The organism is Pseudoxanthomonas sp. CF385 (genome assembly GCF_900104255.1).
GTDB lineage: Bacteria > Pseudomonadota > Gammaproteobacteria > Xanthomonadales > Xanthomonadaceae > Pseudoxanthomonas_A.
On record NZ_FNKZ01000002.1, the window covers coordinates 950,964 to 1,064,028 of the forward strand.

The following is a 113,065-nucleotide window of genomic DNA, read 5'->3' on the forward strand; positions in this document are numbered from 1 at the left end:
GACGCCACCGCATGCGCGTCGCCGGCCTGCGCCGCACCCGGCAACGCCAGCAGGCACGCGATCAGGATCAGCCAGCGTTTCATCGTCGCGCACCTCCGGGATTCGCGATGGACTCTGCGCGCGCCGCCGCCCGTCCGAGCGTGCTGGAAGTCATCACCCGCGGTCCGTCCGGCACGCGAGGACCGGCCGCGGAAGTGGTAGCGTGGCCGCCGTAACGCTGCAGGCCGTCATCCGGGGGATGCGACGATGAAACCGTTCTTGCTGGGTGCGACGACGCTGCTGTTCTCCCTGCTGGCCAGCGTGCTGCTGCTGCGGTCGGATGCCGCACCGATCGCACCGGCGTCCGGTCCGCGCACGCAGGCCGCAGCCCCCGCGATCCGATGGAACGCGCCGCGCGTGGCGGGCCCGGCGGACGCGCGCACGAGGGATCGGACCGGTGGACCCGCCGCCGCGGCGCCGGCCGACCCGTTCGCGCCGATGTACATCGTGACGTCCCAGCAGACCTACCAGGGCATCCGCGGCATGGCCCGCAATCCGGTCGCGCGACGCGACAGCAGCGGCCTGCCGGTGCTGATCTCGGAAACGCGGGCCGACCGCCTCGGCGAGATCAGCCGCTACGTGCATGCCAACGAGCATCGCTGCGGTGGCTACTTCGCGTTCCCCAGCCGGGCGCAGGCCGAGGCCTTCGTCAGCGAGGGCCGGGCGAAGGAAGCAATGACGAAGGCGCTCGCCGGGCCCTACACGCTCGACAACCAGGCGACGGTGAGCGGGTGGCTGCCGCAGGTGCAGGAACAGCGCCTCTACGACACCATCAACCACCTTTCCAGCTACCGCAACCGCTACTACGCCAGCACGCACGGGCGAACATCGGCCGAGTGGATCCGGACCCATTGGCAGTCGCTGGCGGCCGGCCGCACGGACGTCACCACGGAGCTGTTCACCGGCTGCACCACCTGCTCCACGCAGCCGTCGGTGATCCTCACCATCCGCGGCTGGGACCTGCCCGACGAAGTCGTGGTGCTGGGCGCGCACCTGGATTCGATCAACGGCAACACCCCCAACGACCCCAACCAGCTGGCGCCGGGCGCCGACGACGACGCGTCCGGCATCGCCACGCTCACCGAGACGCTGCGCATTGCGTTGGCCGACGGCTGGCAGCCGCGGCGCACGGTGAAGTTCATGGGGTATGCGGCGGAGGAAGTCGGCCTGCGCGGCTCCAACGCCATCGCGCAGTCGTTCCGCCGCAGCGGGGTCAACGTGGTCAGCGTGCTGCAGGTGGACATGACCAACTACAAGTCCGGCGCGGTCACGGACATGAAGCTGATCTCCGATTTCTCCAACACCGATCTGAAGAATTTCTTCATCACCCTGTTCGACACCTACCTGGCGCCGATGGGCCTGACCCGCGGCAGCACGGCCTGCGGCTACGCGTGTTCCGACCATGCGTCGTGGACGAACGCCGGCTATCCGGCCGCGATGATGTTCGAGGCCGGCAGCCCGAACGGCAGCTTCCCCTACATCCACACGCCCTACGACACGCTGGCGACGATGGGGGAATCGGCGCAGCACAGCGTCAAGTTCACCCAGTTCGCGCTGGCGTACCTGGGCGAGACCGCGAAGACGCGCGGACAGGTGACGGGTGGACCCGGACAGGTGCTGACAAAACCTTGACCGTAGTCGTAGGGTGGGCCTCGGCCCACCGTTCGGGATGACGGATGCCGTGCGACGGTGGGCTTGAGCCCACCCTACGGCAACGAGCTTTGGAGACCGAGATGAGACACGCGTTCGCGAACATCGCTTTCACGCCCGCCGTCCGCGAGGTGCAGGCGCGCGACGGCAGCCGTGCGCAGTACGCGCGGGCCTTCGAGTCCGGGGACGGTGTGCGCAATGCGGAACTCGGGCCGGATGAAGCGGCCTTCATCCATGCGCAGCGCAGTTTCTACATGGCGACGGTGTCGGAAACCGGCTGGCCGTACGTGCAGCATCGCGGCGGCAGCCCGGGGTTCCTGCAAGTGGTCGACGCCACGACGCTGTCGTTCACCGACCTGCCCGGCAACCGGCAGTTCATCAGCGTGGGCAACCTGGCCCAGGACGATCGGGTGGCCTTGATCCTGGTCGACTACGCGCACCGGCACCGGCTGAAGCTGCTGGGCCGGCTGGCGGTGCAGGAATCGCCGGGCAGCGGACGTACCGAGCGCGAGATGCGGATCCATGTCGAAGCCTTCGACTGGAATTGCCCGAAATACATTCCGGTCCGCTTCGAGGCCGAAGACGTGCAGCGCGCGCTCGACGAGCGCGACCAGCGCATCGCGGCGCTGGAGGCGCAGTTGGCGGAGGCGCGCAGCGCGCGGTAGTGCGTCGCAGGGACGGTGGGCTGACGCCCACCCTGCGGGCTGCGCGGCTCAGGCGCCCAGCAGTTCGACGTCGAACTTCAGGGTGGCGTGGGGAGGAATGACGCCGCCGGCGCCGCGTGCGCCGTAGCCCAGGTTCGCCGGGATGATGAGGGTGCGCTGGCCGCCTTCCTTCATGCCCTGCACGCCTTCGTCCCAGCCCTGGATGACCATGCCCTCGCCGAGGGGAAAGATGAAGGGTTCGCCGCGATCCTTGCTGGAGTCGAACTTGGCGCCCTGTTGGCCGTTCTCGTAGAGCCAGCCGGTGTAGTGCACGGTGACGTTGCGGCCGGGCTTGGCTTCGGCGCCGCCGCCGACGACGGTGTCTTCGAACTGCAGGCCAGACGCGGTCGTGGTGAATGCCATGGGGTGTTCCTCGTGGAATCGGGTTGTCGTGGTGCGTAGTTTATCGCGCGGGCGGGTCCGGGGCGGGAAGCACGCGCCACCCACCGCCGGTCCAACGCGTCCGGGTCTCCCAGGGCGGGCCAGGGCCGCGCGCGCCTGACGCCACGTAGCAACACGTGCGGGTCGATTTCGCACCGCATGGACGCGGCTTCATCGGCGGCGGCCACGGTTCGTCCGCCGGACGCTGTCCGGATCCGTGCGCGCGTCGATACTCGAACGACGCCCGGACGCTCCCGCGCGCCGACCGAGGACATCCATGTCGCCCCCGCATCTCGCCAACCTCGCCGTGCATGTCGGCGCCGGCACGCTCGCCCTGCTGGTGGGCTTCGCGCTGCTGGCCCGCGCCAAGGGCACGCCGACGCATCGCCGGTGGGGCAAGGTGTTCTGCGCGCTCGCGCTGCTGGTGTCGCTGTCGGCCGCGGTCGGCACCCTGTTCTTCCGCTTCATCCCGGTGTTCGCCGTGCTGACGGTGCTGGTCCCCTATCAGCTCGTCAGCGGCTGGCGGTCGATCCACACGCGCGAGCGCGGGCCTTCCGGATTCGACGCGCTGTGGACGCTGGCGGCGCTCGCGTTCGCGGTGGCGCTCACGCCCGCGCTGGTGTCGTCTTCCGGGCGCGCCGACATCGTGGCGTACGCATCGCTCGGCGCGCTCTTCACGCTGCTGGCCTACGACACGGTGCGCTGGTGCTTCCCGCGCCGCTGGTTCGCCACGCTCTGGCGCTACGACCACGCGTACAAGCTCATCGCCTCGCTGTTCGGCATGCTCTCCGCGGCGGTGGGCAACCTCGTCCGCGTGGGCCAACCCTGGTCGCAGATCGCGCCGTCCGTGATCGGCCTGCTGACGATCGCGTTCTTCTTCGTCCAGCTGCGGCGGCGCGAGGTGAGGGCGCGCCTAGCGACGCACGGGCAGGCGGAATACGGGTAAGGTCGGCGTCCGCGCCGACACGCTACTTCGAGAGTTCCCGCAGAGCGGTAAGCAGGAAGCCGGCGCCGAACACGATCATCGACCCGATGATGAACATGGCCACGCCACCGGTGTACGCATGGTTCTTGATCTCGACGACCCACGTTCCCGTGCGCCAGCATCTCTCGGCGGCGTACAGTCCGTACAGAAGAAAGAACCCTCCGCCAAGCGCGATGAACGTTTGCGTGGAACGGTCGACCGTCTCAATGCCCGCATCCTGGGTCATTTCGTCGCATCCCGGATACAGTCGGCGGGAGACGCGATCGGTCGACCTACGCACGCATCCAGCTTCCTTTCTTCCGCGCGCCGCGACAGGGCCTGCTTCGCCTGTTCGCAAAGCGCGACCAGCTGCGTCGTCCGCTGCGGCGCGACGCAGGCGGCCGTCAGTCGGTCGAGCAGCACGGCTTCATCGCCCTCGGACGACGAGAACATCCGCATCTCGACTTTCTCGATCAGCGCCATCGCGGATGCCTCCCGTACGGTCGCATCCGCAGCGGTCGATGCCGTCTTGTCCAGGAGGGCGTTCACCACGTCTTTCCCAGCGACGAGAGTGAGCTCACGCGCCGCCTGCACGGCGATGGCCGGCCTGGTGTCATCCAGGCTGTCGATCAGGAACATCCTGAATTCGTTGGTCGGGCCTTGTCCCCGGCTGCTCAGCAGACCGGCAATGGCAATCCAGCGCGAGCGCGCCTTGTCCTGCGATCGGCGCGGCGCGCCGGTTCGCCACGCTTCCAGAAAGCGAGCCGTTGCGGCCGCGGGATCGGCTTCATACTCGCGGTAGACCTTCAGACCGGCTTCGTCCTCTTCGCTCATGCCGCCACGCTCGACGACGAGGCAGCCGGCAAGCAGCGGCAGGACGAGCATGAGCGTCATCGCTGCTGCGATGAGTCTGCGCGACGGATGTCCCATGCGTGCCCCTTACCTTCCTGATGGACGGCATTGTGCAGTACGCGCTGGCCCGACAGCGAAAACAACGAGCCCCGCCGAAGCGGGGCCCGTGTTCTCGCAGAACAGCGCCTGCGTCACTGCGCCGGCGCCGCCTCATCGGCGGTCCTGCGCCTGCGATCAAAGCGCGCCCCCAAGGCCTGCCGCAGGGTGTCCAGGCCGTCGGCCTGGCCGGCGACCTTGAGGTGGGCGTAGCCTTCCAGTGAGGCGACCATCAGGTCGCTGCCCAGCGCCATTTCGCTGTCGATCAGGCGGTCGTAGACGCGCTGCAGGCGGACGATGACGGGGCGCAGGGCGTCGAGGGCGGCCAGGTCGGCCTGGTAGTCGGCCACGTCGAAGTTGCGCGGCAGCACGCCCGGGTGTTTGCCGAGGGTGATGACGGCCTGGCGGCAGAAGGCTTCGGACTTGTCGCCCATCTTGGTCAGTTCGCGGCGTTCGTCGGGGGTCAGGCCGATCAGGCCGGTGAAGCGCTGTTCCAGGGTGTCGATGGCGCCTTCGATGGCGGTCAGGTCCTCTGCGCTGAAGCGCAGGGAGATGCGGTTCTGGGTCATGGTCACTCCGTTGATCACAGTGAAAGGACACGCCGGCGTTCATCGCCGACGCCAGCAGCCTAGCGTGCGTGCGCGGGCATTGCCTCTCACAAATGCAGCGCAGTGATGGAGCGAGATCGAGCTCGGAATGCCAACGATCGGGCTCGGAAAGCCATCGATGGGGCTCGGAATGTGATGTGCCGGGCTCTGAGCCTTGTGGATCACATTCCGGACGCCAAAGGTTGGCACTCGGAGCTCGATCGATGGAGCTCTGAACGCGATCGATGGCTCTCAATGTGAGAGAGATCGGGCTCAATGTGCCATCGATGGGTTTCGGAATGTGATCGATGGCTTTCCGAATGCCATCGATGGGGTGGAGGTGCCCGGTGTTTGGGATTCCGAGCCCCATCGATGGGGCTCGGCGCTCCATGGATGGGGCTCAATGTGAGAGCGATGGGGCTCGGAAAGCCATTCCGGGCCTACCGGAGCCGCCCCGCCCCCATTCCTGTGACACGACAACGCCGCTCAGGCTTACACTCAGCGCCGGGGACAGGGACAGGGACGCACGCATGCACTGGCATATCTATCTGGTCGTTGCCGTGGGGATGGTGTTTGTCGTGATCCTGAAGCTGGCGGCCGGGCTTTGGGCGGGGGCCGGCTTGTCGCTTCTGCTGCTTGCATTCATGGCGCTGGCCGCCTGGAACGGGCGCGAAGAAGAAAGGAAGGCGCGCGCCGCTGAGGCGGAGGCGGGCAAGCCGGACGTGCCGCAAGAGTGAATGCGGCGTCGGGTGGGCGTTGGCCCCCTGCACACGACGGTGGACGAAGGTACGTGCGCTTATCCGGGCTACGGGACTATCGCCCGGCAAGCCCCACGATCGTTCTCAGAAGCCGAAGGAAAATGACTGCCGTATCCGGGCGGGAACGTCGACGCCATTCTTCTTCGCCGGCCTGAAGCGCCATTCCTGAAGCGCAATCACGACGTGGTCCGAGAATTTCGTATCGGTCGATTCGATGATCTTGAACTCGCTCGCCTTCCCATCCACGCCCACCGTGAAGGACACGACGACCTTGCCCTTGGTTCCATTCATCAAGTGACTGACGGGGAACACAGGGGCCTTTCCACTGAGTCGCTTCGGCGGAATATCGAACTCGGGACGATCACTCTGCAATGCCGGCGCCTCCCCCAGCTCCGTGTTGTGGCGGGCGGTTTGTGCTGCCTGATCCTGGGGCGGATCGGCGAGCGCCGGCGACCCGACGAGTGCGAGCATGAGTATCCATTTCATAGGCTTCCTCCACAGACTTGAAGACGATGGGGGCAGCGCACGCTTTCGTAGCGTCTGCACCCGGGCAATGTACGTTGAACGCTATCTCTCGATGCTTGCTGCCGATACCGACCCCGACTTCATGGCCAGCGCTTCGGACAGCAGGGATTCGTAGAGCTGCAGGCGGATGCGTTTGAGGTTGGCGACCATCATGGTGAAGTAGAGCAGGATCAGCCCGAAGCCAATGAAGAGTTGCCAGTAGGGCATGCCCATCAGCTCGCGCCAGTTGCGGAAGAACAGATAAGCGGACACCAACACCGGCAACACGCCCAGTCGTTCCAGTCCGCCGGTGAACATGCCGATCTTTGCGGACATCTGCCCGAGCGATAGCCGCGCGACGCGCTGGTGCTCTTCCAAAGTCACTGCCGGGCGTTCGCACAACCACGCCAGGATCGTGCGGAAGTGTGGGGAGTCGTGGTCGAGTTGGCTGACCAGCTCTGCACGCCATGCCCACAGTGTCCACCCCAGCACACCATAGGAACGGATGATGTCTGGCAGCAGCGCGAGCAAGAACACGGAGAAGCTAATCTGCACCCATGTGATCATCCAGCCGCCGGGCGTCATGACATGGACCAATAGGAACGGAATCAACGTGAGCACGGCCGCAACAGCACCCACCATATTGGCAATGCGAAAGAGCCGCGGCGTATTGAGGACCCCTGATGGGCCAGCTGGCACGGCACGCAGGCGGCGGTCCAGTTCCGTGAAGCTCAGTGTGTCGTTCGGCGGCATGCCACGGTTCCTTGTGGGGAGGGTCAGCTCCGCGGAGGCGTCACCGGTTCGTCGAAGTTCGCGCCGCAGCCGGCGCAATAGTTCGTGCGGCGGAAGAAGCCGGAGGGGCGCAGGTTGAGCCAGGTGGTGTAGCCGCCCACAGGGGTCTTGCAGCGTGGGCACGCGATGCTGCGCGAGAGGACCACGCAGGCCAGGTAGCCGAACACGAAGGCAAAGCCGGCGAAGCTGTAGACGGCGTGCCCGGAGATGCCGTGAGCCAGGATCGACCCGGCGGCGAACACGAGGCAAGCGGTGCCGATGCCGAGGTAGCGCGCCTTTCGCTGGCGCAGGTAGTCGCGGATGGTCATGCCCTTCCCCAAGGCTGATGCGCAGAGACTATGCCATGTGCAACTTCGCCCGTCAGGCGGTCACGGCGCCCACGATGCGGTCGGCGGTGTCGGCCAGGTGGGTGAAGCAGTGGGCCAGGCCGGTGCGGGGGAGGACGAGGCTGTCGGGGTGTTGGTGTTCGGGGATGCTGAGCTGGGCCAGCAGGCGCCCGCCCACTAGGGGCATGAGTGCAACCCCGGTGCGCTGCGCTTACCCGGGCTACGGGTCTACGCTATCCACCACAAACACGTTCCTGCCGGTGGCGGCGTCCCGCTCCAGTACGCCTTCAAGCGTCACTCGCTGCATGCGGTCGCGATTCCAGCTTGCTAACGCGTGCGTCTTGAGTGCGTCCCACTCGGGGGCCTTGGCGTTACCCCGCCTGATGGCGACATAGACGGTGTCGTCCGTGCAACTGGTCAGCGCAAATGCGTGCCTGCTCGATGTGACGCAGGACGCCAACACGATGGGCTTGTCGAGGTAGCGCGCGTGATCGTGGGCCAGGGTGTCGATCGACAGCTCGGGCGGCGAGGTGCAGCCCGCGAGGCTTGCACCCACGAAGCATGCCGACGCAAGCATGCTTGGCCTCTTCCCGCGCGGGTCGTTGCGAATCGTCATGGCGCTCCCCAGGCCTGATCGGACCGGACTATGCCATGCGCAACCCGCGCCATCAGGCTGTCACGGTGCCGACGATGCGATTGGCGGTTTCGGCTGTGCGGCGGAATGGCGGGGCTCCTGTCGGCTTCTAGCGAGCACCGGACGCCATCGGGTCACCGGCGCGTTCGTACTTCGCGATGTACTCGTCGAGCGGCCGCACCGTACCGGTCTCGATCAGCCGACCGGTCTCTCTCTCCACGATGTATGGCGCGTTGCCCGCCAGCGCGAAGAGGCTATCGCCTGTCTCGTGGAATTGCTTCGAGGTATAGAAGAACACCCAGCCCCACGGCTTCTCCAACGTGTGCTCATGCAGGATGACGAGGGAATCGCCTGTCTCTTTGGCGTCGGGCCAGCGCGCCAGCGCTTCCTCGACACGTGCGCTGGCTTCTTCGTAGTCGATCATCCCGTTCTCGTCAGTTGCGTTGGCCCAGCGGACTGAACATCGCATCCCGCCACGCGGATCAGTGACCTGTCGGCCAAGGCGGAAGGCGCACTTCGCGGGCCTTCATTACGCCCTGCCTGACGATCTCGTAGGCCTCTTGCACGGGAATCCCCTTGAGGCAGCGTACTTGACCGTCGCTGATTCGGTAAGTGTCGGCACGCTCCTTCCACCAAGGCAGCATCCTCTTCCACGCGTCCGGCGGCACTGCGTCACGCCGGGCGATAGGCTCAGCAAACGTCAGCGGTTTCGCGCGATGGGATAGCGCCTCGTCGACGCCCCGGTAGTCCACTTCGCCGCAAGCCGCCCATTGGCCGTCCTCGGTGCGGTGCATGGGGACGCCCTGGTACTTGTGCAGCCAGTTGCCGTCATCGGTAACGGCGACGAACAGCAAGGCATGCGGGGTGTTGGCGAAGGCGGGGAAGCCGTAGTGGTCGGCCACCTGAAAGGTGACCTCGGTGTTCGCCGTCGTGCCCGCCACGGGTTGTACGACGCGATAACGGGCACGGTACAGCTCGTCCATGATGATGCAGCTCAACGTGCCGGTGCGCTTACTCTCTTCTTCGCAGGGATTGGCCATGGGCTCCATGGAGACCAGCTCTCCTACGAAGACCAGCGTTTCGACAGTGCGCTCATCAGCAGGCTCGGCAGCGGCGGGCAGCACCGTGCCGAACGCCGCGAGCAGGCCGATGAGCACACTTATATTGCATGGCTTGATCATCAGGGCCCGCCGTAGCGCTACAGAAATTCGATGGATCATGGCATTCCTTCGCATGGCGTCACCGCTAAGAGCGATGGGTATCGCTTCGCTCAACCATCCTACGTTCTCCATTCCATATGGCGAGTTTAGGCGTCCGCAGCCTCAGATGCTTCTTCGCCCATCTTCATGAGGTAGTACTGGTCTTGGCCGATCGCATGGAACATCGCACGGAACTTGCCCAGCAGATACGGCACGTCGTACTCCGTCCAGTCGATGGGTGGACCATTGATTGCATCTCGGTGAGACCCTCTGTCAACGAAGCGGTCCAGCGCGGCGTACTTGCTTGACGTGTCTTCGTTGGCCAGCCGTTGGACAGCTTCCGGGAATTCAGAAGAACCGGTCGTAAAGGTGAAGAACTGCTCCAGAATGTTGCGCATGGCGTTAGGCACCACCTGGGTGGGGACCTTCCCCGCCTGGGCGTCTTTGAGGATGTGCCACCATACGTCGTAATCGTTCAAGAGCTTGGTGGGGTCCAGGGTCTCGACCTCCGAATGTTCGTTCTTGACGACCCGCAACAAGCCACACCGGTTGTGCGCATTAGCTAAGTTCTTGATGTGCTGACGGATGAGCTCGTGGAAGAAGAACAGGTTGTGGGTCAACACGATCACCTGCTTGACGAGTTGAGGCCGGCTCTCGGGCTTTGCTAACTCGCGGTGAATCATCGTAGCGATGTCGTACACGTAGTTCTGCGACAGGCTAGATATCGGATCATCGATGACGGCGATGGTACGTCGGGGATCCACGGTTTCGTGTTCGCTGTGCGAGCCTTTCAGTGACTCCATGAAGTAGAGGAACGCGATGAGCGTCTTCTCGCCCTCGCTCAAAGACCTGGTCTCGCAGTCCGCCACGCCCGGCCGGCTCAGACAATACAAGCGATCCTCGCCAGTTTTTCGATCAACGCTGAACGCCGTGATCCCGATACTGCGCAGTCGATCGTTGATCGAGTCGATCGACGCATCAACACCCTTTTGCAGCCGGCGTAGTTCCCGCAAGTCGGTGTTGAGCGTGTCCCGTTCCTCCCGCTTTGCCTTCAGGTCGGCCTTCGCTAGCGCCTCAGCCTCCCGCAAGGGTCCAAGCAATGCGTCGTGGTGCGCATAGGCCTCTATGCGATCGGCATGCATGGCTTGGTAGAACATGGCCTTGATCCGTGCACGTTCACCTTTGCGGTCTCGTATACGGGTGTTGAAATCTGCGATTAAGGCGTTGAGTTTGGCCAGCGCGCCGTTCAGCGCTTCTACGTTAAAGGCCTTGACGACCACCAGCGCACTGGGATTCGCCTCTTTCTGACGCAACGTGGTCAACGTGTCATGGAGTGCGGCGCGCAATTCGGACCATGCCAATTCCAGCCCGGCTTCCTTGGCGTCCGGGTCGGCCAGGATGGCTTTGGCGCGCAATTCAAGCGCTTCAAGCTGGCCGGTGTAGGCTTGGACCAGTGAGGCAATCTTTTCAACTTTGGCCTTGCGCTCGCCTTCCAGAAGTCGCGCCAGCTCGTCGCGAAAGTCATGCGGCAAGCCTTGTTGACAGAACGGACACTGGTCCGTATGCAGGTATCCTTGGCCACGTGCGACCCAGTCCGCATTTCCCAGTTCGGCCACCAGTGGCGCCAAACGGCTGGTGGTGGATACCTCCACGACTTCCGCCCAGATTGGGTCGCGTTCAATGCGCTCCAACGAGCTGATATCTAACGAAACAGGTGCACGTTCGTTCTCGGCACCTGAAACATCGGCCCAGCGTTTCTCCAGTCGTTCGATGGTGTCCAGTTGCCCGTCGTCGGGCAGCACATGAGTGCGCAAGTCCTGGAAGAATTTCTCTTTGTTCTTACCGTAGCCCTCCAGCAGCGGGGCCAACGTGGTCCTCTTGCCCCATTCGTGTGCCTTCCAGATATCGTCTTTAGCGCGGACGAACTCCTTGGCGATGTTGCCTTCTACGGTGCTGACGCTTGCTACCGCAGTAGTGATCAGACCCTCCAATTCCCCCGTTCTTACCTCGACATCTTGGATCCGCTGTTGTCGGATGGTATCCACCTCACCTACGGTGAAAATGCCTTGGATGGGCTGGCCGATCAGACGCTCGACGTAGTGGTGGTTGTAGACCACGTACCGATACCGGGCATTGTCGGTGGTGTCGATCCGGCAGTGGGCGAACGCGGGGTCGTTGCGAGCCAAACCATCAATCACTTCTCCAATGGCAGACTTACCCGCGCCATTGAGACCATAGACATACGTTGCGGTCTTGTTCGGGATCTGGATCGAATGCGGCGTTGTCGGATGAAAGCTTTTATGTCGATGGATCGAGATTGTTCTGATCATGTTCGCCCCGAAGTAAAAAGGGGCCGGGGTACACTTTTGAATGTACTCCGACCCCCTTTTTTACATAAATGTAGATGGGAAAGCGTCCAACAAGCCACCCTGCACGCTAGCTCCTCTTCAAATCTAGCCGCTTAATAAGCTCAAGAATTAGGTCCTGAGCATTCAGAACACCGAGTTCACCCTGAGGACCCGCACTCATTGAGAAGATTCTTTGAGTCATCTCTGCTTTGAGTTTGTGCTGCATTTCGTCAGGCAAACTAGCAATGTAGGCCGGAAGAGCCTTCAGGCTTAGCGAGGTCTGAAGATACAGTTGCTGCTGCAGTCTATGCCGCGACGACTCGCGCGCCAGATAGCCCGCCGGCACAGACAGGAAAAGCGCCATCGCGATCCTTGAGAGCGCCAGCTTCCAATCAAATGAACCAAAGGCGCTTTCATAGAAAGTGTAAGAGACAAGCGCCACCGTTAGCGCCATGCAGAACACGGAGGAATACCGGAGCCAATCGGCATTGCGCTTCTCTACTGCCGCGTTCTTATCGAAGTCCCCTGCAAGTGTTCTTCCAGATACATGCCCCAGAATTTTATCTATCTGATCCTTCTTCTGATCTATATCTAGTTGCGCGGCCGCATACGCTTCACTAGTTGAGCGAATGGCTTCATCAACGCGAATACGGAGACCATCAGTAGCAGCCTCCAAGTCGCGATGAGAAGACGCTATTGCATCCATTCGGCGCGCAATACTTTCCAGATCTTCCCTGTGCTCAGCAGTCGCGGACGAAGGAGGTCTTTGCATAGCAACGGGCCTACCCACATCCCTGGGCGGCGTTAGCGCCTGATAAAACGCCTCGTCGCTATCTATTCTTTGAAGATACTCTTGCGCACTGTTTTTCAGTCTTGAAACAAGCTCGCGCAGCTCATCTTCGATGGCAACTCCCGCCAGAACATGAGCAACGTAGTGGGCGGAATTTGCCAAATTCTTAGTCGAAGCGAGCGCATTCTCACTCGGCCCACTATCGATACTTCTCGAGAAGTAATCCTCCGCCGAGTCAAGGTTCTTGAAAGCCTCAACGATGTTTGAAGGCATGGGCCGATCCTGCAATGCACGCCTCAGGGCATGAACTTGCGCAACTAATGCCCGGCCAAACTCGCTTAGTAAAGATTGCTGACGGTCCATGTCAAAAGCCCCGAAATCAGCTCACCCGCACTTGCTGTAACCACAGTTCAAACACGTCGCGCACCCGTCCATGATGACGAGGGCCTTGGTGCTGCACTTGTGGCAGAGCGTCGCAGAGGGCGGGAAGCTGGCGCCATCGCCGGTCACGGCGATGTCTTCCGAAGAACCGGGCGTGGCGGCAGAAGCGCCCTCATCCGCCCTTCGGGCAGCTTCTCCCGCCGGGGCAGGAGAAGGGACAACGCTTACGTCAGAGTTTTTTTTTGCGCGGTCTTCGTACTGCTTGCGCTTCTCGGCCAGGATGGCGCGCTGGTGCGCGCTCATTTCCGGGTCGTGGATCAGGCCGATGGACTTCATGTGCTCTTCCACAATGGCGCCCAACTCCGCGACCAGCGACGGCATGTACACGCCACCGGCCTTGAAGTAACCGCCGCGCGGATCGAACACGGCCTTCATCTCGTCCACCAGGAACGTCACGTCGCCGCCCTTGCGGAACACCGCCGACATGATGCGCGTCAGCGCGACGATCCACTGGAAGTGCTCCATGGACTTGCTGTTGACGAAGATCTCGAACGGACGGCGCAGCTCGTGCTCCGTGCCGGCGTTCAACACGATGTCGTTGATGGTCACGTACATGGCGTGCTCCACCAGGGGCGACTTGATCTTGTAGGTGCTGCCGATCAGGACTTCCGGGCGCTCGATGCGCTCGTGCATCTGGATGATGTTGTCCTGCGGGGTTTCCTTTTCCACCGTCTCGCGCGGCACCGACGCCGTCGGAATCAGCGCCGCGGCTTCGCGCGCCTTGTCTTCCGGGGTGAGCACGCTGTAGCCCTTGATTTTGGTGTCGATCTTGACGGCCATGACGGTGGAATCCTGTTCTTGTCTTGTAGGTGTTGGCGATGACGGGCGGGGCGATGGCCTTCCGGGCCGGCTCCCGCCCCAACCCTCCCCCGGAACCGGGGGAGGTGGGGTGAAGCATCAGGTCTTACTTACGGGCTGCTTTTTTCGCAGCTTTCTTCGGGGCCTTGCGGACGGCCTTCTTAGCCGCCTTCTTCGGGGCGGCTTTCGTCGCCGCCTTCTTTGCGGGCGCCTTGCGGGCGACCTTCTTCACTGCTTTCTTGGCGGCCTTCTTGGCCGGCGCCTTCTTGGCGGCGGCTTTCCTGGCGACCTTCTTCACGGCCTTCTTGGCGGTGGCCTTCTTCGCCGCTGTCTTCTTGGTGGCCTTCTTGGCTGCCTTCTTCGTCGACTTCTTGGCGGCCTTCTTCGCGGTCTTCTTGCCGGTCGCCTTCTTCGCCAGGCTGGAGGCCTCGGCCTTCGCGCTGGCGCTGGCGGCGGCCAGCTTCTTCTTCGCCTTGGCGACGGTCTTCTTGACCGCCTTGGCCGCCTTGTCGGTGCGCTTGGCCACGGCCTTGCGCGCGGTCTTGGCGGCCTTGCGGGCCTTCGCCACGGTATCGCTGGCGGTGGCCGCGACGGCCTCGCCGATTTCCACTGCCTTGTCTTTCACGCTTTCGGCCGCGCCGGAAAGCGTCGCCGTGACACCATTGCCGTTGCTCATGTTGCCCTCCTGTGGGCGAGGTTTGTAACGCAGCCGATGCTATACCCGATAACGCGGCGTGGAGCGGTGAAGCGGATGAATCGTTGGTTCAACTTCTAGCGTTCCCCTCCTCCCCGCGAGCGGGGAGAAGGTGGCCGGAGGCCGGATGAGGGGCCGCTTTTCGCTGAGAGCAAAGGCAACTCGCTGCGCTCGCTCCCCCTCACCTGCCCTTCGGGCATCCTCTCCCCGCAGGCGGGGAGAGGGGTAACGCCACTCCTGTTTCTTCTCCTTCTCCCCGCAGGCGGGGAGAGGGGTAACGCCATTCCTGTTTCTTCTCCTTCTCCCCGCGGGCGGGGAGAAGGTGGCCGGAGGCCGGATGAGGGGCCGCTTTTCGCTGGGAGCAAAGGCAACTCGCTGCGCTCGCTCCCCCTCACCTGCCCTTCGGGCATCCTCTCCCCGCAGGCGGGGAGAGGGGTAACGCCACTCCTGTTTCTTCTCCTTCTCCCCGCGGGCGGGGAGAGGGGTAACGCCGGGCAGTTCCTCAGAACTTGCCGTAATAGCCTTCCTTCAACGCATCGAACAGGTTGGCGGCGGTGTGCATCTCGCCGTCGTACTCGATCTGCTCGTTGCCCTTCACCTCGATGACGCTGCCGTCTTCCAGCTCGAAGCGGTAGGTGGTGTTCTCCAGGTCGGCTTCCTTCACCAGCACGCCCTGGAAGGCGGCCGGGTTGAAGCGGAACGTGGTGCAGCCCTTCAGGCCCTGCTGGTGGGCGTAGCGGTAGATGTCCTTGAACTGCTCGTACGGGTAGTCCGTGGGCACGTTGGCGGTTTTGGAGATGGAGCTGTCCACCCAGCGCTGCGCGGCGGCCTGCACGTCCACGTGCTCCTTCGGGCTGATGTCGTCGGCGGCGATGAAGTACTCCGGCAGCTTGGCCTCCGGGTCGTCCGAGAACGGCATGGCCTGGTTGTTGACCAGCTCGCGGTAGGCCAGCAGCTCGTAGGAGTAGACGTCCACCTTCTCCTTGGTCTTCTTGCCCTCGCGGATCACGTTGCGGCTGTAGTGGTGCGCGAACGAGGGCTCGATGCCGTTGGAGGCGTTGTTGGCCAGCGACAGGCTGATGGTGCCGGTGGGCGCGATGGAGCTGTGGTGGGTGAAGCGGCTGCCGACTTCCGCCAGCTCGTCCACCAGGTCCGGGGCCACTTCGGCCACGCGCTGCATGTAGCGGCTGTACTTGGCGTGCAGCACCTTGCCGGGGATCTCCTGGCCGGCCTTCCAGCCGTCCTTCGCCATTTCCGGGCGCTGGCGCAGCATGGCGGCGGTGACGGTGAACAGCTCGTCCATGATCGGGGCGGCGCCCTTTTCCTTCGCCAGGGCCAGGCCCATTTCCCAGCCGGCCACGGCCATCTCGCGGGCGATCGCTTCGGTGAACTCGCAGGAGGCCGGGCTGCCGTACTTGTGCTTGAGCATGGTCAGGGTGCTGCCCAGGCCCAGGAAGCCCATGCCGTGGCGGCGCTTGCGCAGGATCTCGGCGCGCTGCTGTTCCAGCGGCAGGCCGTTCACTTCGACCACGTTGTCGAGCATGCGGGTGAACACGCGCACGACTTCCTTGTATTCCTCCCAGTCGAACCGCGCCTGGTCGGTGAAGGGGTCGCGGACGAAGGTGGTCAGGTTGACCGAGCCCAGCAGGCAGGCGCCATAGGGCGGCAGCGGCTGCTCGCCGCACGGGTTGGTGGCGCGGATGGTCTCGCACCACCAGTTGTTGTTCATCTCGTTGACGCGGTCGATCAGGATGAAACCCGGCTCGGCGTAGTCGTACGTCGAGACCATGATCATGTCCCACAGGTGGCGGGCGCGGATGTGGCCGTAGATCTTGCAGGCCACCAGGCCGTCGTCGCGGACGATGTAGTTCTTGTGGGTGGGCCACTCGCGCCAGACGACCTGGGCGGCGTCCTCGACGTCGATGTCGCCCTTCTCCTTGATGTTCACCGGGAACACCAGCGGCCAGTCGGCGTCGGTGTCCACGGCTTCCATGAAGCCGTCGGTGATCAGCAGCGACAGGTTGAACTGGCGCAGGCGGCCGTCTTCGCGCTTGGCGCGGATGAAGTCCTTCACGTCCGGGTGCGAGATCTCGAACGTGCCCATCTGCGCGCCGCGGCGGCCACCGGCGCTGGAGACGGTGAAGCACATCTTGTCGTAGATATCCATGAAGGACATCGGGCCGGAGGTGTACGCACCGGCGCCGGCGACGAAGGCGCCGCGCGGACGCAGGGTGCTGAATTCATAGCCGATGCCGCAGCCGGCCTTCAGGGTCAGGCCCGCTTCGTGGACCTTCTCCAGGATGCCGTCCATCGAGTCCTCGATGGTGCCGGACACGGTGCAGTTGATCGTGCTGGTGGCCGGCTTGTGCTGCTGGGCGCCGGCGTTGGAGGTGATGCGGCCGGCCGGGATGGCGCCGCGGCGCAGCGCCCACACGAAACGCTCGTACCAGTAGGCGCGCTTCTCGGGGGTGCCTTCGGCGTCGGCCAGGGCGCGGGCCACGCGCTGGTAGGTGCCGTCGATGTCGGCGTCCAGGGCTTCGCCCTGCTTGGTCTTCAGCCGGTACTTCTTGTCCCAGATGTCCTGGGACGCCGGTTGCATGGGAATCAGGGTGGGCTGTTCCGTCTTGACCGCCTCGAGGCGCACCGTACTCATGGTTGTGTTGTTCTCCTAAAAACGACTGGAACCCGTAATGGCTTTGGCGGGTGGGCGACTGGCCCACCCCGGTATCTCAACGCGGACCCGGACGACGGGGACGGCGGCGCGGGCAGCCGCTCAGGATGCGCCGCCCGGGTTGCCGGAATGTGGAAGTGGGCCGTGCCATCGACCATGAAATCGCCGTGTCGCCCACTGCTTCCCTCGCCCTCATGCGCCAATCCCCAAAGGCGCCCGAATTCCCAAGCAAAAAGCCCGAAAAACACCAGTGCTTGGGTCCGCTCCGTGCTGGACCGCAACATATTGTGTCCACACGAGGCATGCAAACTACGCCCGGGGGTGCCCCCTGTCAACCGGATTGACATGACATTCCGGTGACGCCGGGGCACCGTCCGTCATCACGCGCCGACACCCGCCGGACGGCCACCGCGGCTGAACTTCATTGCCGGTTTAGGGGTCTCTCAGCAGACTCATTCAGGTTCGCGGGGGCCACCGGCCGCCCGCTCCCTCCGACGCAACGAGCTGCCGACCCCATGAAGAAAGCGCTGCGCCCGTTCCCCACCCTGATCGCCCTGTCCGCCGCCGCCGCGTTCGGCGGGTTCGCCGCCACCGGGCTCAATGAAGTCCTGCAGCAGCCTGCCCAGGCCGCCCCCAGCGCCGCCGCCGCGGTGCCGGCCGCCGCGGCCCTGCCCACCGCCGTCGACGGCCAGGTCCTGCCCTCGCTGGCGCCGATGCTCAAGCGGGTCACCCCGGCGGTGGTCAGCGTGTACAGCCGGCAGACCGTGCGCGTGGCCAGCCCGCTGGGACCGTTCGGCGACGACCCGGTGTTCCGCCGGATCTTCGGTATCCCGGACATGCCGCGCGAGCGCGTCGAGCGCGCGCTGGGCTCGGGCGTGATCGTCGATGCCGCGCGCGGTTACGTGCTGACCAACCACCACGTGGTGGAGAACGCCGACGGCGTCTCGGTCACCCTCAGCGACGGCCGCCAGGTGGAAGCCGAGTTCATCGGTTCGGACCCGGACACCGACATCGCCCTGATCCGCATCCCCACCCCGGGCCTGACCGCGGTGCCGATGGCCAACAGCGACCAGCTGCAGGTGGGCGACTTCGTGGTGGCGATGGGCAACCCCTACGGCCTGGGGCAGACGGTCACTTCGGGCATCGTCTCAGCGGTGGGCCGCAGCGGCATCCCGGTGGCCGGCTACCAGAACTTCATCCAGACCGATGCCTCGATCAACCCGGGCAACTCGGGCGGCGCGCTGGTCGACCTGCAGGGCCGGCTGGTCGGCATCAACACCGCCAGCTTCAATCCGCGCGGCAGCATGGCCGGCAACATCGGCCTGGGCTTCGCGATCCCGATCAACATGGCGCGCGGGATCATGGACCAGCTGATCGCCAACGGCGGCGTGGTCCGGCGCGGCACCTTCGGCGTGGAAGCGCAGGACGTGGACGAGCGCAGCGCGCGCGGGCTGGGCCTGGACGCGCCGCGCGGCGCGCTGGTGACGCGCGTGTACCCGGGCTCGGCCGCCGCCACCGCGGGCCTGCAGCCCGGCGACGTGGTCACCGCCGCCAACGGCCAGCGCATCGACAACCGCGCGGCCCTGCACAACTTCGAAGGCCTGCAGCCGGTCGGCACGCGCGTGGCGCTGGATGTGCGCCGCGACGGCAAGCCGGTGCAGCTCAACATCGCGCTGAAGGAAGGCGCGCGCTCGGCCGAGGGCGCGACGGTGGACGCGCGCCTGACCGGCACGACGCTGAAGGAACTGGACGAATCGGCGCGCCAGGTGCTGCGCAGCCAGGGCGCCAACGGCGGCGTGCAGGTCAGCAACGTGGTGCGCGACAGCCGCGCGTGGAAGAGCGGCCTGCGCCCGGGCGACATCATCGTGGCCGGCAGCAACGGCGAGTTCGGCGACCTGGCCGGCTTCCGTGCGACCTTCGAGCGCAAACCCGAGCAGCTGGTGCTGCAGATCCTGCGCGGGCGCGGCACCGGCCGCGTGCTGATGCAGTGAACCGCGCGCGGTGGACGGGATAACAGCCCGTTCACCGCCGTGCATTAGAGTGGGTCCATCCCCCGCCTGCAGGAGCCGAAGATGACGATGCCTACGAATACCGATGCGCTGAAGTCCAACCTGGGCGAAGCCGGTTCCCACCTCGCCTCGGCCGCCGCGGCCGCGGGTGAAGCGATCAAGGGCGCCGCCAGCGCCGCTGGCGACGAACTGCGCCTGGGCAAGGCCCACGTGAAGTCCGAACTGGCCGACAGCGCACTGTCCGGCATCGCCGCGGCCGAAGCCGGTGGCGGCGCCGCGCGCGAACAGGTGGACGCGCTGATGGACAAGGGCCGCGACCTGATCGACAGCGCGGCGGACCTGATCCGCGAACGCCCGCTGGCCTCGTTCGGCGTCGCTTTCGCCGCCGGCTGGATCATCGCCAAGCTGGCACGCAGCGGCGGCGACAAGTAAGCCTGCCGCGTGTCCGACGCGCCCCGCGACACCGACGCTCCCGCACCGCCCGACCTCGCCGACACCCTGAAGGTCGTCGGCGCGGCGGGCCGTGCTGCGTACGGGTCGGCGAAGGACACCGGCCGCGCGTTGCGTGGGTTGGTCTCGGCCGACTTCGCCCTGGCGCGCAGCGCCTTCGGCCGCGCACTGGCGTGGGCCGGCGTGGCGATCGTGTTCGGCGCGTCGGCCTGGCTGCTGGTGACCGGCGCGCTGATCGCGCTGATGCAGCGCTTCGGGTTCTCGTGGCTGCAGTCGCTGTCGCTGGCCGCCTTCATCAGCCTGGCCGTCACCGGGTTCGCGGTGTGGAAGGTCGGGCGCTACTTCGACTACACCGGCATGCATGCCACCCGCCGCCAGCTGTCGAAGCTGGGGCTGTTCGACGAGGACGAACCTCTCGACGATCCGCCCGCCGCCGGCACCGCGCACGACCCGCGCGCGTCCGACCACGGAGGCGCGTGATGCGCTTTGAAAAGCTCCTCCAGCACGTCCAGCGCGCGGAGCAGCGGGTGGAATTGCGCGCGCTGCACACCGAGACGCAGTGGACCACGTTGAAGCAGGCGTGGCGCGCAGGCTGGACGCCGGGGCGCATCGTGATCGCCGGCATCGTCAGCGGCTTCCTGGTCGGCCGCGCCGAACCCTTGCGCGCGCTGACCGGCGCGCGCTGGATGCAGATGTTCAGCGCGGTCTCCAGCCTGCTTGCCACCGCGCAGGCCGCCGCCGCCGCCGAGCAGGCCGAACAGGCGGCCGACACCGCGCAGGACGTGCAGGACCAGGCCGAGGGGATGGTCGACGGCGCGACGGACGAAGAACCACGGGTCGACCAGGCCTTCGAGGAGGACGACATCGTCGTCACCGCCCCCCGCCCGGCCGAAGCCGCCACCGAGCTGTCCGAGCGCTGACAGCAACCCCACCGTGCGGGAGCGACGTAAGTCGCGAGCTCTTTCCCTCCACCCCGCCGCGCCCCGGCTTGCGCGCGGATGAACGTGCCGCCGTTGCGACCCTCGGTACCCGTCGCGGCTCACGTCGCTCCCACAGGATTGCCCCCACAATCGCGCATTCCTTGAGGCGGCCTCCTGTCCATGAGTACACCTGCGCCACCCGTCGTAGCTCCCGCCCCGCCGCCGCCGACGCGCCCGCGCGCGTCCGTGCCGCTGCTGGTCCTGGCCACGCTGGCCGTGGGCTACACGCTGTGGGCCGCGCAGGAGGTGCTGCTGCCGGTGCTGCTGGCGATGTTCTTCGCCCTGGTCGGCAACCCCATCATCCGCCTGCTGCGGCGGATGTACGTGCCGCGCTTCGTCGGTGCGCTGCTGGTGTTGCTGGGCGGCATGACGGTGGCCGGCTTGCTCGCCCACAAGATGTTGCCGTCGGCGATGGACTGGGCGCAGCAGGCCCCGCGCGAGATGCGCCAGCTGGCGCCCAAGCTGCGCGAGCTGACCAAGCCGGTGCAGGACGCCAACAAGGCCGCCGAGAGCTTCGCCCGCGCCGCCGCCGGCACCCAGACCGGCAGGCAGCCGCAGATCGTGCAGGCCGCGCCGGACGACCCCTACCGCAAGCTGCTGGCCACGCCGCGCGTGCTGGCGTCGCTGCTGGCGGTGGTGCTGCTGACGTTCTTCTTCATGGTCTACGGCGAAAACCTGCAGCGCAACGCGATCGCGTTGCTGCCGGGACGGCAGCAGAAGAAATTCACCGTGGACATCCTGCACTCCATCGAACGCGAGGTGTCGCGCTACGTGCTGACGATCAGCGTGATCAACACGGTGGTGGGTTTCGTGTTCGCCGGCGTGCTGTACCTGCTGGGCCTGCCGCTGGCCGAGGCGCTGCTGTGGGGCACGATGGCGGCGCTGCTGAACTTCGCGCCGTACGTGGGTCCGCTGATCGGGATCGTGGCGATGCTGCTGGTGGGCTTCATCAGTTTCGAGGAGCCGTTCCAGTCGATGCTGCCGGCGGTCGCGTACCTGGTGCTGCACACGATCGAGGGTCAGATCGTCACGCCGATCATCCTGGGCAAGCGGATGGCGCTGTCGCCGTTGGTGTTGATCCTGGCGCTGATGTTGTTCGGGTGGTTGTGGGGGATCATCGGGCTGTTGTTGGCGGTGCCACTGCTGGTATGCGTGAAGCTGGTGCTGGCGCGGGTGGAAGGGATGGAGGGGTGGGCGCGGTTGTTGGAGTGATCTCTTTGCTTCATCGAGCCTGCGGCGCCGGGTTTGCGTCTATCCAGCATGGTGCCGCTCGCCGCGGGGGCCCTGCTTTTCTTTGCTTGTGCAAAGAAAAGTAGGCAAAAGAAACATCCCCCGGCGGTCCGCCCGCCGCTGCGCGGCGGGTGCGCAGTCCCGGTAGGAATTTTCGGACGGGGCATCCTGCCCCCGGCCGAAAACGGCGCACGTCCTGTGCGCCGCCCCTGCGGGGTTTTACCCCCCGGGGCTGCCGGACCTCAGGGGCCCCAAGAGCCGTGCCTGAAAGATCGAGGCGCGCCTTTGCTGTTGATGTTGTTTTCGGGCCCCCATGAGGCACGGCGAGTGGGCCGGGTAAAACCCGAAGGGCGCCGCCCCGGATGGGCGGCGTTTTCGTATGGCACATGGATGTGCCTTACGAAAATTCCCGGACCGCTCGCGAACCCGGAGCGAAGCGCAGGGCGTGCCGCCTGGGGTGTGTTTCTTTGCTTCTTTCTTTGCACAAGCAAAGAAAGAAGGCCCCCGCGGCGAGCGGCACCATGCCAAAACCACCGCGATGCCTCAGCAAACCCATGAACCCGATGCGCTCATCACCGGATGTGCGTATCGCGCTCACGCCGCCCCGCGCACCCCTGCCCCGCCCAGTGAAGGCGCCCCCGGCACCGCGTGTAAAATCGCCCCGATGAGCTTTCCCGTCCGCGCCATCACCCTCGACCTCGACGACACCCTGTGGCCGTTCGCCCCCATCGGCGCCCGGATCGAACGCGTGCTCGACGACTGGCTGCGCGAACACAGCCCCGCCACCGCCGAACGGTTCCCCGTCGAACGCATGCGCGCCGTCCGCGAAGCCGTGTTCGCCGCCCATCCCCAGCACAAGCACGACCTCAGCCTGCTGCGCCGGATGACCCTCGAACACGCCCTGCGCGAGAGCGGCGCCGACATGGCCCTGCTGGAACCCGCGTACGAGACCTTCTACGCCGCCCGCAACCAGGTGGAGTACTACCCCGACGCCCTGCCCGCGCTGGAGCGCATCGCCGCCCGCCTGCCGGTGGCCGCGGTGACCAACGGCAACGCCGACCTGCAGCGGATCGGGTTGGGCCATCTGTTCGCCTACCAGATCCACTCGCGCGAACACGGCGCCGCCAAGCCCGACGCCAGCATCTTCCATGCCGCCTGCCAGCTGTTGGACGTGCCGCCGGCCGAGGTCCTGCATGTGGGCGACCACATCGAGATGGACGTGCTCGGCGCCGCGCGTGCCGGGCTGCGCAGCTGCTGGATCAACCGGCCGGAAGACCACGACGGCCAGCCGCAGGCCTGGACCGACGACACCCTGCGCCCGGATCTGGAATTCCCCACCCTCACCGCACTGGCCGACTGGCTGGACGCGCATCCTTCTTTCGCCACGGAACACGCTGCCGCATGAGCGCTGCCCTCGCCTACATCGACGCCTCCACCACCGCCCGCGCGCTCCACGTGCTGCACCGCACGCAGCTGGCCGACTGGCGCGCCACGCAGTCGCCCGCGGTGAACGCGTGGATCGACGCGCAGGGGTTCGCCGCAGGCGCGGGTTCGCTGCTGCTGCTGCCGGGCGAGGACGGCCTCGCCGGCGCCGTCATCGGCATCGGCGATGCGCTGGACCCGTATGCGTATGCGCATGCGCCGTTCGGGCTGCCGGCCGGCGACTGGCAGCTCGTCACGGACCTGGCGGACGAGGCGCGCATCGCGCTGCAGCTCGGCTGGGGCCTGGGCAGCTACAGGTTCGACCGCTACAAGCAGCCCTCCCGCAAGCCGGCGCGCCTGGTGCTGCCGCAGGCCGACGCCGAGGCGCTCGACCTGCTGGCCGCCAGCCTGCAGGTGCGCGACCTGGTCAACACGCCCACCGAACACATGGGTCCGGACGACCTGGAAGCCGCGGTGCGCGCGCTCGCCGCCACGCACGGTGCGGAGGTGGACGTGATCGCCGGCGACGCGCTGCTCGCGCAGAACTTCCCCGCCATCCACGCGGTGGGCCGCGCCTCGCACCGTGCGCCGCGCCTGATCGCGCTGCGCTGGGGCGACGCCTCGGCACCGCACGTGGCGCTGGTCGGCAAGGGCGTGTGCTTCGACACCGGCGGCCTGGACATCAAGCCGGCCGACGGCATGCGCAACATGAAGAAGGACATGGGCGGCGCCGCGCACGCGATCGCGCTCGCCCGCCTGGTGATGGCGCGCCAGCTGCCGGTGCGCCTGACCCTGCTGGTGCCGGCGGTGGAGAACAGCATCGGCCCGAACGCGTTCCGCCCCGGCGACGTGATCGCCACCCGCAAGGGCGTCAGCGTCGAGATCGACAACACCGATGCCGAAGGCCGCGTGATCCTCTGCGATGCGCTGACCTATGCGGGCGAGCAATCGCCGGAACTGCTGCTGGACTTCGCCACGCTGACCGGCGCCGCGCGCATCGCGCTGGGCCCGGACCTGCCGGCGCTGTTCGCCAACAACGACCGCGTGGCCCACGACTGGATCGCCGCCGGCGAACGCATGCGCGACCCGGTGTGGCGCATGCCGCTGTGGCGCCCCTACCTGCGCTACCTGACCAGCGGCATCGCCGACCTGGCCAATGCCGGCTCGCGCATGGCCGGTGCGGTCACCGCCGCGCTGTACCTGGAGCGTTTCGTGCCGGACGGCCTGCCCTGGGCGCACCTGGACGTCTATGCGTGGAACGACAGCGACCGCGCCGGCCGTCCTGCCGGTGGCGAGGCGCTCGCGCTGCGCAGCGCCTACGCGATGCTGAAGGCGCGCTACGGCGCCACGGCCTGAACCACGGCGACGTCGGTCGCCGCGACCTCCACCCGATTGCGGCCGGCGTGCTTGGCGCGATAGAGCGCCACGTCAGCCTGCCGCAGCAGCGTTTCGCCCAGCCCGCCATGCTGCGGGAACATCGCGACGCCGATCGACACGGTCACGTGCGGCAGCTCCTGGCCCAGGTGCATCACCCGCATGCCTTCCACGCCGGCGCGGATCGCTTCGGCGCGCGCCTGCACGGTGATCGCGTCGGCTTCCGGCAGGATCAGGGTGAATTCCTCGCCGCCGTAGCGGCAGGCGATGTCCTCGTCGCGCGACAGCGCCTGCAACAGGCGGCCGAACTCCGCCAGCAGCGCATCGCCGCCGGCGTGGCCGTGCACGTCGTTGAAACGCTTGAAGTGGTCCAGGTCCAGCATCATCAGGCCCAGCGGCTGGTGCCGGCGCTCGCAGCGCGCCAGTTCGCGCGCCAGCGACTCTTCCAGGTAACGCCGGTTGAACAGGCCGGTCAGCGGCTCGCGGATCGACTGCACGCGCAGGCGCGACTGCAGCTCCAGACTGGAGAGCGCCATCGACAGCTGTTCGGCGGCGGTCTTCACCAGGTCCATGCGGCCCAGGAACGCGTCGTCGTGGCTGGACAGGTACAGCAGGCCCAGCTGGCTGCCCTGCGCGATCAGCGGCACGCAGACATAGGTGGGCGTCGCATCGAGCGACGGGGTGGTCGCGTGCGCGCACGGCAGCAGCTCGTGGTGGGCGCGATGCACGTGCGGCTGGCCGCGGCGCAGCGCCCAGCAGTCCTGCAGCGGGAACATCGCCGGGCCGCTGAGCGCGTGTTCGCCCCAGTGCGCCACTTCTTCGGCGTAGTCCTGCGAGGCGCGCACGCGGTACAGCGTGCCGCCGGCATCCGGCAGCAGGCGCGAGAAGTACTGCGTGGCCAGGCCGACGGCCTCTTCCACGCTGACGCAGCTCTGCAGCATGCCGCCGTAGCGGCTCAGTTCGTTGAGGTCGGCGCCCTGCCGCTCCAGCGCGTCGATGTTGTCGAGCAGTTGCGCACGCGCCTCGTCGCCCGCGTCCTCGGCACGCGCTCGCCGGCGGATCTCGCCGACCAGCAGGGTGTAGACCACGCCGATGATCGCCAGGCCGAGCGGGATGCCGAGCAGGGCCAGCGCGCGCAGCAGGGTCGCGCTGTTGCGGCTGGAATCCGCGCGCTGCACCAGCAGCTGCCGTTCGTTGGCGACCAGTTGGCGCGCCTGCGCGCGCAACGCGCCGGAGGTGCGCCGCACTTCCTGGCCGATCGAGCGCTGCGCCGACGGCAGCCCGCCGGTGGCGTAGTTGCCCAGCGTGGCGTCCATCTGCCCGAGCCGACGCTCGATCTCGAGCTTCCACGCCAGCACGAGGCGGGCCTGCCCGGGGTTGTCGCGGACCAGATGCTGCAACTGCGCGAGCATCTCGGGCAGCTCGCCGCGGCTGCGCCGGTAGTCGGCCAAGTAATCGACGTCGGCGGTGAGCAGATACCCGCGCTGGGCGGATTCGCCGTCGCGCAGATGGGCCTCGATGGCGCCGATCAGCGCGATCACTTCGTTGGTGTGCGAGACCCGATTGGCGTCGCCGATGAAGCGCTGCGCGCCCAGCACCACGCCCACGCCGATGACCACGAAGATCGCGGCGGCGACGAGCAGGCCGATACGGTTGGCGTGGGGGCGGCGCAGGGGCATGCCGGTCCGGAGCGCGGGGGTCAGCGGGAGCCTAGGGGCCCGTGTCCATCAGGACAACCCGGCGCACACCGGAACTGCCAACCACGGCACATCTTCGCCGCGCTACAGCCAGCCGCGCTGGCGCGCGAGGCGATAGGCCTCGATGCGGTTGGCCACGCCGAGCTTGCCGATGGCTTCGGACAGGTAGTTGCGCACGGTGCCCTGCGAGAGGTTCAGCTGCTTGGCGATGTCGCCGGCGGACTGCCCTTCGCCGGCCAGCCGCAGCACCTGGCGTTCGCGGTCGTTGAGCGGATCGGCGTCGGACCATGCTTCCACCGCGAGCTGCGGATCGATCGCGCGGCCGCCGCGGTGCACCTTGCGCAACGCTTCGGCGAGGTCTTCGGCCGGTGCGTCCTTCAGCAGGTAGCCGGACACGCCGGCCTCGAGCGCGCGGCGCAGGAAGCCGCTGCGCGCGAACGTGGTGACGATGACCACCTTGCACGCCAGTTCATGCCGCTGGATGCGCTGCGCGAGTTCCAGGCCGGTCAGGCCGGGCATTTCGATGTCGGTCACCAGCAGATCGGGCGTGAGCCGCTGCAGTTCGCGCCACGCGGTCTCGCCATCGGCCGCGCTGCCGACGACGTCGATGTCGCTCTCCATGCCCAGCAGCGCGGTCAGCGCGCCACGCACCATGGCCTGGTCTTCGGCAAGCAGCACGCGGATCATCTGGACGTCGTGGTGGAAGGGTTGAACGTCACGCTACCAAATCGTGCAGCGTCTTGGGAGCCATCGCTGCCGCCACCCTGCGACGGGGCGGGATTGCGATGTGGGCGCGACGTGAGTCGCGATCGCATGACGTCCGCGCCCGGGCACTTCGCCGAGTGTCGATGCACCTGACCCATTCCGTGTGTTGCCATCGCGACTTACGTCGCTCCCACACCCGTTTCCGCGCTGGTTGCCTGCGGCTCGAGAGATCCCGCATCCCCCGACGGCAGCGGCAGGACGATCTCCACGCAGGTGCCCTGCCGCAGCGTGGAATCCACGCGCAGGCGGCCGCCGCGCGACTCGACGCGCTCGCGCATGCCGCTGAGGCCGTTGCCGGGCACCGCGGCGCTGCCGACGCCGTTGTCGCGGATGCGCAGGGTGACGTGCTCGGGCGTGGACGCCAGCACCACCTCGGCGAGGCTGGCGCGCGCATGCCGCTGGATGTTGGTCACCGCCTCGCGCAGACTCAGCGCGAGCACCGTCTCCAGATCGGCCGGCAGCGCCACTTCCTGCGCTTCGTACCGCAGGGTGACACCGTCCGACTCCAGCAGCAGGCGCGCGGAGGCGAGTTCGGCCGCCAGCCCCGCTGCGCGGATGCCCGTCACCGCACGGCGCACCTGGGCCAGCGCGTCGCGGGCGACGCGGCTGACTTCGGTGATCTCGTTGCGGGCGGCCTGGGGATCGCGATCGATCAGGCGCCCGGCCAGGTCGGACTTCAATGCGACCAGCGACAGCGTGTGGCCGAGCAGGTCGTGCAGGTCGCGGCCGATGCGCTCGCGTTCGGCGAGCGCGGCCAAGCGGCGGACTTCCTCGTGCGAAAGTTTGAGTTCGGCGCGCTTGCGCACCGTTTCGGACTGGAAGTAGTTGCCGGTGAACACCGCCACCGACACGATCGCCGTCACCACCGGCACGAACACCGGGAAGCCCAGCCAGGCCGCCATCCCGCAGTAGGCGATGATCAGCACGGCGAAGACTTCCAGCCGGATCCACATCGACCCCGGCAGCAGTGCCACGAAGGCCGCGGCGTAGATGACGTAGGTGTTGGAGAACGCGTTGAACGGCATCAGCCCGTAGCCGAGTGCGGCGATGCCCAGCGCGCACAGCACGCGCGTCAGTGCGCTGCCGCGGTAGGCCAGGAAGTACATCGGCAGGAACACCGCGATCGATGCCAGCGTCGGCCACAGGTACCAGCGCACGCCTTCGCCCCAGTCGGCATTGGACGGCACCAGCACCGGCACGAACAGGAACACCAGGTAGCCCAGCAGGAAGATGGGCATCCAGCCGAGGCCGAGCGCTTCGGGCACCAGGCGGTCGCGCAGGCGCGTCAGCGAGGCGAGCAGGGACGAGGACGGATGCTTCATGGACGACTCCTTGCGCCGGCGTGCCGGCTCACTGCACCAGCCGGCGGCGGGCCAGCACGAAGAACAGCGCGGCGATGGCGGCCATCACGGCCACGTGCAGCCCCAGCGGACGCCCGGCCCCCACACCGACGGCCTGCTGCGCGACCTGGGCTAGATGATACGCCGGCCACATCGGCGCCAACGTCTGCAACAGCTGCGGCAGCATCGTCAGCGGCACCCACAGCCCGGACAGGAACGCCATCGGCAGGTAGACCAGGTTGATCAGGGCCGGCGCGCCGCGCCCGCTGACCAGCGTGCCCAGCCACAGGCCCAGCGCACTGAAGGGCAGCACGCCGACCAGGCACGTGGTCGCCCACGCGATCCACTGCGCGGCCGACAGCTGCACGTGGGCCACGCCCGCGGCGAGCATGGCCAACAGCGCCAGGATGATCGCGGCGAACAGCAGGGCCATCACCATCTTCGCGACCAGGTAGGCGCCCGGCGGCATCGGCTGCGCGCGCTTGAGCGTCAGCAGCCCCTGCTCGCGGTCCATCGCCACGGTCACGCCGAAGCCGAACAGCGACACGCCGATCACGCCGAACACGCCGTAGCCGGCCAGCATGTACTGCGCGGCCATCGGTCCGCCCTTGCCGCCGAGCAGCACGCCGAACAGCAGGTAGAACACCGGCGGGAACAGCAGGCACGGCAGCGAGAACGACGGCGTGCGCAGCAGGCGGAGGAATTCGTAGCGCGCTTCCAGCAGGTAGGCGCGCGTGGAGGAGAACGGCAGCGGGGCAAGGGCGTCCATCAGGCGGCTTCCTTCTGCAGGTCGGGGGTGGCGGTGTCGCGGGTCAGGGCGAGGAAGGCCTCGGCCAGGCCGGCGCGCTGCACTTCGAGTTCGCCGAGCGCGGGGTCTTCGGCCAGCAGGCGGCGGACCACCGGCTCGGCGATGTCGGCGACGATCTCCAACCGGTCGCCGTCGTGCTGCGCGCGCTGCACACCCGGCCAGCCCTGCACCAGCGCCGCCGGCAGCGAGGTGCTGCAGCGGATCCGGCGCTGGGCCACGTGCGCGCGCACCTGCGCCACCGTGCCTTCGGCGACCACGCGGCCGTGGTTGACCACCACGACGCGGTCGGCGAGCGCTTCGGCTTCTTCCAGGTAGTGCGTGGTCAGCAGCACCGCGCAGCCTTGCGCGCTCAGTTCGCGGATCGCCTTCCACAATGTCTGCCGGGCGTCGATGTCGAGGCCCGTCGTCGGTTCGTCGAGGAACAGCAGTTCGGGCCGGCCGCAGACCGCCAGTGCGAACTGCACGCGCCGCTGCTGCCCGCCGGACAGCTGGCCGTAGCGACGGTCCATCAGGCCATCCAGCCCGGCCAGCGCCACGCAATCGGCGATGCTGCGCGGACGCGGGTAGTAGCTGCGCGTCAGGTCGATCAGCTCGCGTACCTTCAAGGTGTCCGGCACGGCCGCGGTCTGCAGCATCACGCCGACGCAACGGCGCGCGGCCAGGTCCTGCGGCGGCAGGTCGAACAGCGCCGCCTCGCCCGCATGCGGACGCTGCAGGCCCAGCAGCAGGCTGATCGCCGTGCTTTTGCCGGCGCCATTGGGGCCCAGCAGGGCCAGCACCTGGCCGGCCGGCAGCGCCAGGTCCAGGCCATCGAGCGCCAGCGTGCGGCCGTACTGGTGGCGCACGCCACGCAGCCGGGCAAGCGCAGGGGAAGGAAGGGTCGCCATGTCCATGCCGGGGGCCTCGTCGGAAGATGGACACAGCGTGCCCGGCCCGCCCGCGTGTGATCAGTGGCGCTCCTCAGGCGAATCAGGTGACAGTTGTCACTGGGCTGCGCCACGGCCCACGCCCATGATGCGCACCGTCCCGGTCCGGCCGTTCCGCGGCAGACCGGTTCCCGCATGAAGTGACTTCCGGCAACTAGGCTTCCGTTACCCTAGCTGGTCACACTTTCCCGCATTCACCGTCTGGATACGCATGAATACGTCTGCCGACCTGCTGAAGGAACTCCGCATCGACCGCAAGGCGCCGCCGCCGGCCCCCTCGCGGCGCGGCCTATGGATTGCGCTGGCGGTGGTGGCCGTCCTGGCGGTGCTGGCCGCCGTGGGCTGGTTCGTGTTCGGCCGCGAGAAGCCGGTCGAGGTCGAAACGGCTTCCACCGTCGCCCTGGGCGGCGGCGGCGGTTCGACCTCGGTGCTGGATGCCTCCGGCTATGTGGTCGCGCGGCGCATGGCCACCGTGTCGGCCAAGGTCACCGGCAAGGTGCAGGAAGTGCTGATCGAGGAAGGCATGCGGGTCGAGGCCGGCCAGGTGCTGGCACGGCTCGAGCCGATCGACGCCGACGCGGATCGTGCACTGGCGCAGAGCCAGCTGCAGGCCGCGCGCAGCCAGAGCGCCGGCGTGCAGGCGCAACTGGTCGAAGCCGAGGCGAATGCGCGGCGCCTGTCCGCCCTGGTGGCGCAGCAGTTGGTGTCCAAGGCGCAGTACGACCAGGCCGTCGCCCAGCGCGACCTGCTGCGCGCGCAGCTGACGACCGCGCAGCGCAATGCCACCTCCGCGTCCGACCGCCTGCGCATCGCCGACATCGGCGTCGACAACACCGTCGTGCGCGCGCCGTTCGCCGGCGTCGTGATCGCCAAGGCCGCGCAGCCCGGCGAAATCGTGTCGCCGCTGTCGGCCGGCGGCGGCTTCACCCGCACCGGCATCGGCACCATCGTCGACATGGATTCGCTCGAGGTCGAAGTCGATGTCGGCGAGGCCTACATCGGCCGGGTCAAGGCCCAGATGCCGGTCGAGGCCACGCTCAATTCGTATCCGGACTGGAAGATCCCCGCCGAGGTCATCGCCATCATCCCCACCGCCGACCGCGGCAAGGCCACCGTCAAGGTGCGCGTCGCGTTGAAGCAGAAGGATCCGCGCATCGTCCCGGACATGGGTGTCACCGTCAGCTTCCTCGAGAAGGCCGCCGAAGGCAGCGCCGAACAGCCGCGCGGCGTACGCGTGCCGTCGACAGCGATCACCCAGCGCGACGGCGCCGACGCGGTCTTCGTGGTCGGTGCCGAGAACATCGTCGAGCTGCGCCAGGTCAAGCTGGGCGGCGTGCTCGGCGAGGACCGCGCCGTCGAGTCGGGCCTCGCCCCCGGCGAAACCGTGGTCATCGATCCGCCGGCCGAACTCGCCGACGGCAAGAAGGTCGCCGAAGCCCCGCAATGAGTCCGCGTGAGGATTCGCCGCTGGCGGCGAATCACCGTAACTGACGTTCCCTTCCCGACACATCCGTCTCCACTACCGACGAGGCACGCCATGGCAAACCTGGTATCGATCCGCAATCTGACCAAGACCTACCAGCGCGGCCCCGAAAAGGTCGAAGTGCTGCATGGCATCGACCTGGATATCGAGGAAGGCGACTTCGTCGCCCTGATGGGCCCCTCGGGCTCGGGCAAGACCACGCTGCTGAACCTGATCGGCGGCCTGGATTCGCCCACCACCGGCAGCATCGAAGTGGCCGGCCAGCGCATCGACCAGCTCAATGGCGGCCAGCTGTCGCACTGGCGCAGCCAGAACGTCGGCTACGTGTTCCAGTTCTACAACCTGATGCCGGCGCTGACCGCGCAGAAGAACGTCGAACTGCCGCTGCTGCTGACCAAGCTCGGGGGCGCGCAGCGCAAGCGCAACGCCGAAATCGCGCTGCAGCTGGTCGGCCTGGCCGACCGCACCTCGCACAAGCCGACCGAACTGTCGGGTGGCCAGCAGCAACGCGTGGCGATCGCCCGCGCCATCGTGTCCGATCCGACCCTGCTGATCTGCGACGAACCGACCGGCGACCTGGACCGCGCGTCCGCCGAGGCGATCCTCGGCCTGCTGCAGATGCTCAATCGCGAACACGGCAAGACCATCGTGATGGTGACCCACGATCCGAAGGCCGCCGAGTACGCCACCCACACCCTGCATCTGGACAAGGGCACCCTGGTCGAACAACCCGCGCACGCGGCCTGACCGAGGGAGGGCCTGCGATGAAATACTTCCATCTGATCTGGGCCGCGCTGTTCCGGCGCAAGACCCGCACCTTCCTGACGCTGGCGTCGATCCTGGCGGCGTTCCTGCTGTTCGGCCTGCTGGACGGCATCCGCACCTCGTTCGCCCAGCTGGGGCAGAACTCCAACGGCGCCCAGCGGCTGCAGACGGCCTCTCGCCTGTCGTTCATCGAGACGCTGCCGCTGTCGCTGGAGCCGCGGATCAAGCAGATCGACAACATCCAGGCGGTGACCTACGCCAACTGGTTCGGCGGTGCGTACCAGAATCCGCGCAACCAGCTCTTCACCTTCGCGGTGGCGCCCAATTACCTGGACCTGTATCCGGAGATCGAGGTCGCCGCGTCCGAACGCGAGGCCTGGGCGCGGACGCGCACCGGCGTGCTGGTCGGCGACGCGCTGATGAAGCGCTTCGGCTGGAAGGTCGGGCAGAAGATCCCGCTGCAGTCGACGATCTTCCCGAACAGCGACGGCACCCTGAACTGGTCGTTCGATATCGTCGGCACGCTGAAGGCCAAGGACCGGAAGAACGCCGGGTTCACCGAAGGCATGCTGCTGATGCACTACAAGTACTTCGAGGAATCCACGCCCTACGTCGACGGCGACGTGGGCTGGTACGTCAGCCGGGTATCGGACGTGCGGCGCAGCGACGCGGCCGCCAAGGCCATCGATGCGCTGTCGATGAATTCGCCGCACGAGACCAAGACGATGAGCGAGCAGGCCGCGATGGCCTCGCAGCTCAAGCAGATGGCCGACATCGGCCTGATCGTCGGCTCGATCATGGGCGCGGTGTTCTTCACCCTGCTGCTGCTGACCGGCAACACCATGGCCCAGGCGGTGCGCGAGCGGACCTCGGAGCTGGCGGTGCTGAAGACCATCGGCTTCACCAGCACGTCGGTGCTCGGCATGGTGCTGGCCGAATCCATCCTGCTGGTGCTGCTGGGCGGCGTGCTCGGCCTCGGTCTGGCGGCGGTGATCGGCCCGATCGTCAGCGCGGTCAGCGGCGGCGTCATCAGCCTGCCGCCGATCGGCCTGCAAAGCTGGATGCTGGGCCTGGGCCTGATGGTCGCCATCGGCCTGTTGGTGGGTGCGCTGCCCGCGCTGCGGGCGATGCGTCTGAACATCGTCGATGCACTGGCCGGCCGCTGAGGAGAGACCCATGAGCCTGTTGAAACCCCTGTTGCGCGGCGCACTGCTGTTCCTGGTGCTGGTGGTGTTCCTGGCCGCCTGGATCTTCCTGCCCTGGCCGTTCCTGCTCGGCATCGCCGTGCTGTTCGCCCTGTGGATGGCCTTCACCCGCGGCGGTCGCCAGGCCGCGTCGGTGACCCAGGTCGGCATCAGCACGCTGAGCCAACGCCTGGGTGCCTCGTCGGTCGTCATCGTCGGCATCGCCGGCGTGGTCGGCGTGCTGGTGGCGCTCTTCGCGATGGCCGAAGGCTATCGCCAGACCGTCAGCGCCGCGGGCAACGACGAGACCGCGATCGTGCTGCGCGGTGGTTCGGCCGCCGAGCTGATGTCGGTGCTGTCGCGCGACCAGATCAACGCGATCGAGCGCGCGCCGGAAATCGCCCGCGACAAGGACGGCCGTCCGCTGGCCTCGGCCGAACTGGTCGTCGCCGCCAACCTGCCGCGCAGCAACGGCAAGGACGACGGCAGCGTCACCCTGCGTGGCGTCGGCGACCGTGCATGGGCCGTGCGACCGAACCTGAAGGTGGTGCAAGGCCGCACGTTCGAGACCGGCCGCCGCGAACTGGTCGTCGGCAAGGGCGCGCAGAAGCAGTTCAAGGGCCTGGAAGTCGGCAAGCAGGTCCGGCTCGGCAACGAGAACTGGGCCGTGGTCGGCGTGTTCGCATCCGGCGACGGCATGGAATCGGAAATGTGGGCCGACGCCGAAGTGGTCTCGTCGACGTACCGCCGCGGCAGCAGCCGGGCATCGGTCTACGCGAAGCTGGCCAACGCCAAGGCCTTCAACGGCTTCAAGGCGACGCTGAAGGCCGATCCGCGCCTGCAGGTGGAGGCCGACACCACCCGCGGCTATTTCGGCAAGCAGTCCGAGCCGATCACCAAGGTGCTGCGCATCATCGGCATCATCGTCGGTTCGATCATGGCCATCGGCGCGATCTTCGGCGCACTGAACACGATGTTCGCGACGGTGGCGGCACGCGCCCGCGAGATTGCCACACTGCGTGCGATCGGTTTCCGCGGCATGCCCGTCGTGGTGGCGGTGATGCTGGAAACGATGCTGCTGGCCGCGTTGGGCGGTGCGCTGGGCGGCCTGCTGGCGTGGCTCGTGTTCAACGGCTACACCGCGTCCACGCTGGCGGGTGGCGTTGCGCAACTGAGCTTCGAGTTCAAGGTCACGCCCGCGCTGCTGTGGGAAGGCCTCAAGTGGGCGCTCGCCATCGGCTTCATCGGCGGCCTGTTCCCCGCGCTGCGCGCGTCCACGCTGCCGGTGACCGACGCGCTGCGCGCGGCCTGATCATCCGGAGGATCCGGGGCCCTCGCGGGCCCCGGTCGGGAACTCGGCATCCAGCCACCCGCGCGCCACCGCGGTGGCGATGTCCCCCTGCGTATCGATGTCGAACGCCAGTTCGGGGGCTTCGCAGGCGGCGACCACCGCGCCATCGGCATTGAGCAGGTCGCGCAGGCCGCGGTCGCCCTGCAGCGTGCCCGCACGACGCAGGACATGCGGCGACACCACCACGGGAATGCCGAGCCGTAGGTCGAGGCGCGTCGCCGCGCAACCGGATGCGCTTCCGCACGACGCATCCAGCAGCACGCGCAAGTGCGCTTCTTCGAGCGCGGGCTGGTCGCAGACGAGCAACAGCGTCGGACCGTCGTGCGCAGCCAGGGCCGCGGCCGCCACGCCCACGCTGCTGCCGAGCCCGCTCGCCCATGCCGCGTTGTCGTGGCATTCCACCGGCAGGTCGCGCACGGCTTCACGCAAGGCATCGGCGTGTGCGCCGACGATGACCAGGACACGCGCGGCGCCGGAAGCGAGCGCGAGGCGCGCGGCACGGTGCACCAGCGTCTCCCCGTCGCGCATCAGGAGTTGCTTCGGCCGGCCCAACCGCGTGCTGCCGCCCGCGGCCAGCACCACGGCGGCATGCGACGCCGTCACGCCGTCTCACCGTGGCGCCACGCCTGCAACTGGGCGACGATGCTCAGCGCGATCGCTTCGGCACCGTAGCCGCCCAGCTTCAGTCCCACCGGAGAACGCAGGCGAGGCAACAGCACGGCATGCGTGGACGTCGGCAGCACGCGCAGCAGGTCCTCGCGGCGACGCACCGGGCCCAACAGACCGATGAAGGGGATGGCGGTAGACGCCAACGCGTCCAGCGCCTCGCGATCGTGTTCGAAGTGGTGGTGCATGACGAGCGCGGCGTCGGGCGCGGTCTTCAGGTGGCGCAGCGCATCGGCCGGCGACTGCATCAGCCAGGCATCGGCGATGTCGGTTTCCGGAATCCAGCGCGCACGCCGCTCCACCACGGTGACGTGCCAGCCGAGCGCGCGCAGCCCCTGCACCAGCGTCGGCGTTTCCGGGCCCGCGCCGAAGATCGCCACGCGCGCCGGAGGCGGCACCTGCACCTCGCCCGCCAGCGCGACGGCGTCGCCTGTCGCCGACAGCGGGGTCATCGCCCAGCGCGGGCCCGTGTCGCCGACCCGCGCATGCACCCCGCCGGCGTCGGACACCGCCAGCGTCAGCGCGCCTCGCCCGTCCCACCAGGCGTGCACCACGTCCGCCCAGCCAGGCATGCGCGCCAGCGGCAGCAGCACGATCCGCAAGCGGCCGCGGCAACCGACCGCGGACCCGGCCAGCAGATCCTCATCGTCGCGGGTGTCGATCTCCATCGCGTCCAGCGCACCGGTGTCGGCGACCTGGCGCGCGCGGCGTGCGATCTCCGGCTCCAGGCAACCGCCACTGAGCCAGCCCACCTGCGCATCGCCGGGACCGAACAGCGCCATCGCGCCGGCCCGCACGTAGGTCGAACCTTCGGTCGCCACGACCACGGCCAACGCGCACCCTTCGCCGGCGGAGGCGGACGCGAGCAGTACGGAAGGGGACGCCGTCATGGCACCACGATGGCGCAACCCGCCCGGCGAAGGCAACGGCTCGCGCGCCGACCGGGGCATCGGGCAACGATGCCGGAGGATCATGCAAGCACCGGCCCGTGCTTTCACTGGCACCCCACGGGGCCGCGGAGTATCGTCGTCCGGTCCCACGCCGCCGCCAGGAGACGCCATGAAGTTGAACGTCAACGGGGCCGAGCGCGAAGTCGACGCGCCGGATGACATGCCGCTGCTCTGGGTCCTGCGCGACCTGATGGGGCTGACGGGTACCAAGTTCGGTTGCGGCATCGCGCAATGCGGTGCCTGCACGGTGCATGTCGATGGCGCGCCGCTGCGCGCCTGCGTCACGCCCGCGTCCGCCGTCGCCGGCAGGAAGATCACCACCATCGAAGGCCTGTCGGCCGACGGCTCGCATCCGGTGCAGAAAGCCTGGGCCGAGCTGGATGTCGTGCAGTGCGGCTACTGCCAGTCCGGCCAGATCATGTCGGCGGTCGCGTTGCTGGCCAAGGTGCCCTCGCCTACCGACACCGACATCGACCAGGCGCTCTCCGGCAACCTGTGCCGATGCGGCACGTACCAGCGCATCCGCGCCGCCGTGCACCGCGCCGCCGACATCGGCAAGGCCTGATCCGGTGCGGTGACGTCCGTCACCGCATTCCCCATCGTTCGACGGAGGCTGTTCCGTGAACCTTGAAACCTCGACTTCCCGCCGCGACTTCCTGCGCGCCACCGCGCTGGCCGGCGGCGGCCTGATCATCGGCTTCGTCGTGCCCGGCGCGCGCCGCTTCGCGATGGCGCAGGAAAGCGCCGCCGCCGCGCCCGCCGCGTTCGTGCCGAACGCCTTCCTCAGCATCGGTGCGGACGACATCGTCACCGTGCAGCTCGCGCACGCGGAGATGGGCCAGGGCATCTGGACCACCCTGCCGATGCTGATCGCCGAAGAACTGGATGCGGACTGGTCGAAGATCCGCGTGCAGCACGGGCCGGCCGACAAGGTCTATACCAGCCCGGTCTTCGGCATGCAGGGCACCGGCGGTTCGACCACCACCTGGTCCGAGTTCGACCGCTACCGGCAGGCCGGCGCGACCGCACGCGCAATGCTGCTGCAGGCCGCGGCCGCGCGCCTGAAGGTGCCCGTCGACCAGCTGCGCACGGAGAACGGCGCGGTGGTGTCCGGCACCACACGGCTGCGCTACGGCGAACTGGCCAACGAGGCCGGCACGCAGACGCCGCCCGCGCTGGATGCGCTGAAGCTGCGCGACCCCAAGGACTGGAAACTGATCGGCAAGGCGACCAAACGGCTGGACACGCCCGAGAAGATCACCGGCAAGGCCAAGTTCGGCATGGACATGCAGTTCGAGGGCCTGCTGACCGCGGTCGTCCTGCGTTCGCCGGTGTTCGGCGGCACCGTGAAGTCCTTCGACGCGACCAAGACGCGCGCCGTGGCCGGCGTGCGCAACGTGGTGCAGGTGCCCAGCGGCGTGGCCGTGATCGCCGATCACTACTGGGCCGCCAAGCTGGGCCGCGATGCGCTGCAGGTGGTGTGGGAAGGCGACGCGAACGCCAAGCTCGACAGCACCGCGCTTCGCGAGCAGTTCTCGCAGCTGGCACGCACGGAGGGCGCCGTGGCCGCCCGCGCCGGCGACGTGGCAGGCGCGCTGGCGAAGGCCGACAAGGCGCTGGAAGCCGAGTACGCCGTGCCCTACCTGGCGCACGCGGCGATGGAACCGCTGAACTGCACGGTGAAGATCGGCGACGGCGAGTGCGACATCTGGTGCGGAACCCAGTTCCCGACCCTGGACCAGAACAGCGCCGCGAAGATCCTCGGTCTCCCGCCGGAGAAGATCCGCATCCATACGCCGTTCCTGGGTGGCGGTTTCGGCCGGCGCGCGACGCCGACCGCGGACGTGGTGTCCGAAGCCGTCGAAGTCGCCAAGGCCGCGAAGGCGCCGGTCAAGACGGTGTGGACGCGCGAGGACGACACCCGCGGCGGCTACTACCGCTCGGCCTTCGTCGAGAAGATCCGGGCCGGCCTGGACAAGGACGGCATGCCGTCCGCATGGCACCACGTGATGGTGGGCCAATCAATCATGGCCGGCACCTTCATGGAAGCGATGATGGTCAAGAACGGCATCGACGCGACCTCGGTGGAAGGCGTCGCCGATTCGGCCTACGTGCTCGGCACGCCGGCGCACCGCGTGGACCTGCATTCGCCGGTCACCGGCATCCCCGTGCTGTGGTGGCGCTCGGTCGGCCACAGCGTCAATGGGTTCGTGATGGAGAGCTTCGTCGACGAACTGGCGCACGCCGCCGGCCAGGACCCCGTCGCGTACCGGCGCACGCTGCTGAAGGACCATTCGCGCCATCTCGCGGCGTTGAACCTGGCCGCCGAGAAATTCGGCTGGGGCACGCCGCCCGCGCAGGGCCGTGGCCACGGCATCGCCGTGCACGAATCGTTCGGCAGTTACGTGGCGCAGGCCGCCGAGGTGTCGATCGAGGACGGCAGGATCCGCGTGCACCGCGTGGTGTGCGCGATCGATTGCGGCGTGGCCGTCAATCCGGGCGGCGTGCAGGCGCAGATGGAATCGGGCATCGCGTTCGGCCTGGGCGCTGCACTGCATTCGGCGCTGACGCTGCGCGAAGGCCAGGTGCAGGAATCCAACTTCCACGACTACCAGGTGTTGCGGATGAACGAGATGCCGAAGGTGGAAGTGCACATCGTGCCGAGCACCGAAAAGATGGGCGGCGTGGGCGAACCCGGCACACCGCCGATCGCGCCCGCGGTGGCCAACGCGGTGTTCGCCCTCACCGGCCAACGCCTGCGCGAGCTGCCGTTGCGTCTGCCGACGCCCGTTTCCACCACACCCGCTGCCTGAGGCCCGCCATGCGCATCTTCCTGATGTCGTTGACCGTCCTTCTGCTCGTGGGCTGCAAGCCGCGCGTCAGCGAGGAACAGAAGGCGCAGGCGGTGGCCGCCTTCGCCACGGTGGAGAAAGTGTTCCAGCATCCGCGCTGCAGCAATTGCCACATTCCGGGCGATGCACCGCTGCAATTCGACGCACAGACGCCGCACGCGATGAACGTGGTGCGCGGCCCCGATGGCAAGGGTGCGCCCGGCCTACCCTGCGCGACCTGCCACAACGAACAGAACTCGCCAGCAAGCTACGGCCCGCATGCACCGCCCGGTGCGCCGCATTGGCAGCTGCCGCCGCCGGACCACAAGATGGCGTGGATCGGCCTGCCGGCCGACCAGCTGTGCGCGATGATCCAGGACAAGAAGCGCAATGGCGGTCGCGACTTCGACGCGCTGCTCAAGCACGTGGCCGAAGACAAGCTGGTGCTGTGGGGTTGGAACCCGGGCGGCGAGCGCGCAGCGGTGCCGGTGCCGCATGACCAGTTCGTCGCCGCGTTCAAGACGTGGGTGGATGCCGGCGGGCCCTGCCCCGCAGCCGGCGCCACCGCCGCGGGTGGCGCGGCGCACTGAGCGTCGCTTATTTGTTCGACGGTGCCGCTACCAGTGCGTCGCGGCGACGCGCGCGCCACAGGCCATCGCTGGCGAAGATCACCAGGCCCGCCCAGATCGCGGCGAAGCCGATCGCGCGCGTGGCGTCGAAGGCTTCCTTGAACACCAGCACGCCGATCAGGAACTGCAGGCTGGGCGCGATGTACTGCAGCAGGCCCACCACCGACAGCGGGATGCGCCGCACGCCGTAAGCGAAGCCGATCAGCGGCACCGCGGTGACCACGCCGCCGAGGATGAGCAGTAGGTTGTTCTTCCAGCCGAAGCCATCGATGAAGCCTCCGCCGTGTCCGAATTCGCCCCAGACGACATAGGCCAGCGCCGGCAGGAACAGGTACAGGCTCTCCACACCCAGTCCCGCCACCGCATCCACCGCGACCAGCTTGCGGACCAGGCCATACAGGCCGAACGAGAACGCCAGGCCCAGCGCGATCCACGGCGGCGAGCCCGCCTGCAGCGTCAGCCACGCCACGCCGGCCAGCGCGAACGCCACCGCGATCCACTGCGCAGGCGACAAGCGCTCACGCAGGACCATGACGCCCAGCACCACGTTGATCAACGGGTTGATGAAGTAACCGAGGCTGGTTTCCACCACATGGCCGGCGTTGACGGCCCAGATGTAGAGGCCCCAGTTGAACGCGATCAGCAGGCTGCTGATGCCGAGCAGCGGCACGGCGCGCGGTTGCGCGCGGATCTGCCGCCACCAGCCGAGGCCGTTCTTCAGCAAAAGCCACCCCAGGACCAGCACCGCGCTCCACACGATGCGGTGGGCGATGATCTGGAACGACGGCACCGCCTTGAGCAGGTGCCAGTACAGCGGCACCACGCCCCAGATCAGGAAGGTACCGACGGTGATCGCCAGCCCTTTGCGGTCGAGCGGTGGCGGGGTCATTTCGACTGCCGTGCGCGCGCCAGCGTGATGACCACGACGCCGGCGAGGATCACCGCCATCGCGCCGAGGTCGTGCGCGGTGAAGGTCTCGCCGGCGATGAAGGCGCCCAGCGCCACGGCGATGACCGGGTTGACGTAGGCATAGCTGCCGACCAGCACGGGACGCGCATGGTGCAGCAGCCACACGTAGGCGGTGAAGGCGATGATCGAACCGAACACCGCCAGGTAGGCGACGGCGAGCGCGCCGTTTACGGTCCAATCGGCCACGTTGAATCGCTCGCCATGCAGCAGGCCCGCGGTCACCAGCATCACGCCCGCGGCCAGCATCTGCGCCGCGGCCGTCATGAACGGCGATGGCAGGTCGCGTCCGCGCGACCACACCGAGCCGTAGGCCCAGGCGATCGGCGCCAGCAGCAACAGCACCAGCCCGACCGGCGACCCGGTCAGCGAACTGCCCGCGTTGAGCCAGACCACGCCGGCGAACCCGACGATGATGCCCAGCCATTCGCCGCGGGTCGGGTGCTGCCCGCGCATCGCGCCGAACAGGCCCATCCACAGCGGCATCGATGCCACGGCGACCGCAGCGAGACCGGACGACACCGTCTGTTCGGCGAGCACCACCATGCCGTTGCCCATCAGCAACAGCAGCGCGCCCATCACCAGCAGGTTCTTCCATTGCGCGCGCGTCGGCGCGGCGACACCGCGCCAGCGCAGGAACAGGTACAGCACCAGACCCGCCGCGACGAAACGGCTGCCCGACACCATCAGCAACGGCGGGAAGCCGCCTTCGAGCGCGAAGCGGATGCCCAGATAGGTCGATCCCCAGACCACGTAGACGATGGACAGGGCGGCAGCGACGGCAAGGCCGCCACGCGCAGGCGCGGCGGCGGAAACGGACGAGGTCATGGGGAACCGTGGGGAGTGCGGTATGCCGTAATTCTAGGCCAGGCGGGGACCGACGGCATGACGGAACCGCGGTCGGTCGGTTGAAACCTTTCCGGCGCGGCTTGAATTCCGTTCAAGCCGGCTGCGGACAGGATCAGCCCTGTTCGCGTGCGAGCAGCTGCTGCTTGCGCGGCAGACCCCAGCGGTAGCCGCCCAGCGAACCGTCGCCGCGGATCACCCGATGGCACGGCACCACGACGGCGATGCGGTTGTGCGCGCACGCACTGGCCACGGCACGCGCGGCGCGCGGTGCACCCAACTGACGCGCGAGGCCGGCATAGCTCACCGTCTCGCCCTCGGGCACCTTCATCAGCGCATCCCAGACGCGCTGCTGGAAGCCCGTGCCCAGCAGGTCGACCGGCACGTGCGCCTCGCGCCCAGCGAGGCGCTCGGCCACCGCCTGCAGGCGCGGCGCGAGGAAATCATCGCGACCGGCCTCCACGCGTTCCAGTTGCGCGTGCGGGAACTCGTCGCACAGGCGGCGCTCCAGCGCCGCATCGTCATCGCCCAGTTCGATCGCGCAGATGCCGCGCTCGGTGGCCGCCACCAGCGCGCGGCCCAACAGCGTGTCCACCAGCGTCCAGCGGATCGACACGCCGCGCCCGCCGGCGCGGTAGGTGGCGGGCGTCATGCCCAACCGCGTGGCGCCGCGTTCGTAGAGCCGCGACGGCGAGCCGTAGCCGGCGTCGTACAGCGCCGTGGTCACGTCGTGTCCCTCGCGCAGCGCGGACTTCAGCGTGCCGAGCTTCTTGCGGGCGAGGTATTCGGCGGGACTCAGTCCGTAACGCGCACGGAAGCGCCGCTGCAGGTGCGAAGCGCTGAGGCCGGTGCGCGCGGCCAGGTCCGACAACGAGGGTTCGCCCTCATCCAGCAGGCGGCGGGCGGCCTCGAGCGGATCGGGCGAAAGCACGGAGGAAGCGGAAGGGCGGCGCGTCATGGTGTCCATGCGCCCAGACTAGGCCGGGCGCAACGGACGCGCTATCCGGATCTTGCGCGGAGTGCGAGGCACCCTACGCATGGGATCACTCGGCCCAGCGGCCGGGGCCCGGCGAATCCGGCAGGACCTGCGCGGACAGCTTGCGGTCCTGGCCGAGGATCTCGATCGCGTCGCCGAGGATCGCGGCGGACTCGCGCAGCAGCGGATCCGGGCGCTTGTCGGCCAGCTTCTCGCGCTGGGCATCGCGGACGATGTCGCGCTCGGACGCGCCCAGGCCATCATCGGCCAGGTCGTCGGCCAGCGGATCCAGGGCCAGGCCCAGCGTCTTGCGTTCGGCCTGGCGCTGCTTGCGCTGCACGTCCTGGCGATCGCGCTCGGCGCGACGCTCGGTTTCATTGAGCGAAACGTACTTCTTCGCGGCTTCGGCACGGAACTGGGCGACGTCTTCCGACCACCACTGGAACTCCTTGTCCTTGGCCGAACGCGCCGCATGCAGGGCCTGCAGGCGCGGCAACAACGGCGCGAAGTTGCCGTAGGTGGTGTGCGGCAGCGCGGCGATGCGCGTCCACGGGAGCGCGTTGTCGTAGGTGCTCTCGCCGTACTCGCTGGCGTCCACGCTCACCGGGAACGCGATGTCGGGCACCACGCCCTTGTGCTGGGTGCTGCCGCCCGCGACGCGGAAGAACTGCGCGATGGTCAGTTTCACCGAACCGAAGCGCGGCGCCTCGTTGGCGGGCCAGCGGTCCAGGTCCACCATGTTCTGCACGGTGCCCTTGCCGAAGCTGGTCTCGCCGATCACCAGGCCACGCCCGTAATCCTGGATCGCGCCGGCGAAGATCTCGGACGCCGACGCCGATCCACGGTTGATCAGCACGGCGAGCGGGCCATCCCAGGACACGCCTGTCTTGCGGTCGCTGTTGACGGTGACGCGACCACCGGACTCGCGCACCTGCACGACCGGGCCCTTGTCGATGAAGAGGCCGGTGAGCTCGACTGCCTCGTCCAGCGAACCACCGCCGTTGTTGCGCAAATCCATCACCACGCCGTCCACGCCCTGCGCCTTGAACTGCGCGAGCAGCTTGGCGATGTCGCGGGTGGCGGAATTGAAGTCGTTCGGATTACGGCGACGGCCCTCGAAGTCCTGGTAGAACGCCGGCAGCTTGATCACGCCAATGCGACGCGCGGGACCGCTGGCATCGGCGGGCAGGGTGATGGTTTCGGCCTTGGCCGCCTGCTCCTCGAGCTTCACCTTCTGCCGGGTGATGGTCACCGTCTGGTGCTTGCCATCGATGCCGGCTTCCACCGGGATGTACTCGATGCGCACCTGGGTGTCCTTCTTGCCGCGGATCTGGGCGACGACGTCGTCGATGCGCCAGCCGATCACGTCGGTCATCGGCCCGGACTTGCCCTGGCCGACCGCGACGATGCGGTCGCCAATCGTCAGCTTGCCGCTCAGGTCGGCAGGGCCGCCGGGCACGATCTCGCGGATCGCGACCAGATCATCCTGCCGCTGCAGCACCGCACCGATGCCTTCAAGCGACAACGACATCGACTGGTTGAAGTTCTCGGCGGTGCGCGGGGTGAAATAGTCGGTGTGCGGATCGATCGCGCTGGTGTAGGCGTTGAGGAACGTCTGGAAGACATCCTCGGTCTTCAGTTCGTTGATGCTGCGCTGGAGGTTGGCGTAGCGCTTGTCCAGCGTCTTGCGGATGTCGTCGGGCTTCTTGCCGGCCAGTTTCAGCCGCAGCCAGTCGTTCATCACCGACTTCTTCCAGATCGCATCCAGCTCCTTGCCGTCGGCCGGCCACGGCGCGTCTTCGCGGTCGTAGTCCCAGCGCTGGTTGCCGGTGAAGTCGAAATCCTGCTTCAACAGCGCGCGCGCATACGCCACGCGCTGGGTCACGCGCTGCTTGTAGACGGTGAAGATCTCGTACGCCGGCGCGAGGTCGCCGCTGCGGATCGCGTCGTCCATCTTCGTCTTGTACGGCCCGAACCGCGCCACGTCGGCCGAGGTGAAGAACTGCTTGCCGCCGTCGAGTGCTTCCAGGTACCGCTTGAACACCTCCTGCGACAGCGCATCGTCCAGCGGGCGCGGGCGGTAGGCGTAGCGGCTATCGGAGAGCAGCCCATACACGAGCTTGGAGGTGTTGGTCTGGTCCGCCGTGGGCGCCACCGCGATCGCGTCGCCATCGCCGCGCGCGAGCAGCGCCAGCGGGGTCGAGAGGGCCAGGGCCAGCAGCAGGAGGGGGGCTTTCTTCAGTTTCATGGGTACTCGTGGCCCCGGAGGGCCGTCAGGCTGGAACAGGTGACGGTTCGACACGACGACAGTGCACAAAGTTGCGTGCCTTGTCATCTGCCTTTCGGCAGCCTAAAGGCCCTGGCGTAGGGAAAGGTGAACCGCGCCCGTGCCACCGCCCGCAAGCGCGCACGGCGATGCCGGCGCGCTGTGGCCGGCGTCACGGGATCGAGGCTCAGACCGCCTGGCGGGCGGCGTGCGCGGCCTGCGCCGCCTGCTGGTCGGCGTGGTAGGACGAACGGACCAGCGGGCCGGAGGCGACGTGGCTGAAGCCCAGCGCCATGCCGTACTCCTCCAGCGCCTTGAACTCTTCGGGCGTCCAGTAACGCAGCACCGGGTGGTGGTGCGCCGTGGGCTGCAGGTACTGGCCGATGGTGACCATGTCCACGTCGTGCGCGCGCAGGTCCCGCAGCGTGCCCTGTACCTGCTCCATGGTCTCGCCGAGGCCCAGCATGATGCCGCTCTTGGTCGGCAGGTGCGGATGCTGCTGCTTGAAACGCTGCAGCAGGGTCAGCGACCACTGGTAGTCGGCACCAGGGCGGACGTTCGGGTACAGGTCCGGCACGGTTTCGATGTTGTGGTTGAACACGTCCGGCGGATTGACCGCCAGGATCTCCAGCGCGCGGTCCATCCGGCCCTTGCCGCGGAAGTCCGGGGTCAGGATCTCGATGCGGGTCGCCGGCGAGTGCTGGCGGATCGCGGCGATGCAGTCGACGAAATGCTGGGCACCGCCGTCGCGCAGGTCGTCGCGGTCCACGCTGGTCACGACCACGTACTTCAGGCCCATGTCGGCGACGGTGTTCGCCAGGCTCAGCGGTTCGGACGGATCCGGCGGCTTGGGCCGCCCGTGGGCGACATCGCAGAACGAGCACCGGCGCGTGCACACCTCGCCGAGGATCATGAAGGTGGCGGTGCCGTGCCCGAAGCACTCGTGGATGTTCGGGCAGCTGGCCTCTTCGCATACCGTGACGAGGCGGTTCTCGCGCAACTTGGCCTTGAGCTTGGCCACAGAGCCATCGGAGGGAATGCGCACGCGGATCCAGGACGGCTTGCGCAGCACCGGCGCATCGGCGAACTGGACCGGCGAACGCCCGATCTTGTCCCCGCCGAGCTGCTTGGCCCCCGCTTCAAGCGGGGCGGGCGAGGCACTGACGACCTCAAGGGGGATTGCGCGTGCGGGGGTGTCGGCCATGGCGGCAATTCTAACGCTTTCGCCGGTCGCCCCCGACCGACACCCGCCTTCGGGCACGGGATGGCGGCTGGGGCAAAGCCCCTGCGTCGGGGGCGCGGCGAAATCGCGGGGTGTGCGGGCGCGCCGCGGGGCCCACGGTTCGCGCGGCAAAGCTTAGGTTTTCATGCCTGCGACGCAGACATAAAAAAAGCCCGCAAAGGCTAGGCCATTGCGGGCTTGCTCCCTCCCCCACGTCGGGATGCAGGGCCATCGTGAAGGGTCCGTTAGAGGTCATGCACGCTGCACTGCAAAACAGAACCGGGCAGTTCAGCACCCACCTCGGCCGCGGCGCGAACATGAATGCGAGCAAAACTCAAGCCAGGAAAGGGTGTTACCGATATCAGACCAATTGATGAGCCCCGGGCGAGAATGTTGGTTACGTTCTTCACTCCATTTACCTGAATAGGGCTACCCCCACCTTCGCGCGCGAATGTCGTGGGGAACCCGCTTAGTCGAGGTCGTGAAAGCGGCTCCTGACCGTGTCCTCCGGCGTCCAGGCGCCCGGTCAGCGGGCCGCGAAGTGGCCGTGGAAACCCAGCGGGACGGTGTAGGGCAACCAGGCCTGGGCGAGCGGACCGGCGTCTACCCGACGCGCATCGAATACTGCGATCCCGCTGCGTCCGCGACGGCCATCCAGCAGCGTGCCCACCAGCCAGCCCTCGTCAGGCCGCCGGCTGCCCGAGCGCGGGACGAACAGGTGTTCTTCGACGAGCACATCCGGCCCGAAGTCATGGACCTGCCGGCGCCCGCGGGCGAGGTCGAAGGCGCCCACGCCGTTGAAGTAGGGCGCAGTCGATGCGCTCGCGTGCACCGGCGCGTACAGCCGCGCGGGACCGCTGGACGGCGTGCGTGCGTCGAACACGGGAAACTCGATGCCGGCCACGCCGGTCTCTTCCCAGTGCGCGCGACCGGTGCGCAGGTCCAGCATCAGCTCGCGTACCGGGCCCTGGCCGCCGCCCGCATGGGCCTGCCCGCTCATCGCGGCCTTCATCGGCGAACGCGCGTCCTCGACGTCGGGATGGTCGACCGCGCGCACGACGATGCGGCCGTCGCGCTCGAAGGCATCGCCGAAATGGTAGATCGCCGCGAAGTCGGCCTCGAACCAGCGCGCCACCGACGGCGAAGCCTTGTCGACCACGGCGATGCGGAGGGGCTGGTCCTGCTGGAAGCGCAGGCGCTCGAAGAACGCGCCGGAGCCTTCGGCGTAGCGGAACGGAATCAGCACAAACACCAGGTGGCGATCGGTCATCGCGAAACTGTGCAGGTAGCCGGGCACCGGCATTTCCAGCACGTCGGCGGACGCGAGCGCGCCGTCGCGGCCGATATGCCAGACCATCAGGCCGTTGCCGCCCAGCATCGAGATCGAACCGAAGTTCCACGACGAGCCATCGCGGTCGACCAGCGGATGCGCCGAGAACGGGATCGCCGCCAAGTCCGGGCGCCACGTGACCGGGCCGAGCGTGGTGAGCTGGTCGGGATCGAGTTCGAACGCCGAGCCCGCCTCGCACAGCGCGAACAGGCGGCCGTCGATCATCGTCACCGACGTGTTGGCTGTGTTCGCATCGTCGTTGTTGCGGATCGGCTGCATGTCGGGGATCGACGTGCCCGCGACCGGATACTGGAACTTCCCGGCCTTCTGCTCGCGGGTGAACTTCGGCGTGGCCACCATGCGTGCGTGATGGGTCAGCGTGCCGTCGCCGTTGAAGCGCCAGCCGTGCACCATGCCGTCGCCATCGAACCAGTGTTCGTAGCGGAAGCCGGCGCGCTCGGTCCAGGCCGGGCCGTTGCGGTACAGCGTGCCGGCGAACCCGGCCGGCAGGCGGCCCTCCAGCGACACGGTCGCGGGCCCGAGCGTTTCGGATTGGACGGACTTCCATCCGGCCAGCCATGGATGTTCACGCAGGCCCTCGGCAAAGCGCGCGGGATCGCCGGCGAAGGCGTGTTCGCTGCGCAGCAGCGCAGGCGCGATGGCCAGGGCGGTGGCGCCGGACAACAGGTTGCGCAGGAAGCGGCGGCGATCCATGGCGGCGGCCTCAGCGCAGGCTGACGTCGATGCTGGCGGCGGCGCCGGCCAGCTCGAAGCGCGCTTCGTCCCACGTCGGCTTGCGCATCACGCGCGGGTTGTTGCTGAAGCCGTAGCCTTCCAGCGGCATGCCCATCGCATTGGTGTCGAGCTGGCCGTTGCCGTTCTCGTCGTGGGTGATCATCACGGCGTACGCGCCGGGCTTCAGGTCCCGGAACACGAAGGTGACCTGCCCGCCGCTGGGCGGTGCGCCCGTCGCCTGCACCGGCGCGGCCTGGCCGTCCCAACCCGCCTGGGAATCGACCAGCGCGACCTTGATCAGGCCGGTCTGCGCGCGGACGTCGTGCAGCACCACGGTCAGCTCGGCGGCCTGCGCAGCGGCGCCGGCGGCGAACAGGGTGACAAGGATCAGGGCACGGCAGGCGAAGCGGTTCATGGCGGACTCCGGTGGATGACGGGAACGTGGCGCCAGTCTCGTCCGCGCACCGCACCGGGTCAGTTGCCAACGGTCATCGGTTCGACCTGCCGGAAGTCACTCCTTGCGGTTCAGGGCCGGTCGGCGGCGAGTGCCGCCAACGGACGCGGCCGCCCGAACAGGTAGCCCTGCAGCGATGTGCATCCCAGTCCACGGAGCAGGTCCAACTGCTGCCGCGTCTCGACGCCTTCGGCGGTCACCGCTAGGTGCATCGAACGCGCCAGGTGCACCACCGATGCGATGATCGAACACGTCATGTCCCGCGCCTCGTCCTGCAACAGGGCCGCGGCGAACGACTGGTCCAGCTTGATGGTGTCGAAGGGAAGCTCCCGCAGCTGGGCCATCGAGGAATATCCCACGCCGAAATCGTCGATGGCGATGCGGACCCCTGTCTGGCGCAGCCGTCGCAGCACGTCGCGCGCGGCGGCGGGATCGCGCGCGAGCACCGATTCCGTGATTTCCAGTTCCAGCCGGCCCGCCGGCATGCCGACGCGGTGGAGGACGTCCAGCACCGAATCCACCCACGATGGAGACGCCAGCTGGATCGGCGAGACGTTGACGGCCAGGGTGATGTCCGGGGCCCAGGACGACGCGTCGCGACACGCGCGCTCCAGCACCCACAGACCGATGGGATGATGAGACCCGACTGCTCGGCCACCGGGATGAAGTCGATCGGCGCGATGCGCCCGTGCAACGGGTGCCGCCAGCGGAGCAATGCCTCGTAGCCGCGGACGCGCAGATCGTCCGAGGCGTGCAGCGGCATGTAGTCAAGTTCCAGCTGTCCGGCACGTGCGGCCAGCGCAAGATCGCTGACCAACGCCAGGAGCTGCTGGAGGTGCTCGCCCATCTCGGGCGAGTAGCGCCGCGACGTGTCGCGCCCCTCGTTCTTCGCCGCGTAGAGGGCGTTGTCCGCCTGCCGCAGCAGTTCGCCGGCGTCGGCCGAACGGCTCACCTGCGAGACGCCGATGCTGGCGCGCACGTCGACGCGATAGTCGTTGACCTTCGCGGGCACCCGGAGCACGCCCAGGAAGCCGTCCAGGCATGCGCGGACGGCTTCGTCCGCGCCCTCGGCCGGCAACGATCGCAACAGCACCGCGAATTCGTCCCCGCCCAGCCTCGCCAGCAGGTCTCCCGGCCGGCATCCGCGCCGCAAGCGCCGGGCGACGCTGCGCAACACGTGGTCGCCCGCTGCATGGCCGAGGCTGTCGTTGATCGTCTTGAAGTTGTCGAGATCGATCATCGCGACGGCGTACGCGCCCTCGCGCTCCGCTTTCATGGCATCGAGAAACGCACGCCGATTGGGCAATCCGGTCAGCGGGTCGTGGTGCGCCAGATGGTGGAGATTGCGTTCGCGCACCCGCGCATCCGCCTCCCTGAGGCGCGCGTCGGACACGTCGCAGCCGACGCCGCGCCAGCCGATCCATTCGCCCGTCGGCGCATGCAGCGGCTTTGCGCTGAGCGACCAGCTGCGCGCCTGCCGGTCCACCATCGCCTCCATCACTACGCCGCTGAACGGCATGCCGGCCTGAAGCCGTCGGCGCAATGCGGCGCTCCCCACGTCGTCCCCGTCACCCACGGCGACGAGGCCATGCCGGGAGAACAGCGTGTCCAGGCGCTTGCCGACCAGATCCTCGTGCCCGATCCCCAGCACCTGGGAAAGCCGGCTGGCCGCACGCGTCAGCATGCCGTCGCGATCGCTTTCCCACAGCCAGTCGTTGGCGCCATCCTCGAAGTCGCGCAGCAGCAGGTCGATGATCTGCCGCTGGTGGTCCGCGGCCAGTTCGGCTTCGATGCGGCGCACGAAAAGATGCGACGCGAACAGGAGGGCGAACGACAGCATCACCGCGTAGCAGCAGAGCAGCGCCACCGTCGTGCCCTGGGCCTGGGCCATGAAATCCAGCCGCATCACCATGAAGCAGGCGGAGACCGTCAGGATCAGCAACCAGGCGAACGACACCAGGGGCGTGGTGATGCCGACCAGCACGCCGGTGGCGATCAGGCCGGGCGTGTAGGCACTGAGCAGCAGGCGACTGTCGTCGCTGGTGGCGAGCGGCGCCCCGAGGTAGATGCCCGACCCGCACACCAGCGCGCAAAAGCCGCACCAGAACACCGCCGCATGCAGATCGCCCATCCGCAGCGACCGCTCGCCCTCACGCCGTTGCCGGCGCAGGCAGGCGATCGCATGCCATCCCCAGCCCAGGTGGCCCAACACGAAGCACGCCAGCCAGGGCCAGATCGCCGGCCACTCGAGGAAGGGCCACATGACCAGCAGCACGCCACCGCCGGTATAGCCGTTGGACGCCGCATACCAGGGCACGACACGGAACAGGTTGCGCAACTGGCGATTGAGCAGCAGCGCTCGCGCATCCTCGCTGCCGTCGGGCAATGCCCAGCACCTGCGCAACCGCTGCCAGACCCCACGCATGGCCTGTCTCCTGTCAGGCGCAGTCTCCAAATGTGAATAAATTCACTTTAATCAGAGACTTGCAACGTGGATAGTAATCCTCGGCGGGGCCTCCAGCTCAACTGTCCGGCCGGCAATCGTCAGGGCAACGAAGCAACGGCGCATTGGCGCATTACGCGGCCTGCTCGATCCGCTCCCGCTGCGCCCGCCGGATCCTGACCGCCGCAGCCAGTCGCGCCAGCAGCTCCGCGCTGGCCTCCCAACCCAGGCAGCCGTCGGTGATGCTCTGGCCGTAGCGCAACGGTTCGCCATCGACCAGATCCTGCCGGCCGCCGACCAGATGGCTTTCCACCATCACCCCGACGATGCGGCGCTCGCCGGCCTCGAGTTGCGAGGCGATGTCGTCGATCACCGCCGGCTGGTTGTCCGGGTTCTTGCCGCTGTTGGCGTGGCTGGCGTCGACCATCAAGCGCGCCGGCAACCCCGCCTTGGCCAGCACCTGGCTCGCCGCCTCGATGCTGGCCGCGTCGTAGTTGGGCGCCTTGCCGCCGCGCAGGATCACATGGCAATCCGGATTGCCCGCGGTGGCGGCGATCGCAGACCGGCCCTCCTTCGTCACCGCCAGGAAATGATGCGGATGCGACGCGGCGCCGACCGCGTCCACGGCGATCTTCACGTTGCCGTCGGTGCCGTTCTTGAAACCCACCGGGCAGGACAGGCCGCTGGCCATCTCGCGGTGCACCTGGCTTTCGGTGGTGCGTGCGCCGATCGCGCCCCAGGCGACCAGGTCGCTGATGTACTGCGGCGAGATCGTGTCCAGGTATTCGCAGCCGGCCGGCAGGCCCAGCGCGTTGATGTCGCGCAGCAGGCCACGCGCCAGGCGCAGGCCGCGGTTGATGTCGAAGCTGCCGTCCAGCGCGGGATCGTTGATCAGGCCTTTCCAGCCCACCGTCGTGCGCGGCTTCTCGAAGTAGACGCGCATGACGATCTCCAACTCGCCCGCCAGCGCGTCGCGCAACGGCTTCAGGCGCGCGGCGTACTCCAGCGCGGAGGCGGGATCGTGGATCGAACACGGACCGATCACCACCACCAGGCGGTCGTCGAGTCCGTGCAGGATGCCGTGCAGCGCGTCGCGCGCTTCGGACACCGTCTGCGATACGGCGTCGTCGCACGGCAGCTCGCCGATGATCGCGGCGGGCGTGACCAGCTCATCGAGTTTCCTGATGCGCAGATCGTCGGTATGGGGGGCCATGGGGTTCTCCGGAGTCAATAAAAAAGCCGCCAGGTTCGCTGGCGGCTTCAAGGGGATTCTTCTGGTGTCTACCTAGAATGAACGCAGCCTCGCCACCGCCGTGGGTTCGCGGTAATACCAAAACCAAAAGCGGGCGCGGGTGGGATTCATGGGGGCGTAGAAATATCACGGCTTCCGCGGGCTGGCGAATGTTTCATCTGCAACCTGGAACCGCGGATTCAGGCTCCTGTGCGCGCCTGCATGGAACGTCGCCGGCACGCCGCGCCTTGGACGTCCGCCAGACGGTGGCCGCGACGGGCCTACGCTCGCGTTGGCCCCGTTGTCGCGTCCCGCGATGCCACCGGTTCCGGTGCACCATGGCCCTGTCCCGCCGACACCTGCTCGCGGCGCCTGCCGCCCTCGCCGCCTCGGCCCTGTTGCCCGGCCCGCTGCTGGCGGCGGTCGCGGCGCAGACGCCCGCCCCGCCCGATCTCTCCGATTGGGACGCGGTGCGCGCGCAGTTCGCGCTGGATCCGGCCTACCTGCATTTCGCCTCGTTCTTCATCGCCAGCCATCCCACGCCCGTGCGCGAGGCGCTGGACGGCTATCGGCGTGCGATGGACGCCAATCCGTTCCTGTTCGTCGAACGCGCGATGTTCGAGGACGATGCGCACAACCTGCCCCTGCAGGTGTGCACCGAAGTCGCGGAGTACCTCGGCGGGCGCGCCAACGAGGTCTGCCTCACCCGCAGCACCACCGAAGGCCTCGCCCTGGTCTACCACGGGCTGCCGCTGAAGGCCGGCGATGAAGTGCTGACCACCGTCCACGACCATTACTCGCACCACGAATCTATCCGGCTGGCCACCGCGCGCGCCGGCGCCACGATGCGCAAGATCGCGCTGTTCGCCTCGTCCGCGGACGCCGGCGTCGACGAGATCGTCGGCAACTTGAAAGCGGCGATACAGCCGGCCACGCGCGTGGTCGGCATCACCTGGGTGCACTCCAGCACCGGCATCCGCCTGCCCATCCGCGAGATCGCCGCGATGCTGCGCGGCCTTCCCGACCCGCCGCTGCTGGTCGTCGACGGCGTGCACGGACTCGGCGCTGCCGACGACACCGTCGCCACGATGGGCGCGGATTATTTCTGCGCCGGCACGCACAAGTGGATGTTCGCGCCGCGCGGCACCGGGCTGGTGTGGGCGAACGCGGCGAACTGGGGCCGCCTGCGGCCGCTGGTGCCCAATTTCACCGAGATCGAAAGCTACAACGCCTGGACCGAGGACCGCCCGCCCGCCGGTCCCGCGAACGCGGCACGGATGATGCCCGGTGGTTTCCACGCCTTCGAGCACCAGTGGGCGATGACGGCCGCCTTCCGCATGCACCAGCAGATGCAACGGCCGCGCGTGGCCGCGCGCATCACCGCGCTGAACGACCAGCTCAAACGCGGCCTGGCCGACCTGCCGAAGGTGAAGGTGCACACGCCGCGCGCCGCCGCGTTGTCGGCGGGTCTTGTCGCCTTCGAAATCGACGGCATGGGCCCCACCGACATCGTGAAGCAATTGCTCACGCGGCGCATCGTCGCCAGCACCAGTCCCTACGCCATCAGCTACGCGCGATTGGCGCCGAGCCTGGTGAACACGCCCGCCGAAGTCGACGAGGCCTTGCGCGCGGTGCGCGCGCTCGCCACCTGAACACACCGGGCCGGCGCGTCCGCCGAGCGGTGGCCCCTCCGCCGGACATTGCGCGTTGGTCCCTCATGCGGTCGTTGCGAAGCGACCCACCGCTTCCTTCGCCCCGACCGGACCGTCATGCCCCCGAACGACGCTTCTCCCCGCCCGCTGGACGACATGTTCGGCGAGGTCTACCAGGAACTGCGCCGGCTGGCGCACAAGCAACGGTTCCCCCGCGACGGCGCCACGCTGGACACCACGGCGCTGGTGCACGAGCTGTACCTGCAGATGAGCCACCAGCAACCGCAGTTCACCCACACCCGGCAGTTCTACGCGTATGCGGCGCGCGCCATGCGGCACATGCTGGTCGACCGTGCGCGCGAGCGCGCACGCATCAAGCACGGAGGCGACCTGCGCCGCACCGACTACCGGGACACGCTGGCCGGGCAGGTGACGATCGACCCCCAGCACGCACTGGAGCTGGACCAGGCGCTGCGTCGCCTGGCGCTGGACGATGCGCGCGCCGCCGAGGTGGTCGAACTGCATTACTTCGCCGGGCTGCCGCTGGAGCGCATCGCCGAACTCTGTGAACTGAGCGTGCGCACCGTCTATCGCGACTGGCAGTACGCGCGGGCGTTCCTCGGAGCCCAGCTGGCCGCGTAAGCGCGCCGGCATGTCAGGGTCGGGCCCCGAAAGACGCTTGATGGCAGACCCTTTCCCGCAGACACACGCCATGCCTTCCCTGCGCCAGTCGTTCGATGCGGTCGTGGACCTGCCTGCGGAGGCACGTCGCGACTGGATGGACCAGCACTGCCCCGACCCGACCGACCGTCGCCACCTGGAAGCGCTGCTCGCCGCGCACGCGCGCACCGAACCCGTCCTGCTCGACACCCCCGTCGCCGCGCTGATCGAGGCGATGAAGGCGGACGATGCGCGCCCGCCGCACGCGTGGATCGGCGAGCGCATCGGCGCCTTCAGGCTGATCAGTCCGCTCGGCCAGGGCGGCATGGCCAGCGTGTTCCTCGCCGAACGCGAAGACGTCGATTTCCAGCAACGGGTCGCGGTCAAGCTCTTGCGGCGCGGACCGTACTCCGAACTGCAGCAGCAACTGTTCCGGCGCGAACGGCAGACGCTGGCCGCGCTCGCACACCCGGCCATCGCACGCCTGATCGACGGCGGCGTGACCGACGAAGGCGTGCCTTATCTGGTCATGGATCATGTGGACGGGCTGCCCATCACCCGCCATGCGGACGTGCATGACCTGGCGCTGGGCGCGCGACTGAAGCTGCTGTGCGATGTCTGCCGGGCGGTCGAGGCCGCGCACCGGCAACTGGTCGTCCACTGCGACCTCAAACCTTCCAACATCCTGGTGACGAGCGAAGGCGCGCCCCGCCTGCTGGATTTCGGCGTGGCGCGCCTGATCGATGCCACCGGCGATGGCGAGGGAGCCGCGGCCATCGGCCTGACGCCCGGATACGCCGCGCCCGAGCAGTACACCGGCGCTGCGGTGACCACGGCCACGGACGTATACGCGCTGGGCGTGCTGATGCACGAGCTGCTCAGCGGCGAACGCCCCGGCGAAACCCTCGACCCGCGCACCGCAGCGAAGGGTGATCTGGGCGCCATCCTGGCGAAGGCGACCGCCACCGATCCCGCCCACCGATACGCGTCGGCGGGCGACCTGGCCGACGATCTCGAACACCATCTGCGCCACGAGCCGGTCCGTGCGCGTGCGCCTTCGCCGCTCCACCGCATGCGCCTGTTCGCCCGACGCCATCGCGGTGGCGTCGCCGTCGCCACCCTGCTGATGGCCGCCGTGCTTGCCAGCCTGTCGGCGGCGCTGTGGCAGGCGCATACGGCACGCCTGGCCGCCGCGGAAGCGCAGGAGCAGGCCTGGCGTGCACGCCACGAAGCGCAGCGTGCGAATGCCGTGCGCGACCTGCTGGTGCAGTTGTTCGAGAACGAAGTGCCTAAGGGGCCGCGCAGCACGCTGCCGGATACCGCCACGCTGCTGCAGCGCGGTGCCCAGCGCGCACGCACCGACCTGGTCGCGACGCCGGCCCTGCAGGTGGAGATGCTGGTGGTCATCGCGCGCATCTACGACGAAATGTCCCGGTACGACGACGCGCGTCCGCTGCTGGCAAGCGCCGTCGCCACGGCGCGCACCCTCCCCGCGCGCGATCATGCCGCGCTGGGGATGGCGCTCAGCCAGCAGGGACAGCTCGCCTCCAGCGAGAAGGACTACCCGGCGGCACTCGCGCTGTTGAACGAAGCGCTCGCCGTCCAGCGTGGCGTCGATCCGCAGGGGCTCGCCGCGGCGCTGACCTACCATCGCCGCGCGATCGTCCACAGCGAAGTCGACGAGCATCAGGCGGCCATCGCCGACCACCTGACCGCGATCCGCATCCAGCAGGCGCGGCTGACACCCCGCGACCCGCGCCTGGTCCGCAGCTACGGCGCGCTCGGTACCGCCTACACGCGCGCGCACCAACCGGGCCAGGCGGTGCGTTGGCAACGGCATGCGCTGACGTTGACGCGCGCAGCGTACGGCGACGAGCACCCCGAGACGTCGCGGCGGCTCAGCAACTACGGCATCGCCCTGATGGCCGCGGGCCGGATGTCCGAGGCCGAAGCCCCGCTGCAGGAAGCGGTCGCCATCGCCCGCCGCATCTATCGCGGACCGAATGCGGACGTGGCCCCGCGCGTGCACAACCTCGGCAGCGTCTACCTGGCGCTCGGCCGCCTGGACGAGGCCGAGCGGCTGTTGCGCGAAGCGCTCGACATCGAGCATGCGATCGGCCGCGAGCGTGCGCCCGGTATCGGCTTCTCGCTGGCGAAGCTGTCCCGCATCCAGGAACTGCGCGGCGACCTGGGGGGCGCGCGGGCGCTCGCCGACGAGGCGCGCGCGCAACTCGACAAGGTACTGCCGCCCACGCACGAACAGCGGCTCGATGCCGAGTTGCGTGTCATGCGCCTGCAGCTGGTGGCAGGATTGCATCGCGACCTGCGCGAGGACGCCATCGATCTGCAGCGGCGGGCCGGTGCGCTGAAGGAGCCGTATCTGTCGGCCACCGCGTTGTACGTGCGTGCCCTGGCGCACGCGCGACAAGGCGAGGATGCGCGCGCCATCTCGATGATCCGGCAGGCGCTGCAGATCAGCGCGCGCCCGCGCGCGTTCCCGCACGACCTGATCGCCTGGTACGCCACGCTGGCGCACCTGTACGAGCGCGTGGGCGACCCTGCGGCCGCGGCGCGCGCGCGCCGCGACGGCATCGCGTTCGCCGACCGCATGGAGATCCCCAGAACGCATCCTGCGCGCCGCGCATTGGTAGCGCCCGCAACCGTCACGATGACCAACGCCCCCTGAACCATCACGCGGCGCGTGTCAGTGGGCATCGCCGGAAAGCGCTCGTTTCTGTGGACCCCAAGCAGAGACCGGACTTCCCATGTTGCTTTCCCGCCACGCCGCGCCAACCGCCGAAACGCTTGCCGACGCTTCCGCCCCCTCCGTCGCCGTCGCACGCCGAAACGATCCCGAAAGCACACCTCCGCCGGCGGCCGCGCCGCGCCGCTGGACGCGTGCCGTGCAACGCCTGGCCGGGCTGCTGGCGCCCCGCCATGCGGCGCGCCGGGGACTGCTGCGGCTCGATGACGAAACCGCCTTCGCCGGCTGTCCCCGTGGCATCGAAGGCTGCCCGGAACACCGGGAAACGCTGGCGTTGCGTGGCCGGCGCGTGCAGATGGTGTGCTGGGGCGATCCGCGCCGCCAACCCTACGTGCTGCTGCCGCCGCTCGATGCGACGGGACGCGACGCGATGGCGGGCTGGGTGCGTGCCCTGACCGCGCAGGGGTATGCGGTCGTGGCCTTCGCACGTGAGGGCCGAACGGTCGCCACGCAGACATCCACACTGCTGGAAACCACCGGCGACATGCTTGAAGTGGGCCGTCGCTGCGGCGAAGCGGCCGCGGTCATCGGCCACTCACTCGGCGCCATGTCGGTCATGCTCGCGCTGCACCAGGGCCTGCGTGCGAAGCGCGCGATCCTCGTCTCCGCGCAGGCCGACCCGCGCGCCGCGCTGCAGCGCTTCGTCGATCGTTCCGGCATGGGGCCGCGCGTCGGCGCACGCATGCTGGCGCTGCTCGAATCCCGCATCGGCCAGGGCCTGGATGCGCTGCAGGCGCATCGCATCGCGCCCGCAATCGGTATCCCGGTGCTGGTCGTGCACGACCTGCTGGACGACGAGGTGCCGTGGGACGAAGGCGAGCGCTTCGCCCGCCACCTGACCGCTGCGCGGCTGCTGACCACGCTCGACCTCGGCCACCATGGCGTACTGAACGATCCGACGGTCCTGAAGGACTGCGTGCGTTTCCTGAAGGGCGAAGCGATCGGCGACAGGGTGGTGTCGTCGCCGAACCTTCCCTACGGTCTCGGCTGACGTGATGCCGGCGCCGCGTCGCCGCCGCGACGGCGCTGCGCCCGCCTGCGTCGTCCGGTTCCGCCACGCGCGCCGGCTCTCCGGCGACGATGCCGGCGACGACCTGGCGGGCCTCTGCCTGCGCGGCGGCCGCGGGATGCATGCACCACTGCCGCGCAGCGGATGCACCCTCGTCATCGTCCTGCGGGGCACCGTGGAGGTCGAGACGGACGATGGCGTGTTCCGTCTCGCCGGGCGCCGGTTCCTCGCCTTGCCGGGCGATGCGCCGCGGCGCCTGCTCGCCGGTCCGGGCGCCGACTGGGTGCTCGTGCATGTCCCCGTGCGCTGGGCACAGGCCCTGTCGGATCCGACGGAGCGCCTGGGCCTGGCATCACCCCTGCTGCTGCCCGCCGCATTGCCGATGGACCGCCCGATGCTGCAAAGGCTGTCGACGCTGCTGCACTCCGCGCCGCATCCCTGCGACAGGGAATCGGGGGGCGAGCTGGCCGGCCTGGTCCTGGCCGCGCGCGATGCGCAGTCCCGCGCGGCGGACTGGGTGGAGCGCGCCTACGGTCGCAGCGAACGGCATCGACGCGCCGTCGTCGCGCGCCTGCTGACGGCGCGCAACCGTATCCTCAATGCGCCTTTCGATGCGCACGACCTGCGCGCACTGGCCGAGGCGGCGCGCTACTCGCCTTCGCACTTCCTGCGTTCGTTCCGCGATGTGTTCGGAATGACGCCGCACGACCTGCTCACCCAGACCCGCCTGCTGCGCGCGTGCGCGCTGATCCAGGACGGCCGCCTGGCGATCTGCGAGATCGCCGCCCGCGTCGGCTACGAGAGCCGGCATGCGTTCTCGCGTTCGTTCAAGCGCGCGACCGGGGTCACCGCGACCCGCTTCCGTACCGTGGGCGGCGCCCGCTGAGCCATCCCCAAAGCGCGATAGACGTACCCGCGCACCGCGACGACGGACATCGCCCCCTGCGCGCATCGGGCGAGACTGGCGGCACAACATGCATCGCACACGACTGCGCACCGGGTCTCTCTCCCCGGTGCGCTTTTTTTTGCGGCATGGAAAGGCCGCGCCCTCGCGGACGCGGCCGGCGGGACCGCTGCGGGCGGCTCAGAACTTCTGCTGGTACTTCAGGTAGACGAACCGTCCGATGTCGTAACCGCCGTAGTACGAGTAGCCGGAGCTCGGCTGCGAATACATCGGCGGCCCGTAGCGCTCGAACACATTGTTGGCGCCGAGCGAGATCGTCGCATTCCAGGGTGCCTGGTAGCGGACCTGCACGTCATGGAAGGTCGTCGAAGGGCGCTCGTGCATCCGCAGGACCTCGCCTCCCGTCCATGGCGCGCTGTAGTCGGGCAGGCTGCAGATGTCGTCGAAGGAACAGCGCTCCTTGAGCCCCGAGTAGTACCGCATGCCCCAGGAGGCGCCCCAGCTTCCGTGCTCCCACCCGAGGTTGAGGTTCGAACGCAGACGGAAGTTCGCGCCTGTGCCGATCGACAGGCCATTCAACTGCTGCGGCGGATTGTCCTCGAGCGCGTCGGTCTTGAGCTCCAGCTTGCTGATGTACGTACTCAGCCAGCTTGCGCTGAAGGTGCCCCACGGAGTCGCACGGCGATAGTTGACGTCGAAGTCGAACCCTTCGGTCTCGACATGGCCCACGTTGATCGGCGTGGTGATGAACGACAGGATCTCGCCGGTCGCCGCATCGCGTTCGAAGCGCGAACCCGTCGACGCGTCGCAACGCGCCTCGATCCCCCGCAGGTAGCAATCGTCCAGCACCTGCGTCTCGGTGTCGGCCACGATCGTGTTCTCGATGCGGATCGTCCACCAGTCCAGCGACACGTTCAGGCCCGGCGCGAACGAGGGACTAAACACCACGCCCAGCGTCACCGATTCGGAGGTTTCCGGGGTCAGATCCGGATTCGAACCCGCCACGAAGGGGATCGGCGACTGCGTGCCCGGCCCGTTGGCGATGCCGTCGGCGTCGTTGGCGGGCTGCCGGAAGTCGACCGGTACGTCCTGCAGGCAGCGCGCGTTGCCGCGCGCCGCGCCGAACGAGGTGTCGCACGGATCCGTGTAGAACGAGAACGTCTGCGAGGCGCCGCCGTACAGATTGCTGACATCCGGCGCGCGGAAGCCTTCGGCCCAGGTGCTGCGGACCAGCAGCGAATCGACGGGCTTCCATTTCAGCCCCAGCTTGCTGTTGGTGGTGTCGCCGAACGTGTCGTAGTCCGAATAGCGCGTCGCCGCGCTGAGCGTCAGCTCGCGGGCCAGCGGCATGCCGGACAGCAGCGGCACCTGCACCTCGGCATAGATCTCGTCGAGGCTGTAACCGCCCGCCGTCGGCCCGGCGGCGAGATCGGTGGAGCCGCCCGACTGGGCCAACGCGTCGGGCGAGAACTCGCCGTACTCCTTGCGGTGCTCCACGCCCAGCGCGATCGCCAGGTCGCCGGCGGGCAGCGTCGCCAGCGTGCCGGTGATGTTGGCGAAATAGTCCTGGGTCTTCGTCATCGAGACGGCCTGGCCGACCGGGAAGATGAACTGCCTGACCGCCGGATCCGTCGCCGAGCCGTCGCCCGGGCCGCCGTACCCGAACGGAAGGAGCGGGTTCCATGGCGTGCATTCGCCCTGGCTGGTACCGAGCGGGATCGGGTTGTCCGGTGTCCCGCACTGGACCACGCCCTGGCTGTTGAGGAACGAAGGCCCCACCGCCATGCGCACCGCGGCCAGATTGAGGTTGCCGGTGCCGACCTGCACGCCCTTGTTCTGGTTGTAGAGGTAGCCCACATCCCAGTCCCAGCTGCGCCCGGCCAGGTCGAAGTACCCCGACAGCGTGCCGCTGAAGCGATAGGTGCTGAGCGAAAGCCGGTTCTCGCGCGGCACTTCCCAGCCGCGGCGGGTGAAGTGCACGGCGGTGGGATCCGCGTCCCCACTCTGGTTGCCGACGGGGTTGTAGTAGCTGTCGATCGACATCGGCGTGTCGAACGCCTGCGATGAGTACGGATAGCCCGCATTGCGCGAGAACGAGGCGCGGTCCGTGTAGAGCATGTCGCCGGCGAAGCGGAGGCGGTCGCTGAGCGCGTAGTCGAGGTTGACGAATACGGACTTGCGTTCGATGCCCGCCAGCAGCGTGGACTGCTGGACCGGCAGCGAGAAATCGGTATCGTCCAGCGCGCGGTAGCTGTCCAGGTCGCGCGGATCGAGTCCGGGCGTCTCGCGCCGCAGCGTGAAGTTGCCGCGCCCCGGGACGATCAGGCGGCCGTACTGCGTGGTTCCGCTTTCTCCGCCCGGCCTCGGTGCCCGGCCTTCGCCCATCGGGAAGCGGTTCGCCGAAAACCAGCGGTCCGTGGCCCACACCGGATCCTCCTCCGTGTACTCCGCGCCGACGGTCACCGAGCCGCGGTCGCCGCTGAAACCGGCGATCAGGTCCAGGACCGTGCGCTGGCCGTCGCCCTGCGCGTACTGGCCGCCGTAGACGCTGGCCTGCATGCCATCCATGTTGCGCCGGGTGATCAGGTTGACGACGCCGGCGATCGCATCGGAGCCGTACAGCGTGGATGCGCCGTCCTTCAGCACCTCGATCCGTTCGATCATCGCCGCCGGGATCTGCGAGAGATCCTGGAAGCCGCCGGTGGTGATGCCCAGCCGCTTCCCGTTGACCAGCACCAGGGTGCGGTTGGGGCCGAGGTTGCGCAGATCGATGTACGCACCGCCCACCGCCTCGCCCGCGGCCAGCGGCGTGATCCGGCTCACCGCCGGACTGCCCGCGCTGGTGATGTTCTGCAGGATGTCGGCGACGGAATTGAAGCCCTGCTTCTGGATGTCCTCGCGCGAGATCACCAGCACCGGCGCAGCGGTCTCCACATCCACCTGGCGGATGCGCGAACCGGTCACCTCGATGCGGTCCAGGGTGGTGGGCGCCGTGCCGGAAGGCGCCGGCGCCTCCTGCGCGTGGGCCGCCGCCGCGGTGGCCGCGCACGCGACCAGGGCGACGCGGATCGCGTCGCGCAATGCATGTCGTTTCATCTGAATCCCTCTCCTCGATGGCTGTCGTTCGCGTCGTGTTCGGTGAAAACATCGTTAAGCACCGAAGGTCGTACGCTACGGAGCGGGTCCGGCGGAAAGGTGTCCCGCGCGCGGCTTTGCGGGAACGCTTGTTGCGGTGTCGCGATGCGCATATCGCGGAAAACGAAAGGCCCCGCATCGCTGCGGGGCCTTTCCTGGAACGGTGAAGCCGGACGCGGGGACTTAGAAGTCCATGCCACCCATGCCGCCCATGCCACCGCCGGCCGGCATCGCCGGCTCGTCCTTCTTCGGAGCCTCGGCCACCATCGCTTCGGTGGTGATCATCAGGCCCGCGATCGAGGCGGCGTTCTGCAGCGCGGAGCGCGTGACCTTGGTCGGGTCCAGGATACCGAACTCGATCATGTCGCCGAACTCGCCGTTGGCGGCGTTGTAGCCGAAGTTGCCCGAACCGTCCTTGACGCGGTTGACGATCACCGACGGCTCTTCGCCGGCGTTGGTGACGATCTCGCGCAGCGGGGCTTCCATCGCGCGCAGGGCGATCTGGATGCCATGGTTCTGGTCTTCGTTGGCGCCCTTCAGGGTGCCGATGGTCTGCAGCGCGCGGATCAGCGCGACGCCGCCGCCCGGGACCACGCCTTCTTCCACCGCTGCACGCGTGGCGTGCAGGGCGTCTTCGACGCGGGCCTTCTTTTCCTTCATTTCGATTTCGGTCGAGGCACCGACCTTGATCACGGCCACGCCGCCGGCCAGCTTGGCCACGCGTTCCTGCAGCTTCTCGCGGTCGTAGTCCGAAGAGGTCTCTTCGATCTGCGCCTTGATCTGCTTGATGCGCGACTGGATGCGCTCGGCATCGCCGGCGCCGTCGATGATGGTGGTGTTCTCCTTCGAGATCACGACCTTCTTCGCACGACCCAGGTCGTTGATAGTGGCCTTCTCGAGCTGCAGGCCGACTTCCTCGGAGATCACCGTGCCGTTGGTCAGCGTGGCGATGTCTTCCAGGATGGCCTTGCGGCGGTCACCGAAGCCCGGCGCCTTGACGGCGGCGACCTTGACGATGCCGCGGATGGTGTTGACCACCAGCGTGGCGAGGGCTTCGCCTTCCACTTCTTCGGCCACGATCAGCAGCGGCTTGCCGGCCTTGGCGACGCCTTCCAGCACCGGCAGCAGTTCGCGGACGTTGGAGACCTTCTTGTCGTGGATCAGGATGAAGGGGTCGTCGAATTCGACCTGCTGCGACTGCTGGTTGTTGATGAAGTACGGCGACAGGTAGCCGCGGTCGAACTGCATGCCCTCGACGACGTCGAGTTCGTTCTCCAGGCCCGAGCCTTCTTCAACCGTGATCACGCCTTCCTTGCCGACCTTCTTCATGGCCTCGGCGATGATGTCGCCGATGTTGCTGTCGGAGTTGGCCGAGATGGTGCCGACCTGGGCGATCGCCTTGTCGTCGGCGGTCGGCTTGGAGAGCTTCTTCAGCTCTTCGACGGCGGCCTTCACGGCCTGGTCGATGCCGCGCTTCAGGTCCATCGGGTTCATGCCGGCGGCGACGGCCTTGGAGCCTTCGCGGATGAACGCCTGCGCCAGCACGGTGGCGGTGGTGGTGCCGTCACCGGCGTTGTCGGAGGTCTTGGAAGCGACTTCCTTGACCATCTGCGCGCCCATGTTCTCGAACTTGTCGGCCAGTTCGATTTCCTTGGCGACGGAGACGCCGTCCTTGGTGATCGTCGGGGCGCCGAAGCTCTTCTCGAGCACGACGTTGCGGCCCTTCGGGCCGAGGGTGGCCTTGACGGCATTGGCGAGGATGTTCACGCCGCGCACCATGCGCGTACGGGCGTCTTCACCGAAACGGATATCTTTGGCTGCCATGTGCAACTCCAGGAATATTGAGAGTGGTTCGTGAGACGGGCGCGGGGCCCGCATCAAAGAGGATTGCGGTGACGTGGGCGGCGGCGCAGGGCCGCCGCGCGCGATCAGCCGAGGATCGCGAGGACGTCGTCTTCCTTGATGATCTTGTACTCGATGCCGTCCTGCTTGTAGGCGGAACCGGAGTACTGGCCGTAGATGACCTTGTCGCCGACCTTGACCTTCGGGGCGCGCACGCCGCCGGTGGCTTCGACGAACTTGCCTTCGCCGACGGCGATGACTTCACCCTTGGTGGGCTTTTCCTTGGCAGCGTCGGGAATGATGATGCCGCCGAGCGAGGTTTCTTCGGCTTCGATCGGCTTGACCACCAGGCGGTCGTACAGCGGCTTGATGTTGCTCATGTCAACCCTCTTAAGTGATTGATTGGACTGGGAAAGGGGCGGAGATGTTAGCACTCGACTCAGGGGAGTGCCAACGCCACGGGTACAAAAACCCGGCCAGGCCGGGATGCAGGGGATATGGGGGGCGCCGAACGGCGTTCAAGGGCGGGTGCGCATCTTTGTCGCAGGGGCCGGCCGGGCGGGTCTGCAATAATCGGCGGCCCATGCCTGTCTTCCTGATCCTGTCGACCTGCCCGGACGCCGATACCGCCCAGCGGCTGGCGCGGACCCTGGTCGAGGAGCGCCTGGCGGCGTGCGTCAGCCTGCTGCCTGGCGTGGTCTCGACCTACCGCTGGCAGGACCGGGTGGAACAGGCCACGGAGGTCCAGCTGCTGGCCAAGACCTCCACCGACCGGCGCGAGGCCCTGATGGCCCGGCTGGCCGAACTGCATCCGTATGAACTGCCGGAGATCCTGGCGGTCGAAACCGCCGCCGGCCTGCCCGCCTACCTGGACTGGGTCGCCGCGGAAACCCGTGCCGACGCCCGACCCGAGTGACCCGATGACGCCGATCCGTACCCTGTTCGCCCGCCTGCTGCTGCCCCTGGCCGTGCTGGTGGCGCCCGCCGCCTCCGCCGCGATCACCCAGGACGACCTGCTGCCGGTGGACGATGCCTTCGTGCTGACGGTCAGCGCGCCGACGCGCGACCGCATCGAGGTGCGCTGGAAGATCACCGAGGGCTACTACCTGTACCGGCACCGGACCGGCGTGGACGCCGACCCCGGCTTCGCCGCGCAGCCCCTGCAGTTGCCTAAGGGCAAGGCCTACCGCGACGAATTCTTCGGCGATGTCGAGACCTACCGCGGCGAACTGGTCGCCACCCTACCCGGCCGACCCGCGCCCGGCACCGACAGCGTCAGTCTGAAGATCAAGTACCAGGGCTGCGCGGATGCCGGCATCTGCTATCCGCCACAGACACGCACGCTGAAGGTCGCGCTGCCGCCTGCCGAGGCCGACGCTGAGGCCTTCGTGCCGCTGGGCGCGGGTGCGGCCGGTGGCAGCCTGCTGGGACAGAAGACGCAGACCGGTGTGGAGGCGTTGCCGCTGCCGGCCGAGCAGGCGTTCGCGTTCGAAGCGATCGCCTTCGACGGCGACCGGTTGCTGCTGCGCTTCACCCCGGCGCGCGGCTACTACGTCTACCGCGACCGCACCTCGATGGCGCTGGAAGGCGCGCAGGGCGTCTCGCTGCAGGCGCCGCGCTGGCCGAAGGGCAAGGCGCACCGCGATGAGCATTTCGGCGACGTCACCGTGTACTTCGATCAGGCCGAGGTGCCGGTGCCGTTGAAGCGCGATCGCGCCAACGCACTCAACGCGACGCTGCGGGTGACGTTCCAGGGCTGCCAGACCGACGGCATCTGCTATCCGCCGATGACGCGCCGGGTGAAGCTCGCGATTCCCGCCGGCACGGTGACGCCGGCGGATGCGGTCGTGAGCGAAGCGCCCGCCGTCGTGGCACCCGTGGCCACGCCTGTCGATGCGCCCGCAGAGACGACGACGGCCGGGAAGATGGCCGACACGGCCACCGATGTCGAGCGCACGCGTCCGCCCAAGAACGTGATTGCCAACGTCAAAGGCTACGGGTCCATCTCGCTGCTGACCGCCTTCGCGTTCGCGCTGCTCGGCGGCTTGGTGCTCAACCTGATGCCGTGCGTGCTGCCGATCCTCTCGCTCAAGGCCTTGTCGCTGGCCGAGAGCGGTCGCAGCGGCAACGACGCGCGCCGTCGCGCGCTCTGGTACACGGCCGGCGTGCTGGCCAGTTTCGTCGCGGTGGGCGCGCTCGCGATCGCGTTGCGCTACGCGGGCCAGGCACTGGGCTGGGGCTTCCAGTTGCAGCAGCCCTGGGTCGTCGGCGTGCTGGCCTACGTGATGTTCGCCGTGGGCATGAGCCTGTCGGGCGTGTTCACGGTGGGCCATCGCCTCGCGGGTGCAGGCCACGGACTGGCGACGCGCAGCGGTCCGGCCGGCGACTTCTTCACCGGCGTGTTGGCGGTGGTGGTGGCCAGCCCGTGCACCGCACCGTTCATGGGCGTGGCGCTTGCGTATGCCTTCACCGCGCCGGGCGTGCTGGGCTTGCTGGTGTTCGCGATGCTCGGCCTCGGCCTGGCGCTGCCGTTCCTGCTGATCGGTTTCGTGCCGGCGCTGGCCAACCGTCTGCCGCGGCCGGGCCCGTGGATGGAGACGCTCAAGCAGGTGCTCGCGTTCCCGATGTACCTCACGGCGGCCTGGCTGCTGTGGGTGCTGGGCAACCAGCGCGGCGTCGACGCGGTCGGCCTCGCATTGGTGGGGCTGGTGGTGCTCGCGCTAGGCCTGTGGTGGTGGCAGCGCCTGCGGCTGCGTACCGCGCCGCTGCAACGCGTGCTGGCCGGATTGCTGGTGGCGGCATCGGTGCTGCCCCTGGTGGTCGCGCACCGCATGCCGAAAGCATCGTCGATCGCGACACGCGGCGAGGATCATGTGGCCTATTCCGCCGAAGCCCTGGGCACCTTGCGCGCCGAAGGCCGCATCGTCTTCGTCGACATGACGGCCGACTGGTGCGTCACCTGCAAGGCCAACGAGAAGACGGTGCTCAACACGCCCGCGTTCCGCGAGCTCCTCACGACCCACGACGCCGTGATGATGACGGGCGACTGGACGAACGTGGACCCGGCGATCACGGCCTTCCTCGAAGAACACGGCGCCGTCGGCGTGCCGCTGTACGTGATGTATCCGCGTGGCGGCGGTGCCGGCGAAGTACTGCCGACGGTGCTCACGCAGGACGGCATGCGCCAGGCTTTCGAGCGCGCCGCACGATGAAGGCGACGACCTCGCGCGTGCTGCTGGTGGCGCTCGCCGCCGGCGGCCTCGGCCTGCTGGCCAGCCTGTGGTTCAACGGCAATCCTTTCTGGCGCACGCAGGTGGGCGAACGCGCCCTGCATGCGGCCACGAACGCCACGGCGCCCGCACCACCGGCCGGCGTCACCCCCGCGCGCATCGGCGATCCGATGCCGGCGATCGCGCTGCCCGGACTGGACGGCGCCGTGGTCGACCTGCGCACGCGCTACGCCGGCAAGCGACTGCTGATCAACGTGTGGGCGAGCTGGTGCGGGCCGTGCATCGAAGAGATGCCGGAGCTCGACCGTTTCGCCGCGACGCAGGGCGAAGACGGCGTGCAGGTGATCGGCCTCGCGCTCGACACGCCCGAAGGCGTGCGCGGTTTCACCGCGCAGGTGCCGGTGCGCTACCCGATCGTGCTGGATACGCCCGGCCCGTCCGACGCGAGTGTGTGGCTGGGCAATGCGAAAGGCGTGCTGCCATACACCGTGCTGGTGGATGCCGACGGCCGCATCGCGCGGCAGAAGGTCGGACCTTTCACCCACGGCGAGATCAGCGGCTGGGTCGACTGACCCGGCCGGCGCGCGGCGCGCCGTTCACTCTTCCTCGCCGTCGCGGGATGCCTGCCGTTCGCTGGGCCGCACGCGTCCGCCTTTCGCGCCGATGCGCGCCATGTGCGCGCGATCCTGGCTGACTTTCGCTCCTCCCTTCTTGCCCGCTTCGCGCGCATCGTCGCTGTCGAACTGATGCGCTCGACCGCGCTTCTGCGCCGCGCGACCGCCCTTGCTGGCGATCTCCTTGCGTTGCTCCGGGGTGAGCAGCGCGAAGCCCCACTTGCGCTTCTTCTCATTCATCGGCGTCTTCCCCGCAAGCGGACGCAACCGCGCCACACGCAGCATGCGATGCGATGAGCGCGTGAACGCCATTCATGCACATGACTCGATGTGATGCAGTGCACGCATGCCCACATCACTGGCTTGTGGCTGAAGCGGACTCAACAGAAATCGTCGTGACGCCTTCGTACTCTTTATGATCGGGACACACCAACAAGAACATCCGCGTTTCTCCGCGAAGAACCACGTTGCGTCCGTCGATGACGGACCTGGTCGCGTCCTGCGACCCACTCTCCCCCCGTGCAAGCGAGAAGGCTGTCCCCATGACCAAGGCTGTCCCCATGAAACTTCCCGACGATTTCCAGTGGGTGGAAGCAACGCCCGACGACGACTGGAGCGGTGCGCGACTGGATCTCGCCGGGCATCCCGTGCTCGAAGTGGCCGCGTGCCGTGGCGGCTGGCTGGTGGTCGTCCTGATGGACGACCCCCGACAACCGCAGGCCAATGTCGCCGTGCGTTCGATCCCCGCGGGCATGCGCTGGTCGGCGCGCTGGGCGCTCGCACGCACCGATCGCCTGCGGGTGCTGGCGTCGCGTCGCAACGCGCTGCGCGCCGCAGGCGGAGAAGTGGCGCCTCCCGGACTAGTGCGGGCGCCTCGCGCGCAGCCCTATGCGCGCGAGGAGGAAACGCTGGATGCGTGATCCGCATCGGCCCACGATCAGTTGCCGCGGTCGAAGTTGTATTGCGCCGAGGCCGCATTGCTGATGATGCCGGACAACGGCAGCAGCTGGGTCAGGAAGCGGTTCCAGCGCGTCACCCCGGCAGGTCCCACCCACACCACATCACCCGGCCGCAGCGAAAAGCGGTCCGCCAGCGTGAAGGCCACCGGTGATGTGGCGTCCAGGTGGTACACCGTCGCCTGGTCGGCCGCATTGTCTTCCATGCCGCGGATCACGTAGACCGCGCCGCCCTTGGCCGTCACCGGATTCAGTCCGCCGGTGCGGCCGAGGGCCTGAGTCAGGCTCATGTCGGTGGTCTTGAACGTCAACGCCTGGGGACGCAGCACCTCGCCGATCACATACACCTGCTTGCGATCGTTGAACGGCATGTACAGCCGGTCTCCCGGCTTCAGGTACACGTCGGCGGCGACGGTGCCGCGATTCAACGCATCGAGATCGAGCGGATAGTCGGTGCCGTCGCGCGTCAGCACGAAGCCGGAGAGATCCGCCTCTGCCACGTTGATGCGCGCACGGCCCACGGCCTGCGACAACGTCAGCGGCACAGTGGTGAATTCCTGCGGCGCCGTGTCCTCGAACGCGCCCTGCAGGCTGACCTTCGCGCCGTGGCCGACCACGTTGACGTCCACCTGGGGCGACTTGAGGTATTGGCTCAGGCGGCTTGCCAGCGTGCTGCGCACCTGCTCGATCGTCTGGTCGGTGACATTGAGCTTGCCGGCGTAAGGAAAGAAGAAGCTGCCGTCCGGCTGCACCAGGCGCCCGTTGGTGGTCGCCTGCTGCTGGTTGCCCGCCGGCGTCGTCAGCTCGGGGTGATCCCATACGGTGACGATCAGGGTGTCGCCCGGCTGGATGCGGTACGCCTCCGGGCGGTACTGCGCCAGCGCGGGCGGCAACGCGACGGCGGTGCGCGGTGCGGCAACCAGCGATTGCGTGATCGGCACCATGCGCACGTCGCTCTGCGCATCGCCGTCGCCGCTGGGTACGCTGGCGTCGCGCATCATGCGCTGGCCGGGCCCGAGCGAACAGCCGGAGAGCGCGACGAGGATCGCCGTGGCGAGCAGGACTTGGACGGGACGTTGGATGTTCACTACCGGGCACCTCGCTGTTTCGGATGGCGGCGACGCATGCGCGGCATGTCGTCGCGGTCGTTGTCCGGATCGTGGCAACGGTGGCGTGAAGAGAACGGCGGAAGCAGCACAACCGCGGATTAATGCGCGTGCGCACCGATCCATGCGGCCGTCAGCGCAGCGAATTCCTTGAATGCGCGCCCGCTGCGCCACAGTGCACGTCGCGAAGGCAGCCAGCGTTCACGCACGCCGACGGCGCGCCGCCCTTCCGGCACCGGCACCGGCGTCACCTCGGCGCCGGCCTGCGTGAAGAGCAACGCGGCGCGCGGCATGTGCAGCGCGGAGGTCACGAGGAGCACATGGCGCCCGCCCCGTTCGGTCGCGAGCGCGGTGCTGAAGCGCGCGTTGTCGCGCGTGTCGTGGCTGCGTTCCTCGAGCATCAGGGCAGCCGGCGGCACGCCGAGGCGCTGGATCGCGGCGGCCATCCTGCGCGCTTCGGTGGTGTTGCCGACACCGCCTCCGCTCAGGATCACCGTCGGTGCCTTGCCCGCGTGCCAGGCGCGCGCACCCGCCGCGAGGCGACTGCTGCGCAGCCGCGCCGGATCCACGTCCTCGCGGTCCAGCCACGCATAGTTGCTGCCGCCGCCCAGCACGACGATCGCATCGGCCGACGGCAGCGCGGCGGCCTCCTGCACGGCATAGCGGTGCTCGAGCGCGCCCCGCAACGTTTCCGAAGCGAGCGGAATCGACCACAGCGCAGACCACGCGAACGCCGCGCCCGCGATGCCGCCGGCGATCCAGTGCCGTCGCAGCAGCCACGCCAGCGCCGCGACGCCAAGCAGGCACAACGAGAACGCGGGCGGATAGCTCAACGACACCACCAGTTCGGCCAGGGTCTTCATCGCGCGGCCTCAGATGACGATGCCGCGACTGACATAGAAGAACAGCACGCCACAAGCGGCCGCCAGACCGGCGCCGAGCAGCAGCGGTTGCCGCAATGGCGCGAGCCGGCTGTAGCAGCAGGCGGCGGCCAGGATGAGCGAGATGGCCAGCCAGCCCGGCAGCAGGTAGCGGTTGGAGAAGTAGCCCCACCCGATCACGAAGAACGGCAACACCATGACGAGGTAAGCCGACGCGCACGCCTGCAAGGGCTTGCGCGCCGCCGGCTGCACCCATGGCGACACCGCGAGCACGAGCAGGTACCAGAAGATCGTGAACACCGCGAAGTCGATGCGTACGCCGGCGCGATAGTTGTCGTTGGCCGTGTACTCCATGACCGTGGTGTACAGCGTCGGCGACACCATGCCCACCACCTTCATCGACAGGCCGCTGACGTAGGCAAGGAACGCCAGCGCCGCCAGCACGCGCAACGGATTCGGCTTCAACAGCAGCGCCGGCGCACAGATCAGATACAACAGGGAAGACACGTGCAGACTGGCCGCCACTGCGCCCAGCAGCACGAAGCTCCACCATCGGCGCTGCTGGAAGCACAGCAGGGCAGCGAACACGAGCGGCGCCGCCAGGCCCTGGCGGATGGCGTTGATCGACGCGTTGACGAACATCGGCGAGATGAACAGCAGCAGCAACGACGCGCACAACAGCGTCGGATACGCCTGCGTCGGCGGAAACACGCGATGATTGATCCGCACGGCGATGGCGACGCCGAGCAGCAGCAATGCGAACAGCGCCGCCTGGTATCCCGGCACGCCCAGGCCCAGCAGGCGCAAGCCGTAGCTCAGGTAGGCGAAACCGGGCTCCAGGCGGGTCTCCGGCACGCCCTGGTCCAGGCTCTCGAAGAAGCCCGCGTACGTCTCCGTGTCGGAGCCGATGTCCAGCGGGCGGCTGCCCACCAGCCAGCAACCGAACAGCGCCACGGCCAGCAGCCACACGACGCCGAGCCAACGCTCCGCATTCGCCTGCGGGCTATGGGCCGAGCGCAGGTAGGGCAACTCGATGCCGGGACTCGTCATGCGGTCACCGTGTCGCGGCCGGCCGCATCATCAGCAACATGCGCCGGCGTCCGCGCCGCACCAGGCCCACGCTGCGCGCGAACCAGTGCTCGCCACGCGTGACCAGACCGGCGGCCAACAGTTCGCGCCGCACCTCCTTGCCGGCACGATGCATCGCATCGAGGTCGCCACTGAGTCCGGCCGCGCCGAACGTGGGCTTGTGCCAGTAGGCGAGCACCTGGTTGAGCTTGACGCAGCGATAGCCGGAGAAGCCGATCTGCGCCCACAGCAGGAAGTCTTCCACCCGGCGGAACCGCTCGTTGAAACGGAACGGCAGGTCGCGGCGCAGGATGACCGAGGCGGTGGGGAACGGATTGTTGAGCAGCAGACGACGACGCCCGATCACGTGGGTACGCACGGCGCCGCGCACGGGCTCGGGCGTGGCGCCACGCGGCGCCACCTTCATGCGGTGCGCGATCAGGGCAATGCGCGGATCGCGTTCGAGTTCGGCCATCTGCCACGCGAGCTTGTCCGGTGCCCACGTATCGTCGGCGTCGAGGAAGGCGATGTACGGCTGCACCGCCTGCTGCCAGCCGAGGTTGCGCGCACGCGACGGCCCGCCATTGGGCGATGCCGCGACCACCTTGACCCATCCTGTCGGGTACGCACCGGCGACGCGATGCAGCGCATCGAGGGTATCGTCGCCGCTGGCATCGTCCACCAGCAGCACTTCCGCCGGAGGCCGGGTCTGCGCCGCGATCGACGCCACCGCGTCGCCGATCGTGTCGCCGCAGCGGTAGCACGGCACCACGACGCTGACGGGTGCCGGTGCGCCGGGAAGGGAAGGAGATGGGATGTCGTCGTTCATGCCTGGGCCCATGGTGCGCATTGGAAGATGTCGGGCGCCCGCTGTGCGTAAGCGGCGCGTGAAACGCGCGGTTGCCGTTCGCCTGCGAGCAAGGCAGGCAACGCTTCGCTGAATGGATTCTCCGCCTCCGCCGCGGTGACACGCAGCAAGGGATGCAAGCCGATGTCGTCGGCGAAATCGCGGCACTTCGGGTGGTAGTCGATGATCATGAACGGCACCTCCTGCAGGTAGGCGACGATGGCGCCATGCAGACGCGCGCTCACCACCACGTCGCACGCGGCCAGCGCATCGACGGTCCGCAACGGGTCCTGGCTCGCGTATGCGCGCCACGTGGCCGCCACGCCTTCGGTGCGCAGCCGCTCCACCAGCGATTGCGCCAAGGCGCTGTCGCCGTGGTGCGGATGCTCGTTGAGACTGAACACGTCGACGCAGACATCGCGCGTCCGGCGCAGGTCCGCCAGCGTGGCGATCAGGTGCTCCTCCCAGCGCCGCCGCGACGGGGCGGCGTACTCGCCGTCTTCGCGATAACGGCACGGCGCCACGCCGACACGCACGGGCGCATTCGGCATCTTCACCGGGGCGGCGGTGCGCGGGCCCAGCGCCGGCAGCAAGGCCGCCAGGTCGCATCCCGCGTGAGTGATCGCCTCCAGGCCCATCGCCTGGGCGAGGCGGTGCGAGCGCGCGTCGCGTACGGACAGGTAGCGGAACCGCTGCAGGAAGGCGGCGACCAAATCCTCGTCGCGCGCATCGTCGAAGGGCCCGATCGAAACGCCCACGGCCGCGAGCTGCACACCGCGCTCCACGGCGGACAGCATCATCGGCTTGCGGAACGATTCGCGCGCGGTGATCACCGAACCGCCGCCCATCACCAGCACGTCGCAGTCATGGATGCCACGGGCGAAGCTGAGCCACCGGCTCGCCTTGCCGACGACGCCGGTGCCGCCGTACCAGCGCGTCGGATAGCGACGCGGCACGGTGCTGCGCGCGGGCGCCGCGGCCAACGGCGGCCCGACGACGCGCGGAGCCGCATGCCAATAGGCCTGGGCCGCGCGCGTGCACAGTACGCCGAACAGGTCGTCGCCGAAGTTGCGCATGCCGTAGTAGCCCGTGAAGGCCGTCCGCAACGCGGTCATGGCGCACCCCGCAGGGCCGCGGCGCGCCGCGCGCCGTGGTACATCGCCAGCAGCAACAGGGCTTCTGCGGCGAGCGTCGCGAACGCCGCACCCATCGCGCCGTGGGCGGGGATCAGCAGCAGGTTGAGCAAGGCCGCGGCCGTGGCGGCCGCGAGCATCGCGCCCACGCGGTAGGCCATCTGGCCTTCGGTCAGCAGCACGGCGCCCACTGCCGTGGACAGGAAGCGCACCGGTACGCACACCGCCAACAGCATCAGCAAGGGCTGCAGGCCCGCGTAGCGTTCGCCGAACACGCGGACCGCTTCGCCCGACAGCGCCGCCAGCACGACGCCGACCAGCAGGCCGCTCGCCAGCATGCCGATGCAGCCCAGCCGGTACACCTGTCGGAAGCGCGCACGGTCATGCACCGCCCACCGGTGCAGGCGCGCGAGCAGGAACTTCTGGTACACCGTGGTCGGGAACAGATAGATCGCCGTCATCACCGCCAGCGCGATGCCGAACACGCCAGCCTCCGCGTCGCCGCGCAGGTACTTCAGCAGCACCGTGCCGATCTGGAAGAACACCGGGTACAGCACGGCGGCGACACCGTAAGGCCATGCCTGCCGGAACAGCATGCGGGCGTCGGGTCGCACGATGTCGCGGGCCAACAGGGGATCGCGCGGGCCGTGGCCCTTGAGCGTCCAATCGCCGCTGCGCATCGCCCGCCATTGCGGCACTGCCAGCATGAGCACCACGACCGCCAGCACGGCATGGCCCCAGGCTACGGCATGGATCGACATCGAGAGGCCCGCGACCGCCAGCAGGGCGATCGCCAGTCGGCCTGCCGGCATCAGCAGCTGCCACCCTGCCAGCGCCGCGTGCCGCTCTTCCAGGCGCAGCTTGCTGCCGATCTGTTCCACCGCCAGCAGGCCGAGGATGAAGGGGGCCAGCGCCAGCAGCATGGAACGCGTGGCGGCATCGACCGGGGGCCCGGCCAGCGCCCACGCCACGACCCCGCCGACGGCCAGCACGCTGGTGAGGACGAGGAAGCGCGACGATGCCGGCTGCCACCGCTCGGCCGCCCATCCCTCCGCGCCATGCGCCTTCAGCCGGAACTGGGACAGGCCGAATCCGGCCAGCGGTGCGACCAGGCTGACCGTCGCCAGCGACGAAGCGAACAGGCCGTAGTGCGCCGGCCCGAAATGGCGCGCCAGCACCACCTGGGTGAGGAACACCATCGCTGCGCCTGCCGCCGTCGCCAGCGACAGCACGGACAACGCGGCGAGCGCGGGACGCCAGGGCACGGGCAAGGCCTGGCTCATGCCGCCGCCGCGAGCGGCTGCGGCAGCAGCTCGTCGTAGACCTCGCAGGTCCGGCGGATGACCGTGCGCTCGTCGAAGTCGGCGAGCGCCTTCTCCCGTGCCCGTACGCCCAGCGCGTGAAGCAGCACGCGATCATCGTCGAGCCGCGCCAGTACCCGGGCCAGCGAGTCGGCGCTGCGCGGCACCACGTGCAAGCCGTCGTGGCCATCCCGGGTCACCACCTCCCTGCAACCGGGCAGGTCGGTGGTGACGAGCGCGATGTTGCAGGCCGCGGCTTCGATGAGGCTCTTCGGCACCCCTTCGCGGTAGTAGCTGGGCAACGCCATCACGTCGACGTCGCGCAGCAGCGCAGGCATGTCGTCCACGTGGCCCAGCCATGTCAGCAGACCCTGCGACTGCCAGCCCTCGACCTCGCCGCGCGTGACCGAACTCGGGTTCCCCTCGTCGGGCATGCCCGCCAGCAGGAAACGGACGTCGCGACCCTCGGCGCGCAACTGCGCGGAGGCGTCCGCATACTCGCGCACACCCTTTTCCTTCAGCAGGCGGGCGGCCAGCAGCACGCGCAACGCGCCATCGCCGCGCGGTTGCCGGCCGTCGGCGTTGAAGCGCGCGATGTCCACGCCGGAACTGCGGATCAGGCGGATGTGCTGGGGCGGCGCCAGGCGCAGCGCATGGAAGGCCTCTGCGTCGTCCGGATTCTGCAGGATCACCCGCGAGCGCTCGCTGCCGAGCGCGGCGCGCATCAGCGCCGAGACCAGCGGGCGCAACACGCGGGCCTTCATGCGGTCGCTGGCGAATACGTAGCCCAGGCCGGTCACCGCATTGACATACGCCGGAACGTTCGCCGCGCGCGCCGCCAGCGCGCCGTACACGGCGCACTTCAAGGTGAAGCTGTGCAGGAGGTCCGGGCGCTCCTCGCGCAGCAGCGCGACCAGGTTCGCCAGCGTGCCCGCCTCACGCAGCGGATTGAGACTGGCACGCTGCATGCGCAGCGGCACCCAGCGCACGCCGTGCGCGGCGAAGCGAGGACCGAACTCGCCCGGAGGGGAGACCATCACCACATCCACGCCGCGCGCCTGCAACGCACGCGCCGTCGACAGCCGGAAGTTGTAGAGGTACCAGTCGGTGTTGGCGAACAGGATGAACTTCAAGGCGGGCTCCGCGCGAATCGATACCCGCGATTCTAGGAAACGACCCCGCGGAATCCATTGACGCACTCACCACAAGCCGCAGGCACGCATGAACGCCCGAAACGGAAGAGGCGGCCTCGCGGCCGCCTCTTGACGCACTCTTCACTCCACGCGGCCTTCCCGCGCGATCACTTCGCGAACTGGTTCGTCGTGACCCGGATGTCGGTGGCGGTAGACACCTTCGCGACGTGCGCGCCGTTGCCCTTGTTCCCCTCCACGATGCCGGTCATGGAGACGAGCGGGTTCAGGACGGTGTTGATGCCATGCAGCCGTGCATTGTTGTTACGGAAGACGTTCCCGCTCACCTGGTAGTTGTAGGTGTTGGCGCCCAGCATCAGGCCCACCAGGTGGTTGTGGCGGATCGTGTTGAGCGCGATGTAGCCGTCTTCCGGACCGATGGTCAGCAGGCCGTGACCGCCGTTGTACTCGAGGGTGCAACGCTTGACGGTGACGCCCTTGACCCGCTTGTAGAGCAGCACGCCGTTGCCGGCGTTGCCACGCATGACGCAGTTCTCGATATGCACGGTCGAAGTGATCCGCGCATCGTGGGAATCGGGCTCCACGTCGATGCCGCACTCGGGGGCGATGCCGCGCGTGTCGCTGAACTCGCTGTCGTAGACCTTGACGTTGGTGGCGCAGCCGATGGTCAGGCCCTGGCGGCGGTTTCCGGTGCTCACGATGTTGGCGATCACCACGTCGTTGCACGGGATCGTCGGCGCGTTGGTCACCATGGCGCCGCCGATGGAGACGCCGTCGCCCCAGCACTTCGACACGTGGATGTCGCGGATGGTCACCTTGCTCGAGCCGCGGACCATGATGCCGTGGCCCCATTCGCCGGTGGTGCCCAGGTGGTTGTCGCGGTCGCCGATGATGCGGCCACCGGAGATCTCGACGTTGCTGACCTTGTAGACCATCAGCACGTAGGCGCGCTCCTGGTCGTTGCGCTTCGCCCGCAGGATGGCGCCGTCGGCGAGCTGCAGGTGCATGTTGCTGCGCAGGCGCACGTTGCGGGTCGGATCGATCACGTAGTCGCCCGCCGGCACGTGGATCGTGCCGCCGGACGCAGGCAGCGCATCGACGGCCGCCTGGAACGACGCGGTATCGTCGCGCGCGCCGTCGCCGGCCGCACCCCAGTCGCGCACGCTCAATGAAGCGCCACCACGCGCGCGCGCCGGCGGATCGTAGACCGCGGTCGCCGACATCGAGAGCGCCGGCATGTTGCCGGCCATGACCGCGCCGAGCGCACGCGGGATGCCGCTGGCCACGCCGATGGCGGGCAGCGCGAAGAGCATCGATTTCTGCAGGAAACCGCGCCGAGGCATCCCAGCCTCGCGCACGTCGTGCACGAGAACATTCTTCTTCACAAACGTAACCCCTTGCGGGCAAGCGCCCGTCGGAAAAGTAGCCAGGTGATCGCCGCGTGAAATCGCGACGGGGGCGACTATAGCGATGGAGAAGCAACCGCTGGTTAACGCAACGACGTATCTGTGAACGCTTTCAAACACTTCGCGCATGCACAAGCTGTTCACGCGAACGCCGTCACGTATCCGCATGCATGCGATCGTGGTTGAGTCCGCTTCTCCAGCGCGGATGAGGCTGCTTGCTCAGCGCGGATGAGTCCGCTTGTTCGGGCGGATGCGTTCGCTTCGCGCGCCATCGTACTGCCGAGAGAGATTATTCGAACCGGTTGCTTCGGTCGACGCGCACGTCCGTCGCGGTCTTGGCCACGTCGACGTGCATCCATCCCTTCATCGCCTGCGGTTTCTGCCGACGCAAGCCCATGGCATTGCCCGAGAACCGGTTGCCCGCAACGACGATGTCGCGCCCACCACCCCGCACGACGATGCCGCGCAGGCCATTGTCCGCGATGTCGTTGTCTTCGAGCACGCACTGTTCGCCGCCACGGATCAGCACCCCATCGCCGCGATTGCCGCGGATGATGCAGCGACGGACGGTGATGCGGCGACCGCGCTCGTAGACCTGCAGGCCTGCGCCATGGTTGCCGCGCAGCGTGCAGGCTTCGATGCCGATATCCTCGGCGTCGGCGCCCGGATCGGGCTCGATGTCGATGCCGCAGCCCGGCAGCGTGCCCTGCGTGGCGAGGAAGTGGGAGCGCAGCACGCGGACGTTGCGCGATCGTCCGATCGTCAGGCCCTGCCGGCGGTTGCCGGTGCAGACCACGTCCTCGATGCGGATGTCGCGGCTGGGCAGCACCCTCGCGCCGCTGATGCCGCCGACCGAAATGCCGTCGCCCCAGCACTTGGTGATGTGCACATCGCGCAGCAACACGCGTTCCGCGCCGCGCACCATGATGCCGTGACCCCATTCGCCCGTGGTCGACAGGTGGTGGTCGCGATCGCCGACGATGCGTCCGCCACTGACCTGCACGTCATGCACGTCTTCGATCAGCAGGACGTAGGCCCGGGGCGCGGCGTTCGCCCGCGCGATTAGCCGCGCATCGGGCGCCATGGACAGGCGCGTGCGCGAACGCAGGCGCAGGCTGCGCTCGGGATCGATCACGTAGTTGCCCGACCCGAGCGCCAGCGTGCCGCCGGCCGGCAGCGCGTCGATGGCCGCCTGCAGTGCGCGCGTGTCGTCGGTGACGCCATCGCCCCGCGCGCCGAAGGCGCGCGCATCCAGCGCCAGCGCACGCGGGGACGGCAACGCCGAAGCGAGCAGCAGGCCCGCGCCTGCTCCCATCCATCGACGCCGGGACAGCCGCATCAGGCCGCGATCGATTCGCGGCGCGGCTCCGTGGCCGTGCCGGCGGCCTCGGCTGCGTGCGCCGCCAGCCACGGCAACACCACCGCCAGCAGGTAGAACTTCGACGCGTGGTACTTGTTGTCCAGGCGGCCGCGGTTGCGCTCCAGCCACGCGACCGCACCGGGCAGCGTGTCGCGCGTTTGCGCGGCGAACGCATGGACCTGCTCGAATCGCTGCGCGGCCAGGCCGCAGACATCGAAGCGGAAGCTGCCCTTGCGCTGCACGTAGGGCAGCTCGCCGAAGTGGGCGGCGATGTGGCGCCGGATGAGGATCTTGTTCAAACCCGATTCCGGGTCCACCTTCTGCCTGCGCGGCACTTCATGATGGATCCATTCGCGCAGGGCGCGATCGCAGAAGGGATAGGCCGCGCCCAGCCCTGCCGCATGCGACGTGTACAGACCCTTGGCGAACGCGCCGGCCGAGCCGGCGATGGACATCGACATGTCGCGCCATTCCCACGCGCTGGTGGCCGACGCGATCTCCGTCTTGAACAGCGACAGCCGCTCGCGCGAACGACGCGCCATGTCGGCGCCGAACAGCGCGTCCACTTCCGCATCGCTGAAGCGCGAGCCGGGGAAGACGCGCTCGATCGGCGTCATCTGCAGGGTGCCGAGCGCGAAACAGAGCGGGAAGCTGGCCGATACCCCTGGCAGGCCGGTGGCGTCGAACGGCAGGCGCAGTCCGCGCGCCATGCGCACCGTCAGCTGCTGCTGCAGGTCGACCGGCGTGCCGAAGTAGCTGTCGGCGCCGAGCCCATCGATGACGCCGTCGCCACCGCGCGCGGCCACTTCGGTCGCGAGGTCGGCATAGGACAGCAGGGCGAAATCCGCCGTCAGCAACGGCATGCGCGCGGCCAGTGCCAGGTAGCGGTCGTAGGCGCGCCCGGGATCGCAGACCAGCATCTCGTGGCGCAGGCCCAGCCGGGTCGCGACATGGCGTGCGGATTCGAGCTCGTTCTCCTCGCGCCCGCCCAGATAGGTGATGCAGGTGGCGTCGGGCCGCGCATCGGCGAGGGCGATCGCCAGGGTCGTGGAGTCCTTGCCACCGCTCTGCAGCAGCCACGGCGAGCGCATGTTCGCGCACGTCCGGGTGATCGCATCGCACAGCATGCGGTGGTAGACCGCGATCCAGTCCTGCGGCCGGTCCGCGACCTCCGGCACCTCGCCGGCGTTGCGGAACTTGAAATGGAAGTCCGGTGCGGCACGCATGTCCTGGTGGGCGGAGAAGCCGAACGTCACCAGCTTGACGCCCTCGTAGATGGAATGCGGCGGATAGACGAAGGCGTTGCGCAGCAGGTCGGCGACCGACACCGGGTCGATCCGGTGGTACTCCGGATGGCGGTCCAGCACGGTGAAATCCGGCGTGCCGTAGTACGGCGACATGGTGATCTGCATCGGTGGCGCCTCCTCAGCGGCCGGCGCCGGCACGCGGTGCCGGCAGGTACTCGTAGTAGGTGTAGGCGTACTCGCCCGCGCCGCGCTTCTCCACGCCATTGAAGATCGCGCCCTTCACCTCCACGCCGTTCTGCTCCAGGCGCTGCTTGGCCAGGGCGATCTCGCGCTGCTGGTTGAGGCCCCAGCGCACCACCATCAGGCAGGTGCCGGCATGGTGGCCGATGACGGCCGCGTCGGTGACGGCCAGCACCGGCGGCGTATCGATCAGCACGATGTCGTATTCGCCCGACACGCGCTTCAGCAGGTTGCTGAAGTTCTCGTGCATCAGCAGCTCCGACGGGTTGGACGGGATCGCGCCGCGCGAGATGAAGGAGAGGTTCTCGGCGCCCGCGACCCGGCGGACGGCTTCGTCCAGCGGGATGCGGCCCTCGATGACGTCCGACAACCCGTTCTGCCAGCGCACGCCCACCGCATCGTGCAGCGTGCCGCGGCGCATGTCGGCATCGATCAGCAGCACGCGTTGCCCCGTCTGCGCGATGGTGACCGCGAGGTTGGCGCAGATGAAGGTCTTGCCGACACCGGGGCTGGGCGCGGAGATCATCAGCAGGTTGTTGCGCATGCGCATCCGGGCGAAGTGCAGGCTCGTCCGCAGCGAGCGGAGCGCCTCCATCGCCAGGTCCGACGGCGCGTTCAGCGCGAGCAAACGCGATTTTCCGTCACGACGACGGTGGCTCATGCGGTAGGTCAGTGCCTGGCCCTTCTTGCTCAGCGGGATGGACGCATAGACCGGCAGGCCCAGCAGTTCGATGTCGACCGGGTCTTCCACGCCGCGGCGGAACATCTGCTGCACCAGCACCACGACCACCATCACCATCAGGCCGAGCAGCGTGCCGGCGGCGAGCACCGGCAGCGGCTTCGGCCACGCCGGGCTGTTGAGGTTCACGGCCGCCGGATCGATCACGCGCGCGTTGCCCACCGCGCTCGCCTTGGCGATCTCCAATTGCTGTGCCTGGTCCAGCAGGTTGGCGTAGGTCTGGTTGGTGACCTCGACGTCGCGATTCAGGCGGAACAGCACCTGCTGCGTGTCCGGCAGATCATGGATCCGGCCCTGCAGCCCATTGCGCTCGCCCTGGAACCGGTTGATCTGGTCCTGCAGCGCGCGGTAGGTCGGATGCGCCGCGGTGTAGCGGTTCTCCACTTCGGTCATCTTGATGCGCAGCTGCTGGATGCTGGAATCCAGGGCGATCGTCTGGTCGAGCAGCGCGCGGTTCTGCGTCGCCACATCCAGGGTCTGCGTTCGCGTCTGGAACGCAGTCAACGCGGCCTGGGCCTTGCCCAGTTCCTCGCGCACCTTCGGCAGCTGCTCGGTGACGAACTTCAGCCGGCTGGCCGCTTCGGCGGAGGTGCGCGCGACGTTCTGCCGCACATAGGCGCCGGTGACCTCGTCGAGGACGCGGCGCGCCCGCTCGGGATCGGCGTGCGCGTACACCAGACTGATCACGCCGGAATTGCGGCCCATTTCCGTCGCCGTGATGTTCTCTTTCAACGCCGCCATCACCGCCGACGGATCGTAGCGGGTCACCTGGAAGCGCATGCCGGGATGCGCCGTCAGCCTGCGCACCTGCATCGCCACGCCACCCGCATTCACCGGCGTACCGGCGCGGCCGCGCGCGAGCACCTGGCCCTGCGCGGACAGGACATAGCGCCCTTGCGCACCGGCCGTCAGTTCCATCGGCACGCCCTTAAGATGGTCGGGCACCTCGAGCCGGGCGATATCGAGGGTTTCGCCGCCCCAGCCGTACTGCGACAGGCCGAACCACGGCGACGCCAGCTGGCCCGGGTTGGACTGCTGGTAGCGGCGTGCGATGAAGTCGCCGACCACGGGCAGGTGCTGCGGCTTCACGTCGACCGCCAGATCCATCTTCGTGATGGCCTCGCCGATCACCCGTCGCGACGTCAGCAGCTGGACTTCGGTGGTGCCGGGGGTCGGGATGGCAGGCGGTGCCTGCATCGCCGCATTCGGGCTGAGCCCTGGCGGAATGGCCGGGCGGCTCTCCACCTGGACCACGGCATTGGCTTCGTACTTCGGCGTGACCACCGCGAGGTAGGCGACGCTCGCCAGCACGAAGGCGGCGGTACCGAACAGGATGAGCTTCTTCTTCGCGCCCAGCGTGGAGACCAGGGCGGGAATGTCGACGTCGTCGTTGCGTACGGAGGCGGCTGCCAGGGTCGGTCGTTCCGCGCTTCGTCGCGTGATCAGCTGGGTCGCCATGGTTCACCTCGCTTGCATGTCGTGTCGTGGGCGTGCCGCTTTTCGCGGCACGCGGATGGGAACGGGATCGCCGTCATGACGCAGCCCGGGCATCGAGGGGTTCGCGCAGGTCGTGCGCGGCGCTGCGGGGCGCGTGCGGCGCTCGCAGGCCTGCGAGCGCTTCCAGCACCGGCGCGCAGCCGTCCTCGCGGGGGATGTCCAGGTCCGGTGCATCGCACAGCGAGACATAGACGGCGTCGTCGCCCAGCAGCGTCAGCACGCGGCCCGCGATCGCGACCGGCGTGACGCCGATGGCGACGGCCCCGTCTCCGGCGCCGGCTTCCTCCTGCGCTACCAGCACCGGCTTGCCCAGCAGGCGCCTCGGCGGCGGTGCGCCCGCGCCCACGAGCACCAGGTAGGCGCGCTCGAGCAGGTAGGCCCACGCCAGGAAGTCGTCGACGTCCAGCGGATGCACGTTCGCGAACGTGTGCAGCGGATCGCCGCCCTCGCCCGGCGCCACGCCCACGCCGCCGACCCAGACGATGTCCACGTCGGGCCGGCGGCGCGCCACCATGGCGAGCGCGTCCGAGAACGCGCCCTCCTGGTCCGGCGCGTCGCTGCGCGCGCTGACGGCCAGCAGCAGGGGCGCATTGCCGCGCAGGAAGCCGAAGCCTTCGGCCAGCGAACGTGCGAGATCGGCATCGCGGCGCATCTGACGCAACGCGGTCCGCAACGCGTCATCCGCCACGTCGGCCTGCACCAGGATGCTTTCCCTCGGCACGCCTTCGCCGCTCAGGCGACGGCTGGTCAGCTCGCTGGGGGCGACATGCAGCGCAGCGAGCGACTGCACGATGCGGCGGCTTGCTTCGCTGGGCCAGTGCTGCGTGCCGGAGGCCGGTGCATCCGCATCGACGCAGACCAAGGGCACGTCGCGCGCGTGCGCGGCCAGGCTCATCGCGAACGTCACCGGCGCATCGCCGGGCACCACGATCACGTCGGGGTTGGTGTCGCCGATCAGCTGCTGCATCTCGGCCTGCGCATCGCCATAGGCCGCGCCGCCGCCTTCGGTGGACACGCTGGCCTGGGCCTCCAGCCCGAACATCTGCAGCAGGTGCCCGGCGTCGCCACCCGAGCCCTCGGCCACGCAGACGGTCGCCTGGAAGCGCGCATCGTCGGCCAGCCGCCGCGCGATCGGCGCCACGCCGGCGCCCTCACAGGATGCATTGACCAGGCACAGCGCATGCAGCGGCGCATCGACGTCGCGGATGGCGCCCGACGCCGTCGCGGACGGGATGCCGACCGCTTCGAAAGGAAGCGGACCGAGCGGACGTACGGACACCGGTGCGTGATTGAGTTCGCCATCGTCCGGGAACTCGCGTCGCGTCCGACGCGATCCCGGTCCGGGTGCGGGTCCGGACGTCCAGCGCTCGATCGCCTCGAGCAGGCGCGGGAATGCGACGACGTACGTCGCGGTGTTGGCGACGAACACCAGGAAGCTCAGCGGCTGCGGCACGTTGCGGAGCGCATAGCCCAGCAACGCCAGCGCCGCGCCTATCGACACGATGATCCACAGCGAAGCGTTCGCCGACAGGCCGCCATCGATCAGCAGATGGTGCAGGTGCTGGCGGTCGGCCGCGAACGGCGAGCGCCCGCGACGCAGGCGGCGGTACATCACCGCCGCGGTATCCATCAGCGGCAGCGCCACGCACCACAGCACCTCGACGGGCACCAGCCGGCCGACACGCGGATGGCTCAGATAGATCAGGCTCCAACCGACCAGGAAGCCGATGACCGTGCTTCCCGCATCGCCCATGAAGATCTTGCGGCCGTCCGGCCATCCCAGATTGACGAAGACGTAGGGAATCAGCGATGCGAACAGGATCTGCAGCATCAGCGTCGCGCCGACATCGGGCGCGCCGTCGTGCGCGAACAGGAGGATAGCGGCGATCGACACCATCGCGGTGGAGGCGGCGAGGCCGTCGATGCCGTCCATCATGTTGAACGCATTCATCAGCCCGATCACCGCGACGATCGTGACCGGGATGCCGAGCAGTCCCAGCCGCAGCTCGAACACCGGGACGAGCCCGCCGACCTGGTCGAGGTAGTAGCCGGTGCTGAGGATGACCAGGCTGACGATCGCCGCTTCCACCAGCAGGCGCGTGCGCACGCTCAGGTGGCTGATGTCGTCCGCCACGCCGACCGCCACGATCAGCGCGCTGCCCATCATCAGGCTCATCACGAAACGGTCGACGTAGCCCAGGTAGCCCAGTCCCACCAGGGTGCCGACGAAGAAGCAGATGCCGCCGATCACCGGGACGCGGCCGACGTGCTGCTTGCGCCCGCTGGGACGGTCCACGAGACCGACCCGCCGGGCCCATGGCCGCATCGAGAAAATGGTGAACAACGTGGCGGCGAGCGCGATGGCGCTTGCCGCAACGACCCTTGCATTCTCCATCTGTCACCCAGGGTTGCTGTGGACGAAGTGCCCCAAGGAACCCTGGTCCGTTCGGGATCCTGCGCGTCAACACGGGGCGTTGTTGAGTGACCCGAGGCTACGGACAGGAATTTGATGAGCGCATGAAATGGCGCAGCGCGCGTAACGGTCCAGTCAGGAAGCTGGACCGCTGTACAGCGACGTGATCAGGCGGACAATCGGCGATCGTGCGCGCACCATTCGGAGACACAGCGCTCGATCAACGCGAAGGTGCGCTCGAAGTCGTCCTGCGTGCCCGCGATCGGATCATCGATCTCCTGCGAGGGCGTCCACCGGCCCAGCAGGTGCATGCGCGGACGCGCGCTCGGCAGCAGCGCGCGCAAAGCCTGCAGGTGACGCTGCTGCATGGCGAGCACGAGATCGTCCTGACCGACGGATGCGGGATCGAAGGCGCGCGCGGCCGGCTCCAGCGGGCGCAGGCCATGCGCACCGAGCACCGCGGCCGCGCGCGGATCGATCGTGCGTCCCGGCTGGGCGGCCAGGCCCGACGAGACGATCATGCAGCGTCCCGCGGGCACCCGGGCATGGAACAGCGCCGCGGCCAGCGGGCTGCGGCACAGGTTCCCCATGCAGACGACGTGTAAGGTGAACAACCGGGCCGGCCCCAGGTGGGAAAGGGCGTCCAGCCTAGCCAGCGCCCGCGCCCGGCGTGCGAATGCGGCGTGAGTCCCGGGCACGCATTCATATATATGGTGTCGCAGGCGGGACCGGTGTCCCGATTCAAACATACGCTTAAAACGCGCGAAACTTCGGCGAACTGGACAGCATCCCCCGCATCGCGCAGACTGCCGCCCTTCCGCTGGAGGCGCGAATGGCGACAGTGCTGGTCCTGCATGGCCCCAACCTCAACCTGCTCGGCACGCGCGAGCCGGAGGTCTATGGCCAGGCCACGCTGGCGGATGTCGACCTTGCGCTGACCGCACAGGCCCAGGCCGCCGGGCATCGGCTGGAGACCTTCCAGTCCAATGCCGAACACGCGCTGGTGGACCGGATCCAGGCCGCACGCACCGACGGCACGGCCTTCATCCTGATCAACCCTGCCGCCTTCACCCATACCTCGGTCGCGATCCGCGACGCGCTGGCGGCGGTGGCCGTGCCCTTCATCGAGATCCACCTGTCCAACCCGCACAGCCGCGAACCCTTCCGCCACACCAGCTATTTCAGCGACAAGGCGGTGGGCGTGGTCTGCGGCTTCGGCGCCGACAGCTACCGTTACGCGCTGGACGCCGCCCTGTTGCGGCTGCCGGCCTGACTTTCCCTTTTTGTTCCCTGCGGGGAACAGCGTTCAACCACGAGGCTCCCATGGATCTCCGTAAAATCAAGAAACTGATCGACCTGCTGGAAGAGTCGAACCTCGCTGAAATCGAGATCAAGGAAGGCGAAGAATCCGTCCGCCTGGCGCGCGCGCCCAAGGGCGGCTATGTCATGCAGGCCGCGGCGCCGATGATGGCCCCCCCGGCGGAAGCGCGCCCCGCCGCGCCGATGCCGATGAGCTCGCCGACCGAAGCCTCCACCGGCGGCACCGCCAAGCCGGGCAGCGCCCTGCCCGACGGCCATGTCGTGCGTGCGCCGATGGTCGGCACCTTCTACGCCTCGCCGTCGCCCGACAAGCCGGCGTTCGTCAGCGTTGGCCAGTCGGTCAAGGCCGGCGAGACGCTGGCGATCATCGAAGCGATGAAGATGTTCAACCCCATCGAAGCCGATGTCTCCGGCACCGTGCTGTCGATCTTGGCCGAGAGCGGCCAGCCGATCGAATTCGACCAGCCGCTGTTCGTGATCGGCTGAGGTCCGCGCCATGCTGGACAAAGTCGTCATCGCCAACCGGGGTGAGATCGCGCTGCGCATCCTGCGCGCCTGCCACACCCTCGGCATCCGCACGGTCGCGGTGCATTCCACCGTCGACCGCAACCTCAAGCACGTGGCCATGGCCGACGAATCGGTCTGCATCGGCCCGGCCGCCTCGAAGGACAGCTACCTCAACATCCCGGCGATCATCGCCGCGGCCGAGGTGACCGACGCGCAGGCCATCCATCCCGGCTACGGCTTCCTGTCGGAGAACGCCGACTTCGCCGAGCGCGTGGAGCAGTCCGGCTTCATCTTCATCGGCCCGAAGGCGGACACCATCCGCATGATGGGCGACAAGGTCGAAGCGATCCGCGCGATGCTGGCGGCCGGCGTGCCGTGCGTGCCGGGCAGCGGCGGTCCGCTCGGCGACGACATCGTCGCCAACACCAAGATCGCGCGCGAAATCGGCTACCCGGTGATCATCAAGGCCGCGGGCGGCGGCGGCGGCCGCGGCATGCGCGTGGTGCATGTCGAAGGCGCGCTGAAGGCGGCCATCGAGACCACCAAGTCGGAAGCCAAGGCGGCCTTCGGCAACGGCGAGGTCTACATGGAGAAGTTCCTGGAGAATCCGCGCCACGTGGAGATCCAGGTGCTCGCCGACGGCCAGGGCAACGCCATCCACCTGGGCGAACGCGACTGCTCGATGCAGCGTCGCCACCAGAAGGTGGTCGAGGAAGCGCCGGCGCCCGGCATCACCGAAGAACTGCGCAACGAGATCGGCAAGGTCTGCGTGGAGGCGTGCATCCGCATCGGCTACCGCGGCGCGGGCACGTTCGAATTCCTGTTCGAGGACGGGCGCTTCTACTTCATCGAGATGAACACCCGCATCCAGGTGGAGCATCCGGTGACCGAGCGCATCACCGGCATCGACCTGGTCTGCGAGCAGCTGCGCATCGCCGCCGGCCAGAAGCTGACCATCAAGCAGTCCGACATCGTGCTGCGCGGCCATGCTATCGAGTGCCGCATCAACGCGGAAGATCCGGACACGTTCATGCCGCACCCCGGCCTGATCCAACACTTCCATCCGCCCGGCGGCCCCGGCGTGCGCGTGGACACTCACATCTACGAAGGCTACCGCGTGCCGCCGAACTACGATTCGATGATCGCCAAGCTGATCGTGCACGGCCCGGATCGCGACACCGCGATCGCCCGCATGCGGGTGGCGCTGAGCGAGATGGTCATCGACGGCATCAAGACGAACATCCCGTTGCAGCAGCGCATCATGCGCGACCAGGGTTTCCAAGCCGGCGGCCAGAACATCCACTACCTGGAAAAGCGCCTCGCCGAACGCAAGAACAAGGCGATCTCGCTGGTCTGACGCACCCGGCCCCGCGCCACCCCGCGGGGCCGCATGTGCCGTAAGTGGGGCGGGGCGCGTGTCCGGCAGGGCACCGCTCCGGCGTTGGAGGAAACGGATCCCCCGACGAGAACGCACGATGCGTCCCCTGCCCCGCCCCCTGTTCCTCGCCCTCGCCACCGCCATCGCGGCCGCTCCCGCGGCCAGCGCGCCCACGTCCGGTCCGCCGACCCAGGTCTGGATCGACGTCGCCACCCACAGCATGGCCGGCATGCCCGACCTCGGCCCGCTCGGCGGCATGGCCTCGCGCATGATGGGCGGCGGCGGGCAGCAGGCGCATTACGGACAGACGCGGATGCCGAGGATGACGGGCCAGTACCTCGACATCGCCCTGTACAACCGCCCCAATCCCGGCAAGGACGCCGAGCAGCGCATCCCTGCCGGCCTGCGCCTGGGCAAGAGCCTGCCGCTCGTACCGCCCGTGCGCACGGGCGCATCTCCGGAGCGCACCGGCGAATACACCCCGCCGGAAGGCCAGGCGCGCGTGCTGGTCTATTGGGGATGCGGCACCACCGTCCGCAAGGGTCAGCCGAAGATCATCAGCATCAGCGCGAGCGGCGGCAAGGTGGAGGTCAGCGGTTCGATGAAGGGACGCTACGCCCCGGATCGGGATATCGACGCCGATCCCGCCTACGCACTGTGGCCGAATCCCAAATCCGGCAAGCGCGTGCCGGACGGCGCTTCGCTGCAGGGCGCCCATCAGATCACCGGGCCCGGCGTACCCGAATCGCTGAAGTTCGAGCTGAAACAGGTCGCCGACTTCATGCCGAAGATCGACCTGCAGAGCACCGGGTCGCTGGCGGAAGGACAGACATGGCGCTGGGCGCCCGTCGATCGCGCGCAGGCTTACTTCCTTCATGCGATCGGTACCCACGGCAAGGACGTGGTGCTCTGGAGCAGCGCCGAAGTACCCGATGCCGGACAAGGCATCTTCGACTACCTGACGGGCTCCCTGGTCGATCGCTGGACGAAGGAGAAGGTCCTGCTGCCGTCCTCCACGACGCAGTGCGCGGTGCCGAAGGGCATCTTCGCCGCGCCGGGCGAACAGGGGAACGACCGGGGTGGCGGGCTGCTCAGCATCATCGCCTACGGCCCGGAGAGCCACATCGCGTGGCCGCCCAAACCGAGCGATCCGAAACAGGCATGGCATCCGGAGTGGAACGTGCGCGTGCGCGCCAAGTCCACGAGCAGCGCGATGCTCGGCATGGACCTGGCGCAGATGCAGGACATGGACCAGGATGAAGAGGAAAAGCCGCAGGAGCAGAAGAAGCCGCTGCGCGGCCTGTTGAAGGGGCTCATCGGCGGCTGACGCCGCCCTTCCTCCGCAGAAACGACAAGGGCCGGGAGATCGCTTCCCGGCCCTTTTTCTTTGCGTGCGAGATGGACGTCGCGCGCGTCGCGCTATTCCTGCGCCTGCTGCGTGCCCGGCACCGGCTCGGCGCCCAGCGGGGAGGCCGGGTCGCTGATGCGCACCGTTTCGGCCGATCCGTCGGCCCACACCACCTTGATCGTGCTGCCGGGCGCGAGCGTGGAAAACGGCGTGCCGCTGCGTGCGCGATACAGCGCGGCGACCTGGGCCGCACCGAGGCGACGCGCATCGTCCGGCGCGTGGACCGTCATGTGCCCGACGCGCGACAGATCGCGGTATTCGGGATCGCGCGTTTCGATGACGATCGTCGCCGCCGCCGCCGCGTACGCCACCACCACCAGACCCCACACCAGGAGATTGACTCCCGGCCGCGTGCGCTTGTACTTCATCCGTCCACTCCCGTGTGGGACAACAAAGTGCCCACCATGTCTTCCACGTTGTCCTCGCCCTGGCGCGGGACACCGGCGTCCCGTGCGAAGGTGCTGAAGTCCTGCGATTCGTCCTGCGAGCAGATGCCGCCGTTGACGCAGTAATTGGTCATCATCGAGCCGCCCGGGCTGCAGTCCATGCCGAGCCGGCACGACGCGATGCGCCATGCGATCTCGCTCAGCTCGCTGCCCGACACGTCGCCCAGCGTCTCGCGGCGCCCGCTGCCGGCGCTGCCCATCACGGGCGCGATGGCGACGAAGGCGAAGGGGTCGCCGGAATCCAGCACGCGCTGCACGAGCCCGCGCCGGTAGTCGTCGCCGGCTTCCAGCGGACGATCCATCGCGAGCAGCGCGGCCTCGGCGGCGAGACTGCCCGCGCGCGCGGCCTGCGTGCGCTGGTTGACGATCATCGGATGCGAAAAGCCATCCTGCGGGACGAAGCGCGCGCACCGCTGCTGCACGCGCTGGCGCGCCGTCAGCATCGCCGCGCCGCCCGACAGGCCCAGCTTCGCGATCACGCGTGTGTCCTGCGCATACCCGGCCGGGTCCGCGGCGAACCCGGCGCAGTAGTCCTGCACCAGGCTCAACAACCACATGGCATCGGCATCGCCGCCCGCGGCGCGCACCATCAGCTCGCGCGAGTAGGCGAACAGGTCGGCGCTTTCCTCGAAGCCGCGACGCAGCGGAGACAGTGGGGACACAGGGCGCATGACCATCGGCTGCAGGCGCGCGGCAGGCGGCGCATCCACCCGCGCGGAAGACGGCGTCCCGGATTCGGCATCGAAGCCGCCGGAGGCAGCGCCGTTCCAGCCCGCCTGGCGCAGCGGCATCCACGCCAGCGCGCCCAGCAGGCCCACCAGCAGGATCGGCAGTAGCAGCTTCCGGGGCACGCCGCCATTATCCCGGCCGTTTCCCGCGCTTTCAACGAAGGCCGGGCGCGTCCGGCGGCCCGGTCCGGCCTTCCGTCGCCAGGCATCGGTCCCGGGCCCACGTGAGACACTAGACGGCCGTCCCTGCGGTTGCCCTGTCCCATGCCTTACCTGGAACTCTCCCTGCGCTGCACCGAAGCCGAGCAGCCGCGCTACGAGAACGCCCTGGAGGACGTCGGCGCGCTGTCGGTCACGCTGCTGGACGCCGATGCCGACACCGGCAACGAGCACGCCATCCTGGAGCCGGGCGTGGGCGAGACCCCGCTGTGGAAGTCGCTGGTGCTGACCGCGCTGTTCGATGCGGATGCCGACGCGCTGACCCTGCTGGCCGCGCTGGAAGCCTTCGACCCCGGCCTCGACTGGACGCAGGTCGGCTTCCGCACCGTGGCCGACGAGGACTGGGAGCGCGCGTGGCTGGACCAGTTCAAGCCGATGCGCTTCGGCACGCGCACGTTCATCGTGCCGTGGAACCATGAGGTGCCCGAAGACGCCCAGGTGCCCGCGGCCGCCGTCGTGCGGCTCGATCCCGGCCTCGCCTTCGGCTCCGGCACCCACCCCACCACCGCCCTGTGCCTGCGCTGGCTGGACGGACTGGCGGGCGAGGGCGAACTGCAGGGTCGTCAGGTCCTCGACTTCGGCTGCGGCTCGGGCATCCTCGCGCTCGCTGCGCTCAAGCTGGGCGCGGCCGCCGCGATCGGCGTGGACAACGACCCGCAGGCACTGCTGGCCAGCGCGGACAACGCGCAGCGCAACGGCATCGAAGAACGTCTCCGGGTGTACCTGCCCGAAGACGAGCCCGTGACCACTTATCCGGTGGTGGTGGCCAACATCCTGGCCTCCGCGCTGGATGCGCTGGCGGATACGCTCGCCGCGCGCGTGGCGACCGGAGGCCGCATCGCGCTGTCGGGCATCCTCAAGGGACAGGAGGACGACCTGCTGGTCCGCTATGCCGCATGGTTCGATGCGTTGCAGGCCACCCAGGACGGCGACTGGATGCGCATCGACGGCGTTCGCCGCTGAGCCACGCCGGTCACAACACCTGCGCGGGCGTGCGTGGTTGAATAGCCGCCATGTTCGCCGCCTGCCCTCACTGCCAGTTCCTGGTCGCCCGCGATCCGCGGACGCACGCGCTGCCGGCCGCCTGCACGCGCTGCGGCAAACCCCTGGACCTCGAGGAGATCGCCAGCACGGCGGCATCGCCGAGCCTGGCGACCTTCCTGCACCCTGTGCTCTCGCCGACCGAGGACACCGCCACCGAGGCGACGCAGGCTGAGGCAACGCCGGCGGAAGCGAGCGAGGACCCCGCTGACGACACCGCCGTGCACGCCATCGAACACGACGGTACGGCGCCGGAGCCCGCGACCGACGCGCTCGAGGCGACGGTATCCATCGAACCGGACCTCGTCATCGCGACGGCCGACGCGACGGCAGCGGTGGACACCGCGAACGCATCCTCATCTGAAGATGCGGACACCTCGCGTGCCGCGGAGACGGAGGCGGTGCCGCACGATACGGTGCCCGGCGCCGTCCCGCAGACGGCAGCGGCGATCGTCGCGAAACCGAAGACGCGTCATCCGGCAGGCCCGCGTTTCCTGCATCGCACGCGCACCACGCCGGTGCGCGCTCTGCGCGGACACTGGGTGGCGGTGGTTGCACTGTCGTTGCTGCTGTGCGTGCAGGTGATGCTCGCCGATCGCGCGCGGCTCGCCACGCAGTCGGGCTGGCGACCGATCGTGGTCGCGCTGTGCGGCGTGTTGCGCTGCGACGTGCCGACCTGGCGCGAACCGGCGGCATTCACCATGCTGAGCCGCGACGTGCGTCCTATCTTCGAGCGCCCCGGCACGTTGCAGGCACAGGCCACGTTCCGCAACGAGGCGCGCTGGGCACAGGCATGGCCGGTGATCCTCCTGACCTTGAAGGATGCCGATGGGCGGACGCTGGGCGCGCGCGCGCTCGCACCCGCGGACTATCTGCCCCAAGGCGAGGCATCGCCTTCGATCGGCCCGGGCCAGAGCGCCCAGATGGCGGTGCGCGTGAAGGAGCCGAGCGCGAACGTCGTCGCGTTTTCCTTCGACTTCCGTTAATCGCGCCGGTTCATCAAAAAAGCGGATGCACGCGCCCCGATCAGGCGCTAGACTCGTCCCCCCGCCGAAAACCGACAAGCACAAGGCGGGCCTCAGCATCCGTGGCATCAGGGGATCCGATTGAACGCTGCCTCCACCCGTCAGGACCATCCGCGCGGCACGCAACGCCCGCCGCTGCGCGAGCACGTGGCGCAGTCCGTGCGCCGCTATCTGCGCGACCTGGACGGCAGCGAGGCCGATGATGTCTACGAGATCGTGCTGCGCGAGATGGAGATCCCGTTGTTCGTCGAAGTGTTGAACCATTGCGACGGCAACCAGAGCCGCGCCGCGGCCATGCTGGGCATCCATCGCGCCACGCTGCGCAAGAAACTCAAGGACTACGGGCTGGCCTGAGCGGCCTCCGGGCAGATTGCTGCGGCGCGTTATAATTCGCGCCCCGCTAGGTACCGCCCTTCCCATGACCCTCGATCTCCAGCCCGTCCGCCGGGCGCTGCTGTCCGTTTCCGACAAGTCCGGCCTGCTCGACCTGGCCCATGCGCTTGTGCGCCATGGCGTTGAGCTCCTGTCCACGGGCGGCACCGCGAAGACATTGCGTGACGCCGGCTTGGCCGTGCGCGATGTCGCCGAGGTCACGGGATTCCCGGAAATGATGGACGGCCGCGTCAAGACGCTGCACCCGAAGGTGCATGGCGGCCTGCTCGGTCGCGCCGGCGTCGATGACGCGGTCATGGCCGAGCACGCCATCGGCGCGATCGACCTGCTGGTGCTGAACCTGTATCCGTTCGAAGCGGTCACGGCCAAGGCCGGCTGCACGCTGGCCGACGCGGTGGAGAACATCGACATCGGCGGACCCGCGATGCTGCGTTCGGCCGCGAAGAACTTCGCGCGCGTCGCCGTGGCCACCGATCCGTCGCAGTACACGGGCCTCGTCGCCGAACTGGATGCGAACGGCGGCGCGCTGCCGGCGGCCACGCGCTTCGCGCTGTCGGTGGCTGCCTTCAACCGCGTGGCCCAGTACGACGCCGCCATCAGCACCTACCTGTCTTCCGTCACCGACACCTCCGCCGAGGTGCCCGCCCGCGCGGCGTTCGCTGCGCAGGCCAACGGCAACTTCGTCAAGGTCATGGACCTGCGCTACGGCGAAAACCCGCACCAGCAGGCGGCGTTCTACCGCGACCTGTACCCGGCCCCCGGTTCGCTGGCGACGTTCACCCAGTTGCAGGGCAAGGAGCTGAGCTACAACAACATCGCCGACAGCGATGCGGCATGGGAATGCGTGCGCCAGTTCGATGCGCCCGCCTGCGTCATCGTCAAGCACGCCAATCCCTGCGGCGTGGCGGTGGGCGTGGCCTGCGGCGATGCCTACGAGCTGGCCTACGCCACCGACCCGACGAGCGCCTTCGGCGGCATCATCGCCTTCAATCGCACGCTGGACGCGGCCACGGCGAAGGTCATCCTGGACCGCCAGTTCGTCGAAGTGCTGATCGCGCCGGACTACGAGCCGGGCGCGCTCGACTACGCGACGAAGAAGGCCAACGTGCGCGTGCTGCGCATTCCGCTCGCCCCGTCCTCGAACGGCTTCATCGACACCAAGCGCGTCGGCTCGGGCATGCTGATGCAGACCGCCGACGACCGCGTGGTGACGCGCGACGAGCTGAAGGTGGTGACGCAGCTGGCGCCGACCGACGCGCAGTTCACCGACCTGCTGTTCGCGTGGAAAGTCGCCAAGTTCGTGAAGTCGAATGCCATTGTCTACGCGAAGGACCACCGCACGATCGGTGTCGGCGCCGGCCAGATGAGCCGCGTCTACTCGGCGCGCATCGCCGGCATCAAGGCCGCGGACGCGAACCTTGTGGTCGAGGGCTCGGTGATGGCCAGCGATGCGTTCTTCCCGTTCCGCGACGGCATCGACGCCGCCGCCGCCGCCGGCATCAAGGCGGTGATCCAGCCCGGCGGGTCGATGCGCGACAGCGAAGTGATCGCGGCGGCCGACGAACACGGCATCGCGATGGTGTTCACCGGCGTGCGGCACTTCCGGCATTGATGCGTCAGAACCCGATCCATGATCGCGTCGTCCGGGCGGCCTTGTTGTCGGCGGCGCTCGTGCTGGCCGGATGCCAGGACTCGGGCGATGGCCTGGCGCAGGCGCGCGACGCCATCGCCCGTGGGTTGCCGGCCCCTTACTTCGAAGACCTCGTGACCGAGTCCGTCGCGATCGACGGACACCGCCTGGTGTTTCTTGTGCGCAGCCCCACGGGCGATGCCGTGAAGACCCGCCAGGCGCCTGGATTCGACGCCCTGCGCGACAGCGAGCAACGCGAAATGCAGACGCTCTGTTCGTTGCCGGCCATACAACCCCTGATCGGCACGGAGGCCGTGCTGGTACGCCGCTTCGTCGACCAAAACGGCACGCTGTTCTTTGAAACCGAACTCCCCGCACGCGAGTGCCCCGCCCCACCGGCGTGATGGCCGGTTCTGCCTGAGGAAATTCCCGTGAAAGTCCTGGTCATCGGTGCCGGCGGTCGCGAACACGCGCTGGCGTGGAAACTGGCGCAGTCGCCGCGCGTGGATGAGGTGCTCGTCGCACCGGGCAATGCGGGCACCGCGACGGAAGCCAAGTGCCGCAACGTGGCCATCAAGGTCACCGATATCGAAGGCCTGCTCGCACTCGCGCAGGACGAAGGCGTGGGCCTGACCGTGGTCGGTCCGGAAGTGCCGCTGGTGGCGGGCGTGGTGGACCGGTTCCGCCTGGCCGGCCAACGCATCTTCGGCCCCACTGCCGCCGCCGCGCAGCTGGAAGGCAGCAAGGCGTTCGCGAAGGACTTCCTCGCGCGCCACGGCATTCCCACGGCGTTCTATGCGGTGCATACCGATGTCGACGCCGCGCTCGCCTACGTGCGCGACAAGGGCGCCCCCATCGTGGTGAAGGCCGACGGGCTGGCCGCGGGCAAGGGCGTCATCGTGGCGATGACGCTGGACGAAGCCGAAGCCGCGGTGCGCGACATGCTGTCGGGCAATGCCTTCGGCGACGCCGGCGCACGGGTGGTGATCGAGGAATTCCTCGAGGGCGAGGAAGCGAGCTTCATCAGCATGGTCGACGGCACCACCGCGCTGCCGATGGCCACCAGCCAGGACCACAAGCGCGTCGGCGACGGCGACACCGGCCCCAATACCGGCGGCATGGGTGCGTATTCGCCCGCGCCGGTGGTCACGCCCGAGGTGCACGCGCGGGTCATGCGCGAGGTGGTGAATCCCACCGTGCAGGGCATGATCGCCGATGGCGTGCCGTTCACCGGCTTCCTCTACGCCGGCCTGATGATCGACCACACCGGCGCGCCGAAGGTGATCGAGTTCAACGTGCGCTTCGGCGACCCCGAGACGCAGCCTGTGATGCTGCGCCTGCAGTCCGACCTGGTGGACCTGGTGGAAGCGGCCATCGAGGGACGGCTCGACCGCACGCAGGCGCAGTGGGATCCGCGCCCGTCGCTGGGCGTGGTGATGGCGGCGGCGCCCTATCCGGAGACGCCGGTGACCGGCGACGTGATCGCCGGGCTGGACGACGTGCCCGCCACAGCCAAGGTCTTCCATGCCGGCACCGCGCTGGATGCCGAAGGCCGCGTGGTGAGCGCCGGTGGCCGCGTGTTGTGTGTGGCCGCGCTGGGCGCATCCGTGTCGGACGCGCAGCGCCAGGCCTACGCCGGTGTCGAGAAGGTGCGCTGGACGAACGCGTTCCACCGCACCGACATCGGCTGGCGCGCCATCGCGCGCGAGCAGGGCACCGCCTGACTCAGGCGGCCTGCACGAACCGCGCGGCGTGCTCGCGCGGTGCGCTGCGCAGGTACTGCGGCGCGACTGCGATGTCCTCGCCCAGCGCCGCGGCGGCGTGCCATGGCCAGCGGGGATCGTAGAGGATGCCGCGCGCGAGGCCGATGGCGTCGGCCTGGCCCTGCTGCAGGATGTCCTCCGCCTGCCGCGGCTCGGTGATCAGGCCCACCGCGATCACCGGCATCGCGACCTCGCGCTTGATCGCCTCGGCGAACGGCACCTGGTAACCCGGGCCGACGGCGATGCGCTGCGCCGGGTGCAAGCCGCCGCTGGACACGTGGATGAAGTGGCAGCCGCGGGCATCCAGCGCTTGCGCCAGCGCGATGCTCTGCGCCAGGTCCCAACCACCCTCCACCCAGTCGGTCGCGGAGATCCGCACGCCGAGGGCCATGGTGTCCGGCACCACGGCCTTGACCGCATCGAATACGCGCAACAGCAGGCGCATGCGGTTCTCCAGCGCGCCGCCGTACGCATCGCCGCGATGGTTGCTGAGCGGCGAGAGGAACTGGTGCAGCAGGTAGCCATGCGCGGCATGGATCTCGATCAGGTCCAGACCGAGTCGCGCGGCGCGGCGCGCGCTGTCCGCGAACGCGGCGACGATGCCGTCGATGCCCGCCGCGTCCAGCGCTACCGGCGGCACGTCGGTCTCGGCATACGGCGCGGCGGACGCGGACACCGTTTGCCATCCGTGCTCCACATCCGGCGGAAGGGCGGCACCCTGGCGTTCCCACGGGCGATGCGTGGAGGCCTTGCGGCCCGCGTGCGCGAGCTGCACGCCGAGCGGCATCGACGAATGACGGCGCGTGGCGGCGAGTGCCGACGCGAAGGCGGCTTCGGTGGTGTCGTCCCAGAGGCCGAGGTCGGCCCAGCTGATGCGACCACGCGGTTCCACCGCCGTCGCTTCGATGATGGCCAGTCCGGCGCCTGACTGGGCCAGGTTGGGCCAATGGAATGCGTGCCAATCGGTGGCACGGCCTTCTTCGGCGGAGTATTGGCACATCGGCGCGATGACGATGCGGTTGGACAGGCGCAGCGGCCCCAGATCGAGGGGCGAGAACAGACGGCTCATGGCGGAGGGCAACGACGTGGGGCCGCCACTATCCGCCTGCCCGCCCACCCCATCAACGCCAGCAGTGGAACGCTGTCGGGCCGTCAGGCTGGCGCGGCCACCTTGATTTGCTAGGCTGCGCGCAACCCACGGAGGGCGCATGTCCAGCTACAGCCAGTTCTCGCTGCTGACACAACGGCGATTCCTGCCGTACTTCACCGTCCAGGCGCTGGGCGCCTTCAACGACAACGTCTATCGGCAGGCGATCATCGCCCTGCTGTTCTTCCTGGGCGCCAGCGACGACCAACTGTCGCTTTACGCCACGCTGGCGCCGGCGATCTTCATCCTGCCGTACTTCCTGTTCTCGGCCATCGCCGGGCAGTTCGCCGAGAAGCTGGAGAAGCACCGGCTGATCGTGATCACCACGACGATGGAGATCGTGATCATGTCGCTGGCGGCGGTCGGCTTCCTGCTGCAGAACATGCCGCTGCTGCTGGTGGCGCTGTTCTGCACGGGCGTGCAGTCCACCCTGTTCGGGCCGGTGAAGTACTCCGTGCTGCCTTCGATCCTCAAGCCGGAGGAACTGACGGGCGGCAATGGCCTGGTCGAGATGGGCACGTCCATCTCGATCCTGTGCGGCATGATCGCCGGCGGCATGATCTTCCAGATCGCCGGCGCGCACGGGCCGCAGGCCGCCGCCATCGCCATCGTGCTGCTTGCGGTGCTGGGCAACGTGGTGTCGCGGATGATCCCGCGCATGGACGCGGGCGCGCCGGACCTGAAGATCCGCTGGAACCCGATCCCCGAATCGCTTGCGGTGCTCCGGATGGCCAGGCGGCAACTGGCCGTGCGCAACGCCATCCTCGGCGTGTCGTGGTTCTGGTTCTTCGGCACGCTGCTGACCTCGCAGCTGCCCGCATACGCGAAGCTGCACCTGGGCGCCGCCGACGGTTCGTCCACGCTCTACGTGTTCGCGCTGGCGCTGTTCTCGGTGGGCACCGGTATCGGCTCGCTGTTGTGCGAAAGGCTGTCCGGGCGCACGGTCGAAATCGGTCTGGTGCCGGTGGGCGCCTTCGGCATGACCGCCTTCCTGCTCGACCTGTACTTCGCCCGGCCGGGCGCGGCGCCGGCGGCCGGCCTGGGCATCGCGGAGTTCGTGCGCCAGGGCGGCAGCCTGCGCATCATGATCGACCTGGTCGGCATCGGCATGTTCGCCGGCATCTTCGTGGTGCCGCTGTTCGCGCTGATCCAGAGCCGCACCGACCGCACCCAGATGGCGCGCGTGTTCGCCGCCCTCAACATTCAGAATTCGGGCTTCATCGTGCTGGCGGCGCTGGTCGGCCTGGGCCTTCACGCGCTGGGCTGGAGCGGCCCGCAGATCTTCCTCGCGCTGGCGATCGCCAATGCCGTGGTCGCGATCTGGATCTTCACGATCGTGCCCGAATTCCTGATGCGCTTCCTCAGCTGGGTGCTGGTGCGCGCCCTGTACCGGCTGCGCCTGCACGGTATCGAGAAGCACGTGCCGGACGAGGGGCCGGCATTGATCGTGTGTAACCACGTCAGCTACATGGACGCGCTGATCCTGGCGGCGACGATCCCGCGCCCGGTGCGCTTCGTCATGTACTACAAGATCTTCAATATCCCGGTGATGAGCTGGATCTTCCGTACCGCCAAGGCGATCCCGATCGCCGGGGCCAGGGAGAATCCCGAACTGATGCAGCGCGCGTTCGAGGAGATCGATGCGGCGCTGGCCGAAGGCGAGATCGTGGGCATCTTCCCCGAGGGCGCGTTGACGAAGGACGGCGACATCGCCGCGTTCAAGTCCGGCGTGGAGAAGATCCTGGAGCGCCGCCCGGTGCCAGTCGTGCCGATGGCACTGAAGGGCATGTGGGCGAGCATGTGGAGCCGGCGCGACGGCCGCCTGGGCCGCATGCGCGTGCCGCGGCGCTTCCGCGCCCATGTGGAAGTCGTGGCGGGAGAACCGATGGACGGCGCCACGGCCACGGCGGAACTGCTGGAAGCCCGCGTGCGCGCCTTGCGCGGGGATGCGGCGTAGACGACGCAGACCTCGAGCACGTCGGCGCGGCGATTCTTAAATCCGCGATCGTCTGGCACTATGGGGCCGTCCGAGCCGGCGCGCGCCGGCTCTCGCCACCCTCCATCCCGTACAAGGAATGCCCGCATGAGCGCCGTACCCCCGATGCCCCCCACGACCGCACCGGAAAGCGTACCCAACCATCTCGCCTGGGCCATCGTGTCTACGGTGCTCGCGACCTGCCTGTGCTGCCCGCTGGGCCTGATCGGCATCGTCGCCATCGTGTTCTCGTCGCAGGTCAACGGCAAGCTCAACCAGGGCGATCTGGAAGGCGCCCGTCGCGCATCCGCCAATGCCAAGACCTGGTGCTGGGTCGCCACGGCGTTCGCCATCATCGGCCTGCTGCTGAACATCGTCATGTTCGCCACCGGCGGCATGGAGCAATACGTGGAGATGATGCAGCAGATGCAGCAGGTGCAGTGACCGCGCTGCGCCTCCCGCACTGGATCGGTATCGCCGCGGCGGCCCTGGTGGCCGCCGTTGGCGTCTTGCTGCTGCTGAAATTCGATCCCAACGCGGCGAACAGCCCGTTCCCGGGCTGCATCTTCCGCGCGGTGACCGGCTACTACTGCGTGGGATGCGGCCTGACCCGCGCGCTGCACGCGCTGGTCCACGGCGACCTGCTCCGCGCATTCGCCATGAACCCCCTGGGCGTGCTGCTGATTCCCATCATCCCCATGCTGATCGCGCACGGCCAGGGCTGGCGACCGCGCAGGCTCGAACCGGTCATGCGCGTGCTGACGGCACCGAAGTTCTGGCTGGTGCTGCTGCCGGCCTACTGGATCGCACGCAACCTGCCATGGGTGCCGTTCACCTGGCTCGCACCGGGCTGATCCGCGTCAGCTGACCCAGCCGCCGATCACGAACACGGCGAGCACCGCCAGCCACAACAACAGGATGCGCCACACCAGGCTCATCGCATCGCGCAGCTCGGGCAGTTCGCGCATCGCCTGCACCATGCCTTCCTCGGCGTATTCCTCGGCTTCTTCGGCCAGTTCGCAGCGCACGCTGGCGCGCGCCGCGCTGCCAAGGAATCCCGCGTCCAGGCCGAACCGCGCGCCACCGGCCTCGCGCCAGGTGGAGAACACCGTGTCGAAGTTGCCGACCAGGGCCATCGCGAGCGTCATCAGCTGCGCGACCGGCCATTCCAGCGCGGCCTTCATCTTGCGCGCGCCTTCGCGGTTCGCAGGCGGCAGGTCGGCCCACGCGTCCTGGGCGGCGAGGACTGTCAATCGGTACAGCATGGCGCCGACCGGACCGAGCAGCAGGAACCAGAACAACACGCCGAACCAGCGCTCCAGCGCATTGCGGAACACGGCTTCCACCAGCGCGGGGCCATCCAGCGCGGCCGCCTCGCCGGTGAGGCCCAACCGCGCGATGGCCACGCGCCGGGTCGGCGGATCGTGCGCATCGATGACGGCCTCGACGTCGACGTCCAGATCGCGCGGTCCCCACGCGTACACGAGCACCGCGATGTCGAACAACAGGCCGACGATGCCGTAGACCGGACCATCCAGAAGCCACTGCAGGATGGCCACCACGAGCAGCACCGGGACGATCGCGAGCGCGATGCCGTAGCGCTCCTGCCACGCGGCCCCCGAGACCGTGTTGCGGGTGAGCCATTCCAGCCATGCGCGGTACCAGGCGTACTGGCGCAGCGATATCACCAACGTGGGCGCGACATGCCCCAGCACGAGCGCAATCACGACGGCGACGAGAGTGATCGACATGATGCGTCCTCCGGGCCGCGATTCTAGCGCGGCCGGGCGTTAATGGCCGGTCGGCGCCGGAGGACCCTGTTCCGCACGACGCTCGCGCATGGCGGCATGCCAATGTTCGATGAGCGCGCGCGCGATGGAGATCGAGGGCGACAGCAGCAAAGGGGCATCGGCATCGTCCCCACCCCGCAACGCCTTGTCCACCTCGTCGTAGGTGAACCAGCGCGCATCTTCGAGTTCGCCGTCCACCCGCGGCGGATCGGGCTCGCCTTCCGCACTGAACCCGAGCATCAGCGATCCCGGGAAAGGCCAGGGCTGCGCGCCCAGGTAAAGACAACTCCGCACGCGTACGCGTGTTTCCTCGAACGCTTCACGGGCGACCGTCTGTTCCAGGGTTTCGCCCGGCTCGACGAAGCCGGCGATGACCGAATACCGCCGTGGCGGCCAGGACGCCTGCCGGCCCAGCAGCAAGCGCTCGCCATCGCTGATCGCGACGATCACCGCGGGATCCACGCGCGGGTAGTGATCCTTGCCGCATTGCGTGCAATGGGCGATGTAGCCCGCGCGACGGAAAGTGATGGCGCCTCCGCAGGCGCTGCAGAACTGCGTGGACGCCTGCCAATGCAACAACGCGCGCGCCATCGCGAAGACCCCGGACTCGAACGGCGACCACGTCGCCGCGGCGCGCCGCAGGTCGGCATGGGCGGGCGCCTGCACGGGATGGTGCCGGGCGTGCGCGGCGAACCACGCGACACCGTCCTTCAAACCGAGGAAAAGACTTGCACCCGGTCCGCCGCCCAATGACGCCCCCCGCGGCGCGAGCAGCGCGCCATGCGCCTCTGCCAGCGCGCGCCCATCGTCTTCCAGCAGGATGACGCGCGCGTCCGGCCACAGGCGGGCCAATGCATCGGCATCGTCACGCAATGCATCGGCGCGATCCAGCGTATCGCTGGCGAAGGCGAAACCGGTGAGGGGCGCGGCGGGAGGTTGAAGACCTGTCACGGAACGCGGCAGGCCGGCGGTCACATGCTGAAACTGCTGCCGCAGCCGCAGGTGGTCTTGGCGTTGGGGTTGCGGATGACGAACTGCGCGCCCTGCAGGCTCTCGCTGTAGTCGACTTCCGCGCCCATCAGGTACTGCAGGCTCAGCGGATCGACCAACAGTGCGACCCCATCGGTGTCCACGGCCACGTCGTCCTCGGCGCGGTTCTCGTCGAACTCGAAACCGTACTGGAACCCGGAGCAACCGCCGCCCTGGATATAGACGCGCAGCGCCAACGCCTCGTTGCCCTCGTCCTGGATCAGTTCGCGCACTTTCGCCGCCGCTGCGGGCGTGAAGTTGAGCGGCCGGTCGATGGACTGATAGTCCGGTGCGGCGGTCGCGACAGGCAGGGAAACGACGGTGGTCATGACGGAAGGATGGGGGCTGGCGGAAGGCAGTTCAAGTTCAGCGCGCAGCGGCGCCTTCGCCGGCACCGTCCTTCGCCGCCGCCTGCGCCCACGGGAACGACTGTTCCACGGCCGTGCCGCCCTGCGGCACCACCCGCGCGATCACCCGCACCGGCTTGAAGCCCTGGGGCAGCAGCAGGTCGCCCTCCACCTGCTGGAAATACTTGAACGAGTACGCCAAGCCGGGCGCGTTGGCTTGCTGGCGCAGATCCGACCAGGCCAGACGACGCAGCTTGCCGCCTTCGGTGCCTTCCACCGACACCAGCAGGCGGCCGGTATTCACGGCGCCGCGATTGACGTTCTGGGTCAGGGTGGCGGTGAAATGCCAGGCCTGCGCGTCCTGGGGGATCAGGGTGAGTTCGTGCACCGCCAGGCCACGGCGCTGGGCGGTCGCGCCGACGAAACGCTCGTAGAACGCCACGTCGGCCCGCAGGCCCGAGATTTCCTCGTCGCGCTCGGCGAGCGTGGTCTGCAGGTCGCGGTTGGCGTCGCGGCTGATCTGGTCCGAGCGGGCGAGCGTCGCGGCCCGCTGCTCCAGCGTTTCGATGCGTTGCTGCTGGGCCCGCAGCTGCCCGGGGGTAGGCGTATCGCCCGCATGGCGTGCGAACACCTGCCAGGCGCCCCAGACGCCCAACCCCAGCGCGAGCGCCAGGACGGCGCCCAGCACCGGCCAGCCCACCGCGCGGGGCGGGGGGACAGTCGGCGGGGAAGGCCTGGTGCTCATGGCTGCAGGATAGCGCGGCGTCTCACATCAGGCTCTGAATGACAGGCTCAGGCGTCGGCGGCCCAGGCTTCGGGCAGGGCGGCGCCCTCCCCCGGCTGGCCGGCCGCGACCACGTCGGCATGCACGAGGTGGCCGGTCAGCTGCGCGCCGGCGCTCATCTCGACCACCTTGTAATGCAGGTTGCCGTGGACGCGGGCCTTGGTGGCCAGCTCGATGCGCTCGTGGGCATGCACGTCGCCCACCATGCGCCCGTTGATCACCACCACCGGCGCCTGCACCTCGCCCTCGATGCTGCCCTGCTCTGCCAGCGTCAGTACGGCGCGCTCGCCGGGTTCGGCGATCACCTTGCCCTGGATGCGCCCCTCGACATACAGCCCGCCACTGAACAGCACGTCGCCACGGATGGTGACCTGCGGTCCGATCAGGGTGTCGATGGCGCCCACGTCCGGGCGGATGGGCTTGGTCTTGAACATCTCACTTGCCTCCTGCGGCGGTAGCGGTCTTCCAGTCGAAGGCCTGTTCCACCGCCGTATCATCGCCGTGCAGCGTCACCTTGACGCGCTGCGGCGTGAACCCGGTCGGCAGCATCACGTTGCCATCCAACTGCTGGAAATATCGGAACGAGTACGCCTGTCCCGGCGCGCCGCGCTGCTGGTGCAGTTCGTCCCAGGCCACCGCGGCGAGCTTGCCGTTGCGCACGCCTTCCACGGTGAAGCGCATCTGGCCCTGGCTGATCGCGCCGCGGTTGAGGGTCTGGGTCAGCATGATCTGGTAGCGCCACGCGCCGCCCGACGCCGGCGCGAATTCCGCCACATGCACGCCCAGGCCCTTGCGCTGGCTGGTGGCGCCGACGAGGCGCTCGTAGAAGGCGACATCGGCACGCAATGCGGCGATTTCCTCGTCGCGTTCGGCCAGCGCGTCCTGGACTTCGGCATTGGCGGCCCGGCTGATCTGGTCGGAGCGCGCGAGGGTCGATTCGCGCTGCTGCAGCGAGCGCAGTTCGCCGCGGACCGCCGCGATGTTGCGCTCGGCGCGCGCGCGCGCCGCGTCGGCCTGCGCCAGTCGCGGCGCCGCCGTGTGGCTGGCGATGAACCAGGCGGCGGCCACGCTGCCCACCCATGCCAGCACGAAGAGGAACGACGTACCGCGGCGACGCACGGCCGCATCGCGCGGCACGATGCGGAAACGGGACGGAAGACGCTCGGACATGACGGACAGACGGCGTCCGGCACTCAGCCGGCAGCCAGACGGGACCCCTATACTCGCCGCAGTGGCGCGAGTCCTCGAGTTTACCGGGAGTGGCTGACATGTCCGAAGCGCATCTTTTCGTAATTGGGATCCTGTTGGCATGGATGGCGGGCATCCGTGTCTATCTGACCGTGTTCGGTCTGGGACTGGCCGGTGCGCTCGGTTGGCTGGACCTGCCGCCGGCCCTGCAGGTGACCGAATCCTGGTGGGTGCTCGGCACCTCCGGCGCGCTCGCGCTGACCGAGTTCTTCGCCGACAAGATCCCCGGCGTCGATTCGGGCTGGGACCTGCTGCAGACGCTCGCGCGCGTGCCGGCCGGCGCCTTCCTGGCTGCCGCCACCCTGTCCCCGGATGGCCAGCTCAGCGGGGGCGCGCTGGCGGCCGGCGCCGGCGTGGCCCTGACCAGCCACCTGCTGAAAAGCGGCTCTCGCGCGCTGATGAACACGTCCCCGGAGCCGGTCAGCAACTGGACCGCCTCCGTCGCCGAAGACGCCGTGGTGGTCGGCGGCCTCTCACTGGCCTTTGCCCACCCCTGGATTGCGTTGTTCCTGGTAGTCGGAGTGTCGCTGCTGGTGGCCATCGCCGTGTGGTGGGTCTGGCGCACGTTGTCGCGCGGACTCAAGCGTCTTTTCCCGCCGCTGCCCGCATCGACGGCGTCACCCCCGACCTCTGGCCCGTGACAGGCGCCAGCGCATCGGGGATCATGGGTCTGCCTCACCTGTGAACTTCATCGCATAATGGGGCTCAGCTTGGGGAAGCCTGATGTCCGCCATCGATTCCACGTCCCGCATGCAGGATGAGCCCCCGCGCTCGCGCCTGCGTGCCGAAACCCCACCGGCGCAGTACTGGCGCCGCTGGGCGGGCGATGCCGCCCCCGAAGACGCGGACCTGCCCGGAGCCGGAGAGCCCGTCGAAATGACCCCGCCGCCCCCTGCCGAACCCACCCCATCCCCCGTCCCGGTGCCCGCACCGGCGGCCAGCGATGCTTCCCACCCGGCGCCACCGGTGGATCCCGAGTCCCCGTACCGCGTGCTGATCGTCGAGGACGACCGCGGCCAGGCCCTGTTCGCCCAGAGCGTGCTGCACGGCGCCGGCATGCAGGCCGAAGTCCAGATGCAGTCCGATGGCGTCCTGGACGCGATGCGGCGCTTCCATCCGGACCTCGTCCTGATGGACCTGCACATGCCGGGCAAGGACGGCATGTCGCTGACGATGCTGATCCGCCAGCAGCCCGAATACCTGCACCTGCCGATCGTCTTCCTCACCGGCGACCCGGATCCGGAGCGCCAGTTCGAAGTGCTGGAAAGCGGCGCGGACGATTTCCTCAACAAGCCGATCCGGCCCCGCCACCTGATCGCCGCCGTCTCCAACCGCATCCTCCGCTCGCGGCAGCGCCAGCAGGCCTTGCCGCGCGCGACGCTGAACACCGAAACCGGGCTGCCCACGCGCACGTTCGTCCTGCAGCACCTGACCGACAGCCTGCAGCGCAATGCCGGCGGCGGCCTGTTCTTCGTCGAGGTCAGCAGCGCGCTGAGCCTGCGCGAGCGCTACGGCTATGCCGTGTTCGAGCATCTGATGAACCAGGCCGGCCGCCAGCTCGCGGCCGCCGCCTCGCCGCACCCCGTCGCACGCCTGAACGACAACAGTTTCCTGATGCTGGCCGACACCGTCGACGAAGGCACGCTGGCCGCCCTGGCGCAGCAGCTGCGCGACGGCCTGACGGCCCACGACTTCCAGGCGCGCGCCAATGAGCCCCTGAAGCTGCGCGGCTCGGTCGGTTACACCGCGCTCTCGCTCGGCTTCGCCGATGCCGGCAGCGCGCTGGAAGCGACCGAACGCGCGGTGCTGCAGGCGCGCCTGAAGCCGGAGAGCCTTGCCGCTTACGAACCCGCGCAGATCGACGAGGATGCGCCGAGCATCTCGCTCGAGGACGGCCAGTTCGAACTCGCCTACCAACCGATCGTCGCGGTCGCCGGCAGCGACCAGGCGCAGTACCAGGTGCTGTTGCGCATGCGCCAGGCCGACGGGTCGCTGATATCGGCCTCGCAGGTCATCCCGGCGGCGGAGTCCGCCGGTGGCATCGCCCAGATCGACCATTGGGTACTGGAGCACGCGCTGTACGTGCTGGCGGAACGTCAGGCCGAAGGCCCGTCGCTGCGCCTGTTCGTCTCTCAGTCGCCGCGCTCGCTGGCGCGCGAGTCGCACGCGCAGTGGCTGCTCGATGCGCTGCGTGCGCGCGGCATCGAGGGCACTTCGCTGGTCATCGACCTGAGACTGGCGGATGCGCTGATCCACACCGTCACGCTGCGCCAGTTCTGCCAGCAGCTGATGCCGGCAGGCGTGCAGTTCTGCCTGAGCCAGTTCGAACCCGGCACCGAGGCCGACGCGCTGCTGACGCAGTTGCCGCTCGGTTTCGTCCGCGTCTCCAGCAAGTACGCGAGTGCGCATGCCGACCCCGTGCTGCGCGACCAACTGCGCGGTGTCATCGACGCCGCGCATCGCCAGGGGCTGCAGGTCATCGGCCAGCAGATCGAGGACCCACAGGCCGCTGCGGCCATGTGGATGGGCGGTGTCGACTTCATCCAGGGCAACCTGGTGCAGGCCGTCGGCAGCGAGCTCGGCTTCGATTTCCACAACGCGGTGCTGTGAAGCATGCCCGCCGCGGGGCGTACACCGGTGATGCCCTGGCTGACGACGGCACTCGCCGCCGCCACGGCCGGCGCGGCCGGCCTCCAGCTGTCCGGCGTTGAGGGTCCCTGGCTGCCGGTAGCGCTTGGCGCAGGCGGCGCGACGCTGGCGAGCGCGCTGGCCGAGGCGCTGCGCGCCCGCACGCAGGCCCATCAGCACACCGGCGTGCAGGCGCGCGCCGCCATGGCCGAATCCGAGCGCGACGGGCTGCGCCGCGACCTGCAACGTCACGACCAGCTCGAACAGGAGCTGGTGCGCGCCAAGCAGGCCGCCGAATCCGCGGCGATGGCCAAGGGCGAGTTCCTCGCGACAATGAGCCACGAGATCCGCACCCCGCTCAACGGCATCGTGCCGATGCTGGAAATGCTGTCGCGCGCGCCGCTGGCGCCCGACCAGCGCGAGATGCTGGCGACCGCCACGGCCTCGTCGCACCAGTTGCTGCGCATCGTGGACGACATCCTCGACTACTCGAAACTCGAGGCCAACAAGCTCGACCTCGAGATCACCGGCTTCAACCTGCGCGAGCTGCTGGATAGCGTGCTCCAGCTGATGTACCGCCCTGCGGAGAACAAGGGGCTGAAGCTCAGCCTGCAGCTCGACCCGGCCGTGCGGTTGCCTGTGCGTGGCGACCCCGTCCGCCTGCGCCAGGTGCTCACCAACCTGGTCGGCAATGCCATCAAGTTCACCGAACGCGGCTCCGTCACCCTGGTGGTCCGCCGCCTCGGCGAAACCGCCGCGCAGCACCTGCTGCGCTTCGAAGTCCGCGACACCGGCATCGGCATCGAAGAGGATGCGCGGCATCGGCTTTTCCACTCCTTCAGCCAGGCCGACGCATCGACCACGCGCCTGTACGGCGGCACCGGCCTGGGCCTGGCGATTTGCCGGCGTATCGTGGACCTCATGGGGGGCCGGATCGACGTGGTGTCGGAAGTCGGCCGCGGTTCGACCTTCTGGTTCGAAGTGCCGTTGATGAAGGTCATCGGCGATCTTCGCCAACGCGACAACGGGCTACTCGATCACGGCCGCGTGCTGATCGTCTCGCCCGACCCGCGCTTGCGCCAGCGCCTCACCCTGCTGGTCACCAACTGGGGCATGCAGCCCGTGGCGGTGGAAACCACGCAGGAAGCGCTGGACCGCCTGCGCCTGGTATCCGACCAGGGGCAACAGGACTATCTCGCCGTGCTTGCCGACATCAGCGGCATCCGCAGCACCGCGCTCGCGCTGCACCGTGCGATCACGCGCCGCCCGTTGCCCGATTCGCTGCGCCTGGTGTGGCTGTACGGCGACGAGACCGTGCCGACCGAACTGCATGCCCGCGCCACCCTGCTGTCGCGCCAATCGCCGGACGCGGACCTGCGCGCCGCACTCACCGGCGCCGCTCCCGAACGCGACCCCGATGTGGGCGCGCCGATGGTGGAGGAGATCGTCGCCATCGCCAGGGAACCCAAGGTGGCGGAGACCGCGACGGCCGCCTTTGCGCCGACGGTGATCACGCCGGAACCCGCCGCCGAACTACCCTCCGAACCCGAACCTGCGGTCGTCAGCGCCATGCGCATCGAACCCCGGCTGCTGCTGGTGGAAGACAATCCCGTCAACCTTCTGGTGGCGCAGAAGCTGCTGTCCGCGCTTGGCTTCGCATGCGAGACGGCCCCGAACGGCGACGTCGCCTTGAAGCGCATGCAGGTGGAGCACTTCGACCTGGTGCTGATGGACTGCCAGATGCCGGTGCTGGACGGCTATGCGGCCACGCGCCGTTGGCGCGAGATAGAGACGCAGCGCGCGACGGGCGGCCGGCTGCCCATCGTCGCGATGACGGCCAACGCCATGGCCGGCGATCGCCAGCGTTGCCTGGACGCCGGCATGGACGACTACCTCGCCAAACCGGTCTCGCGCGAGCAGCTCGAGAACTGCCTCAACCGCTGGCTGCCCGACCGGATGAACTTCGTGCTCCGCAATGCCGCCCTCGCCACGCCCGCCGAGCCGACGCCGCCCGCGCCGGCCGTCGCGACAGCGCGCGCGCCTGCGCCGAGTTTCCCGGTGCTGGACCAGACGATGCTGGAGGAACTGCGCGAGATCGCCGGCGACGAAACCGCACGCATCATCACCGTGTTCCTCGAAGATGCGCCCCGCCTGATTTCGACGCTCGAGAAGGCGGCGGCCGTCCCCGACCTGGATGCGATGCGCGATGCCGCGCATACGCTGAAGTCATCCAGCGCCAACGTCGGCGCGATGGCCCTCTCCGCCGCCGCGAAGCGGGTCGAGCTCGGCGCACGCGCGCGCAAGCTGGAGCGTCCGGCCGTGGCCGTGGCGCTGGTCATCGCCGAATATGCGCGCGCCCGGATGGCGCTGCAGGGGTACGCCGCACAGCAGTTGGGCAGGCCATTGATCCCGCAGCCTGCCGCAACGCCTCAGTCGTCGCCTTCGAGTTTGGTCAGCAGGTAGTTCGGCTCGCCGATGCGGTCGATCACCGACAGCTGGGTTTCCAGCCAGTCGATGTGTTCTTCCTCTGAATCCAGGATATCGGCGAACAGCTTGCGGCTGACGTAGTCCGCGACGGACTCGCAGTACTTGATGGCGTCGCGCAGCGGGGGCAGCGCCTCCTGCTCGAGCGCCAGATCGCATTCGAGGATCTCGCGCGGCGTCTCGCCGATGCGCAGTTTGCCCAGCGCCTGGAAATTCGGCAGCCCGTCGAGGAAAAGGATGCGCTCCGACAGCTTGTCGGCGTGCTTCATCTCATCGATGGATTCCTTGTACTCGTGCTCGGCCAGCTCCTTGAAACCCCAGTTCTTCAGCATCTTCGCGTGCAGGAAATACTGGTTGATCGCGGTGAGCTCGTTGTAGAGCGCCTTGTTGAGGTACTCGATGACCTTGGCGTCGCCTTTCATGGCCATGCTCCGTGGGCGGAAGGACGGCAAAGGTTAGCCCGTGCACGCGCTCCGTGACGGAACGCGAATCGTGATCATTCGGCAAAATGGGCGACGCCGACAGGCGGTCGCTGGTGCGTCAGGCCGCGTGCGACAGCGTCAGGATCGGAAGCAACGGCTCACGCGGCGCGGGCTGCGCGGCGTGCAGCACATCCGTCGCCATGTCGAGGCAGCTGCCGCAGTTGGCGCCCGCACCGGTCCGCATCGTCAGCTCGGCCACGGTCGTGCATCCGGCAGTGGCGGCTTCGCGGATCTGGCGTTCGGTCACGCCGTTGCAGATGCAGACGTACACGGTAGGCGCTGGAGCGACGGGCTCGAAATGGCCCACCGCCATTTCATCCAAAATGAGAATGATTGTCAATTCTGAACGGGTTCGCTGCCGCCGCCGCGTTTACGCCCGGGTCGGTTACGTCCGCGCCAGCGGGCCCCGTCCTGGGGTCGGGCCGACGGCAAGGGGGGCGGGATGGCCTGTGCACCCGCCACGCCACGCGCGAACTCGGCCAGATGCCCCAGCGCACTGGCGTAGACCCGGCGCTTGAACAGGACCACATGCTCGACCGGATACCAGAAATCCACCCAGCGCCAATGGTCGAACTCCGGGCTCTCGGTCAGGTCCAGACGCAGGTGGGCTTCGTCCCCGACCAGGCGCAGGAGAAACCAGACCTGCTTCTGGCCGATGCAGACCTGACGCTCGTTCCGGCGTATCGCCCGTGGCGGCAGCCGATAGCGCAACCAGCCGGGCGTGACGCCCAGCACTTCGACATGTTCGGGCAACAGGCCGGTTTCTTCGCGCAACTCGCGGTACATGGCTTCGACCGGCGTCTCGTCCGTGTTCATGCCGCCCTGCGGGAACTGCCAGCCGTCCCGGCGCACACGTCGCGCCCAGAACACCCGGCCATCCGGCCGCATCAACACGATACCGACATTGGGTCGGTAGCCGTCCGGATCGATCACGATGCGGACTCCTGAAATCTACTGTCCCCGACTCTGCCACGCCCTGCCGCGAGCGACAAGCACACGCCGCGCGGTTGACAGACAGGGGGCGGAAATGAAGAATACGCGGTTCACGCGGCTATGTAGCTCAGCCGGTTAGAGCACAGCACTCATAATGCTGGGGTCGGTGGTTCGAGTCCACCCATAGCCACCAGATTCCCGAACGGAATCAACGCGTTGAAGAGAACCCGCCGACAGGCGGGTTTTTTGTTGGGCGTGATTTGGCCGCGGGAAGGGGTGGCTTCAGCAAGGTGCTGCCGACGGTCACGTGAGCCCGTACTTGCCAACAGCTCAGCCTGATTCCTCAGCCCTCACGTCCAGCACCTACTTAGGCATTGCCATCTAGCTCGCTTGACTTACCTACCTATTGGTAGGTAGATTCCATGCACTTCCTCCGAACCTCTCTCCCCATGGGCATTTCACCAATCGGTTGGCTTCACACGCTGGGAAGCCTCCCCGCGATCCCGCTCGCGTTCTACATGCTGGTCAAGTACGGACGGATCGCGCCCGATACCAAAGCAGGACGCGCCTACTTCTGGTTCATGCTGCTGGGCGTGCTCACGGTCTACCCCATCGCGCATCAGCCGGTGAGCTCCATCGCCGCCACCA

Annotated in this window: 106 protein-coding genes, 1 tRNA gene and 1 pseudogene (2 of these 108 only partly in view); 45 read left to right on the forward strand and 63 right to left on the reverse strand. The window is 68.4% G+C overall.

Annotated elements, in window-relative coordinates; all coding sequences use genetic code 11:
• A protein-coding gene (locus BLT45_RS14780; RefSeq protein ID WP_093301557.1) for a hypothetical protein crosses the window boundary here: on the reverse strand, nt 1–83 show its 5' end (the start). It extends 556 nt beyond the left edge of the window; only the first 83 of its 639 coding nucleotides appear in the window; the start codon lies at nt 81–83; its stop codon lies off the left edge, out of view.
• Nucleotides 84–246: 163 nt separating this feature from the next.
• Here BLT45_RS14780 and BLT45_RS14785 point away from each other — a divergent pair, with 163 nt between their 5' ends.
• Nucleotides 247–1,671 carry a M20/M25/M40 family metallo-hydrolase gene (locus BLT45_RS14785; RefSeq protein WP_093301559.1) on the forward strand — a complete coding sequence of 475 codons (1,425 nt, stop codon included), beginning with the start codon at nt 247–249 and terminating at the stop codon, nt 1,669–1,671.
• A 101-nt stretch (nt 1,672–1,772) separates the two neighbouring features.
• Entirely contained in the window at nt 1,773–2,354 is a 582-nt protein-coding gene (locus tag BLT45_RS14790; RefSeq protein WP_093301562.1) for a pyridoxamine 5'-phosphate oxidase family protein, read from the forward strand.
• Nucleotides 2,355–2,402: 48 nt separating this feature from the next.
• On the opposite strand, the gene BLT45_RS14795 is transcribed toward BLT45_RS14790, so the two are convergent.
• The gene (locus BLT45_RS14795) at nt 2,403–2,756 is read right to left on the reverse strand and encodes an FKBP-type peptidyl-prolyl cis-trans isomerase (protein WP_093301565.1); all 354 of its coding nucleotides are present in this window, start codon (nt 2,754–2,756) and stop codon (nt 2,403–2,405) included.
• A gap of 295 nt (nt 2,757–3,051) precedes the next feature.
• Here BLT45_RS14795 and BLT45_RS14800 point away from each other — a divergent pair, with 295 nt between their 5' ends.
• Nucleotides 3,052–3,720 carry a DUF2306 domain-containing protein gene (locus BLT45_RS14800; protein ID WP_139188028.1) on the forward strand — a complete coding sequence of 223 codons (669 nt, stop codon included), beginning with the start codon at nt 3,052–3,054 and terminating at the stop codon, nt 3,718–3,720.
• A gap of 22 nt (nt 3,721–3,742) precedes the next feature.
• On the opposite strand, the gene BLT45_RS14805 is transcribed toward BLT45_RS14800, so the two are convergent.
• The 3 genes from BLT45_RS14805 to BLT45_RS14815 form a co-directional block, all read right to left on the reverse strand.
• Nucleotides 3,743–3,985, reverse strand: coding sequence for a hypothetical protein (locus tag BLT45_RS14805; RefSeq protein WP_093301569.1), 243 nt, complete (start codon nt 3,983–3,985; stop codon nt 3,743–3,745).
• Entirely contained in the window at nt 3,982–4,632 is a 651-nt protein-coding gene (locus tag BLT45_RS14810; protein ID WP_093301571.1) for a hypothetical protein, read from the reverse strand. Before BLT45_RS14810 ends, BLT45_RS14805 begins: the two co-directional genes overlap by 4 nt.
• A gap of 149 nt (nt 4,633–4,781) precedes the next feature.
• Entirely contained in the window at nt 4,782–5,255 is a 474-nt protein-coding gene (locus BLT45_RS14815; protein ID WP_093301574.1) for a hypothetical protein, read from the reverse strand.
• 548 nt (nt 5,256–5,803) lie between these two features.
• Here BLT45_RS14815 and BLT45_RS18185 point away from each other — a divergent pair.
• Nucleotides 5,804–6,010, forward strand: coding sequence for a hypothetical protein (locus tag BLT45_RS18185; protein WP_139188029.1), 207 nt, complete (start codon nt 5,804–5,806; stop codon nt 6,008–6,010).
• Between the two features lie 105 nt (nt 6,011–6,115).
• Here the strand turns inward: BLT45_RS18185 and BLT45_RS14825 are convergent, their stop codons facing one another.
• The 12 genes from BLT45_RS14825 to BLT45_RS14875 all read right to left on the reverse strand — a co-directional run bounded on the left by BLT45_RS14825 (nt 6,116) and on the right by BLT45_RS14875 (nt 17,210).
• On the reverse strand, nt 6,116–6,517 hold the full coding sequence (locus BLT45_RS14825; RefSeq protein ID WP_093301580.1) for a TonB family protein: 402 nt from the start codon (nt 6,515–6,517) through the stop codon (nt 6,116–6,118).
• Nucleotides 6,518–6,598: 81 nt separating this feature from the next.
• Entirely contained in the window at nt 6,599–7,288 is a 690-nt protein-coding gene (locus BLT45_RS14830) for a hypothetical protein (RefSeq protein ID WP_139188030.1), read from the reverse strand.
• A gap of 23 nt (nt 7,289–7,311) precedes the next feature.
• Nucleotides 7,312–7,635: a hypothetical protein gene (locus BLT45_RS14835; RefSeq protein WP_093301586.1), complete on the reverse strand. Its 324-nt coding sequence runs from the start codon at nt 7,633–7,635 to the stop codon at nt 7,312–7,314.
• A gap of 52 nt (nt 7,636–7,687) precedes the next feature.
• Nucleotides 7,688–7,840 (reverse strand): hypothetical protein, encoded by a 153-nt coding sequence (locus BLT45_RS18375; RefSeq protein ID WP_175455862.1) that lies wholly within the window; start codon nt 7,838–7,840, stop codon nt 7,688–7,690.
• Between the two features lie 33 nt (nt 7,841–7,873).
• Nucleotides 7,874–8,269: a hypothetical protein gene (locus BLT45_RS14840; protein ID WP_139188031.1), complete on the reverse strand. Its 396-nt coding sequence runs from the start codon at nt 8,267–8,269 to the stop codon at nt 7,874–7,876.
• A 127-nt stretch (nt 8,270–8,396) separates the two neighbouring features.
• Nucleotides 8,397–8,711 carry a YrhB domain-containing protein gene (locus tag BLT45_RS14845; RefSeq protein WP_175455863.1) on the reverse strand — a complete coding sequence of 105 codons (315 nt, stop codon included), beginning with the start codon at nt 8,709–8,711 and terminating at the stop codon, nt 8,397–8,399.
• Between the two features lie 58 nt (nt 8,712–8,769).
• Nucleotides 8,770–9,507, reverse strand: a complete 738-nt coding sequence (locus BLT45_RS14850) for a CBM20 domain-containing protein (protein WP_139188032.1) — start codon at nt 9,505–9,507, stop codon at nt 8,770–8,772.
• A gap of 86 nt (nt 9,508–9,593) precedes the next feature.
• Nucleotides 9,594–11,816 (reverse strand): AAA family ATPase, encoded by a 2,223-nt coding sequence (locus BLT45_RS14855; RefSeq protein WP_093301597.1) that lies wholly within the window; start codon nt 11,814–11,816, stop codon nt 9,594–9,596.
• Nucleotides 11,817–11,922: 106 nt separating this feature from the next.
• Nucleotides 11,923–12,897 carry a hypothetical protein gene (locus tag BLT45_RS18190; RefSeq protein ID WP_139188033.1) on the reverse strand — a complete coding sequence of 325 codons (975 nt, stop codon included), beginning with the start codon at nt 12,895–12,897 and terminating at the stop codon, nt 11,923–11,925.
• 111 nt (nt 12,898–13,008) lie between these two features.
• Nucleotides 13,009–13,845 (reverse strand): TSCPD domain-containing protein, encoded by an 837-nt coding sequence (locus BLT45_RS14865; protein WP_093301602.1) that lies wholly within the window; start codon nt 13,843–13,845, stop codon nt 13,009–13,011.
• Between the two features lie 124 nt (nt 13,846–13,969).
• Nucleotides 13,970–14,539, reverse strand: a complete 570-nt coding sequence (locus tag BLT45_RS14870; protein ID WP_093301605.1) for a hypothetical protein — start codon at nt 14,537–14,539, stop codon at nt 13,970–13,972.
• Between the two features lie 520 nt (nt 14,540–15,059).
• A complete protein-coding gene (locus BLT45_RS14875; protein WP_093301608.1) occupies nt 15,060–17,210 on the reverse strand; it encodes an adenosylcobalamin-dependent ribonucleoside-diphosphate reductase in 2,151 nt (716 codons plus the stop codon).
• Between the two features lie 545 nt (nt 17,211–17,755).
• Here BLT45_RS14875 and BLT45_RS14880 point away from each other — a divergent pair.
• The 7 genes from BLT45_RS14880 to BLT45_RS14910 all read left to right on the forward strand — a co-directional run bounded on the left by BLT45_RS14880 (nt 17,756) and on the right by BLT45_RS14910 (nt 24,675).
• Entirely contained in the window at nt 17,756–19,219 is a 1,464-nt protein-coding gene (locus BLT45_RS14880; protein WP_093302165.1) for a Do family serine endopeptidase, read from the forward strand.
• Between the two features lie 87 nt (nt 19,220–19,306).
• The gene (locus BLT45_RS14885; RefSeq protein ID WP_093302170.1) at nt 19,307–19,669 is read left to right on the forward strand and encodes a hypothetical protein; all 363 of its coding nucleotides are present in this window, start codon (nt 19,307–19,309) and stop codon (nt 19,667–19,669) included.
• Between the two features lie 9 nt (nt 19,670–19,678).
• Nucleotides 19,679–20,167, forward strand: a complete 489-nt coding sequence (locus BLT45_RS14890; protein WP_093301611.1) for a hypothetical protein — start codon at nt 19,679–19,681, stop codon at nt 20,165–20,167.
• Nucleotides 20,167–20,607 carry a hypothetical protein gene (locus BLT45_RS14895; RefSeq protein WP_093301614.1) on the forward strand — a complete coding sequence of 147 codons (441 nt, stop codon included), beginning with the start codon at nt 20,167–20,169 and terminating at the stop codon, nt 20,605–20,607. The genes BLT45_RS14890 and BLT45_RS14895 overlap by 1 nt, the downstream gene beginning before the upstream one ends.
• Nucleotides 20,608–20,787: 180 nt before the next feature.
• On the forward strand, nt 20,788–21,879 hold the full coding sequence (locus BLT45_RS14900) for an AI-2E family transporter (RefSeq protein ID WP_093301617.1): 1,092 nt from the start codon (nt 20,788–20,790) through the stop codon (nt 21,877–21,879).
• 682 nt (nt 21,880–22,561) lie between these two features.
• Nucleotides 22,562–23,302 (forward strand): HAD family hydrolase, encoded by a 741-nt coding sequence (locus tag BLT45_RS14905; RefSeq protein WP_093301620.1) that lies wholly within the window; start codon nt 22,562–22,564, stop codon nt 23,300–23,302.
• Nucleotides 23,299–24,675, forward strand: a complete 1,377-nt coding sequence (locus BLT45_RS14910; RefSeq protein WP_093301623.1) for a leucyl aminopeptidase family protein — start codon at nt 23,299–23,301, stop codon at nt 24,673–24,675. Before BLT45_RS14905 ends, BLT45_RS14910 begins: the two co-directional genes overlap by 4 nt.
• On the opposite strand, the gene BLT45_RS14915 is transcribed toward BLT45_RS14910, so the two are convergent.
• The 5 genes from BLT45_RS14915 to BLT45_RS14935 form a co-directional block, all read right to left on the reverse strand.
• On the reverse strand, nt 24,657–26,372 hold the full coding sequence (locus BLT45_RS14915; protein ID WP_093301625.1) for a sensor domain-containing diguanylate cyclase: 1,716 nt from the start codon (nt 26,370–26,372) through the stop codon (nt 24,657–24,659). The two genes, BLT45_RS14910 and BLT45_RS14915, sit on opposite strands and share 19 nt — an antisense overlap.
• 102 nt (nt 26,373–26,474) lie before the next feature.
• Complete coding sequence (locus BLT45_RS14920; protein ID WP_093301628.1) at nt 26,475–27,077, reverse strand: response regulator transcription factor; 603 nt, start codon at nt 27,075–27,077, stop codon at nt 26,475–26,477.
• Nucleotides 27,078–27,274: 197 nt separating this feature from the next.
• Nucleotides 27,275–28,477, reverse strand: coding sequence for a sensor histidine kinase (locus BLT45_RS14925; protein ID WP_093301630.1), 1,203 nt, complete (start codon nt 28,475–28,477; stop codon nt 27,275–27,277).
• Nucleotides 28,478–28,505: 28 nt separating this feature from the next.
• Complete coding sequence (locus BLT45_RS14930; RefSeq protein ID WP_093301633.1) at nt 28,506–29,264, reverse strand: ABC transporter permease; 759 nt, start codon at nt 29,262–29,264, stop codon at nt 28,506–28,508.
• The gene (locus BLT45_RS14935; RefSeq protein ID WP_093302174.1) at nt 29,264–30,190 is read right to left on the reverse strand and encodes an ABC transporter ATP-binding protein; all 927 of its coding nucleotides are present in this window, start codon (nt 30,188–30,190) and stop codon (nt 29,264–29,266) included. The genes BLT45_RS14930 and BLT45_RS14935 overlap by 1 nt, the downstream gene beginning before the upstream one ends.
• A 250-nt stretch (nt 30,191–30,440) precedes the next feature.
• Here BLT45_RS14935 and BLT45_RS14940 point away from each other — a divergent pair, with 250 nt between their 5' ends.
• From BLT45_RS14940 to BLT45_RS14955, 4 genes are all read left to right on the forward strand, one after another.
• Nucleotides 30,441–31,676 carry an efflux RND transporter periplasmic adaptor subunit gene (locus tag BLT45_RS14940; RefSeq protein WP_093301636.1) on the forward strand — a complete coding sequence of 412 codons (1,236 nt, stop codon included), beginning with the start codon at nt 30,441–30,443 and terminating at the stop codon, nt 31,674–31,676.
• A gap of 90 nt (nt 31,677–31,766) precedes the next feature.
• Nucleotides 31,767–32,459, forward strand: coding sequence for an ABC transporter ATP-binding protein (locus BLT45_RS14945; RefSeq protein WP_093301639.1), 693 nt, complete (start codon nt 31,767–31,769; stop codon nt 32,457–32,459).
• Nucleotides 32,460–32,476: 17 nt separating this feature from the next.
• Nucleotides 32,477–33,643, forward strand: a complete 1,167-nt coding sequence (locus BLT45_RS14950) for an ABC transporter permease (protein ID WP_093301642.1) — start codon at nt 32,477–32,479, stop codon at nt 33,641–33,643.
• A gap of 10 nt (nt 33,644–33,653) precedes the next feature.
• Entirely contained in the window at nt 33,654–34,973 is a 1,320-nt protein-coding gene (locus BLT45_RS14955) for an ABC transporter permease (protein WP_093301645.1), read from the forward strand.
• Here BLT45_RS14955 and BLT45_RS14960 read toward each other — a convergent pair whose 3' ends face one another.
• Both BLT45_RS14960 and BLT45_RS14965 read right to left on the reverse strand, forming a co-directional pair.
• Complete coding sequence (locus BLT45_RS14960) at nt 34,974–35,615, reverse strand: nucleotidyltransferase family protein (protein ID WP_093301648.1); 642 nt, start codon at nt 35,613–35,615, stop codon at nt 34,974–34,976.
• Complete coding sequence (locus BLT45_RS14965; protein WP_093301651.1) at nt 35,612–36,568, reverse strand: XdhC family protein; 957 nt, start codon at nt 36,566–36,568, stop codon at nt 35,612–35,614. The genes BLT45_RS14960 and BLT45_RS14965 overlap by 4 nt, the downstream gene beginning before the upstream one ends.
• Nucleotides 36,569–36,737: 169 nt before the next feature.
• Here BLT45_RS14965 and BLT45_RS14970 point away from each other — a divergent pair, with 169 nt between their 5' ends.
• From BLT45_RS14970 to BLT45_RS14980, 3 genes are read left to right on the forward strand one after another with little or no spacing between them, the layout of a single operon-like run.
• Nucleotides 36,738–37,193 (forward strand): (2Fe-2S)-binding protein, encoded by a 456-nt coding sequence (locus BLT45_RS14970; RefSeq protein ID WP_093301654.1) that lies wholly within the window; start codon nt 36,738–36,740, stop codon nt 37,191–37,193.
• A gap of 55 nt (nt 37,194–37,248) precedes the next feature.
• Nucleotides 37,249–39,441: a xanthine dehydrogenase family protein molybdopterin-binding subunit gene (locus BLT45_RS14975; protein WP_093301656.1), complete on the forward strand. Its 2,193-nt coding sequence runs from the start codon at nt 37,249–37,251 to the stop codon at nt 39,439–39,441.
• Between the two features lie 8 nt (nt 39,442–39,449).
• Complete coding sequence (locus tag BLT45_RS14980; protein ID WP_093301659.1) at nt 39,450–40,049, forward strand: hypothetical protein; 600 nt, start codon at nt 39,450–39,452, stop codon at nt 40,047–40,049.
• A 7-nt stretch (nt 40,050–40,056) separates the two neighbouring features.
• On the opposite strand, the gene rarD is transcribed toward BLT45_RS14980, so the two are convergent.
• The 10 genes and pseudogenes from rarD to BLT45_RS15030 form a co-directional block, all read right to left on the reverse strand.
• Nucleotides 40,057–40,977, reverse strand: a complete 921-nt coding sequence (rarD, locus tag BLT45_RS14985) for an EamA family transporter RarD (RefSeq protein WP_093301662.1) — start codon at nt 40,975–40,977, stop codon at nt 40,057–40,059.
• The gene (gene yedA / locus BLT45_RS14990) at nt 40,974–41,882 is read right to left on the reverse strand and encodes a drug/metabolite exporter YedA (RefSeq protein WP_093301665.1); all 909 of its coding nucleotides are present in this window, start codon (nt 41,880–41,882) and stop codon (nt 40,974–40,976) included. Before yedA ends, rarD begins: the two co-directional genes overlap by 4 nt.
• A gap of 133 nt (nt 41,883–42,015) precedes the next feature.
• Nucleotides 42,016–42,858 (reverse strand): bifunctional transcriptional activator/DNA repair enzyme AdaA, encoded by an 843-nt coding sequence (locus BLT45_RS14995; protein WP_093302179.1) that lies wholly within the window; start codon nt 42,856–42,858, stop codon nt 42,016–42,018.
• Between the two features lie 85 nt (nt 42,859–42,943).
• Entirely contained in the window at nt 42,944–45,124 is a 2,181-nt protein-coding gene (locus BLT45_RS15000; RefSeq protein ID WP_093301668.1) for a carboxy terminal-processing peptidase, read from the reverse strand.
• Nucleotides 45,125–45,329: 205 nt separating this feature from the next.
• Nucleotides 45,330–46,346: a lipoyl synthase gene (gene lipA, locus BLT45_RS15005; RefSeq protein WP_093301671.1), complete on the reverse strand. Its 1,017-nt coding sequence runs from the start codon at nt 46,344–46,346 to the stop codon at nt 45,330–45,332.
• Nucleotides 46,347–46,890: 544 nt separating this feature from the next.
• Nucleotides 46,891–48,408, reverse strand: coding sequence for a carotenoid oxygenase family protein (locus BLT45_RS15010; RefSeq protein WP_093301674.1), 1,518 nt, complete (start codon nt 48,406–48,408; stop codon nt 46,891–46,893).
• A gap of 10 nt (nt 48,409–48,418) precedes the next feature.
• Complete coding sequence (locus BLT45_RS15015) at nt 48,419–48,844, reverse strand: DUF2141 domain-containing protein (protein ID WP_093301677.1); 426 nt, start codon at nt 48,842–48,844, stop codon at nt 48,419–48,421.
• 110 nt (nt 48,845–48,954) lie between these two features.
• Nucleotides 48,955–49,500, reverse strand: a complete 546-nt coding sequence (locus tag BLT45_RS18550; RefSeq protein WP_254771897.1) for an EAL domain-containing protein — start codon at nt 49,498–49,500, stop codon at nt 48,955–48,957.
• Nucleotides 49,501–49,526: 26 nt separating this feature from the next.
• Nucleotides 49,527–51,308: pseudogene (locus BLT45_RS18690) on the reverse strand (diguanylate cyclase); the annotation flags it as partial.
• Nucleotides 51,309–51,459: 151 nt separating this feature from the next.
• On the reverse strand, nt 51,460–52,539 hold the full coding sequence (locus tag BLT45_RS15030) for a 3-deoxy-7-phosphoheptulonate synthase (protein ID WP_093301684.1): 1,080 nt from the start codon (nt 52,537–52,539) through the stop codon (nt 51,460–51,462).
• Between the two features lie 356 nt (nt 52,540–52,895).
• Here BLT45_RS15030 and BLT45_RS15035 point away from each other — a divergent pair, with 356 nt between their 5' ends.
• From BLT45_RS15035 to BLT45_RS15055, 5 genes are all read left to right on the forward strand, one after another.
• Entirely contained in the window at nt 52,896–54,209 is a 1,314-nt protein-coding gene (locus BLT45_RS15035) for an aminotransferase class V-fold PLP-dependent enzyme (protein WP_175455865.1), read from the forward strand.
• 117 nt (nt 54,210–54,326) lie between these two features.
• Entirely contained in the window at nt 54,327–54,851 is a 525-nt protein-coding gene (locus tag BLT45_RS15040) for an ECF-type sigma factor (protein WP_093301688.1), read from the forward strand.
• Between the two features lie 70 nt (nt 54,852–54,921).
• Nucleotides 54,922–57,555 carry a tetratricopeptide repeat protein gene (locus BLT45_RS15045; protein WP_175455866.1) on the forward strand — a complete coding sequence of 878 codons (2,634 nt, stop codon included), beginning with the start codon at nt 54,922–54,924 and terminating at the stop codon, nt 57,553–57,555.
• A gap of 79 nt (nt 57,556–57,634) precedes the next feature.
• On the forward strand, nt 57,635–58,624 hold the full coding sequence (locus tag BLT45_RS15050) for an alpha/beta hydrolase (RefSeq protein ID WP_093301694.1): 990 nt from the start codon (nt 57,635–57,637) through the stop codon (nt 58,622–58,624).
• Between the two features lie 4 nt (nt 58,625–58,628).
• Nucleotides 58,629–59,528, forward strand: a complete 900-nt coding sequence (locus tag BLT45_RS15055; RefSeq protein WP_093301697.1) for a helix-turn-helix transcriptional regulator — start codon at nt 58,629–58,631, stop codon at nt 59,526–59,528.
• Between the two features lie 198 nt (nt 59,529–59,726).
• Here BLT45_RS15055 and BLT45_RS15060 read toward each other — a convergent pair whose 3' ends face one another.
• From BLT45_RS15060 to BLT45_RS15070, 3 genes are all read right to left on the reverse strand, one after another.
• A complete protein-coding gene (locus BLT45_RS15060) occupies nt 59,727–62,648 on the reverse strand; it encodes a TonB-dependent receptor plug domain-containing protein (RefSeq protein ID WP_093301699.1) in 2,922 nt (973 codons plus the stop codon).
• Between the two features lie 216 nt (nt 62,649–62,864).
• Nucleotides 62,865–64,505 carry a chaperonin GroEL gene (groL, locus tag BLT45_RS15065; RefSeq protein ID WP_055939743.1) on the reverse strand — a complete coding sequence of 547 codons (1,641 nt, stop codon included), beginning with the start codon at nt 64,503–64,505 and terminating at the stop codon, nt 62,865–62,867.
• 104 nt (nt 64,506–64,609) lie between these two features.
• Entirely contained in the window at nt 64,610–64,903 is a 294-nt protein-coding gene (locus BLT45_RS15070; RefSeq protein ID WP_093301702.1) for a co-chaperone GroES, read from the reverse strand.
• A 203-nt stretch (nt 64,904–65,106) separates the two neighbouring features.
• On the opposite strand from BLT45_RS15070, the gene cutA reads away from it, so the two are divergent.
• Genes cutA through BLT45_RS15085 form a run of 3 tightly spaced genes read left to right on the forward strand, consistent with a single transcriptional unit; the run spans nt 65,107 to nt 68,325 of the window.
• Nucleotides 65,107–65,439, forward strand: coding sequence for a divalent-cation tolerance protein CutA (gene cutA / locus BLT45_RS15075; RefSeq protein WP_093301705.1), 333 nt, complete (start codon nt 65,107–65,109; stop codon nt 65,437–65,439).
• Nucleotides 65,440–65,443: 4 nt separating this feature from the next.
• On the forward strand, nt 65,444–67,735 hold the full coding sequence (locus BLT45_RS15080; RefSeq protein WP_093301707.1) for a protein-disulfide reductase DsbD family protein: 2,292 nt from the start codon (nt 65,444–65,446) through the stop codon (nt 67,733–67,735).
• Nucleotides 67,732–68,325 (forward strand): TlpA family protein disulfide reductase, encoded by a 594-nt coding sequence (locus BLT45_RS15085; RefSeq protein WP_093301710.1) that lies wholly within the window; start codon nt 67,732–67,734, stop codon nt 68,323–68,325. The genes BLT45_RS15080 and BLT45_RS15085 overlap by 4 nt, the downstream gene beginning before the upstream one ends.
• Before the next feature lie 24 nt (nt 68,326–68,349).
• On the opposite strand, the gene BLT45_RS15090 is transcribed toward BLT45_RS15085, so the two are convergent.
• Nucleotides 68,350–68,607: a KGG domain-containing protein gene (locus tag BLT45_RS15090; protein WP_093302188.1), complete on the reverse strand. Its 258-nt coding sequence runs from the start codon at nt 68,605–68,607 to the stop codon at nt 68,350–68,352.
• 320 nt (nt 68,608–68,927) lie between these two features.
• Between BLT45_RS15090 and BLT45_RS15100 the strand changes: the two genes are divergently transcribed.
• Nucleotides 68,928–69,287 carry a hypothetical protein gene (locus tag BLT45_RS15100; RefSeq protein WP_093301716.1) on the forward strand — a complete coding sequence of 120 codons (360 nt, stop codon included), beginning with the start codon at nt 68,928–68,930 and terminating at the stop codon, nt 69,285–69,287.
• 17 nt (nt 69,288–69,304) lie between these two features.
• Here the strand turns inward: BLT45_RS15100 and BLT45_RS15105 are convergent, their stop codons facing one another.
• The 13 genes from BLT45_RS15105 to BLT45_RS15165 all read right to left on the reverse strand — a co-directional run bounded on the left by BLT45_RS15105 (nt 69,305) and on the right by BLT45_RS15165 (nt 86,302).
• A complete protein-coding gene (locus BLT45_RS15105; protein ID WP_254771898.1) occupies nt 69,305–70,411 on the reverse strand; it encodes a polysaccharide biosynthesis/export family protein in 1,107 nt (368 codons plus the stop codon).
• A 119-nt stretch (nt 70,412–70,530) separates the two neighbouring features.
• Nucleotides 70,531–71,292, reverse strand: coding sequence for a YdcF family protein (locus BLT45_RS15110; protein WP_093301718.1), 762 nt, complete (start codon nt 71,290–71,292; stop codon nt 70,531–70,533).
• A 9-nt stretch (nt 71,293–71,301) separates the two neighbouring features.
• Nucleotides 71,302–72,360, reverse strand: coding sequence for an EpsG family protein (locus tag BLT45_RS15115; RefSeq protein WP_093301720.1), 1,059 nt, complete (start codon nt 72,358–72,360; stop codon nt 71,302–71,304).
• Nucleotides 72,361–72,364: 4 nt separating this feature from the next.
• Nucleotides 72,365–73,207 (reverse strand): glycosyltransferase family 2 protein, encoded by an 843-nt coding sequence (locus BLT45_RS15120; RefSeq protein ID WP_175455867.1) that lies wholly within the window; start codon nt 73,205–73,207, stop codon nt 72,365–72,367.
• Nucleotides 73,204–74,340: a polysaccharide pyruvyl transferase family protein gene (locus tag BLT45_RS15125; RefSeq protein ID WP_093301726.1), complete on the reverse strand. Its 1,137-nt coding sequence runs from the start codon at nt 74,338–74,340 to the stop codon at nt 73,204–73,206. The genes BLT45_RS15120 and BLT45_RS15125 overlap by 4 nt, the downstream gene beginning before the upstream one ends.
• Nucleotides 74,337–75,641 (reverse strand): oligosaccharide flippase family protein, encoded by a 1,305-nt coding sequence (locus BLT45_RS15130; RefSeq protein WP_093301729.1) that lies wholly within the window; start codon nt 75,639–75,641, stop codon nt 74,337–74,339. Before BLT45_RS15130 ends, BLT45_RS15125 begins: the two co-directional genes overlap by 4 nt.
• On the reverse strand, nt 75,638–76,792 hold the full coding sequence (locus tag BLT45_RS15135; RefSeq protein ID WP_093301732.1) for a glycosyltransferase family 4 protein: 1,155 nt from the start codon (nt 76,790–76,792) through the stop codon (nt 75,638–75,640). Before BLT45_RS15135 ends, BLT45_RS15130 begins: the two co-directional genes overlap by 4 nt.
• A 167-nt stretch (nt 76,793–76,959) precedes the next feature.
• Nucleotides 76,960–78,195: a right-handed parallel beta-helix repeat-containing protein gene (locus tag BLT45_RS15140; protein ID WP_175455868.1), complete on the reverse strand. Its 1,236-nt coding sequence runs from the start codon at nt 78,193–78,195 to the stop codon at nt 76,960–76,962.
• A 310-nt stretch (nt 78,196–78,505) separates the two neighbouring features.
• A complete protein-coding gene (locus BLT45_RS15145) occupies nt 78,506–79,531 on the reverse strand; it encodes a right-handed parallel beta-helix repeat-containing protein (RefSeq protein ID WP_175455869.1) in 1,026 nt (341 codons plus the stop codon).
• Nucleotides 79,532–79,554: 23 nt separating this feature from the next.
• Nucleotides 79,555–80,988: an asparagine synthase-related protein gene (locus tag BLT45_RS15150; RefSeq protein WP_175455870.1), complete on the reverse strand. Its 1,434-nt coding sequence runs from the start codon at nt 80,986–80,988 to the stop codon at nt 79,555–79,557.
• A 13-nt stretch (nt 80,989–81,001) separates the two neighbouring features.
• Nucleotides 81,002–83,260, reverse strand: a complete 2,259-nt coding sequence (locus tag BLT45_RS15155; protein ID WP_093301747.1) for a polysaccharide biosynthesis tyrosine autokinase — start codon at nt 83,258–83,260, stop codon at nt 81,002–81,004.
• 73 nt (nt 83,261–83,333) lie between these two features.
• Nucleotides 83,334–85,595 carry a UDP-N-acetylglucosamine 2-epimerase gene (locus BLT45_RS15160; RefSeq protein WP_175455871.1) on the reverse strand — a complete coding sequence of 754 codons (2,262 nt, stop codon included), beginning with the start codon at nt 85,593–85,595 and terminating at the stop codon, nt 83,334–83,336.
• A 284-nt stretch (nt 85,596–85,879) separates the two neighbouring features.
• On the reverse strand, nt 85,880–86,302 hold the full coding sequence (locus BLT45_RS15165) for an arsenate reductase/protein-tyrosine-phosphatase family protein (RefSeq protein ID WP_175455872.1): 423 nt from the start codon (nt 86,300–86,302) through the stop codon (nt 85,880–85,882).
• A gap of 242 nt (nt 86,303–86,544) precedes the next feature.
• Here BLT45_RS15165 and aroQ point away from each other — a divergent pair, with 242 nt between their 5' ends.
• The 4 genes from aroQ (at nt 86,545) to BLT45_RS15185 (ending at nt 90,244) form a co-directional block, all read left to right on the forward strand.
• Entirely contained in the window at nt 86,545–86,985 is a 441-nt protein-coding gene (gene aroQ / locus BLT45_RS15170) for a type II 3-dehydroquinate dehydratase (RefSeq protein ID WP_093301755.1), read from the forward strand.
• Nucleotides 86,986–87,035: 50 nt separating this feature from the next.
• The gene (gene accB / locus BLT45_RS15175; RefSeq protein ID WP_093301758.1) at nt 87,036–87,518 is read left to right on the forward strand and encodes an acetyl-CoA carboxylase biotin carboxyl carrier protein; all 483 of its coding nucleotides are present in this window, start codon (nt 87,036–87,038) and stop codon (nt 87,516–87,518) included.
• A gap of 10 nt (nt 87,519–87,528) precedes the next feature.
• Nucleotides 87,529–88,896 (forward strand): acetyl-CoA carboxylase biotin carboxylase subunit, encoded by a 1,368-nt coding sequence (gene accC / locus BLT45_RS15180; protein WP_093301762.1) that lies wholly within the window; start codon nt 87,529–87,531, stop codon nt 88,894–88,896.
• A gap of 118 nt (nt 88,897–89,014) precedes the next feature.
• Entirely contained in the window at nt 89,015–90,244 is a 1,230-nt protein-coding gene (locus tag BLT45_RS15185) for a hypothetical protein (protein ID WP_093301764.1), read from the forward strand.
• A 92-nt stretch (nt 90,245–90,336) separates the two neighbouring features.
• Here the strand turns inward: BLT45_RS15185 and BLT45_RS15190 are convergent, their stop codons facing one another.
• Both BLT45_RS15190 and BLT45_RS15195 read right to left on the reverse strand, forming a co-directional pair.
• Complete coding sequence (locus BLT45_RS15190) at nt 90,337–90,693, reverse strand: hypothetical protein (RefSeq protein ID WP_093301767.1); 357 nt, start codon at nt 90,691–90,693, stop codon at nt 90,337–90,339.
• Nucleotides 90,690–91,622: a hypothetical protein gene (locus BLT45_RS15195; protein WP_254771899.1), complete on the reverse strand. Its 933-nt coding sequence runs from the start codon at nt 91,620–91,622 to the stop codon at nt 90,690–90,692. Before BLT45_RS15195 ends, BLT45_RS15190 begins: the two co-directional genes overlap by 4 nt.
• 141 nt (nt 91,623–91,763) lie before the next feature.
• Between BLT45_RS15195 and prmA the strand changes: the two genes are divergently transcribed.
• The 6 genes from prmA (at nt 91,764) to purD (ending at nt 97,531) form a co-directional block, all read left to right on the forward strand.
• Complete coding sequence (prmA, locus tag BLT45_RS15200) at nt 91,764–92,681, forward strand: 50S ribosomal protein L11 methyltransferase (RefSeq protein WP_093301770.1); 918 nt, start codon at nt 91,764–91,766, stop codon at nt 92,679–92,681.
• Between the two features lie 50 nt (nt 92,682–92,731).
• A complete protein-coding gene (locus tag BLT45_RS18435) occupies nt 92,732–93,745 on the forward strand; it encodes a DUF3426 domain-containing protein (protein WP_093301772.1) in 1,014 nt (337 codons plus the stop codon).
• 120 nt (nt 93,746–93,865) lie between these two features.
• Complete coding sequence (gene fis / locus BLT45_RS15210; protein WP_093301775.1) at nt 93,866–94,138, forward strand: DNA-binding transcriptional regulator Fis; 273 nt, start codon at nt 93,866–93,868, stop codon at nt 94,136–94,138.
• A gap of 64 nt (nt 94,139–94,202) precedes the next feature.
• On the forward strand, nt 94,203–95,789 hold the full coding sequence (gene purH, locus BLT45_RS15215; RefSeq protein WP_093301778.1) for a bifunctional phosphoribosylaminoimidazolecarboxamide formyltransferase/IMP cyclohydrolase: 1,587 nt from the start codon (nt 94,203–94,205) through the stop codon (nt 95,787–95,789).
• Nucleotides 95,789–96,211, forward strand: a complete 423-nt coding sequence (locus tag BLT45_RS15220; RefSeq protein ID WP_093301781.1) for a hypothetical protein — start codon at nt 95,789–95,791, stop codon at nt 96,209–96,211. Before purH ends, BLT45_RS15220 begins: the two co-directional genes overlap by 1 nt.
• Nucleotides 96,212–96,238: 27 nt before the next feature.
• The gene (gene purD, locus BLT45_RS15225) at nt 96,239–97,531 is read left to right on the forward strand and encodes a phosphoribosylamine--glycine ligase (RefSeq protein WP_093301784.1); all 1,293 of its coding nucleotides are present in this window, start codon (nt 96,239–96,241) and stop codon (nt 97,529–97,531) included.
• A gap of 1 nt (nt 97,532) precedes the next feature.
• Here the strand turns inward: purD and BLT45_RS15230 are convergent, their stop codons facing one another.
• Nucleotides 97,533–98,639, reverse strand: coding sequence for an NADH:flavin oxidoreductase/NADH oxidase (locus BLT45_RS15230; RefSeq protein WP_093301787.1), 1,107 nt, complete (start codon nt 98,637–98,639; stop codon nt 97,533–97,535).
• Between the two features lie 139 nt (nt 98,640–98,778).
• On the opposite strand from BLT45_RS15230, the gene BLT45_RS15235 reads away from it, so the two are divergent.
• From BLT45_RS15235 to BLT45_RS15245, 3 genes are all read left to right on the forward strand, one after another.
• On the forward strand, nt 98,779–100,674 hold the full coding sequence (locus BLT45_RS15235; RefSeq protein WP_093301789.1) for an MFS transporter: 1,896 nt from the start codon (nt 98,779–98,781) through the stop codon (nt 100,672–100,674).
• Nucleotides 100,675–100,800: 126 nt separating this feature from the next.
• Nucleotides 100,801–101,136 (forward strand): CD225/dispanin family protein, encoded by a 336-nt coding sequence (locus BLT45_RS15240; protein ID WP_093301792.1) that lies wholly within the window; start codon nt 100,801–100,803, stop codon nt 101,134–101,136.
• A 5-nt stretch (nt 101,137–101,141) separates the two neighbouring features.
• Nucleotides 101,142–101,546 (forward strand): DUF2752 domain-containing protein, encoded by a 405-nt coding sequence (locus BLT45_RS15245; RefSeq protein WP_175455884.1) that lies wholly within the window; start codon nt 101,142–101,144, stop codon nt 101,544–101,546.
• 6 nt (nt 101,547–101,552) lie between these two features.
• On the opposite strand, the gene BLT45_RS15250 is transcribed toward BLT45_RS15245, so the two are convergent.
• The 6 genes from BLT45_RS15250 to BLT45_RS15275 all read right to left on the reverse strand — a co-directional run bounded on the left by BLT45_RS15250 (nt 101,553) and on the right by BLT45_RS15275 (nt 105,812).
• Nucleotides 101,553–102,443 (reverse strand): cobalamin biosynthesis protein, encoded by an 891-nt coding sequence (locus BLT45_RS15250; protein WP_093301794.1) that lies wholly within the window; start codon nt 102,441–102,443, stop codon nt 101,553–101,555.
• A gap of 39 nt (nt 102,444–102,482) precedes the next feature.
• On the reverse strand, nt 102,483–103,433 hold the full coding sequence (gene nudC / locus BLT45_RS15255) for an NAD(+) diphosphatase (RefSeq protein ID WP_093302199.1): 951 nt from the start codon (nt 103,431–103,433) through the stop codon (nt 102,483–102,485).
• A 20-nt stretch (nt 103,434–103,453) separates the two neighbouring features.
• Nucleotides 103,454–103,840: an iron-sulfur cluster insertion protein ErpA gene (erpA, locus tag BLT45_RS15260; protein WP_093302203.1), complete on the reverse strand. Its 387-nt coding sequence runs from the start codon at nt 103,838–103,840 to the stop codon at nt 103,454–103,456.
• A 37-nt stretch (nt 103,841–103,877) separates the two neighbouring features.
• On the reverse strand, nt 103,878–104,546 hold the full coding sequence (locus BLT45_RS15265; protein ID WP_254771900.1) for a DUF6776 family protein: 669 nt from the start codon (nt 104,544–104,546) through the stop codon (nt 103,878–103,880).
• A gap of 104 nt (nt 104,547–104,650) precedes the next feature.
• Nucleotides 104,651–105,076 carry a bactofilin family protein gene (locus BLT45_RS15270; protein ID WP_093301800.1) on the reverse strand — a complete coding sequence of 142 codons (426 nt, stop codon included), beginning with the start codon at nt 105,074–105,076 and terminating at the stop codon, nt 104,651–104,653.
• Nucleotide 105,077: 1 nt separating this feature from the next.
• Nucleotides 105,078–105,812, reverse strand: a complete 735-nt coding sequence (locus BLT45_RS15275) for a DUF6776 family protein (protein ID WP_093301803.1) — start codon at nt 105,810–105,812, stop codon at nt 105,078–105,080.
• A gap of 98 nt (nt 105,813–105,910) precedes the next feature.
• Here BLT45_RS15275 and BLT45_RS15280 point away from each other — a divergent pair, with 98 nt between their 5' ends.
• From BLT45_RS15280 to BLT45_RS15290, 3 genes are all read left to right on the forward strand, one after another.
• Complete coding sequence (locus BLT45_RS15280) at nt 105,911–106,531, forward strand: DUF4126 domain-containing protein (RefSeq protein WP_093301805.1); 621 nt, start codon at nt 105,911–105,913, stop codon at nt 106,529–106,531.
• An 82-nt stretch (nt 106,532–106,613) separates the two neighbouring features.
• The gene (locus BLT45_RS15285) at nt 106,614–108,500 is read left to right on the forward strand and encodes an EAL domain-containing protein (protein WP_093301807.1); all 1,887 of its coding nucleotides are present in this window, start codon (nt 106,614–106,616) and stop codon (nt 108,498–108,500) included.
• A gap of 30 nt (nt 108,501–108,530) precedes the next feature.
• The gene (locus BLT45_RS15290; RefSeq protein WP_093301810.1) at nt 108,531–110,981 is read left to right on the forward strand and encodes an ATP-binding protein; all 2,451 of its coding nucleotides are present in this window, start codon (nt 108,531–108,533) and stop codon (nt 110,979–110,981) included.
• Here the strand turns inward: BLT45_RS15290 and bfr are convergent.
• The 3 genes from bfr to BLT45_RS15305 form a co-directional block, all read right to left on the reverse strand.
• A complete protein-coding gene (gene bfr, locus BLT45_RS15295; protein ID WP_093302207.1) occupies nt 110,948–111,424 on the reverse strand; it encodes a bacterioferritin in 477 nt (158 codons plus the stop codon). The two genes, BLT45_RS15290 and bfr, sit on opposite strands and share 34 nt — an antisense overlap.
• A gap of 118 nt (nt 111,425–111,542) precedes the next feature.
• Nucleotides 111,543–111,755, reverse strand: coding sequence for a (2Fe-2S)-binding protein (locus BLT45_RS15300; RefSeq protein ID WP_093302211.1), 213 nt, complete (start codon nt 111,753–111,755; stop codon nt 111,543–111,545).
• Between the two features lie 65 nt (nt 111,756–111,820).
• Complete coding sequence (locus BLT45_RS15305; protein ID WP_093301813.1) at nt 111,821–112,417, reverse strand: RNA pyrophosphohydrolase; 597 nt, start codon at nt 112,415–112,417, stop codon at nt 111,821–111,823.
• Between the two features lie 116 nt (nt 112,418–112,533).
• Here BLT45_RS15305 and BLT45_RS15310 point away from each other — a divergent pair.
• Together BLT45_RS15310 and BLT45_RS15315 are read left to right on the forward strand one after the other, a co-directional pair.
• Nucleotides 112,534–112,610: transfer RNA gene (locus tag BLT45_RS15310), tRNA-Met, on the forward strand.
• Between the two features lie 325 nt (nt 112,611–112,935).
• Nucleotides 112,936–113,065: the beginning of a hypothetical protein gene (locus tag BLT45_RS15315; RefSeq protein ID WP_254771901.1), read on the forward strand. 287 nt of this gene lie beyond the right edge of the window; only the first 130 of its 417 coding nucleotides appear in the window; it begins with the start codon at nt 112,936–112,938; its stop codon lies off the right edge, out of view.

What these genes read in the sequence shown, in the direction of transcription:
- BLT45_RS14785 (WP_093301559.1), top strand. Translation starts at nt 247, where the DNA reads ATGAAACCGTTCTTGCTGGGTGCGACGACGCTGCTGTTCTCCCTGCTG.
- BLT45_RS14790 (WP_093301562.1), top strand. Translation starts at nt 1,773, where the DNA reads ATGAGACACGCGTTCGCGAACATCGCTTTCACGCCCGCCGTCCGCGAG.
- BLT45_RS14795 (WP_093301565.1), bottom strand. Translation starts at nt 2,756, where the DNA reads ATGGCATTCACCACGACCGCGTCTGGCCTGCAGTTCGAAGACACCGTC.
- BLT45_RS14800 (WP_139188028.1), top strand. Translation starts at nt 3,052, where the DNA reads ATGTCGCCCCCGCATCTCGCCAACCTCGCCGTGCATGTCGGCGCCGGC.
- BLT45_RS14805 (WP_093301569.1), bottom strand. Translation starts at nt 3,985, where the DNA reads ATGACCCAGGATGCGGGCATTGAGACGGTCGACCGTTCCACGCAAACG.
- BLT45_RS14810 (WP_093301571.1), bottom strand. Translation starts at nt 4,632, where the DNA reads ATGACGCTCATGCTCGTCCTGCCGCTGCTTGCCGGCTGCCTCGTCGTC.
- BLT45_RS14815 (WP_093301574.1), bottom strand. Translation starts at nt 5,255, where the DNA reads ATGACCCAGAACCGCATCTCCCTGCGCTTCAGCGCAGAGGACCTGACC.
- BLT45_RS18185 (WP_139188029.1), top strand. Translation starts at nt 5,804, where the DNA reads ATGCACTGGCATATCTATCTGGTCGTTGCCGTGGGGATGGTGTTTGTC.
- BLT45_RS14825 (WP_093301580.1), bottom strand. Translation starts at nt 6,517, where the DNA reads ATGAAATGGATACTCATGCTCGCACTCGTCGGGTCGCCGGCGCTCGCC.
- BLT45_RS14830 (WP_139188030.1), bottom strand. Translation starts at nt 7,288, where the DNA reads ATGCCGCCGAACGACACACTGAGCTTCACGGAACTGGACCGCCGCCTG.
- BLT45_RS14835 (WP_093301586.1), bottom strand. Translation starts at nt 7,635, where the DNA reads ATGACCATCCGCGACTACCTGCGCCAGCGAAAGGCGCGCTACCTCGGC.
- BLT45_RS18375 (WP_175455862.1), bottom strand. Translation starts at nt 7,840, where the DNA reads ATGCCCCTAGTGGGCGGGCGCCTGCTGGCCCAGCTCAGCATCCCCGAA.
- BLT45_RS14840 (WP_139188031.1), bottom strand. Translation starts at nt 8,269, where the DNA reads ATGACGATTCGCAACGACCCGCGCGGGAAGAGGCCAAGCATGCTTGCG.
- BLT45_RS14845 (WP_175455863.1), bottom strand. Translation starts at nt 8,711, where the DNA reads ATGATCGACTACGAAGAAGCCAGCGCACGTGTCGAGGAAGCGCTGGCG.
- BLT45_RS14850 (WP_139188032.1), bottom strand. Translation starts at nt 9,507, where the DNA reads ATGATCCATCGAATTTCTGTAGCGCTACGGCGGGCCCTGATGATCAAG.
- BLT45_RS14855 (WP_093301597.1), bottom strand. Translation starts at nt 11,816, where the DNA reads ATGATCAGAACAATCTCGATCCATCGACATAAAAGCTTTCATCCGACA.
- BLT45_RS18190 (WP_139188033.1), bottom strand. Translation starts at nt 12,897, where the DNA reads ATGCCTTCAAACATCGTTGAGGCTTTCAAGAACCTTGACTCGGCGGAG.
- BLT45_RS14865 (WP_093301602.1), bottom strand. Translation starts at nt 13,845, where the DNA reads ATGGCCGTCAAGATCGACACCAAAATCAAGGGCTACAGCGTGCTCACC.
- BLT45_RS14870 (WP_093301605.1), bottom strand. Translation starts at nt 14,539, where the DNA reads ATGAGCAACGGCAATGGTGTCACGGCGACGCTTTCCGGCGCGGCCGAA.
- BLT45_RS14875 (WP_093301608.1), bottom strand. Translation starts at nt 17,210, where the DNA reads ATGAGTACGGTGCGCCTCGAGGCGGTCAAGACGGAACAGCCCACCCTG.
- BLT45_RS14885 (WP_093302170.1), top strand. Translation starts at nt 19,307, where the DNA reads ATGCCTACGAATACCGATGCGCTGAAGTCCAACCTGGGCGAAGCCGGT.
- BLT45_RS14895 (WP_093301614.1), top strand. Translation starts at nt 20,167, where the DNA reads ATGCGCTTTGAAAAGCTCCTCCAGCACGTCCAGCGCGCGGAGCAGCGG.
- BLT45_RS14900 (WP_093301617.1), top strand. Translation starts at nt 20,788, where the DNA reads ATGAGTACACCTGCGCCACCCGTCGTAGCTCCCGCCCCGCCGCCGCCG.
- BLT45_RS14905 (WP_093301620.1), top strand. Translation starts at nt 22,562, where the DNA reads ATGAGCTTTCCCGTCCGCGCCATCACCCTCGACCTCGACGACACCCTG.
- BLT45_RS14910 (WP_093301623.1), top strand. Translation starts at nt 23,299, where the DNA reads ATGAGCGCTGCCCTCGCCTACATCGACGCCTCCACCACCGCCCGCGCG.
- BLT45_RS14915 (WP_093301625.1), bottom strand. Translation starts at nt 26,372, where the DNA reads ATGCCCCTGCGCCGCCCCCACGCCAACCGTATCGGCCTGCTCGTCGCC.
- BLT45_RS14920 (WP_093301628.1), bottom strand. Translation starts at nt 27,077, where the DNA reads ATGATCCGCGTGCTGCTTGCCGAAGACCAGGCCATGGTGCGTGGCGCG.
- BLT45_RS14925 (WP_093301630.1), bottom strand. Translation starts at nt 28,477, where the DNA reads ATGAAGCATCCGTCCTCGTCCCTGCTCGCCTCGCTGACGCGCCTGCGC.
- BLT45_RS14930 (WP_093301633.1), bottom strand. Translation starts at nt 29,264, where the DNA reads ATGGACGCCCTTGCCCCGCTGCCGTTCTCCTCCACGCGCGCCTACCTG.
- BLT45_RS14935 (WP_093302174.1), bottom strand. Translation starts at nt 30,190, where the DNA reads ATGGCGACCCTTCCTTCCCCTGCGCTTGCCCGGCTGCGTGGCGTGCGC.
- BLT45_RS14940 (WP_093301636.1), top strand. Translation starts at nt 30,441, where the DNA reads ATGAATACGTCTGCCGACCTGCTGAAGGAACTCCGCATCGACCGCAAG.
- BLT45_RS14945 (WP_093301639.1), top strand. Translation starts at nt 31,767, where the DNA reads ATGGCAAACCTGGTATCGATCCGCAATCTGACCAAGACCTACCAGCGC.
- BLT45_RS14950 (WP_093301642.1), top strand. Translation starts at nt 32,477, where the DNA reads ATGAAATACTTCCATCTGATCTGGGCCGCGCTGTTCCGGCGCAAGACC.
- BLT45_RS14955 (WP_093301645.1), top strand. Translation starts at nt 33,654, where the DNA reads ATGAGCCTGTTGAAACCCCTGTTGCGCGGCGCACTGCTGTTCCTGGTG.
- BLT45_RS14965 (WP_093301651.1), bottom strand. Translation starts at nt 36,568, where the DNA reads ATGACGGCGTCCCCTTCCGTACTGCTCGCGTCCGCCTCCGCCGGCGAA.
- BLT45_RS14970 (WP_093301654.1), top strand. Translation starts at nt 36,738, where the DNA reads ATGAAGTTGAACGTCAACGGGGCCGAGCGCGAAGTCGACGCGCCGGAT.
- BLT45_RS14980 (WP_093301659.1), top strand. Translation starts at nt 39,450, where the DNA reads ATGCGCATCTTCCTGATGTCGTTGACCGTCCTTCTGCTCGTGGGCTGC.
- rarD (WP_093301662.1), bottom strand. Translation starts at nt 40,977, where the DNA reads ATGACCCCGCCACCGCTCGACCGCAAAGGGCTGGCGATCACCGTCGGT.
- yedA (WP_093301665.1), bottom strand. Translation starts at nt 41,882, where the DNA reads ATGACCTCGTCCGTTTCCGCCGCCGCGCCTGCGCGTGGCGGCCTTGCC.
- BLT45_RS14995 (WP_093302179.1), bottom strand. Translation starts at nt 42,858, where the DNA reads ATGACGCGCCGCCCTTCCGCTTCCTCCGTGCTTTCGCCCGATCCGCTC.
- BLT45_RS15000 (WP_093301668.1), bottom strand. Translation starts at nt 45,124, where the DNA reads ATGAAACTGAAGAAAGCCCCCCTCCTGCTGCTGGCCCTGGCCCTCTCG.
- lipA (WP_093301671.1), bottom strand. Translation starts at nt 46,346, where the DNA reads ATGGCCGACACCCCCGCACGCGCAATCCCCCTTGAGGTCGTCAGTGCC.
- BLT45_RS15010 (WP_093301674.1), bottom strand. Translation starts at nt 48,408, where the DNA reads ATGGATCGCCGCCGCTTCCTGCGCAACCTGTTGTCCGGCGCCACCGCC.
- BLT45_RS15015 (WP_093301677.1), bottom strand. Translation starts at nt 48,844, where the DNA reads ATGAACCGCTTCGCCTGCCGTGCCCTGATCCTTGTCACCCTGTTCGCC.
- BLT45_RS15030 (WP_093301684.1), bottom strand. Translation starts at nt 52,539, where the DNA reads ATGGCCCCCCATACCGACGATCTGCGCATCAGGAAACTCGATGAGCTG.
- BLT45_RS15035 (WP_175455865.1), top strand. Translation starts at nt 52,896, where the DNA reads ATGGCCCTGTCCCGCCGACACCTGCTCGCGGCGCCTGCCGCCCTCGCC.
- BLT45_RS15040 (WP_093301688.1), top strand. Translation starts at nt 54,327, where the DNA reads ATGCCCCCGAACGACGCTTCTCCCCGCCCGCTGGACGACATGTTCGGC.
- BLT45_RS15045 (WP_175455866.1), top strand. Translation starts at nt 54,922, where the DNA reads ATGCCTTCCCTGCGCCAGTCGTTCGATGCGGTCGTGGACCTGCCTGCG.
- BLT45_RS15050 (WP_093301694.1), top strand. Translation starts at nt 57,635, where the DNA reads ATGTTGCTTTCCCGCCACGCCGCGCCAACCGCCGAAACGCTTGCCGAC.
- BLT45_RS15055 (WP_093301697.1), top strand. Translation starts at nt 58,629, where the DNA reads ATGCCGGCGCCGCGTCGCCGCCGCGACGGCGCTGCGCCCGCCTGCGTC.
- groL (WP_055939743.1), bottom strand. Translation starts at nt 64,505, where the DNA reads ATGGCAGCCAAAGATATCCGTTTCGGTGAAGACGCCCGTACGCGCATG.
- BLT45_RS15070 (WP_093301702.1), bottom strand. Translation starts at nt 64,903, where the DNA reads ATGAGCAACATCAAGCCGCTGTACGACCGCCTGGTGGTCAAGCCGATC.
- cutA (WP_093301705.1), top strand. Translation starts at nt 65,107, where the DNA reads ATGCCTGTCTTCCTGATCCTGTCGACCTGCCCGGACGCCGATACCGCC.
- BLT45_RS15080 (WP_093301707.1), top strand. Translation starts at nt 65,444, where the DNA reads ATGACGCCGATCCGTACCCTGTTCGCCCGCCTGCTGCTGCCCCTGGCC.
- BLT45_RS15085 (WP_093301710.1), top strand. Translation starts at nt 67,732, where the DNA reads ATGAAGGCGACGACCTCGCGCGTGCTGCTGGTGGCGCTCGCCGCCGGC.
- BLT45_RS15090 (WP_093302188.1), bottom strand. Translation starts at nt 68,607, where the DNA reads ATGAATGAGAAGAAGCGCAAGTGGGGCTTCGCGCTGCTCACCCCGGAG.
- BLT45_RS15100 (WP_093301716.1), top strand. Translation starts at nt 68,928, where the DNA reads ATGAAACTTCCCGACGATTTCCAGTGGGTGGAAGCAACGCCCGACGAC.
- BLT45_RS15110 (WP_093301718.1), bottom strand. Translation starts at nt 71,292, where the DNA reads ATGAAGACCCTGGCCGAACTGGTGGTGTCGTTGAGCTATCCGCCCGCG.
- BLT45_RS15115 (WP_093301720.1), bottom strand. Translation starts at nt 72,360, where the DNA reads ATGACGAGTCCCGGCATCGAGTTGCCCTACCTGCGCTCGGCCCATAGC.
- BLT45_RS15120 (WP_175455867.1), bottom strand. Translation starts at nt 73,207, where the DNA reads ATGAACGACGACATCCCATCTCCTTCCCTTCCCGGCGCACCGGCACCC.
- BLT45_RS15125 (WP_093301726.1), bottom strand. Translation starts at nt 74,340, where the DNA reads ATGACCGCGTTGCGGACGGCCTTCACGGGCTACTACGGCATGCGCAAC.
- BLT45_RS15130 (WP_093301729.1), bottom strand. Translation starts at nt 75,641, where the DNA reads ATGAGCCAGGCCTTGCCCGTGCCCTGGCGTCCCGCGCTCGCCGCGTTG.
- BLT45_RS15145 (WP_175455869.1), bottom strand. Translation starts at nt 79,531, where the DNA reads ATGGGAGCAGGCGCGGGCCTGCTGCTCGCTTCGGCGTTGCCGTCCCCG.
- BLT45_RS15150 (WP_175455870.1), bottom strand. Translation starts at nt 80,988, where the DNA reads ATGCAGATCACCATGTCGCCGTACTACGGCACGCCGGATTTCACCGTG.
- BLT45_RS15155 (WP_093301747.1), bottom strand. Translation starts at nt 83,260, where the DNA reads ATGGCGACCCAGCTGATCACGCGACGAAGCGCGGAACGACCGACCCTG.
- BLT45_RS15165 (WP_175455872.1), bottom strand. Translation starts at nt 86,302, where the DNA reads ATGGGGAACCTGTGCCGCAGCCCGCTGGCCGCGGCGCTGTTCCATGCC.
- aroQ (WP_093301755.1), top strand. Translation starts at nt 86,545, where the DNA reads ATGGCGACAGTGCTGGTCCTGCATGGCCCCAACCTCAACCTGCTCGGC.
- accB (WP_093301758.1), top strand. Translation starts at nt 87,036, where the DNA reads ATGGATCTCCGTAAAATCAAGAAACTGATCGACCTGCTGGAAGAGTCG.
- accC (WP_093301762.1), top strand. Translation starts at nt 87,529, where the DNA reads ATGCTGGACAAAGTCGTCATCGCCAACCGGGGTGAGATCGCGCTGCGC.
- BLT45_RS15185 (WP_093301764.1), top strand. Translation starts at nt 89,015, where the DNA reads ATGCGTCCCCTGCCCCGCCCCCTGTTCCTCGCCCTCGCCACCGCCATC.
- BLT45_RS15190 (WP_093301767.1), bottom strand. Translation starts at nt 90,693, where the DNA reads ATGAAGTACAAGCGCACGCGGCCGGGAGTCAATCTCCTGGTGTGGGGT.
- prmA (WP_093301770.1), top strand. Translation starts at nt 91,764, where the DNA reads ATGCCTTACCTGGAACTCTCCCTGCGCTGCACCGAAGCCGAGCAGCCG.
- BLT45_RS18435 (WP_093301772.1), top strand. Translation starts at nt 92,732, where the DNA reads ATGTTCGCCGCCTGCCCTCACTGCCAGTTCCTGGTCGCCCGCGATCCG.
- purH (WP_093301778.1), top strand. Translation starts at nt 94,203, where the DNA reads ATGACCCTCGATCTCCAGCCCGTCCGCCGGGCGCTGCTGTCCGTTTCC.
- BLT45_RS15220 (WP_093301781.1), top strand. Translation starts at nt 95,789, where the DNA reads ATGCGTCAGAACCCGATCCATGATCGCGTCGTCCGGGCGGCCTTGTTG.
- BLT45_RS15230 (WP_093301787.1), bottom strand. Translation starts at nt 98,639, where the DNA reads ATGAGCCGTCTGTTCTCGCCCCTCGATCTGGGGCCGCTGCGCCTGTCC.
- BLT45_RS15235 (WP_093301789.1), top strand. Translation starts at nt 98,779, where the DNA reads ATGTCCAGCTACAGCCAGTTCTCGCTGCTGACACAACGGCGATTCCTG.
- BLT45_RS15240 (WP_093301792.1), top strand. Translation starts at nt 100,801, where the DNA reads ATGAGCGCCGTACCCCCGATGCCCCCCACGACCGCACCGGAAAGCGTA.
- BLT45_RS15250 (WP_093301794.1), bottom strand. Translation starts at nt 102,443, where the DNA reads ATGTCGATCACTCTCGTCGCCGTCGTGATTGCGCTCGTGCTGGGGCAT.
- erpA (WP_093302203.1), bottom strand. Translation starts at nt 103,840, where the DNA reads ATGACCACCGTCGTTTCCCTGCCTGTCGCGACCGCCGCACCGGACTAT.
- BLT45_RS15270 (WP_093301800.1), bottom strand. Translation starts at nt 105,076, where the DNA reads ATGTTCAAGACCAAGCCCATCCGCCCGGACGTGGGCGCCATCGACACC.
- BLT45_RS15275 (WP_093301803.1), bottom strand. Translation starts at nt 105,812, where the DNA reads ATGTCCGAGCGTCTTCCGTCCCGTTTCCGCATCGTGCCGCGCGATGCG.
- BLT45_RS15280 (WP_093301805.1), top strand. Translation starts at nt 105,911, where the DNA reads ATGTCCGAAGCGCATCTTTTCGTAATTGGGATCCTGTTGGCATGGATG.
- BLT45_RS15285 (WP_093301807.1), top strand. Translation starts at nt 106,614, where the DNA reads ATGTCCGCCATCGATTCCACGTCCCGCATGCAGGATGAGCCCCCGCGC.
- BLT45_RS15290 (WP_093301810.1), top strand. Translation starts at nt 108,531, where the DNA reads ATGCCCTGGCTGACGACGGCACTCGCCGCCGCCACGGCCGGCGCGGCC.
- bfr (WP_093302207.1), bottom strand. Translation starts at nt 111,424, where the DNA reads ATGAAAGGCGACGCCAAGGTCATCGAGTACCTCAACAAGGCGCTCTAC.